We start from the raw sequence: 115343 nt of genomic DNA, 5'->3' as shown, positions 1-115343 counted from the left end.
TAAATCCGGTGCGTCTAATACATCTTTGTTTAAAGTGATTTGTTCATAAGATTCTACATTCATGAAGTGAAAATCATTTCCTTCTGAATACAAAAACTGGAAAGTGTGTGTTTCAACGCGAACCACATCTATTTTATGTCCGGCCGAAAAAGTATTGTCTAACACTTTACCGTTGGTTAACGATTTCAATTTGGTTCTAACGAAAGCCGGTCCTTTCCCCGGTTTAACGTGTAGGAATTCGATAATTTTATAAATATCGTGATTGAACTTGATGCATAATCCGTTTCTAATATCTGCTGTAGATGCCATTTTAATGTGTATTTGTTAATTTGGAATTTGTTTGTTTGTTTAAAATAATTCTGGATTTAATATGAACCTGAGTAGCCTTTCATGATTCCTCTTGAAGAGTTTCTGATGAAATCCAGAATCTCGTCACGTTCCGGTGTGGCTTCCATTTCCCCTTCAATGATGGCCATGGCTTGAGAAGTGTTATAATTTTTTTGGTACAATATTCTGTAAATATCTTGTATCTCTCTGATTTTTTCAGAAGTAAATCCTCTTCTTCTTAAACCTACCGAGTTGATTCCGACATAAGATAGTGGTTCTTTCGCCGCTTTGGTGTAAGGCGGAACATCTTTACGCACCAATGAACCTCCCGAAATCATGGCGTGATCACCAATATGGATAAACTGATGAATCGCAGCCAAACCACCAATGATGGCATAATTCCCCACAATTACGTGTCCGGCTAAAGCTACACCATTTACAATGATAGCGTTATCACCTATGTGACAATCGTGAGCAATGTGTGCGGTAGCCATAACCAAACAGTTTTTCCCGATTACGGTTTGCCCGGAAGCAATTGTACCACGGTTGATGGTTACACATTCTCTGATGGTTGAATTATCGCCAATAATGGCCAGCGAATCTTCTCCGCCAAATTTTAAATCCTGTGGTACAGCAGCAATTACAGCACCGGGAAAGATATTACAGTTTTTCCCAATACGTGCGCCTTCCATAATAGTCACATTGGAACCTATCCATGTTCCTTCACCAATAACTACATTGTTGTGAATAGTAGTAAACGGTTCGATAACAACATTCTTAGCGATTTTGGCACCAGGATGTACATAAGCTAACGGTTGATTCATATTTGTATTTTTTGCTTTTAGCTGACAGCGTTTAGCTGTTAGCTTTTTTTTATTTTTTTTTTGCTAATAGCTAAATGCTAAAAGCTGATGTTACATAACTAACTTTTCTTGGCTATTTGTGCCATTAATTCGGCTTCGGCCACCAACTTTCCGTTAGCATAAGCTTTGGCTTGCATGTGACAAATTCCTCTTCTTATTGGGGTAATCAAATCGCATTTGAATATCAAAGTATCTCCGGGAAGTACTTTGTGTTTGAACTTCACATTGTCTATTTTCATAAAGAAGGTCAAGTAATTTTCCGGATCAGGAACGGTGCTTAAAACTAAGATTCCTCCGGTTTGTGCCATGGCTTCTACGATGATTACACCCGGCATAACCGGTGCTTCAGGGAAATGGCCTACGAAGAAACTTTCGTTCATCGTTACATTTTTCAAACCAACCACATGACTGTCTGACATTTCAATGATTCGGTCAACGAATAAAAACGGCGGACGGTGAGGCAAAGTATTCATGATTTGATGAATGTCCATTAAAGGCTCAGCATTCAAATCATAAACCGGAACTTGATTCTTTTGTTCGATTTTGATAATTTTAGACAACTTTTTGGCAAACTGGGTGTTTACAAAGTGACCGGGTTTATTGGCAATTACCTTTCCTTTAATTCGGGTTCCTATTAGGGCCAAATCACCAATAACATCTAATAATTTGTGACGCGCAGCTTCGTTAGGATAATGTAAAGTAAGGTTGTCAAGTATACCGTTCGGCTTTACCGAAATTTTTTCTTTTCCGAAAGCCACTTTCAAGTTGTTCATTGTTTTTTCGGAAATCTCTTTGTCAACGTAAACGATGGCATTGTTTAAATCGCCGCCTTTGATTAAACCGTTATCCAATAAAGTTTCCAATTCATGCAAGAAGCTAAATGTTCTGGCATCGGAGATTTCGGTTTTGAAATCGGCTATGTTTTTCAAAGTCGCATTCTGGGTTCCTAAAACTTTGGTACCAAAATCGACCATAGTAGTTACTTGGTAGTCATCGGCAGGCATTACTAAGATTTCACTTCCGGTCGCTTCATCAGCAAAAGAAATTACTTCTTTTACCACATAATAACATCTTTCCGCCTCTTGCTCAACTATGCCGGCTTTTTCTATGGCTTCTACGAAAAATTTTGAGGAACCATCCATAATGGGCGGCTCTGATTCGTTTAATTCAATAATAACATTGTCCACATCACAACCTACAAATGCCGCAAGCACGTGTTCAGAGGTTTGGATTTTTACGCCAAGTTTCTCCAAATTAGTTCCTCTTTGGGTATTGACAACATAATTGGCATCGGCTTCAATAACCGGGCTTCCTTCTAAATCAACTCTGACAAAGGTATAGCCATTATTAACCGGAGCGGGTTTAAAGGTCATCTTAACTTCTTTTCCTGTGTGTAGACCAACACCGGTCAAGGAAACTTCGTTTTGGATGGTTTTTTGTTTAACCATTGGTATGCTTATTTATTAGTTTATTATTTTTTCTTTAATTCTTCCAAGTCGGCTACTATCTTAGGCAAGTTTCTGAAATGCACATACGATTTGCTATAGTCACCATAATTGAAAGCCGGAGAACCTTGAATGGTTTCCCCGTCTGTTATATTTTTTCCAATACCGGATTGGGCTTGAACACGCACATTGTTACCAATAGTCAAATGACCGGCAATCCCAACTTGTCCGCCTATCATACAATTACTACCTATTTTGGTCGAACCTGCTACACCGGTTTGCGCCGCGATAACCGTGTTCTCTCCTATTTCAACATTATGGGCAATTTGGATGTGATTGTCGAGTTTAACGCCTTTTCTGATGATGGTTGAGCCTAATGTTGCTCTGTCTATCGTTGTACAAGCTCCAATGTCTACAAAATCTTCTAAGATAGCATTTCCTATTTGGGGTATTTTACTGTAAGAACCATCTTCCTTAGGAGCAAAACCAAATCCGTCTGACCCAATGATAGCACCGGAATGTATAGTACAATGAGCACCAATAACCGATTCGGAATATACTCTGACACCGGCAAAAAGAATGGTATTATCACCTATGGTTACATTGTCTCCAATGAATGTATTGGGATAAATTTTTACATTGTTTCCAATTACGGTATTCTTTCCGATATAACTAAAACTGCCCAAATACAAGTTCTCACCATAAGTAACGTTTTCTGAAATTACTGTAGGCTGCTCAATCCCTGATTTCATTAGTTTTACTTGGTTGTAATATTCTAATAATTTTGAAAAAGATTGGTAAGCATCTTCTACCTTGATTAAGGTAGTTTTAATTTCGTTTTCCGGTTCAAAGGTATTATTGACTATGGTAATCGTAGCTTCGGTTGAGTAGATATAATTGAGGTATTTTGGGTTGGCTAAAAAAGTTAGCGAACCTTCAGTGCCTTCTTCTATTTTTGACAATTTGAAGACTTCGGCATCAGGGTTTCCAACGACCTCGCCTTCCAGAATTCCCGCTATTTGAGCTGCTGTAAATTTCATCTTATGCTATTTTGTTTGGTATAAGTATAAGATGGAACTCATTTGGAGTAATTCTCATGGAATGTATCAAAATATGGGTAGTTCGTTTCATCGACACAAAAGTATAAAAAAAAAATTAATGTTAAATCTCTGCCAGCTGTTTAGGATAACAGATAAAGTACTTGGTAACCGGTTTGGATAATGCTTTCAAGTTCAATTGGTCAGAAGCTTCTACTACATCTTCAATACTTCGGTCCTTTTTCAATATGCGAATGGGTTCGGCTTCTTTGCTGTAGGCCTGATTTTTTATTTTTCCTTTGAAGATAAAATACTTGGCTTCCTGCATCGAGATATTGTGGTCTTTGGCAAATCGATTTGACATTTCTTGCAGTACTTCTGCCGGAAATTTTTCGCTGTTGAGTTTGATTTTTGACAAATCTCTGTTGATGATCATTTTGCTTAAACTACTCAAAATAAAATCCTCGTGAAACTGCCAAACTTTTAAAGCACTAATGATATCAAAATCATCAAGTTGGGAAAAAGTATCTAAATCATGTGTTGAAAAATTATCAAGCGTAACTTTATGCTCCATGAAGTACTTCAATGGCTTGCTGCATTCTATTTCTATACCTTTTTGCAACAATTCTTTGGCTCTTTGCAAGGTTTTGGTTAAAGTCAATTCGGCGACCAAACTAGTCTTGTGCAAATAAGCTTGCCAGTACATTAATCGGCGTGCCATTAAGAATTTTTCTATTGAATAAATTCCTTTTTCTTCCATCACCAAAACATCATCAACCACATTCATCATTTGGATTAAACGGTCGGAATTGATATTTCCTTCAGCCACACCCGAATAAAAACTATCGCGTTTCAAATAGTCCATTCTGTCCATGTCTAACTGACTGGATATTAATTGCAGCATGAACTTTCTATGGTATTCGCCTTTGAATACTTGAATGGCCAAACTCAATTGCCCACCAAACTGTTCGTTTAATTTATTCATAAACAACAACGAAATAGCTTCGTGGTTGACTTCTTCCACAATACTGTGCTCCATCGCATGCGAAAATGGTCCGTGCCCGATATCGTGCAAAAGAATCGCGATTAACAAGGCGTTTTCCTCTTCTTTTGAAATAGCAACTTCCTTAAAACGAAGTACTTCAACGGCTTGTTGCATCATGTGCATCGCGCCAAGAGCATGGTGAAAACGTGTATGATGTGCGCCCGGATAAACCAAATAAGACAAACCCATTTGAGAAATACGTCTCAAACGTTGAAAATAAGGATGCTGAATTAAATCATACACCAACGAATTGGGAATAGTAATAAACCCGTAAATCGGGTCATTGAATATTTTTAGTTTATTGGTTTGGCTCACAGCGTCGTAAGTTTTTGTAAAGATATAAATTTAGACCAAGGCTTTAAAGTAGTTCAACAACAGTTTGTTGTTCTCTCTGGTGGGTGTGAAAATTTCTAATATCGCAGGTTTGTCGTTGTTTTCGAACAATTGTTTCAATCCTTTGGTTAAAGTTTCTTCATTGCTTGCCGTACTATAATCTAACTGATACATTTTGGCCAAATGCTCTGCCGTCAAACAATGCGAAGTCTCAAAATAGGTGTTAAAAGTTTCATTTTCCTGATGACCGGGAAGAATTCTGAAAATCCCACCGCCACCATTATTCATCAATATAATTTTGAAATTCTTGGGGATATAATTGTTCCAAAGCGCATTACTGTCGTATAAAAAACCAACATCTCCGGTGATTAAAACCGTTGGCTTTCCACTGCCTACCGCTGCTCCGATGGCTGTTGAAGTACTGCCGTCAATGCCACTCGTTCCTCGGTTGCAAAACACTTGAATAGAATTATCAATGTCAAATAACTGAGCGTAACGAATCGCGGCACTGTTGCTGATTTGCAACTGAGTGTTTTTTGGCAAAGCCGATAAGATGCCTTCAAAAGCTTTTAAATCTGAGAATTTCACTTTGGCCAAATACTCGTTGTGCTTTACTTTTCTATCCTGATGAATCGTTTCAAAAGTTGATTTATAATGGCTTTTGACTTCTTTTAGATGCGGCATAAACTGCGTAAAAAACTGATTCGGACTCACCACAAAATGCTTGGTTAAGATACCAAAGGTGTTGTAAGCTCTTAGTTCGTCTATGTGCCAATGGTGTCTTGGTTTGTATTTTCTCAAGAATGCTTTTACCCTTTTGGAAACAATCATGCCACCAAAAGTGATTAGTATTCTAGGTTGTAATTCGGTAAATTCTTTTGGACCAAAAGGCGTAATCAGTGTATCAATGTTATTGATAAATGAGGGATGATGCAGGTTTGATGTCGTTTCTGTCAGCACAACAACCGAAGGAAATTCGGCAAGCTTATCAATCCATTTTTGTTCTACAGAATTGGGAGCGCATTCGCCTACTAATACCAAAATCTTTTGGCTGTGGTTCCATAAAGTCGAAAACGCGATAATGTCTTCTACCCTAACTTGGCGATGGATTTTAAACAAGCTCGTTAAATTCACATCAACCGTTAGCTTATTTGTGGTTTGGTATAAAGGTTCTTCAAACGGCACATTGATATGCACCGGACCTTTGTGCGCAACGGCTACGTTTATGGCTTCATTGATAAACACATCGTTTTCTTCAGAAGCTTCTTCTAGTAAATTGGCATTGTACAAAGAGTGATTCAAAAAAACATTTTCTTGGCGAATGGTTTGCCCGTCGCCAATATCAATTTTGTCAAAAGGTCTGTCGGCAGAAATCACAACAAAAGGAATCTGGCTGTAAAAAGCTTCCGCCAATGCCGGATAATAATTGAGTAAAGCGGAACCGGATGTACAAACCACGGCTACCGGTTTTTGTGTTTGTTGGGCAATACCCAAAGCAAAAAAAGCGGCACAACGCTCGTCGGCTATACTATAGCAACGAAAATTAGGATTATTGGTAAACCCAATAGTCAACGGTGCATTTCTGGAACCGGGTGAAATAATAATATCGTGAACTCCTTTGGCATTGCAAATTTCAATAATGCTTTGTGCCAACGGTATTTTGGGATAAATCATTGTTGCTTTTTATGGATTACAAAGGTACAAAGTTGTGTAGGTTTTTCAATACTATTGAATAGTTTTATTACTTTTGAATACACTTTTACCACATGGAAATCAGTATCAGACCTTATCAAGCAGAAGATGCACAACCCATCGTTGACATCATCAATTATAACATTCTACACTCAACCGCTTTATACGATTATCATCCACGAACATTAAAGCAGCAAGAGGCAATTTTTGAGGATAAACTAAAGAAAGGTTTTCCGGTGATTGTTGCCACTATTGATGAAAAGGTAGTGGGTTTTGGTTACTACAGCGAGTTTCGTTTTCGAGAAGCTTACCGCTTTACTGTTGAACATTCGGTTTATGTGGCCAATGATTTTCACGGCAAAGGCATCGGAAAAATGATTATGGAAAATTTGATTCATTTGGCCAAAAAGCAAAATCTTCACACTATGATAGCGGTGATTGATTCGGAGAACCAAAGCAGTGTGACTTTTCATGAGCAATTTGGTTTTAAAACAGTGGCAGTACTCAAAGAAACCGGATTTAAATTCGACCGCTGGTTGCATTCTCAAATCATGCAATTGATGTTAGAATAACTTTTAAAAACTAATTTATGAAAAGACAACTCATCAGTTCGGGCTCTACTTTTGAAACAGAAATCGGATATTCGCGCGCAGTAGTTCAAGGCGATTGGGTTTTTATGTCCGGTACAACAGGATATGATTATGAAACAATGACCATTTCGGAAACCATTGAAGAACAAACTGAGCAATGTTTTAAAAATATAATAGCTGCCTTAGCCAAAGCCGACGCCCAAATAACTGATGTAGTTCGGGTGCTTTATATCGTGCCAAATGCGGAAGAATTTAAGCTCTGTTGGCCAATTCTCAGAAAGTATTTTGGCGAAAGCCGACCGGCCGCGACTATGATTTCAGCAGGCTTGGCCGATGGTCGAATGAAAATTGAGATTGAAGTAACCGCTTTAAAACAAAAAAACTGATGAGGGTTTCATCAGTTTTTTAAAAAGTCAGGGGTATTTGTCAGGCAATTTCGATGCCGTTTTCTTCTAATATAGAGAGTAAATAATTACTCTGGTTGGCGTTGTATTTCTCTACGCCGCTTTGATACCATTTTTGGATGACATCAATTTGGAAACCACTATAGCCATCTGAATCTATATCCATTCCCAACATTCCGGCCAACAGAAAATCTTCTAAGACTTTGTTGGTAACTATTAACTGAGGAATGCCGTAAGCTACTTTTCCGTTCAATCGTTCATAGTCTAATCTTCCTTGTTCGAATCCAAAATTATAGGCCTCGTTTTTATTGGCAGACATTTTCATGTAAGGATTTTGGCCGTTGGAATAACCCTCCAAATAATCCTCTCTGTATACGGGGTTGAAAATATTCTTCATATAATAATCATTGTGGTAATTGATATTTAAATCAAAGCTAATAACTATAGCTTTACAATGAATTAAAAATCGTTGAACGGATAAAAAACTCTTTAAACCACGTGGTTAGTGATGTTTGTCGATTATTTTAAAGCAAAAAACCTGACGAATGACTTCATCAGGTTTAACATTGATATTACAATTATCTTACTTTTCGTTGATCCAACTCACGATAGCGGCATCGGTTGGCAATACTCTTGGTGATAATACTTTGACCAGTTCGCCTTGTTCGTTGATTAGGTATTTTTGGAAGTTCCATTCCACTTCGCTGTCTTGTAATCCGTTTTTAATTTTTTGGGTTAAGAATTGATAAACTTCAGTCATGTCAGATCCTTTTACGGAAACTTTACTCATCATCGGAAAAGTAACGCCGTAATTCATTTCACAAAACTTAGCAATTTGTTCGTTGCTGCCCGGTTCTTGTGCGCCGAAATTATTGGCCGGAAATCCGACGATTACAAAATTTTGGTCTTTATATTTTTTATAAATGGCTTCTAAATCTTTATACTGTGGTGTTAATCCGCATTCCGAAGCCGTATTGACAATTAGAACTTTTTTACCTTTTAGCGAAGCAAAGTCAAACTCTTGTCCGTATAAATCCTTTACCTTAAATTGGTGAATGGTTGCTGTTTTATTTACTGTGCTCATTGTCTTTTGATTTTCTGTAGTAGTGGTACTCGGTTTTGATTGTGCCTGGTTTTGGCAGCTCCAAAATAATAATATGCCGCAACTCAATCCTATTAGTTTTCTCATTTTAATTTTTTTATAAAATTAGTTATTATTCAATAGTTAGTTGTTATACAATTGCTAAAGTTTTTGTTAAATAAAAAGCCCAATGAATTTTCAAACATTGAGCTTTTTAAAATGACAGAAAAAATATTTCTGCCACAAACAAAAAACCTAAACAAAATCTCATAGCAGATTTTCCCTTATTTGCAATTACGAAATGTAGCTTGTTTTGGTTTTCGGATATTGATTAATTAAGCTTTATAATAAATTATTGCGATATCTTACTTAAAGTTTCGTTATTTTTACTTTTCAAAAAAAAATTAGGTATGACACAAGAAGAATTATTACCCTTGCTTCTGAGGAAGGAGGAAAAAGCTTTTACGATACTTTATGATATGTATTCTAAAAGTCTTTTCAGTATTATCACCAATTTAATCAAAGACCGAGAAGAAGCGGAAGATGTGCTTCAGGAAGTGTTTGTCAAAATTTGGAAGAACATCGACACTTATAATCAAAGCAAAGGCCGATTGTACACTTGGATGTTAAACATAACGAGAAATACTTCTATTGACAAGTTACGCTCTAAGGGTTTTAACAACAGTCAAAAAAACCTGTCCTCTGATAATTTCGTACATCTGTTGGATGACAGTAACAAACTAACCAATAGAATTGATACTATAGGAATTTTAGAATTTGTCAAAAAACTAAAACCAAAATGTATCCAAATTATCGACCTGCTCTTTTTTAAAGGCTATACCCAACAAGAAGCTTCTGAAGAATTGGAAATCCCACTGGGAACTGTTAAGACCCAAAACCGAATGTGTATGAACGACCTACGTAAATTTTTGAATGTATAATGGAAACTAAAGACTATATAGAATCAGGCATATTAGAACTTTATGTGTATGGTTTGCTTACCGAATCGGAAAATGATGAAGTAAACGCTATGGCGAACAGAAATCCGGAAATTAAAGCCGAAATCCTTTCTATTGAAAAGGCAATTATCAATCTTTCAAGCAGTTTTTCGCCATTTATTTCACACAGCCAATTTGAGAAGATCAAAGCCCAACTCGAATTGAAACACGGCAAGACTATCGACTTCAAATCGAGAAGCAATACGGCAACCTATATCGGTTGGGCTGCTTCAGTAGCTTTGCTAATCGGTATCGGATTTCAATATTCAAAATTGAATGAAAGCCAAAACCAAATTGACACCATTAAAGTAGAGAAAAATAAATTGCAAGAAACGGTGGTTGGTTTAGAATTGAAAAATAAAGAAACCACTACTGTTTTGAATGTGATTAGAGATGCCAAAACTTCGGTTATCCCATTGGGCGGACAAGCCATTGACCCAACAGCATCAGCCAAAGTATATTGGAACAAAGAGCAACAAGTAGTTTATGTAGATGCTGCCGGTTTGCCGGAACCGCCTGAAGGCATGGTATACCAAGTTTGGGCTTTAAAACTCGAGCCTTTAACACCAACAAGCGTTGGTTTGTTAGAAAACTTTACGGCTGACAATACCCTCTTTAAAGTGGAAAACAATGCGGGAGCAGAAGCTTTCGGAATCACCTTGGAACCTGCAGGCGGAAGCAAATCGCCAACACTTGAGAAGTTATATACTTTAGGAAAAGTGTAATTCAAATTAATATCAAATAAAAAGCCCCGAGTAATTCGGGGCTTTTTATTATTTCTTACTGTAATATTTTCGATAACTCGGATAAGCCAAAGCACCAATTAGGGACATTCCGCCTAAAGTCATCCAAATCCAACTTAAAGATTTGGCTTCGCCACTAGCGTAGGAATGCAAACCAACCAAGTGGAAATTCACACCATAATAGGTAAACAATATCGATACAAAAGCATACATCGCCATTAAGTTATAGAACCATTTGTTTCTCAAGGCCGGAACAAAGCGGGCATGAATTACAAAAGCATAAACCATAATGCTGATTAAAGCCCATGTCTCTTTAGGATCCCAACCCCAATATCTTCCCCAACTCTCATTAGCCCATTGTCCGCCAAGGAAGTTACCAATGGTTAACATGACCAATCCGACTGTCAATGCCATTTCGTTGATGTAAGTTAGTTCCTTGATGTTGAGTTCCATTTTAGTTTTGTTATTTTTATTGGTGAGACACATTAATAACAAAGTAACAAATCCTAATATGGCACCCAAAGCAAATGGTCCGTAACTCGCAACAATAACGGCAACGTGTATCATTAACCAATAAGAATTTAACACCGGCTGCAAATTGGCAATTTCAGGATCAATCCAATTGGCATAAGCTGCTGTTAAAATCATAGCGGTTACAAAAGCGGATGAAGCTACCGTCAGTTTAGAACTGCTTTTGATATAAAACAATCTGAAAAAAGTGTCCATAACTGCCGCATCGGAAATTGAAGAACGCTTTCCAATTTTCAAATCAAAAGCCAAACCAAAGAACATGGCGGCCCAAGCCACATATATAATCGATTCATAAGCATTGCTCCAAGGTGCGTGTCCCGAAATATACCATCGGGCAATTAATCCTAAAGTATGCAAAAGAAACAACAATGCTATGGCTATGTGACTAATATTTATGGCTATTCTCAACCATTTTCTGTCTTTGAAAATTTGAATAATAACAAACAAAAACATCAAAGCAGCCACACTGATATACCAATAAGGCAACCTTTTAAAAATATTGAACTTATTGTATAAAATCTCGTATTCTACTTTCTTTTCAGAAGGCATTACTGCTTTTCCGTATTTTTTTTGATAGGTTTCTATACCGGTCAACATGGTATTGGCCATGGTATAATCTTTTGATTTGGCGGCCAAAGTGAGTGACTCTAAATAATATGGAAAGGCGTTTTTAACGGTATCTAAAACAGTTCCGGTATTGTGACTGATTTCTAAGTTGGAAACCCATTTGTTGTTTTTGTCATTGGGTATCGGATAAATCTTTAGAATGCTGCCAAATAAAGCACTATTCATCAGATTGATTTTCTTATCCGTTTCTACAAAATCCTTTTCAAATTGGTTAGGATTGGCTGTTTTGTATGCTTCTTCCAAATAAGGACCCAATTTATAGTTGCCTTTGCCGTCAAAAAATTTCTTAAAAGGAATTAGTTTTTCGCCTGAATCAACTCCTAAAATTTTTCGAATGCTGTCGTTTCCGGTTTTTACATACACTAGTGGAACTTCAATCCAAGCAAAAGGAAATTGTTTCATCGATAAAAATACTTGGTCAGAATTCATACCGTTGAAATTATCGCTGTGGCTTACTTTTCGCAACAATTCTGAAGCAAAAGTGTTGATTGGTTTCATTCTACCGCCGGCATCTTGAATAATTAATTTACCGAACTGTGAAGCTTGTTTCTCGGGAACTTTATAATATAAAATAGAATCTAAGAAGTTGATTTTACCGGTCGGTGCTTGATGTGCATGATTTTGGGCAAAGCCATTGAAAGAAAACAACAACACCAAAATGGTCATTAATTTGGCTTTCTTTCTTTTTACGTTGTCTAATTTTCTTTTCAAATCTGCAAAACGAGTGTTTTTAACAAAAAGGATGGCCATCATACAGAAAAACAATAAAAAGTAACCGATATAAGTAATGGTTGTTCCCCAAAAATCGTGGTTAACCGACAGTACTGTTCCCTTTTCATCCGGATCAAAATTGGCCTGAAAAAAACGATATCCTCGATAATCTAATATGTGGTTCATATATATATGAGCATCTTCCTTTTTTGATCCATCTAAAACAGTGACTTTACTTTCAAATGAAGAATAACTCTTTTCAGTTCCGGGATATTTTGCTGCGATAAAATCGTTGAGTTTTAAACTAAACGGCAATTCATATACTTTACTGCCGTAAATCAGGGTAAATTCTAATTGTCCTAATTTAAATGATTTAGGTTCGCCTTGTTTTCCTTTAGAGCCCAACAAGGTTACTTCTTCTTCTTTTCCTGCTGTTTTTATGACTACTGTAAGGGCATCTTCTCCGTTTTTGGCTCTAAAATCGCCACTTGGTTCATAGATTTTGATACCTCTTTTAGGCAATTCAGGAATTACAAATTGGGTTCCACCCATATTGTATAACGAACGATACATTAATGGCTCAACTACATCTTTGGTTACTTTGCCTTGCATTTTATCGGCCATTCGCATAAACTGTCCATCAAACGGTGAAGTGATGGTGTTGGTTTTGGTATCAATGTTGATTGCACCTTTGGTTGGTTTGTCTAGAGCAAATAAAACATTGTGTATGTTTTGCACTTCTCCGGCTTTGAGCATGTGTTCATGACGTGTTCCGTCGCCGGATTCAACTAATTTAAGATACAAATCGCCTTTCGCATCGGCTTTAACTACTTCTTTGGCATCAAGAGCAAAATTTTTATACTCTATTTCAAACGGTATTTCGGCAAATTTTTCATCGATAGAAAAATGATTGTTTGTTACCGGCGAAAGTAACATTGGCTTTTCAAAGGTTCTGCGCATCATTTTCCCATCATACATACCGTCAACATAAACGGTCAAAAAACATTTATCCGAATAAATCTGATTAGAACTGGCTCCTTCACGTATAGGCATCATCCCTTCGTAACTGATATAACGAGTGATAAAAGCACCGGCAATGATGAAAATAAAAGACAAATGCAACAATAGTGTAGCCCATTTTTCTTTTTTATACAATTGGTAACGTTTGATATTTCCGATGAAATTAATCATGAAAAACAACATAATACCTTCAAACCACCAAGCATTGTAAACTAAAATTCGGGCTGTATCGGTATTGTACTTACTTTCGATGAATGTTCCGGCTGCCATCGCGACAGCAAAGCCAAGAAACAAAAAAGCCATTAAACGAGTAGAAGATAATAAGGAGTATATTTTTTTTTCCATGAGTTGGAATTCTGTTTTAAAAAAGCGATACAAAAATAGCGTAAATAAATAGATTTCAACAGTATTTATTTTGGGTTTTAAGACTTTTTTATGAGTTGTTTTTATGGCAGCGGTTAATTATTTTTACAAATAAATCACCCTTAAGTATCATTGCTAAATCAAAAAATGTAGCTTTACTTTGTTATTCAAACTTTTAGTATGATAACTATTTGCATCATAGAGGATATTGAAGAAATTCAAAAAGGGCTTAAATCTATTATTGAAGCTGATTTTCGTTTTAAACTGCTTGGGTGTTTTACTACAGCAGAAAGCGCTATTGCGGAATTGCCTTTATTAACTCCAGATATTGTAATTGCCGATATCAACCTACCGGGGAAAAGTGGGATCGATTGTGTACAAGAAATTAAAAGAATAAACACCAAAATACAGTTCATTATGTTTACCATTTATGAAGATAACGATCAGGTATTTGAAGCGTTAAAAGCCGGAGCTTCGGGTTATATTTTGAAAAACACGGCTCCCGACAAAATCATAGAATCGGTAATCGAACTATATGAAGGCGGCAGCCCAATGTCTCCTAAAATTGCCCGCAAAGTGTTGAACACGTTTTCCCAAACCAAGACTTCTGTTGACGAATTAATTTCCAAACGAGAAAAAGAAGTTTTGGAATTATTGAGCAAAGGTTTTTTATACAAAGAAATTGCAGACAAACTCAATATATCTTTCAGTACGGTAAAAAGACATCTGAATCACATTTATCAAAAATTGCAAGTACAAAACAAAACCGAAGCTATCAATAAAATGTTTGGTCGTTAATATGTTGCAAAAAATTACTTTCATAGCATTTCTATTAGGCTTTACTATATCGTTACAAAGTCAAAATGCCGATTATATTTTTAAAAATTACGACACCCAAGACGGTTTGTGTGACAACAACATCAACTCTATACTCGAAGACCAAAAAGGCTTTATCTGGATTGGCACCCGAGAAGGACTTAGTAGGTTTGACGGAGCAGAATTTCACAACTTTTATTTCGCACAAAACCAAGCCAACTCTGAAAGTTATTCCTGGTTGCACAATTTGGATTACAATAGGATACTGTTGTTGGTCAATTACAAATTATCTGTTCTAAACACCACAAATCAAACTCTTTCAACGGTACAGCATTTTAAGGACCAAAAAATCATTGGAATTAAAAAGCTCAATGCAAACCTCTTTGCTTTGAATCTTTCCGATCATTTTATTTTAATAAACAATCAACTTAAAAAAGTTGGGGTAATTAAACTAAAAGGTAAGATTTACAATCATATTTTTATCGAGAGTTTAAGTGACAATCGTCTCATAATAGGAAATTGTTTTGATTATTATCAGTACGATTTATCTACACAGAAACTCAGTACGATGACCATCAACATGAAACAGTATCAAAGAGGAAATTTTGGTCTTTTTGAATTAAAGTTTGTCGATGTCGAGGACCAAAAAATTTACATAGGGGATTATTTTTCCGGACTTTATGTTTTTGATTATAAAGGAAAATTACTTCGGCAGTTTAAATATCCCGAAGTATCATCGCCCAACTTCATCACTTTTCTGAAAGACCGCCAAAAAGCCTTATGGATAGGAACTTACAAAGGAATCAATCGATTAAAAAACGGTAAAATAGAGGTCATCAGGCACTTTGATGAAAATGATCTGTCACTCAAGAGTGATTTAACGACGAGCTTTTTATTGGATAGAAACAACAATATTTGGGTTGGCACCAATCAAGGATTGAGTGTTTACAAAAGCAAATCAAATTCTAATGTAAAAAAAATAACCATAACCAATCCTTCAGAATTAGAGATCAATACAATCGCTTTTGCTGGAAATGAATTGTTTGCCGGGAGCTATTTGGGTAAAATTTACAAAATCAATCCCGAAACCAAGAAAATTAATGTCTTAAATACAGAAATACAAAATTGGGGCATTTATCCCTACAATGAAAAACTCTACATTTCCGGTGCTCACAAGAATAATGAAGTTTGGTATTACGATCTTAAAACACGACTATTTTCAAAAGCAGAAACCTTAAAAAAACAGTTTCCCATCACCGATATAATTACCCTGGTTTTCCAACATTCCAATGGTGATTTTTGGTATAGTGGTAATGCCGGCGGCGGTTTTGTAAGGAAGTTGGCTCAAAATAACAAATTGATTACTTACTATAAAGATGACAAAGGCAATCCTTTGTTTGCTTCTTCTTATTATTCAAATGTTTTTGAAGATGCAGATAAAAATTTATGGTTTGGAGTGAATCGTTCCAATTTACTTCTGCAATGGAATTATAAAACAAATACTTTTAAAGAAATTAACTTTAATGATTACAAAGAAGACAAAAATTATTTCATCGGCGGAATCACCGGGTTAAAAAAAGATCGCTCTAATTTTATTTGGGTTTCTTTTGAAGGTGGCGGCATTGTCAAATATAATCCTCGCAATCATACTATTAAAAACTATAATTTGTCAAACGGTTTGAACAGCAATTACATTGGCGATATTGAATTTGACAACCAAGATAGATTGTGGGTTTTGACCAGTAAAGGCGTGGGTTGTTTAGATACGAAAACCAACATCTTCTACCCTATGGATATCTGGAATGGTTTTACAGACAATCCTACTAACTACAGTATGCTCAAAATGAATTCTACCACTAACAAAATGTGGATTGGAGCAAAAAATAAACTGTATTGTTTTGACCCTGATATTGTTTTGAAAGAGAAAAGAATATCAACCAAAATATATCTTGAGTACTTAAGAAACAATAAAATCAATGCTGATATAAGTAAGCATTCATTTGATTTTAACCCTAATGAGAACAATCTGGAATTCAGGTTGGTTGCTGTAGACATTGAAACCGGAAAAAATCTCGAATACAGTTACCAGCTCAAAGGCTTGAGCCATCAATGGCATGATATCAAATCAAATCGTACCATCTTTTTCCAAAAACTCAAAGCCGGAACTTACACCTTCAATGCTCGAGTGCGAAGTAAAGGCAGTCAAGAGTGGATTTACCTTTCAAAACCGTATTCCTTTACCATAGCGGAATACTGGTATCAAACTTGGTGGTTTATTTTGTTGTCATCGATACTGTTTGCGATGTTGGTTTGGTATGTCATTGCCTTTAACTTCAAAAAGAGATTAGAAAAACAAAAAGCCGTGGAAGAAGAGCGCAATCGAATCGCGGCTGATATGCACGATGACTTGGGCAGCGGTTTAACCAAAATTACTTATTTGAGTCAGATGGCGTTACAAAAAGAAGACAATAAATCGCTTTTGACTAATATCAAAAATACTTCTACCGAACTTGTGGAAAGCATGAGTGAAATTATTTGGGCTATGAAAGAGGAAAACAACAGCTGGGAAGAATTGCTTTCTTACATCAAACTCTATGCGCAAGAATACTGCGAAAACAACCAACTTACAGTAACTTTTGATTACCCTGATGACCAAATGAATTTCAAAATTATAGGTGAAGTAAGACGGCATATCTTCTTGTCAGTCAAGGAATGTTTGCACAATATTGTAAAACATTCCGAAGCAAAAAAAGTAACGATAACTATTCAAAAAAACAACTTCATCATTATCACAATTCACGATGACGGCAAAGGAATAAACTCAGAACAAGGAAAAGTTTTGGGTGGTAATGGCTTAAAAAACATTCGGCAAAGAATGGAAAAAATCAAGGCACAGTTTGATATCCAAAATAACCACGGAACTACCGTTTTGTTTAAAATTCCCTATTAAAATCAACCAAAAGGTTGATTGAACCCCATTTAAGTAAAAATTACCTTCGTAAAGTATCACGATACTTTACACGGTAGTTATGAAAAACCTATTCACAATTATTTTGTACTTCATTTGTTTAAATGGAGTCTATTCCCAAGTCGGCATCGGCACCACCACTCCCAATGCTGCCTTAGACATTAAATCGAGTAATGCTGCCAATCCCAGCAATACGGATGGACTGTTAATTCCGAGAGTAAATACTTTTCCGGCCGTTATCCCTACGGCAGCGCAACACGGGATGCTGATTTTCTTGACTACTGCTTTTGGTTCATTAGAATCCGGATTTTACTATTGGGACGGACCAACAAGCACCTGGAAAAGCGTAGGTGGTGATAAAGGTTGGGGATTAACCGGAAATTCGGGAACGAACAACGCATCAAACTTCATTGGAACCACAGATGATACTGATTTCAGATTCAAAAGAAATAATGTTTTGGCCGGACAAGTAACATTGTACAACACTTCTTTCGGGAACAACAGCTTGAATGTAACTACAACGGGATTTCAAAATTCTGTTTTTGGAAACAATTCGCTTTCAGCGCTAACCTCAGGAAATTATAACACCGCAGTTGGTAGTAATTCATTAACCAACATTACTTCAGGTTCAGGAAATACGGGAGTAGGCTTTGGTGCTTTGAATTCAGGTTCGGTATTCAATAATAATACTGCAGTAGGAATGGGTTCATTAGGCTCTAATCTTACAGGTATCGACAATAGTGCGGTTGGGACAGAATCTTTGTTTAATAATGATAATGGTTCCTTCAACACATCGGTAGGAAATGAAAGTATGAAAAACAATGTCTCAGGTTCATTTAATACTGCGGTTGGAAGCAAGACCTTATACAATAGCATTAGTGATTTTAATAGTGCTTTTGGAGCTTATTCCCTTTTTGCTAATACCATCGGAAACAGAAATACCGCTTTTGGGGCACAATCACTCACTTCTAACGCAACCGGGAATTTTAATACAATGATCGGATTTAATGCCGGTTATAACAATACCGGTGGGCATGGTAATACAGCTCTTGGAAGTCAAACGCTTGTGAATAATACCATTGGAATAAACAATGTAGCTATTGGATCTAGCACTCTAAATTCAACTACCGGCTCAGGAAATACTGGACTTGGATCATATTCATTAGGCAGCTTAACTATTGGAAACAGCAATACCGCAGTTGGAGCGGATTCAATGAGTAATTTAACTTCCGGCTACAACAACACTGCCATTGGCGCTGCTGCACAAGTTCCTATTAATACGGGAAATGATCAATTATCTATTGCCAATGTTATTTATGGTAAAGATATGAGTAATATTACTTCTGGTAAAATTGGTATCGGACTAACGACCCCGTATGCTAAACTCCAAATTGCACCTTCAGATGCCAACTCACCTGACATTACTGACGGAATAATTATTCCAAGAGTAAATACTTTGCCGTTCAGTAATCCAACAGCTGCCCAAAACGGAATGATGTTGTATTTGACTACCACATCGGGATCTTCACAACCCGGATTTTATTATTGGGATAATGCAACTGTAAGTTGGAAACCTGTAGGTGAAAAAGGTTGGGGATTAACCGGTAATTCGGGGACGAATGCATTTATGAACTTCATAGGAACTATTGATGATGTTGATGTAGTTTTCAAGAGATTTAGCTATCGTTCCGGACGAATTTCGCCTTCAGAAACTTCCTTTGGATATCAAACACTTCAAGTCTCTAATGGAAATAGCAACAGCGCTTTTGGTGCCTTTTCACTTAGGCAGAACTCTACTGGAGTGTCCAATACTAGTATAGGTAATACTTCTTTAACAAATAATACTACAGGGAATTATAATAATGCTTTTGGTCACAATTCTTTGCGTTTTAATACTGCTGGCAACCGTAATTTGGCTTTTGGCTATGCTTCCCTAGATTATAACTTTTTAGGATCCGATAATATAGGCATAGGCTATATGACATTAAACTCAAATGTAACAGGAAACAGTAATATTGCAATCGGAAGTAACGCACTAGAAAATACCACAAGCAGTGGTTTAATCGCTATAGGTCATGAGTCTATGAGTTCAAACAATGCTGGGTCATTTAATACTGCAGTGGGATATCGTTCCTTAAAGTTTAACAATACTGGATTACGTAATTTAGCTTTTGGATATGAGTCAATGACTAATAATACATCAGGTACAGACAATATTGCTATTGGACATCGAACTTTATTTACAAACACCACGGGAAGTTCAAATATAGCTATAGGAAGTTTCGCTCTTGAAAATAGCAACTTAGCCAATGCTTACAATATAGCTATAGGACAAGAAGCCCAAAATATCAATACAAGCGGAATCCGAAATACAAGTATTGGATTTAGGGCTATGAAAATGAATGTTTCCGGAACAGATAATTTAGCCATCGGATTTGAATCCTTAACAACAAACACTAACGGGAATGAAAATACTGCTATAGGAAATAAATCTCTTAGATTAAACACTAGCGGAACAGGTAACACCGCAACTGGTTTTAATTCCATGGTAAATGCAACAACAGCAAATTACAATACGAGTCATGGAGCTTATAGTTTAGTGGCTAATTTCACAGGAAATAATAATACTGCTATTGGATATGGAACTATGCAAAATAATTTTCATGCAAATGATAATACAGCTGTTGGATTTAAAGCTTTAGTTTTTAGTTCGGGTTCGAGCAATACCTCTATTGGATCTTCATCTCTTATTTCTAATACAGGAGGAGATGAAAACACTGCGGTTGGAGTAAATTCTTTATACCAGAATACTATGGGTTCAAAAAATACCTCTTTAGGTTATAATTCTTTAAATGCAAACCAGGCAGGAAATGAAAATACGGCTTTGGGTTATAATTGTAATTTAGCTAATTCTAATTTAACCAACGCCACTGCCATAGGATCCAAGGCCTATGTTGGCCAGAGTAACTCTTTAGTGTTGGGTAGTATAAATGGTGTGAATGGAGCAACCAGTAATGTTAACGTCGGCATTGGTACAGCAACACCTGCCTATCGATTGGATTTAGGTACCGGTACTTTTGGATTCGGAAATGGTAATGTAAGAACAGAAACCCGAGACAATGCAGGATTACAAGGAAATGCAGGAGCACAATCCGGTTTTTTTGAAACAGTATCGCCAACAAATTACCCTTCAGGCGCGAGTTCATGGTGGCATTTGATTGATGTTAGACACAGCAATTCAACAAACAATTATGCCATGCAAATTGCCGGTAGTTTCTTTGATCAAGAGATTTGGTTCCGAAAAACAAACGGTTCGGCCTCTACGGCTTGGACGAGATTTTTAACCGGAAATTCGGGCTGGACTACTACCGGAAACAGCGGTACCACAGCGGGAACCAATTTCATAGGCACTACCGACAATGTTGATTTGGTTTTTAAAAGATGGAATACCACAGCCGGACGAATAAGCACTACCAATATTGCTTTTGGTATCAATGCCAATCTTTCCAATACAACCGGAACTTATAATTCAAGTTTAGGTTATAACGCCATGTACTCTAATCAAAGTGGTGTCAATAATACTGCCATTGGTTACAACAGCATGTACAGTAATGTTTCCGGTTGGGATAATACTGCCGTTGGTTTTTATGCTTTAAATAATAGTACCGGAAGTTACAATACCGCTTTGGGTAAAGGCGCTTTGACGAATGTAACTACAGGCTCCAATAATCTTGGCTTAGGCGATACCGCTCAAGTTCCCAATGCAACCGGTAATGACCAAATTCGTTTAGGAAACATTTTTATTGGTTATTTAGGTTGTCAAGTTGGGCTTTCCATTACTTCAGACAAACGATGGAAATCGGATATCATATCTTCTAACTTAGGATTGGACTTTATTAAAAAACTCAATCCCGTTTCCTATTTCCGTTCCAATGACAAACTCAGAAGATTAGAATACGGTTTTATTGCACAAGAGGTAGAAGAAGCCTTAGTGTCATCAGGCATAACTTATTCCGGAATCTTGACCAAAGACGATGACGGTTATTACAGTTTACGTTATAACGATTTGATTGCACCAATGACCAAAGCCATACAAGAACAGCAAAAAATCATTGAATCTCAGGAAGCTAAAATCCAATCTTTGGAAGATAGATTGAAAGCATTAGAAGAAAAAATAAACAAATAGCGCCCAGAAAATGGTTTGGCTTGCCTGATAACTTCCTTTTTTACTACTTTTACGGAATGATATCAGTCAGTATAATCGGTTCCGGAAATGTAGCCCATCACTTGATTACTGCTTTTAAAGCAGCATCGGAAATCAAGCTAGTTCAGGTACTTACTCGTCAAAAAAGTAGTCTCACTCACCTACTCGATTCCGAAATCATTATCACCGATTTCGATTCTCTTCAAACCGTTGATTTGCTTATCATTGCAGTTAGTGATGATGCTATTGCTAACGTTTCTAATCAAATTCCTTTTCAAAATCAATTGGTAGTGCATACTTCAGGAAGTGTGAATATTGAGGCTTTAAATGATAAAAATAGAAAAGGTGTTTTTTATCCGTTACAAACCTTTTCTAAGTCAAAAGCAGTCGATTTTAAAAGTGTTCCGATTTGTTTGGAAGCCCAAAGTGAAAGTGATCACCAAACTCTTGAAACCGTTGCAAAATCAATCTCTGAGGTTATTTACCAAGTCAATTCCGAACAAAGAAAAGCTTTGCACGTAGCGGCCGTTTTTGTCTCAAATTTTGTCAATCATATGTACCAAATGGGGAACGAAATTTGTACCGAGAACCAATTATCTTTTGATATTTTGAAACCTTTGATTCAAGAAACGGCGAATAAAATTTTGACGCTTTCACCCAAAGAAGCCCAAACCGGTCCGGCCAAAAGAAACGATACCCAAACCATCAATAGTCATCTGTCCTTTTTAACCGATGAAAACCAAAAAGAAATCTATAAATTGCTAACCAAATCTATAATCGACCATGGGAAAAAGTTATAAGGAAATCATGAATGATATAACTACATTTATTTTGGATGTAGACGGCGTTTTAACCGACAGTTCGGTTCATGTGACACCAACGGGTGAAATGTTGAGAATTATGAATATCAGAGATGGTTTTGCCATGAAAGCGGCTGTAGAAAGTGGTTATAATGTATGCATCATTTCGGGTGGAAACAATGAAGGCGTTCGCATTCGACTGAAAAATCTAGGCATCACCGACATTCATTTGGCTTCGCCAGATAAAGTAGCTACTTTTAAAGAATACATCGAATTGTACAACATCAAACCCGAACAGGTTTTATATATGGGTGATGACATCCCCGATTTTCATGTGATGCAATTGGTAGGTTTACCAACCTGTCCGCAAGATGCCAGCCCGGAAATCAAAGCGATTTCCAAATACATTTCGCATAAAAACGGCGGCAAAGGCGCGGTTCGAGAAGTGATTGAACAGGTTATGAAAGCCCAAGGCAAATGGCATATGTACTATAACGGGAAACACGATTGATAATACAGATAACCAAATCAACTTAAGGAAATGAACTTTTTAAGATTAATTAGATACCAAAACCTACTTCTACTCGCTTTTATGCAATTGATTTTCCGATACGGATTTCTGAAGCATGAAGCTATTTATTTGTTTTTAAATGATTTTCAATACGGTTTATTAGTTTTATCGACTCTGATGATTGCCGGAGCCGGTTATATCATTAATGATGTAATGGACCAAGAAACCGATAGCGAAAACAAACCTTTCAAAATGGTCATTGGCAAAGGTATCTCGGAAGCTATGGCTTATAATATTTATTTTGCTTTAAATGTCACCGGTGTCGGGATTGGTTTTTATCTGTCGAATACTATTCAAAAACCCACATTCGCCGGGATTTTTATCATCATCGTTACTTTGTTGTATTTGTACGCTACGACCTTTAAAAGAATGTTGTTGATTGGCAATATCATCGTGGCGTTTCTCTTAGCCATTAGTATTTTAATTATTGGCGTATACGATTTATTACCACTTACTTTTGAAAACAATCAGAAGGAAATGGGCGTGTATTTTTCATTGCTTTTAGATTATGCTTTGTTTGCTTTTATCATTAATTTTATTAGAGAAATTGTTAAAGACATGGAAGATGTAAATGGTGATTACAATCAAGGAATGAATACTTTACCAATTGCCATAGGTGTTAGCCGAACAGCCAAAGTGGTTTTCGGACTCGGAATTATAGCAACACTGATTTTACTTTGGTACATCAATACTTATTTGATGGAAAACCATCTCTATTATGCTGTGGTTTATGCCTTACTTTTTGTGGTTGGTCCAATGATCTTCTTTGTAATTAAAATTTGGAACGCCAAGTCTAAAAAGAATTTTCATTTGTTAAGTTCGGTGTTAAAGTGGGTTATCTTGTTCGGAATATTGTCTATTTTAGTCATCAATTTGAACATTAAAAACAATGCTTAGTTCTTTTGATAAAAACTACAAAATCATCTTAGCTTCCGGTTCGCCGAGAAGACAGCAGTTTTTAAAAGAGTTAGCGGTCGATTTTGAAATCAGACTAAAAGAAATAGATGAAATTTATCCCGAAAACCTTCAGGGCGTAGAAATTACCAATTTTCTGGCTATCCTAAAAGCCAATGCTTTTGAAGGAGAAATAGCCGAGAATGAAATTTTAATCACCAGCGATACCATTGTTTGGTTTGAAAACAAAGCCTTGGGCAAACCCAAAGATTATGATGATGCCTTTCAAATGTTGAAATCCATGTCAGGCAAAACACATGAAGTCATTACTTCGGTTTGCTTTAAGACCATTCACAAAACAGAAACTGTTTTTGAAGTGACCAAAGTGACTTTTAATAAGCTTTCAGACGAAGCTATTCAGTATTATTTAGACCATTACAAACCCTTTGACAAAGCCGGCGCTTATGGCATCCAAGAATGGATTGGGCTTGTAGGTATAGCTAAAATAGAAGGTTCTTATACTAATGTTGTTGGATTACCAACGGATAAAGTCTATGCATATCTAACTAATTTATAAAATGTCATGAACTTTTTTGAATACTACTTAAAAGAAGAAATCGCTACCGGATTGGTAATTCTTATTGTGGTTCTTTTACGAATAATGGTAACCAAAGCGGTGAAAAGATATTCAAGATCACATACGGGTATAGAAAAAAGAACCAATTTAGTCATCAAATACATTCACTTACTCATTAGCATTTTAGCCGTCATTTCGTTGATTGTAATTTGGGGCGTACAAAAGAATGACATCCTAATTACATTATCTTCCATTGCAACAGTGGTTGGTGTAGCCATGTTTGCCCAATGGTCCATCCTAAGTAACATTACTTCCGGTATTATTTTATTTTTTTCTTTTCCTTTTAAAATTGGCGACATCATTAAAGTACATGACAAAGATTTTCCTTTCGAAGGCGAAATTATTGATATTAATGCTTTTCATACGGACCTAATCACCAAAGACGGTGAACTCATGGTTTATCCCAATAACCTCTTACTGCAAAAAGGAATTTCCATTGTTAAGCCTAAGTTCGAAGACAAAGAATTCACCGATTAGATTTTAATTCTGTAAATCTTACTCAAAATCATATAACATACTTAGTTTACATTCACCCTAATTTTGAAATATAAATTCAAAGAACTGGGGAATTTGCTTTTCTATTTAAATAGAAAAATAAATTTCATTTAAAACTAAGTATTATGAAAACAAGAAAGTTATTTTATTTACTGGTAACGCTGTTGGCGTTCACGGTAAGCAGTAGAGCTCAAGTTTCAGTTAATGTAAATGTTGGTACACCTCCGGTTTGGGCACCGGCAGCACCGGTAGAAGTTCATTATTATTATCTTCCCGATATTGAAGTATATTATGATGTTCCGGCCAGAAGATATATCTATTTAAGAAATGGCAGATGGCATCGTTCTGCTGCATTACCGGCACATTACAGAGGTTACGACTTGTATAGAGGCCGAACTGTTTATTTAACCGATTACAGAGGCAACAGACCTTACGCCTACTATAAAACCCACAAAGTAAAATACAAAGGAAACGGCAACTGGAAGAATAAAGCCTATTACAAAAGCTCGCCGGGGAATGGTAATGGAAAACACAAAGGACATCCGGGAAAAGGCCATGGAAAAGGAAAACACTAATCAAAACATTTACAGTAAAAAGAGTAGGGATTTCTCCTTGCTCTTTCTTTTTTAAACCATTTTATTTTTATTTAAATAGCTAATTATCAATATTATAATATAATATATTTCTTAATTTTTACACAAAATATTGCAATTCAGCGTTAAAAAGTACATTTTGAAGATAAATTATGAATATCTTTGACTTGATTTAAATCAGTTGATTGATATTTTTTGTTAACCCCAAATTTACAAAATCATGAAAACACTAAAAGTAATGCTTGCTTTGGTTTTTGTTTTGGCTTTAAATAGCACTTACGCCCAACATACAACAGCCAAAAAAGAGAACTTACCCATAGACAAAAAAACCAATTGCTATATCCGCTATTTTTATTTTCCTAATATTCAAGCGTATTTTGACAACCTGAGAATGGTTTATTATTTCAAAGAAAACGGCGAATGGAAAACAGCCTCTGAACTGCCAAAAAATTACGGTGGCTATTCTTTATACAACAAAGCCCGAGTTACCATAACCGATTATGATGATGATGAACCTTACAACTTATTACAAGTTCACAAAAAAATGTATCCCTACAATTCTAAAGGTCGATTTATCAATCAAACTGCTTCTTCCGAGTAAAACTCATTTTCTTCATATTTGTTAAAAACTAATTAAATAAAACGCTGCTTTTTATTTAATGTTTATATTTGAAGCTATTGCAATTAAAGTCATCCCAATGCAAAAGCTTTACTCATTATCTATTGTTTTTTTATTTCTTTTCACACCATCCATTTGGGCACAACAGCCGGCCAAACCTAATGCAGTAGAAATTTACAACCAAATCCAAAAACTTAATTTTCTGGGTTCAGTATTGTACATAGCGGCACATCCCGATGATGAAAATACCCGTTTAATTTCTTATTTGTCTAATGACAAGAAAGCAAGAACCGGTTATTTATCTCTAACCCGTGGCGATGGCGGACAAAATCTTATTGGTCCCGAACTTAGAGAATTATTAGGTGTTATCAGAACACAAGAATTAATTGAAGCCCGAAAAATTGATGGTGGCAAACAATTCTTTACTCGTGCGAACGACTTTGGGTTTTCTAAAAATCCGGATGAAACTTTGAAAATATGGGACAAAGACCAAGTTTTAAGCGATGTCATTTGGGCCATTCGCAAATTCCAACCCGATGTCATCATCAACCGATTTGACCATCGTTCTCCGGGAACAACTCATGGTCATCATACCTCTTCAGCCATGCTCAGTATAGAAGCATTTGATTTGGTTAATGATGCCAATCAATATCCTGAACAATTGCAATATGTTTCAACTTGGCAACCTAAAAGATTGTTTTTCAACACTTCTTGGTGGTTTTATGGTAGCCGAGAAAAATTTGAAGCCGCCGATAAAACCAACTTAATCAATCTAAAAATCGGAACGTATTACCAATCCGTCGGAAAATCCAATCAGGAAATTGCAGCTTTGAGTCGCAGTCGCCACCAATCCCAAGGCTTTGGTGCTACCGGAAGTCGCGGTGAAGAAGACGAATATTTAGAATTTTTAAAAGGCGATATGCCTAAAGACAAAACTAATTTGTTTGAAGGCATCGATACCACTTGGAATCGAGTAAAAGGCGGAAAGGAAATTGGTGATATTTTATATGCTGTAGAGAAAAACTTCGATTTTAAAAATCCTTCGGCCAGCATTCCTGAATTGGTAAAGGCTTTTACCCTAATTGAAAATCTGGAAGACAAGCATTGGAAAACCATCAAATCAGAAGAAATTAAAGAAATCATAGCCGCTTGCGCCGGATTGTATTTAGAAGCTGTAGCCGATGTTCAAGAAGTTACTCCGGGAAGTCCGCTAAAAATTAAAATTGAAGCCATTAACCGAAGCAATATTGCTATCAACCTAGAAGGTATTGGAGCTGTGCCGGTTTATGTAGCTGACCAAAAAAATACTATTCCTTTAAAAAACAACATTCCTTACACAACCACTAACACTTTACAGCTTCCAAATGACTTTGATTACACCAATGCTTATTGGCTAAATCAAAAAGGAACTAATGGCATGTATCGCGTTGACAGTCAGGAAAACATAGGCTTTCCTGATGTATTGCGCCGGGTGAAAGTTGGTTTTTGGATTGGAATTAACAATGTTACAATTCCTTTCGATCGCAATGTAATTTACAAATACAATGACGATGTTAAGGGCGAAGTCTATCAGCCTTTAGATATCGTTCCTGTGGCAACTTCTTCTATTGCTGAAAAAGTATACATTTTCAATAACGACCGAAGCAAAACAATTACGGTAAAAGTCAAAGCCGGAAAAGACAATATAACCGGAAAAGTGAAATTAGATTTGCCCCAAGAATGGAAAGCCAATCCGACCGAAATTCCTTTTACCATTGACAAAAAAGGTCAAGACTTTTCGGCTGTGTTTTCCGTTTCACCTTCAGAAGATGCCAGTGAAATTGAGATTAAAAGCATAGTGACCGTTGATGGCCAAACTTTCGACAAAGAAAAAATCGATATCAACTATTCGCATATCTACAAGCAAATGGTTTTGAAACCGGCTGAAGCCAAAGCAATTCGCTTAAAAATCAAAACCAAAAACGAAAAAATCGCCTATATTATGGGGGCAGGCGATGAAGTTCCGCAAAGCCTGACGCAAATGGGTTACGAAGTGTCTATTTTAAAACCGGAAGAAATTACCGTTGAACTTTTGGCCAATTTTGACGTGGTTATGACCGGAATCCGAGCTTATAATGTGGTAAATGCTTTGGCTTACAAACAAAAAATATTATTAGATTTTGTACAGAATGGCAAAACAATGATTGTGCAATACAATACTTTGGATGATTTAGTTACCAAAGAAATGGCTCCTTTTTCCTTGAAACTATCGCGAGACCGAGTAACTGAAGAAGATGCCGAAGTCCGATTTTTAGCACCAAACCATCCGGTTTTAAATTATCCGAATAAAATTACTGCCGAAGATTTCAAAGGCTGGAAACAAGAGCAAGGCTTGTATTATCCGAGTGAATGGGATGCCAACTTCACACCTATCCTTTCGGCCAATGACAAAGGCGAAAAACCTAAAAATGGCGCTTTATTGGTAGCCAAATACGGCAAAGGGAATTATATTTATACCGGTCTTAGTTTCTTCAGAGAATTACCCGAAGGCGTTCCGGGAGCGTTTAGGTTAATGGCCAACATGTTAGCAATTGGAAAATAAAATGGAACAGGAAAAAAAAACAGTTTGGAAGAATAGCTATACTTGGGTTTTGATAGCCAATGCCATTTATATTATCATCTTCTTTATATTAATGCAATTATTCTTCTGATATGCAACAACTCGACTGGATCGTTTTATCGGTTACTTTGCTTTTTATTGTTTTTTACGGCGTTTATAAAACCAAAGGAAGTGCCAATGTAGAAGAATACATTTTGGGCAACAAAGAAACCCCGTGGTGGACAGTAGGTTTATCAGTTATGGCAACCCAAGCTAGTGCCATAACTTTTCTTTCCACACCCGGACAAGCCTATCATGACGGAATGGGATTTGTGCAGTTTTACTTTGGTTTACCTATTGCCATGGTAGTCATATCAATGACATTCATTCCCATTTATCATAAACTGAAAGTCTTTACCGCCTATGAATATTTAGAACAGCGTTTCGATTTAAAAACACGCTCTTTTACGGCGATTTTATTTTTAATCCAACGCGGATTGGGAACCGGTTTGACCATTTACGCACCGGCTATTATTTTGTCTTCTATTTTGGGTTGGAACCTTACCTTACTTAACATTATCATCGGAATTCTGGTAATCATCTACACTTTCGCCGGAGGAACCAAAGCCGTAAACGTCACCCAAAAACAACAAATGTTTATCATCATGAGCGGTATGTTTATCACGTTCTTTTTGATATTGCATTTGTTACCCAATGATATGACTTTCTCTAATGCCATGCATATTGCGGGAGCCAATGACAAAATGAATATCCTTGATTTTTCTTTCGACCCTGAAAACCGATATACTTTTTGGAGCGGAATCACCGGAGGTTTTTTCCTGATGCTTTCTTATTTTGGAACCGACCAATCACAAGTTGGACGCTATTTATCCGGAAAATCAGATAGAGAAAGTCAGATGGGATTAATTATGAACGGTTTTCTCAAAGTCCCGATGCAGTTTTTTATTTTGTTAACCGGTGTGATGGTTTTTGTTTTTTTTCAATTCAATCCGGTACCATTACATTTTAATCCGGTAAACAAAACTGCCGTTGAAAAATCGGTTTATGCTCAGGAATATAATTCACTCGAGAAACAGTTAACCCAACTCTCCGAAGAAAAGAAGGAATTCAATTTATTATATATTGATCACTTGAATCAAAATTATGACAACCCTATATTGCGTCAAAAACTAATTTCATTATCGGGCAAAGAAAAAGATTTGCATGACCAAGCCAAGGAAATCATTGCTAAAGTAGACAGCAAAGCCGAAACCAACGACAAAGACTATGTCTTCATCTATTTTATTCTAAACTATTTGCCTTCGGGATTGATTGGGCTTTTGTTGGCGGTGATTTTATCTGCTGCCATGTCGTCTTCCGCATCGGGTTTGACTGCTTTGGCCTCAACAACGGCTATTGATATTTACAAACGCAATGTCAAAGGCGAAAAATCTGAAAAGCATTTTGTAAATGCTACCAAGTATTTTACTTTGCTTTGGGGTGTGATTGCTATTTTATTTGCTTGTGTCGGAACGCTTTTTGAAAACCTCATTCAGTTGGTAAATATTGTTGGGTCAATATTCTACGGAACAGTTCTGGGTGTTTTCTTGGTTGGGTTTTACCTAAAATTTGTAAAAGCCAATGCTATTTTCTATAGTGCTGTTATCAGCCAAACTACCATTTTCTTTATCTATTACTATGCGATTCACATTTACCCTAACGGACAAGAAAAATTAGGGTATTTATGGCTTAATTTCATTGGGGCTTCATTGACCATTGTACTGTCAATTCTAATGCAATTGGGCTTCAAAGGAAAACAAAAAGTGTTAGCCTAAAAAAAGCCACAAACTCCAATCAGGAACTTGTGGCTTGTTATTGTAACAGGCAAAAATTATTTTTTACTCCATTCTTTGATGCTGTCGTTATTCATTTTAACGTAGTCACCGTTGTTTGCTTTTTCCGCTCCGGCTAATGATAATCTTGCCGTTTCAATTGCTCCCGATTTATTACCCATTTTAGCTTGGATCAAAGACTTCAATCTCAAGTGCCAAAAAGGTACTTCCTCTGGTGATTTTGCCATAGAAACCGCTTTGTTAACATACTCCAAAGCTTTATTTAAATCGCCTTCAGATTGGTATAAGTATTGCGCAGAAGAAAAATAATCTCCGGCTGTTGGTCCGGCTAAAACCTTATTGATACTGGCCATGGCTGCCTTTTGAGTTGGTACTTCAAATTTAATAGAAGCCATTGTTTTTTCCCATGAAATATCAAGTGTTGCACTGTCATTAGTTAAATTATTGATGGCAATGGTAAAAGTTTCAACGTTATTTCCCAGAGCTATCGGATCAACATTAGTTTTGTAAGCTACTTTGTTTTCATCCCAATTTTCAGGTGTTCCCCAATTGTCTGTGTCTGTGTAAAAGATGATTTCCCACATGTCAGCTTTAGGTGTTGTAAAAATGGCATATTTTCCTTTTTTCAAAGTAGCGCCTTTGATGACAACATCTTCACTAAAAGTAATCATAGAATTTTGATTGGCTCCGGTTCTCCATAATTTACCAAACGGAACTAAATCACCAAAAACCGGTCTGCCTTTGGCACTTGGGCGTGAATATTCAATAGTTACATCTGTCAATCCAACTACTTGGTTTAGAGTTGATTTCGGACTAGGTGCAGGTGTTTTAACTTGAGCTTCAATCGTAAAATTGGCAATAATCATAGCCAATACAAAAATAATTTTTCTCATAATGTTTGTTTTAGTTTGTCCAAAATTACAAATTGTTCTGCTTGTAAATGTTAATATAAACTTAAATGAAGTACAAGTTTGTTTAACTTATTCGGTACTTTGTTAAACATTTAGTATCTTTATCAAAATCTTAAAAATAAATGAAAATTTATACGCTCCATACCAAACAAAATCTGCCCATCACCTTAGAACAAGCTTGGGCTTTTTTATCCGACCCTAAAAATCTGAAAACGATTACTCCGGACTATATGGGTTTCAAAACGCTTTCAGGTGACGACCGACCAATGTTTCCCGGACAAATTATCCAATATATTGTAACTCCGGTATTGGGAATTCCAATGAAATGGGTTACAGAAATCACCCACGTCGTAGACAAGCACTATTTTGTTGACGAACAGCGATTCGGACCTTATGCGCTTTGGCATCACAAACATTTTCTCAAAGAAATTCCCGGAGGTGTTGAAATGGAAGATATTGTTGACTACAAAGTCCCTATGGGTTTTATCGGACAATTGGTACATCCTTTTTTGGTAAAACCAAAACTCAAAGAAATATTTGATTATCGTCATAAAAAATTAATAGAACTATTTGGGGAATACAAAGCACAATAACATGAAAAACATATTATTAATTGGCGGTTCCTATGGTATTGGATTAGCCATTGCTAAAGAACTGCAATACGAAAATAAAGTCTACATTGCTTCTCGAACTAATGAAGGGATAGTTGACATGAATGTAACGCACATTCCGTTTGATGCCACAACAGATACTTTAAATGTATCTTTATTGCCAAGCGTTTTAGACGGATTTGTATATTGCCCGGGTAGTATCAATTTGCGTCCGTTTCGCGGGTTAAAACCTGAAACTTTTGAAAGTGATTTGCAAATCAATTTTATCAGCATGATTAAGGTTTTGCAAAGCATATTACCTAATTTATCGGCTTCAAATCAATCAAGTATTGTTTTATTCAGTTCGGTAGCGGCCGGTATGGGAATGCCTTTTCACACCAGTGTTTCTGCTGCCAAAGGTGCTATCGAGGGATTTGCCAAAGCCTTAGCCGCAGAATACGCTCCAAAAATCAGAGTCAATGTCATCGCTCCGTCACTGACCGATACACCATTGGCAGAAAAATTTTTAAGCAACGAGGAGAAAAAAGAAAAATCTGCTCAACGTCATCCGCTAAAAAGAGTCGGAACTGCCGACGATATGGCTAAAACAGCCAGATTTTTACTCAGTGATGACAGTTCATGGATTTCAGGACAAATTTTTCATGTTGATGGCGGAATGTCAAGTTTATTGGTGAATAATTAAAAGTTTAAAATGAACATATTTTGGTTTAGACGCGATTTGCGATTGGACGATAATGCCGGACTTTATCATGCTCTGCAAAGTGGTGATGAGGTTTTGCCGATTTTTATTTTTGATGAAAATATACTATCCCAATTACCAAAAGATGATGCAAGGGTAACTTTTATACACAACCAACTGAATAAAATACAAGATCAGTTAAAAAAAATCGGTAAATCATTGGCCGTTTTTTACGGTGATCCTTTTGAAGTTTACCATAAAATATTAGCCGAAAATAAAATCAAAATAGTTTTTACCAATCACGATTACGAACCCTATGCGCGCAAACGTGATTTAGAATTGTACGGTTTGTTCAAAGAGTACAACATCGAATTTAAAACCAGTAAAGACCAAGTCATCTTTGAAAAAAGCGAAGTTGTTAAAGACGACGGCTCGCCTTATGTGGTCTATACTCCGTATTCGAATAAATGGAAAGAACACTTTAAGAAAATACAATTAGTCAATTACAATTCAGAAGATTCTCTGGAAAAAATAGCTCTTCACTCCTATCCTTTTTTAAGTTTAAAAGATATTGGTTTTGTAGCGTCTGACATCGAAGTAACGCCTTATGATATTTCGCATACACTAATTGACAATTACGAAGCTACTAGAAATTTCCCGGCGCTTAACAAGACTTCTTATCTGGGAATATATCTTCGTTTTGGAGCTGTTTCCATCAGAAAAATGGTTGCCAAGGCTTTGGAAAGCAAGAATGAAACATTTCTGAAGGAATTGATTTGGCGTGAGTTTTTCATGCAAATCTTATGGCATTTCCCGCACACAGTCAATAAAAGTTTCAAACCCAAATACGATGAAATCCAATGGGAGAATAAGGAAATCTTGTTTCAAAAATGGTGTGAAGGGAAAACCGGTTATCCTTTTGTGGATGCCGGAATGCGAGAACTCAATACAACCGGACATATGCACAATCGGGTGCGAATGATAGTGGCGAGTTTTTTGTGCAAACATTTATTAATTGATTGGCGCTGGGGTGAAACTTATTTTGCCCAAAAACTATTAGATTATGAGCAAGCCAGTAATGTAGGGAATTGGCAATGGGCAGCCGGAAGTGGTGTCGATGCCGCACCATACTTCAGAATATTTAATCCAACGGAACAAATCAAAAAGTTTGACAAAGACTTAACTTATATCAAAAAATGGATTCCAGAGTTGAATTCATTAGAATATCCGCAACCCATTGTGGATCATAAAGAAGCGCGTGAGAAATGTCTAACTGTTTATAAAAAAGCCGTCGGCTGATGAACATCGTCTGGTTTAAAAGAGATTTGCGATTACACGACCACGAAGCCTTACATCGTGCTTTAGAAGCTTCGGGAAAAGTGCTGTTGCTTTATATTCTTGAACCATCTTTAGTCAATGACCATCATTACAGCCAAAGACATTTTGATTTTATCAAACAATCTTTAGAAGAATTACAATCCGAACTCCTGCCATATCATACCCAAATACTGATAGTAGAAGAAGAAGCTTTTACCGTTTTTAAAAAACTAATAGAACTAATTCCTATTCGCGGTATTTACTCGCACCAAGAAACCGGAATTAAAGTCACCTACGAAAGAGATTTAGCTATAGCCGAAATCTTGAAAGAACATGGAATTCCATGGTATGAGTTTATTACTAATGGCGTGATTCGTGGTTTACAAAACCGAAAGCATTGGAAAGAAGATTGGTATGATTTCATGGAAAAACCGTGCTTTCAGTTTAAAGCTGACAGCAGAAGTTTTATCAAATACCGAGAGTTGGAAGCGATAGAGAACTTCTTTTCGGTACCCAATTTAAAAACCGAAAAAAGTACCCCGTTTCAAAAAGGCGGCACCAAAACCGGTTGGCGTTACCTGAGTTCCTTTTTAGAGGAGCGCGTGGAGAATTACAGTCGGCATATCTCAAAACCCGAAGCTGCTCGCAAAGGCTGTAGTAGGCTTTCGCCCTATATTGCTTGGGGAAACTTATCGATTCGTCAGGTTTATCAAGCGGCAATACTCAAAGCAAAAAGTGGGAAAAATAATCGACAGATTGCCAATTTTGCTTCTCGATTAAGATGGCAAGCTCATTTTATTCAGAAATTTGAAATGGAATGCGAAATGGAATTTGTTGCCGTTAACAAAGGTTATCGCCATTTAAAACAAATGGTTAAAGAAGATTGGCATTTGGCATGGACAAGAGGAAAGACCGGCGTTCCGATTGTTGATGCTTGCATGCGTTGCTTAAATACTACTGGATATTTAAACTTTCGGATGCGAGCGTTGGTGGTTTCGTTTTATACCCATCATTTGTTTCAACCTTGGCAAAATTGCAGTCCGCACTTGGCCCAACAGTTTTTAGATTTTGAACCCGGCATTCATTATCCTCAAATTCAAATGCAAGCCGGCGTTACCGGAATTAATACTTTGCGTGTTTACAATCCGGTAAAAAATTCATTGGAACACGGTCCGGAAGGAGAATTTATTAAAAAATGGGTTCCTGAATTGGCTTTGTTACCTATTCCATTTCTTCATGAACCATGGAAATTAACCCCAATTGAGCAAGTTTTTCACGACTTTATACCGGGAAAAAACTATCCTTTACCCATAGTAAACTTGGAAGAAGCTCGAAAAAAATCTTCTGATTTCTTTTGGGGAATGCGAAAAGAAACTGCAGTGAAGACCGATAGCAAACGTGTTTTGGAAAAACATATTATACCCAACAGTGCCAATCAAGAAGCTTGATAAAGAACTCGTAAAGCAAATTGATTGATAATTAATAGTTTACCCGGTATTTATTGACTACCTTTCCCAATAACTTAAATATTAGTTTATGAAAAATGTGGGGATTGGATTAAGTATGTTATCAATGGTATTATTAATGTCATGTGATAAAAAAGAAGAAAAAACAACAGAAGTGATAGAAACCAACACTATCGAAAAAGAAACTGTAATCGTTAAAGATACTGTTAAAGAAAAAGAAGGCACTTCCGTAAAAATAAGTGGCGACGGTGTAGATGTTGACAGCAAAGACGTTGATGTAGAAATCAAGAAATAAGGCTCACTACTGTAGAAAAAATAAAAACCGGTGCTTACCGGTTTTTTTATTATTATTCGTTTACTAAAGCGTTCAATGCTTTGGTCCAAATAGCATAACCTTTCTCATTCATGTGCAAATTATCTTCGATAAAAATGTCTTTCATGGGTTGACCGTTTTCCAGCATCTTATCCCAAATATTGACAAAAACCGAATATTTATCGCTTTTTAAATAATCACTGATTAATGCATTGGCAGCCATCATTCTGTCCTTCATTGCCCAACGCAGTATACATGGCTTTAGAGAAACAAATACTATAGGCGTTTGAGGAAATTGTTTTCTTAGCGTTGCATGTAGGGTTTTATAGCGGTTAAAAACCATTTCCGGGGTTACGATTTCTGAACTCGCCACATCGTTTTCACCACAATAAATAAAAATCTTCTTCGGTTTGTATTTTAGAACCACTTCATTTTGCCAATACATCAAATCTTCCAAAGTAGCACCGCCGAAAGCGCGATTAACGATATTTTCATTGTGGAAATCTTCTTTCAATGTTTTCCACAATCTGAAAGAAGAACTGCCTATAAACAAGATCATTCCGTCTTTGGGTTGCTGAATACTGTCTTGGGTTTTGAAGGCTTTGATTTCGTTCCAAAAAGGTTGCTGTTGGGCAGTAACATTAAAAGAAATGAATAAAATGAGTAGGGCAAAAAGTTGTTTTTTCATTTTTTAAAGTTACTGATTTTTAATATTTTTAATAAGCTCAAAACTCAATTCATTAAAATGCTTGATTACCTTATCGGCTTTGGAATAATCTTGCATTTTTGAATGGAAACTATCGTAGCCTACACAATAAATCCCGGCGGCTTTGGCGGCCAGAACACCATTAGTACTATCTTCAATTACGATACAATTATCAACCGGTGTTTGTGCCAAAAAAGCAGCATGCTCAAATATAGCCGGATGTGGTTTTGACCTCGGGAAATCTTCGCCGGAAACCTTATGGGCAAAATATTGGTCTAAATTAAACCGGTTAAAAATACGATTAATCGTTACCGTTGCTGAGGATGAAGCCAAAACCAACTGCATTCCGTTGTGGTGTAAGTCTTTGATTAAATCTTCTACACCGTCTAACAAATATAAGTCTTCTTTACTATCAAAAGCGTCGTTAAATAAGTCGCGTTTGGTTTGCACTAAAGTCTCTACATCTTGTGGCAAGTTAAATTCCGCTTTCAATCGCTCAAAAATATTCTTGGTAGAATTTCCTGTGAATGAAGCGTACATTTCGGGTGTAATGGTTATTCCTAATTGTTTGAAGTGTTGGTTATAAGCATAATGGTGCACCGGTTCGGTGTCTACAATTACGCCATCCATATCGAAAATTACGGTTTGTATCATATTTTAGTAGTTGAGTTGCTGAGTACTCTGAGATTAGGAGTTTTTTGAGGTTTGGATTAAAAAATAAAATAGCGGACCAAACAAAAGCGTAAACAGCAATAATAAAAACCAGCGTCCTAAAACATCCGGCCATTGCAAGGCTACTTGTACGGTTTTATAATCGAGAATCAAAAAAATAATTAGCATCATTACTTTGAGCACTCTTATCATTCGGGTCATGATGCGATATTGCAGTGCTGCATTCTCCTCGGTAATGGTAACTGAATAGTTCATTTTATGAGGAAACCGACTAAAAATAGTGAGCGCCAAATACAATATGGTTGAGACTATAGGCAACCCTAAAATCATTCCTCTAGAACCAAAACCATCAGGTTCACCACCTCCTCCGAAATGGGTTGGAATCGTATCGGGTAACATTGGGTAATGGTAAAGAGTAAACACCCAAAAACCAATCAAAACCAGCAATGCGATTGCTTCAATACTTTTATCAAAAAAAGTTAAAGGTAATTTTATTATGGGTCTTGTTGAAGTTGACATTTTAGATGCTTTCTTTTTTAAGCAAATATTTTACCACGGTCTCGGCAGCATGTAAACCAAACAAACAAGGCATCCAGCTGTTGGTGCCGTAAAACGACTTCTTGAAATTGGTCCCATCAGTGGTTTTAATACTGCTTTCATCGGGTCTTTCATAGGAATACACCACTTTTACACCCTTGGATATACCTTCTTTCTTGAGTCGTTTGCGCACGACTTTGGCTAGCGGACAATAATCGGTGTTTCGAATATCGGTAACTTTGACTTTGGAAGCTTCATATTTTCCGCCGGCTCCCATGTTGCTGATTACTTTTACGCCTTTGCGTTTGGCGGCTACAATTAAATTCAGTTTGGGTGTTACACTGTCAATGCAATCTAAAACATAATCAAAATCGGCCGTTACTATTTCTTTGGCCCTTTCGGGAGAGAGAAATTCTTGTACAGGAGTTAAATTCAACTCCGGATTAATATCCATCAAACGAGTGGCCATCAAGGTGACTTTGGGTAAGCCAACGGTAGAATGTAAAGCCGGTAATTGGCGATTGATATTGGTTATATCAACCACATCACCATCTACAATTGTCATATTTCCTACGCCTGCTCTGGCCAAAAACTCAGCCGCAAACGAGCCCACGCCGCCGAGTCCTACGACCAGTACATTGGCATTCTTTAAATTGTTTAACCCTTCTTCTTTAAATAAAAGCGCTGCTCTTTCTTGCCACTTTGCCATTTCAATTACGAATTGAGAATTATGAATTACGAACCAAGGCTTAAGCCGATTGGAACGATGTTAATTATAATTTTAAAGGTGCAAAAATAAGCAAAAAGGAATAGGAATTTGTTAAGTTTTATGACTGCACGCTTACTGCACTTTGATTGGACGTTAATAGGACGTTGATAGGACGCAGTAGCTTTTAAAATATTTAGCATAGCCTTATCATGGCTTACCATAACTTATCTGTGGCTTTGCTATGGCTTTACTATGGCTTAAATTGTCATTTTAAAGTGTATTTATAAGAATTTTATGTTAATAACTTGGCTATAATTCCCTATCGATGGGGATTGGTTGGTAGGGAGAAATTTGGTAGATTTGAAAATAGCTATTTTAGATGGGGATTGATTATACTTATCGGGTAGTTAGCGGTCATTTTTTAGACGCATACCTTAATTTTTTGTGAATTTTTCTCAAAAAATGACTTTATTAAAATATTATAACTACCTTTGACTAAAATTTAAAAAGAAAACAATTATGTTAATTGATTTTAGTGTTGCAAATTATCTCTCAATAAAAGATTCCATCACTTTAAGTATGATTGCGTCTAATACTGTTAAGGAATTAGAAGGAAATGATGACGAACTCAATAATACTTTTTATGACAAAAATGAAAAAAACAAATATCTAAAATCTGCTGTCCTTTATGGTGCCAACGGAAGTGGAAAAAGTAATTTATTAACTGCAATGGCATTCTTTAGACGATTTATATTAACCTCTTCAAATGATCGTTCTGCAGACGATGAAATTAAAGCTTTACCATTTTTATTAAGTACTGATACAGAATTTAAACCATCTTGCTTTGAAATGGTATTTGTAATTGACTCTATTCGTTATAGATATGGATTTGAAGCAACTCAAAAGAGAATAATTTCAGAATGGCTTTTTGCCCTTGATTTTGAAAATTCAATTAAAGAAAGTAATTTATTTACTAGAGAAGAACAGGAAATAAAAGTGTCTTCAAAAAATTTTAAAGAAGGTAAGGGTTTGGAGGATAAGACTAGACCAAATGCTTTGTTTCTTTCAACAGCTTCACAATTAAATGGAAAAATCTCTAATAAGATTCAAACTTGGTTTAGAACCAGAATGAATGTAATTTCTGGACTTCAAGACCATACAACTGATTATACTATTGGTAAATTTCAAGATGATGAAAAGTTTAGAAAAAAAATAATTGACTTTTTTAGACTAACAAATATTGGAATAGAAGACATCGAAATTGAAGAAACTGCATTAAACAATCTTTCAAAGATAAAACCAAAAACAAAAGAAGATGCTAAAATTGCTGCTTTGATTGAACAATTACAAGAAGAAATTAAAGAGCGCATGAAAAGGCAAGGCGAAGCTAAAGAGCTTACTATCAATAGTCTTCATAAGAAATTTGACAGCGCTAATAATGTAATTGAAAACATAGCTTTGAGTTTTGATCTCGAATCAAAAGGAACTCAAAAATTATTTGCATTGCTTGGGCCAATATTTGATACACTTGAAAAAGGAAAAATTTTAATAATTGATGAACTTGATTCAAAACTCCATACTAAATTAACTTCAGAAATTTTACGAATATTTCAATCAAATGTAAATAATAAATGTGCTCAATTAATTTTTGCTTCTCACGACACCAACTTACTACGTAATGATTTATTTAGAAGAGATCAAATATGGTTTACTGAAAAAGATGAACAAGGTGCTACAGATTTGTACTCGTTGGTGGAATACAAAATAAACCAAGCAACAAGAGTAAGAAATGATGCTTCATTTGAAAAAGATTATTTAATTGGCAAGTACGGGGCTATTCCATATTTTGGGAATATTCAAAAATTTTTAAATGAATTTATAGATGGCTAAAACTAATCGATTTGGCTCTCAAAAATTTGCTATAATTGAAGAGGGGCGTTTTAATAGAAAACAAAATACACGAGAAGAGAAAAAAGTAAAAGAAGATTTGCCAAAAATTCTTTTTAGCTTTAAGGATTTTGATGTTAGTCAAATCCCTCCTGGGCAAAGTTACATTGAATGGCAGGAAGAAAAGATTTTAGCAGCAATGGTTCAAAAGTTTGAATATGTTTGTGAATTAAACATTATAGAAGCTCAACAGCAAAAAATGCTTAAAATTTATGGAGAGTTTCCAAAAAAAAGCGATTTTGCTGTTCCAAAGCACATCTCGCCTGATGTTAATTGGGCAGTAATAATGGATATTAAAGGGCAAAAAGGTCGGGTGGCGGGACATTTGATAGGGAATGTTTTTTATGTGGTTTTTTTAGACAAAGATCATCGCTTTTATATTACAGAAAAAAAGAACACTTAAAAACGACCGCTAACAGCCGTTTGGCGTAATAGCTGGTTTGTCTTTCTTGGAAAATACTCTGAACTTCAGCATTTCTTATTATATTTTTCTTTAACTTGTCGCTACTACGCCAAGCGGCGGCACGTTAATGGCAACCATTGTACCTGCAAAATACAACTATGGGAATTTTAGACTTTTTCAGAAAAAATAAAAAATCAGAAACAGAAATTTCAACCACAATTGAAACTTCGCTAGAGCAGAGTTTGTTTGCAAACATAGCTTTGGAAATCATCAGCCCAACCGTTGAAAAATTTGGATTTATAAGACACAGAATAGAGGTTAAAATGTATTCAACTACAATCATTTTTAAAAAAGGGAAACAATACATAAAAATCAATAGTTCAAATTATCCAACAGATTACCCATATTTTTACAATATTGTTCTCGGTCATGGTGATAGCGATAACTTTACAGAGTTTGATTGGAACTCGGTTGCGTTATGGAAACTTAAATCCAAAATAGACAAATCAGTAAAGGCAAAGGAGTACGAGTTTCCGCTTGGTGAAAAGGTAAAATTCAGTATTTCTCATGCTAATCAAGAACTGTTAAAATATGGCGATTCATTTTTGAATGGCGATTTGACATTGTTTTACGAAACGCGATCTGAACAAAATATCGGCAGAGAACCATATAAAATATACTCACCAGGCAAGAATGGAAAATACACAACAACTGAAGAGCCAAAAAGTGTTATTCAGAAAAAGAAATTTAGTTAGAGAAATGCCTGCTGCTAACAGCCGCTTGTAACTACTGCGCTTGGGCTTTCCCCGAATTTTCTTCGAAAATTCAAAGCCGAGTTTATACTTGAGATCATCAGTGATAAATCGTCGCAAAAGTCGTGAAGTCACGGCACGTCATTCCTCCGTTGTAGTGATTCTGTAAATAAAAAAACTTAATGTGATACTACTTTAGTCATCAATGACCGGGCAGTATTACATTAAGTTTGTTTTGAGGTTTATGTTGAAATAATATTAACCCGCTAAAAAATCAATCAGCTTAGTTAAATCGGCTTCTGAATTAAAATCAATCTTGTTTTGTTTTAGAAAAGCTTCTATGGCTTCTTTCCTTTCCGGATAAAGCTTAACTAATCCTTTTTTGTTGGTAGGAAACTCAATGATGTCTTGACCTTTATTTTTGAAATAAAAAACATCAGCAGCCAACGTATATTCCGGTGGTAAATCAGCAGCATAAGAGGAAACGGCCGGTCTTGCAGCCGAATAATTAATTTTTTGCTTTTTGTATAAGACAAAATCATTCTTTTGATGCAGGTGAACTAAATATCCTCTAGTTGAGTTGCCATCTTTGTTGGTGTAATTAACCAAGCGGTAATTTATTTTAGTACCCGTAAATTCGATTTCGCCATAAGCATCGGTCTTGTTTAATACTAGAGTATCATTCTTTGGGCTTATAAATTCAAAAACATCATTGTGAGCATTGTAACGTAAGAATACATTATCAGCAACATTCACAACTTTGCCGTGTCCAAAAACCTTATTGATATAGGGTGAACCTTTAATATCCGCAGCTTGCTTAACATATTGTCTTCCAAGCATTGATACATCTGAATAGTCAAGTGACGTTGGACGCGGAGCTTGTCCATAAACAAAGGCGGAGATAAAAAATGAGGATAAAATTAATTTAAATTGGTGTTTCATAGGTAGGCTTAATTTTAAAAAAAGCGAAACTACGTTTTTTTTTTATTCACTAATAAAATTTTAACTTTCTTAAAAGATATTATTTTTTACCTACTATGTCAACATTAAAAACCCTACTCCAATTAGCCTTAACTTGTTTTTGCATGGCCTCAATACTAATACACTTATATTCAGAAGCTAAAGTGTAAACTTCCTCCAAAGTTTCTTCAATAGTATCGGTTTCGAGAAAAAATCGATCATTAGGCACGGACAGGAATACTTGCTTTAGTTCGGGGTTTCTTAAGAGATATTTGCCAAAAGACAAATAAAAACCATTGTCGATCATTTGCTTGGCTATTTGTTCATTCTTTGAAAATCCGTGGAGTATTATTGGAACAGAAACATTTAAACGATTTTTGATTGCTACTAATTCCTGATAAGCCGCCACTAAGTGCAGCACTAAAGGCTTTTGATACTTTTCAGCTAAAGCAATTTGCTTTTCAAAGACTTCGATTTGCAATGCCATCGGTATGTCGATTCGCTTGTCTAATCCGCATTCGCCCAGTGCCAAACATTCGGGCAGTTGCAATTTGGTTTCCATGAATTGCAAATCACGATCCAACCTACTTTCATCAATATACCATGGATGAATGCCAATGGAATACTGCGGAATATCATTGACAAATTCCCACGGATATTGGTTTACCAATTCAAAAGTATTGGCTTTGTTGGTGAATTTATGAGTATGTAAATTGTAGAAAGGCATTAGTCGTGAAACTTCTTAACTCCGGCCAAAATTTCAATATTCAAATCGTTTTCCAAAGGTACAATCGGGCAAGAATATTTGTGGTTGTAAGCACAATACGGATTGTAAGCTTTATTAAAATCGATGGTTACCGTATTGGTTTTAGGAATTCGCATATCAATGTAGCGTCCGCCTATATAACTTTCTTTGCCGCAAGTCAAATCGGAAAACGGCAAGAACAAATAATCTTCGTATCCTTCTTTTTTGGTCAAATCAATATTTTGGTAAAGATTCAATTTAAAGGCTTTTCCATCAATACTAAATGACAGTTCACCATATTTTATATATTCGGGCAAGCGTGTGGTAGAAGTTTTCATTTTGAATACTTTCTCGTTTGGTGTGCGGGTAAATTGGGCTTCTACTATAAATTTTTCATTTATAGGAAAAAAATCCAAGCCTTTGAATGTTTTAAAATCTTCTTCCGTTAACGGACTTTCCTCACGGTTTCCGTATTCTTTATTGAGGGTATCTTGGAATTCTTTCGAAGTTTCTTGAGCGCTTAGCTGAAAAACATTGAGCAATAACAAAAGACAAAGTATTTTTTTCATGGATCACTTTTTAACAAAAATAGCATAAAAATTGTTTGCAAACTCAGAAACTTAGCGACTCAGTAACACAGTAACTTTGTAACTTTACCGTATCAATCATCACTCGAGCGCAAAGTTCGAACAGACTAAATAATCATGCTCAAAACCGCTTTCCAACGCTACATCGATAATTTTAAAGGCTTTTCCAGAGAGATTTGGATACTGACCATTATTACCTTTATCAATCGTGCCGGCACGATGGTTTTGCCTTTTCTTTCTAAATACTTAAAAGAAGACTTGGGTTTTAGCTATAGTCAAGTGGGTTGGATTATGGTTTGTTTTGGCGTTGGCTCTATGTTGGGTTCCTGGCTGGGCGGAAAGCTTTCGGATAAAATAGGCTTCTACAAAATCATGATTTTCAGTTTGCTCACGAGTGGATTAATGTTCTTTGTGATTCAATATATCACCAGTTTTATTGGGCTTTGCATTAGTATGTTTGCCATTATGACTGTGGCCGATATGTATCGTCCTGCCATGTTTGTGTCTATCGGCGCTTATGCCAAACCCGAAAACAGAACGCGGGCATTGACTTTAGTTCGGCTGGCCATTAATCTGGGTTTCGCGGCCGGACCGGCTTTGGGCGGATTGATTATTATGAATATTGGTTATAATGGCCTGTTTTGGGCTGACGGTATAACTTGTATTGTGGCAATTTTGATTTTTTGGATCAAAGTAAAAGAAAAGAAAAAATCAGCTTTCACGGATAAAGAACATCCGGGCGAAATATTGACCCATTCTGTTTTTAAAGACAAACCATTTTGGCTGTTTCTTTTTACTTGCTTGATTTCAGGTATATTATTCTTCCAAATGTTTACCACTATTCCGCTTTACCATAAAGAGCAATTTAATTTAACCGAATTCCAAACAGGATTGCTACTCACCATGAATGGCATACTGGTTTTCTTCTGTGAAATGCCTATCGTAAGCTATGTGGAAAGAAAGAAAATCAACAAAGTTAAGGTAGTAGCATTTGGTTGTGTATTGATGGCGGTAAGCATGTTCTTATTGTTAATTAATACTTGGGTCGGCATCCTGACCATTATGATGCTCTTTATGACTTTTGCCGAAATGTTTGCCTTTCCTTTTTCCAATTCGGTTGCTTTAAGTCGAGCACCAAAAGGTCATGAAGGTCGCTATATGGCTATTTATACTATGAGTTTTAGCTTGGCGCATATTTTAAGTGCCAAAGTCGGCATGGAAATAATAGAATACTTCAAAAAAGACGGTTACCAAATGAATTGGTTCTTTATGGGAAGCATCGGTCTCGTAGGCAGTCTTTGTGGTTATTGGGTTTATAAATTGATTCAAAAAGAGCATAAACTGCAGTAAATTAAAAACTTACACCTCTTTTCTATTTTACATTACTTAAAATTTAGTTAAATAACTATAAATATAGTTGCGTAACTAGAAAAATAGTTATACGTTTGTTTTGTCAATTCAGATAAACAGTTTAAAAGAGATCAACATGCAAAAGTTAACCAATAAGGAAGAAGAGATTATGCAAATCTTGTGGAAGCTCAAAAAAGCTTTCGTCAAAGAAGTTTTAGCCGAAATCACTGAAGACCAACCGCACTACAACACCCTTTCGACCATCATCAGAAATTTGGAGGAAAAAGGATTTGTGGGTCACAATGCCTTTGGGAATACGCACCAATACTTCCCTATTGTTAAAATGGAAGACTATAGAAAGCGCTTTATGAATACAGCGATTGAGAACTATTTCAATAGTTCGTATAAAAACTTGGTTTCCTTTTTTGCCGAAGAAGAGAAAATTTCGGCCGAGGAATTAAGAGAGATTTTAGCCATTATTGAGAAAAAGGAATAATATGGAAACACTTTTCATCTATCTTTTAAAATCAAGCGGATTAATTGCCGTGTTTTATTTGGCTTATCATTTTTTGGTGCGCAAAGAAACATTTTTTAACAGCAATCGTTGGTTTTTAATCACAGGATTGTTCACTTCACTCTTATTGCCGTTGTTTTCGATTAAGAAAATTGTTTATGTGGAAAGACCTAAAATTAATTTAGAAGATTTGGTTGCCTACACCAATACCGCTTCTGTTCCGCAAGAAGTTCCGATAGCGGAAACCTTTGATTGGATGCAAATGATTTGGATGGGCTATATCCTGATTGCCTTATTTTTGTTGGCTAAAATCATAGTTAATTTCATTTCGCTTTTTCAAATGTTATACCAGCAGCAAAAAGTTAAAAATGAAAACTTTACACTAGTCGATTTAAACCATGACATTGCTCCATTTTCGTTCTTCAATTACATTGTTTTTAACTCGGCTTTATATACACAAGAAGAACTGCAAAGCATTCTTTTACACGAAAAAGTGCACAGCCAAGAGAAGCATTCTTTTGATGTAATGGTAGCCAAGATTTTCTGTATCTTATTCTGGTTTAATCCGTTTGTTTGGCTTTACAAAAAAGCCATTATTCAAAACTTAGAATACATCGCCGACCAAAAAGCGGTGCAACAATTACAAGACCCAAAAGTGTATCAAAGAGCACTTTTAAAAGCAATTTCTCATCAAAACTGCTTATCCATTACTAATAATTTTTATCAATCATTAATCAAAAAACGAATCGTTATGTTAAACACCAATCAATCCCACAAAAGAAATTCTTGGAAGTATACACTTGTAATTCCGATTTTAATCGGTTTTATAATGCTGTTCCAAATTAAAACCATTGCCCAAGAAAAAGAATCCAATGCGCAATTGGCCAAATCATTACAACATCGTGAAGAAATTCGCTTAGTAATCGATAAAAATGCTACGGAAGCCGAATTAAAAGAAGAAGCCAAAAGATTAAAAGAAAATCACGGCATTACTTTAAAATGTTCTAAAATCAAGCGAAATGACAAAGGTGAAATCACTGCAATCAAAGTAGAGTACAAAGACAAAAACGGTAACAAAGGCGTTTCACAAGTTGACGGTAAAGAACCGATTGCCCCTATACATTTCTACAAAAACAACGAATCTATTGGGTTTGGCAGACCTAAAAATGTTCATGTATATGCCAATGTACCAGGTGTTCATGCTGAACATGGAGAGGATTTTGTTTTCAACTTTAATGACAGTTTACCGGATATGAAAGATTTCAATTTTGATTTCAATTTTGACATGGAAGCACCTGAAATGCCGGAGATGCCTGAAATGCCCGAAGCACCCGAAGCTCCGGAAATGAATTGGAACAATTTACAAGAATCAAAGATTGTCATCAAAAAAGGAGATAAAAAACCCATGGTGATCATTAACGGGAAAGTATTGTCTGATGATGCTGAAATTGAAAAAGCTTTAAAAGAGGCCGGTTCCAAAGGACAATATAGCATCACTGTTGACAGTGAAGACGGTAAAGAAAGTCGCGTGATGATTAACGGTAAAGATGTTGCCCAATTCAGAGCAGATGCCATGGCCAATGTCAAAGTGCAAATGGGGAAACAAAAAGAAATCCTCAAAAAAGAGATGGCACGCGCCAAAGAAGAAATGGAAAGAGCTCGACCTCAGATAGAGCGCGCCAAAAGAGAAATCGAACTTTCAAAACCTGAAATTGAAAGAGCCAAAGCAGAAATGGAACAAGCCAAAGCTGAAATGATTAAGGCTAAAGAAGAAATGCAAAAAGCCAAAGCCGAACTGGACAAAGCCAGAGAAGAACTAAAAAGAACAAAGTAAAAGTTAAAAAATTGTAAATCAATCTTGTCAAAAAAGAGAACTTCTTAAGTTTGACAGACCATTTGTATAACCTTAATTTTTAAATTTTGTATCATGAAAAAAGAATTGAGTTTAGTAATTAGCCTATTGTTACTTTGCCCTGTTTTTAATTTTGCCCAAACCAGTAACAAATCATTTTCTTGGAACCCCAAAAGTCCAAAAGACAATGTCGTAATGACCTGGAACAAAAACACTCCTGAGCAAGAAATGAAAGACGACATCAAAGCTTTGAGTGAGTATGGTGTAACCATTAAATACAACAACGTTAAACGTAATGCTAAAAACGAAATCACCGCTATTGATGTCTCTTTTGAAGACAAAAACGGTAACAAAGGTTCTTTGAGTTATGACAATAAAAATCCAATTACCACCATTAAATTTTTTAAAAATGGTGATGAAGTTGGATTTGGTAATGCCGGTAATTCATTTGACGGAAATCCATTTATCACCGATTTTTCCGGGAATGAAAATTTTCTAAAAGAATACAATTTCAATTTTGACCAAGACAGTTTATCGACCGATAAATTCGAGTTTAAGCTTCCGAACGCACAATCTTTCGGGCAATCCAAATCAAAGATTATCATCAAGAAAGACGGTAAAAAACCTTTGGTGATTGAAGATGGCGAGGTTGTAGAAGGCGGAGAAGATTATTCGTTGGAAGAAATTGAAGAAATTAAGAAAAATAACCCAACAAAGCGCTTTAACAATGATGACATTTATAACTTCAGTTTCAATGGCAATAGCGACTTGGCTGAGCAAATGAAAAAAATGCAACAACAAATTGATCAGTTGATGCAACAAAGCCAATCGGGCAACAAATCATCAATCGATAAAGATTTGGAAGATTCTAAGAAAGAATTAGAAGAAGCGAAAGAAGAACTCGAAAAGGCCAAAAAGGAACTCCAAAAAACAAAAAAGGGTTTGAAAACCCAAAAAGCATAAAATGAAAAAACCGCTGAAATGCGGTTTTTTTTTATCTTTACCATAAAGCAAAACACATGTACAAACTTTTGGCCAAACTCAACAAATTACTTTTGCCTAGTTTCACTAAGCAAGGCTTAGATTTGGCGAAAGCCAAAAAGTGGCAAATGGCCATAATTGCTTGGCGTTATTTTGTAACTACAAAAGCTTTAGATCAATAAGTTAAAGCCGTAAAAAGTTCTTTTCCGTCTAATTTTTGGCGACCGTTCAAAAAGGACAATTCCATTAAAAAATTGACTTGAACAATTTCGCCGCCCAATCTTTCGACCAATTCACAAACTGCTTTGGCAGTTCCGCCCGTCGCCAAAACATCATCGTGTATTAAAACCTTATCGCCTTTTTGAATCGCATCAATATGAATTTCCAACGAATCAGAACCGTATTCTAAATCGTAAGAAGCTGAAATAGTCTCGTAAGGCAATTTCTTAGGCTTGCGAACCGGAATAAACCCAACATTCAAAGCTTCTGCCAATAAAATCCCGAAGAAGAAACCCCGACTTTCTACTCCAATTACCTTATCAATCTTTTTATCCTTAACAGCAGACAACAAAATGGTCAAACATTCGTTTCTCGCGTTCGAATTCAACAACAAAGGGGTGATATCTTTAAATCCAATTCCTTCTTTGGGAAAATCCTGTACCTCACGGATATACTTTTCTAATGACATTTTTTTAAGTTTTAAATCAATTTTGGTTTGCAAGTTATACAAATATAACTATATTTGCACCCACAAAAAGGCCTCGTGGCGCAACTGAATAGCGCATCTGATTACGGCTCAGAAGGTTACTGGTTTGAATCCAGTCGAGGTCACGAATGAATTCTATAAATTAAAAAAAAACGACAAGTTTACTTGATCGTTTTTTTTATTTTATAGAATTATCAAAGCGGAGCTTTAATGGATGCACGAAGTGAATCCAATATATTTGAAAACACATGAAACGACAAGTTTACTTGATCGTTTTTTTTATTTGAAGGCATTATCAAAGCGGAGCTTTGAGGGATATTGCGAAGCAAAATCCGTTTTGTTATTTACCCCAATTATTTATAGACTTAAGAAGTAAATCCACTATAGTTTACTTGAACGCATTCTTTGTTTTTAAACATTATTAAACCTCTACCGTCTTCCACTTCCCTCTTTTGAAATAATAAAAAGCCAATAAAGCTAAGACTGTTTCAGCAGAAGGAATTGCTATAAAAGCGCCTAAAGGTCCGAGTTTCATGTAAACAGCCAAAAACCAAGCCAACGGAATTTGGATCATCCAGAAGCAAAAAATATTGATCCATGTTGGTGTCTTTGTATCTCCTGCCCCATTGAGCGATTGTATCATCACCATACCAATACCATAAAAGATATAACCAAAGCCGATGATTCTCAATGCCTGACTTCCGTATGCTAAAATCACTTTATCCTCAGTGTAAAAACTTATGATAAACTCAGAAAAACACACAAATAGCAAAGTCACAAAACTCATAAAAAGAACATTGTATTTGGTGGTCAACAAAACGCTTTGCTCGGCGCGTTCAGGTTGTTTGGCACCTAAATTTTGTCCCACCAGAGTCGCGGCCGCATTGCTCAAGCCCCAAGCCGGTAAAATAAAGAAGACAACATTTCTAATTGCAATTTGGTAACCGGCACTCGCATCGGTACTACCGGTTATCGAAACAATGTAGGTTAAAACTATCCAACTTCCGCTTTGAATAAAAAACTGCAACATGGCCGGCATAGAAACTGATAACAAAGATTTGATGATTTCTATATTGGGTTTAAAATAGCTCCGGTATATCTTGATTGTTCTGCTTTTGGCAAACAAATGATAACATTGGTACAAAACACCTATAGTTCGACCAATAGTTGTGGCCACTGCAGCGCCAACCAAACCAAGTTCAGGAAAAGGTCCGTAACCGTAAATGAGTAGCGGACATAAAACAATATTGATCATACTGGCAATCCAAAGACTTCGCATCGCCATAGCAGCATCTCCGGCACCGCGAAAAATACCGTTAATCATAAACAATAAAATAATCGACGGGCTACTGGCAAATATAATTTGGGCAAAAACAGTACCTTCCTGAATTACCTCAGGCTGTGCACCCATTAACCTTAAAATATCCGACGCAAAACAAACCCCTAAAATCGCTACAAATACGGCCACAATCAAAGAAACCGTAATGGCTTGCGCACCCGATTTAGAAGCTTCTGTGAAATCTTTTTCACCAACACGACGGGCAACAATGGCTGTCGCTCCGACACTTAATCCGATTCCGATAGTGTAAACCAATGAGATTACAGCTTCGGTTAAACCCACTGTGGCAACCGCTACATCTGCATTGGGCAAATGACCCACAAAATATATATCGACTACGGCAAAAACCGACTCTAAACTCAATTCCAATATCATTGGAATCGACAGTAAAAGAATAGCCGTTTTAACATTGCCTTGAGTGTAATCGTGTTCTTCACCTTTCAAGGATTGTTTAATTAAACTAAAAAGTGTGGTGAATTTATTTTGATTGGATGACATTCTGAAAGAATTAGTTGATTCAAAAATAACATTTTTAATATAGCAAAACCAACCCAAAAAGGTTAATTCAAAAGATATCGTTCTTGAATTACTTTCCGAATTGAAGCGAAACCAATAGCATTCAAATCAATTTGATTTCTTTTTATCCAAACTAAACCGTTAATTTCATCTTTAGCGGCTATCTGTATTTCGGCTCTTGTCAATGGACATTCATAAAAAATATCCATAGTTCGATAAGCTACCTTTTTGTACAAATAATCATTTGGGGAAGTGGTAATATACTTCAACGCTGAGGGCAAAATATCCAACCCTAATTCTTCTTTGATTTCACGACAAGCTGCTTCTTCCGCGTTTTCTCCCGGATCAATAAATCCTCCGGGTAAGTCGAGTTTTCCTTTATCGGGATTAACATTTCTTATGGTGAATAATATTTTATCTTCCAAAGTAAAAACAACTGCTACGGCTGCAGCAATATTATGGTACAACACAAAATCACAGTGCTTGCAGTGAAACTTAAAATTATTAGTATAATCAAAATCTTGCGAGCTGCAACTCGGACAAAACTTAAAAAATGTCTTTCCTTCTGTCATTTTGTAATGTTTTAAAAATGCTCTTTCCTAGCTCCGTAACAATCAAAAGTATTACTTTAGGCAATCGATAATTTTGCATGGCTTAAATTTTATCAACAATTGTTAACGATACTTTGTCCTATTATTTAGTAGATTTACCACTTATTTTTTTTAGATGGCATCAGATTATATTTTAGATCAAGAATTCCAATTCGACATCTTTGACGACGACAATACTAAGTACAAAGAATTTGAAAATTGCACGTTTCGACACTGTGATTTTACCAATTGTACTTTTAAGACCGTTTCTTTTGTGGATTGTAATTTCTTGGATTGCAATTTTAAAGACGCGAAAATCAATTATGTTTCTTTGCGTGGCGTTTGGTTTACCAAATGCAACTTCACCAATGTTAATTTCGCTATGACAGACCAAGTAATTTTTGAATTTCACTTCAAAGATTGTTTATTGGATTATGCCAAATTTTATGCTTTGAAAATGCGGAAAATGCAATTCATCAACTGCAGTATGATTTCGGTTGATTTTATGGCAAGTGATTTAACCGAAGTATTGTTTGACAATTGCAACCTGCGAAGAGCAGTTTTTATTGATACTATTGCCAATAAGGCCGACTTTTCAACAAGTTATGATTACGCTTTTGATCCCGAAAAAAATAAAATTAAAAAAGCTGTTTTTTCGGTTGATGGATTAAAAGGATTGTTAGAGAAATATGATATTGTAGTTAAATAATCATACCATCTTCCATGGTGATGGTTCTTTGTGTTCTTGAAGCAAAATCACTGTCGTGGGTAACCACCAAAAGAGTTTGATTGTGGTCTTGGGTCAAATGCTTAAAAATATCGAAAACAATATCACTGTTTTTCTTATCGAGATTTCCTGTAGGCTCATCGCCCATAATAATTAGCGGATTATTGATAAGTGCTCTGGCAATAGCTACCCGTTGTTTTTGGCCACCGCTTAATTGATTAGGCATTTTTAAGGCTTGCTCGTGCATGCCCAATGTTTTCAAATGCTCCATAGCGTTGTGCTCGATTTCTTCTTCCGAAAATTTATTGAGTTTCATTCCCGGTAACATGACATTTTTCAAGACATTGTATTCGGAAAGCAAGTAGTGAAACTGAAACACAAAGCCTATTTTTTCATTGCGGAGTTGGGCCAACTCTTGATCTGATTTTCCGGTAATCAATTCTTCATTGATGAACAACTGTCCTTCATAATCGGTATCCATTGTTGAAAGTAAATACAACAAAGTCGATTTTCCGCAACCGGATTTCCCCACAATCGAAACAAATTCACCGTGATTGATGCTCATATTGATAGCTTTTAAAACCTGAAACTGAATCGGGTCGTAAAAGTACTTGGTCAAACCTTTGGTTTCTAAAACTTTGTTGCTCATACTATATTTTTATAAATTTTAGCCACGAAAATTTATGCATACTTGTGTTTTCATGGCTATAATTATTTTCCTCTAATAATTTCTACCGGATCAATTTTGCTGGCTTTGAGTGCCGGAAACAAACCGGCGATAAAAGTGGTTACCAAAGCAAAGGCAATTCCGATGACATAAAACATCGGGTTGTAATTGATGGGATACGTTTTAATGGTTGGCAAAGCCGCGGTATTGAATGGAACAATATCAATAATGTTAGAAAAAACATAGCCGAAAAACAAGCCGAAAAGACCTCCGGTTATCCCAATAATCATAGACAGTGAGATGAATATCCACTTAACATCATTACCCGAAAATCCGGTAGCTTTGAGAATGGCTATACTGTCCATTTTTTCAAAAATCATCATATTGAGAATGTTGTAAATTCCAAATCCGGCGACTATCAGTAACACAATTCCAACGGCATATGATATTATACTTCGGATGGAACTACCGGTTTCAAATTGGGAATTGGTGGTTTGGTAATCAATAGTATCCAAATCGTAATTGACGGCAAATTCTTTGGCCAAAGTCGGTGCTATTGCAATATCATACGTTTTCACTTGAATATCGGTAATGTAATTGGTGGGTTCTCCCAAGATTTTTTGAGCGGTAACCAATGATGTATAACTCATAACATCATCAATTTCGGAGATGCCAACCTGAGAAATCCCTACAATCTTCAAGGTAGCTAAACTGCCTTTGGAAGTAGTCACTTTGATGACATCACCTTTCTCTAAAAGCATTTTATCGGCCAATCCTTTACCAATAATAATGCTGTTGTTTTGGAGCAAATCGGGCACTTCGCCTTCAATAATGTACTCACTGATTTTGAACAACTTTTCTTCTGCCAAAACATCTATTCCATTAATAACACCCGAAATTTCAATGGTTCCCGAATTAAAGAATACCGGCGCAGTTACTTTTGGCGCCACATCAATAATGCGTTTGTCCTGTTTTAAATCATACATAATCGACTTGCAATTGTAGATGGCTTTGCCTCTGTCTTTGGGTTTAACCGAAGCAATAAAATTGGTGTTGTCTTTGTGTTTTTCTGAATAAGAAATAGGTTGATTTTCAGATGGTTTTATTTCGTTATATAAACGAACATGTGGTGTTCTGTTGAGCATTAAACCATCGAGTAAATCATTCATTCCGTTCATAAAACTAACCAGTGTAATAAACATAGCTATTCCGAAAGTAACGCCGACAGCTGCCACAATGGTTTGCTTTAGACGCGCTCGCAACAAATGAATAGCAATATTTAAAATAAGCTTGAAGTTCATTACTTAGGTTTATAGATGGTTTCTCCAGCGGTCAATCCATCCAAAATTTCAACATGTCGGTAATCGCTTAGGCCAACTTTAACCTGACGTTTTTCATCTTTATTGACCAAAACATATTTGTTATCAATCAAATAGCTTTTAGGAATCGTCAAAGCTTCTTTTTTGGTTTGAATAATAATATTGGCTTCTGCCGTGAGATTTGGATACAACTTTGTCGGCGGATTGGTAAAATGAGCTTCGATTTTAAAGGTTCGGGAACGTACATCCATTATCGGATAGATTTTATCCACAGTAGCTTCAAAAACTTGCCCTTTGTAACTGTCCATGGTTACCGCTAGTTTTTGACCCAATTTTACCCGAACCATATCATTTTCATCCACATCCAATTCGAGTACATAAGTATTTTTCTCTCCGATTATGGCCAAAGGCGTTTGCGGATTTATCAAAGTACCTTCTTTGACCAAAACATCAAATAATTCTCCGCTGATAGCGCTTTTCACCGTAAAATCACTCTGGGATTTTTCATTGAGTTTAAGATTGATATTGCTTCTGCTCTGTTCGTTTTTCAATTGGGATTTCAATTGAGACAACTGTTTTACAGCGGCTTCGTAATTGGATTTCGAATTTTTATACGCCAGTTCAACGCGCTCATACTCTACTTCCGAAATCACATTGTACTGTTTGATGTTTTTATTTCTGTTGTAAACCGATTGATCTAAAGCCAATTTGTCTTTGGCCGCTTGAACTTTGGTTTCCATTTCGGCAATCTTATCCTGAATGTAGCGGTTGTTTTCATTGCTCAATTGGTAAGCCAATCGGGCATTTTCGGTATTCAACGCCGCTTTGTCACTTTCTATTTGAAACAAAGATTGTCCCTGAACAATTGTTTGCCCTGCCGAGACATTGATTTTTTGCAGCACGCCACTGACCGAAGCATAAACCGTATATTGATTTTCAGATTTCACGACACCCGAGGCATAAACGCTTTCGGTAATACTGCCTTTGGTGGGTTGGATTTCGCCATTGTCTTTTTGAGAACAAGAAACAATAAGGAAGATGTAGGATAAACAGAGAACTTTCAGCAATTTCATTAAACTTGGTATTTATGAATTTTGTCTTTCAAATTTACGACAATTGCCACGTTCAAAGCCTAACAATTATCATAAAAAAAACCTCCAAAAGCGAACTCTTGAAGGTTTGATTTTTATCAACATTGGAAGGAATTAATAAACGAAAATTGCTCTTTCGCTCATCATATCGTTTACTTCTTCTGCAATTTCTTCTAATAACTCATCATTAGTAGCATTTGTCAATACTCGGTCAATTAAATCCACTATAGTTTCCATATCGCTTTCCACTAAACCACGTGTGGTAATGGCAGGCGTTCCAACACGAATTCCTGAAGTTACAAATGGTGATTTGTCGTCAAAAGGCACCATGTTTTTGTTTACGGTGATTTCGGCTTTGCCTAAAGCAATTTCGGCATCTTTACCGGAAATATTTTTGTTTCTTAAATCAATTAGCATCATATGATTGTCGGTTCCGCCGGAGATTAAGTGGTAACCTCTTTTTACGAAAGCTTCTGCCATAGCTTTAGCATTTTTTTGAACCTGCATCGCATAAGTAAAAAATTCATCGGATAAAGCTTCGCCAAACGCTACTGCTTTCGCGGCAATGATATGTTCCAATGGTCCGCCCTGATTTCCCGGAAAAACCGACATATCCAATACGTGTGACATCATTCTGATTTCTCCTTTTGGCGTGGTTAAACCCCATGGATTTTCAAAATCTTTACCCATCATAATCATTCCGCCTCTTGGACCGCGTAAGGTTTTGTGCGTTGTAGTAGTTACAATATGACAATGCGGAATAGGATCATTCATCAATCCTTTGGCAATTAAACCCGCAGGATGCGAAATATCCGCTAATAATAATGCCCCAACACTGTCGGCAATTTCTCTGAAACGTTTAAAATCCATATCACGAGAATAGGCCGAAGCACCTGCAATAATCATTTTAGGTTGCTCTTGTGTAGCTATTTCTTGAATTTTATCATAGTTCAAAACCCCGGTTTCTTTTTCTACTCCGTAAAATACAGGAGAGTACAATTTCCCTGAAAAGTTTACCGGTGAACCATGGGTTAAGTGTCCGCCGTGAGACAAGTCGAAACCTAAAATTTTATCACCCGGTTTTAAACAAGCGGCAAAAACAGCCGTGTTGGCCTGTGATCCTGAATGTGGTTGCACATTTACATACTCAGCACCGAATAAAGCTTTTGCTCTATCGATGGCGATTTGTTCGATTACATCTACTACTTCGCAGCCACCGTAATATCGTTTGCCCGGATAGCCTTCTGCATATTTATTGGTTAATACCGAACCGGCGGCTTCCATTACTTGATCACTTACAAAGTTCTCAGAAGCAATTAGTTCTATTCCTTGGATTTGTCTTTCTTGTTCTTCAAGAATTAAGTCAAAAATTTGTTCGTCGCGTTGCATTTGAAATTATTTCGTTAAATTGAGGTCAAAATTACGAAAATCGTTTGTTAAATTAATAGTTAATGATATATTTGATTGCTAAATTTTCAACAACTAAATCAACACAATGATGCCCAATACAACTAACAATCCCAACCGAAAATCATGGCTTAATGTGCCGACCGACAGTGACTTCCCCATTCAGAATATCCCTTTTGGTGTATTTCTGACTAAGGAAGACGTAATTACTATCGGCACAAGAATTGGCGATTATGCTATCGATTTAGGTGCCTTGCAACAGTTAAATTATTTTGAAGGAATTGATTTGACTGACGATATGTTCATGCAAGACACGCTAAATGATTTTATTTCGGACGGAAAAAAAACATGGCGCTTAGTCAGAAACCGTATTGGAGATATTTTTGACAGCAATAACCCAAAACTAAGAGATAATCCGGAGCACCGAGAAATAGTGATTTTTAAAATGGAAGAAGTAGAAATGCAACTTCCGGTATTGATTGGTGATTATACTGATTTTTATTCGAGTAAAGAACACGCCACTAATGTAGGTAAAATGTTCCGCGACCCGGCGAATGCCTTGTTGCCAAACTGGCTACACATACCGGTTGGATACCACGGAAGAAGTTCTACCATTATTCCATCGGGAATTCCGGTTCACCGACCAATGGGTCAAACCCTACCCAATGGTGAAACTACCCCTGTTTTTGGTCCGTCACGCTCAGTCGATTTCGAATTAGAAACCGCTTTCATTACTACCGATGCCAATATCATGGGCGAAAACATTCCGGTAACAGAAGCTGAAGATTATATTTTCGGTATGGTTTTACTCAATGATTGGAGCGCACGTGATATCCAAAAATGGGAATATGTGCCACTCGGGCCTTTCTTAGCCAAAAACTTTGCTTCGTCAATTTCTCCTTGGATTGTTACTATGGATGCTTTGGAACCTTTCCGTTGCAAAGGACCTAACCAAGAACCTATGCCGCTTCCCTATTTACAACAAAAAGGGAAAAATGCTTTCGACATCAATTTAGAAGTCTATATAGAACCTGAAAATGTGGAACCGACTTTAGTTTCAAAATCAAACTTTAAGTACATGTATTGGTCCATGTCACAACAATTGGCACATCATACTTCAAACGGTTGTCGCGTAAATTCGGGTGATATGATGGGTTCAGGAACCATTTCGGGACCGACACCGGATAGCTTTGGCTCTATGCTGGAATTGACTTGGGGCGGAAAAAATCCAATTACCATGAATGATGGTTCGGAACGCAAATTTATCAACGATAACGATACGGTAATTATGAAAGGATACTGCAAAAACAGTTCTATTCGTATCGGGTTCGGAGAAGTAGCCACCAAACTTTTACCGCCATTTGTTAGAAAATAATTTTTAATGACAATTACAATATCAAAATTTAAAACAAACAACAACAACACAATTTAATTGATAATGAAAAACACAGCTTTAACACACGTTCATGAAAGTTTAGGAGCCAAAATGGTACCGTTTGCCGGATACAACATGCCGGTTCAATATGAAGGTGTGAATGCCGAACATGAAACCGTAAGAAATGGCGTGGGCGTTTTTGACGTGTCACATATGGGAGAATTTTTGCTTACGGGAGAGAATGCTTTGGCACTGATTCAAAAAGTAACATCTAATGACGCTTCGGTATTAGAAATCGGGCGTGCACAATATTCGTGTTTACCTAATAACGATGGTGGAATTGTAGACGATTTAATCGTTTACCGTATGAAAGAAGACCAATATTTATTGGTAGTAAACGCTTCTAATATTGAAAAAGACTGGAATTGGATTGCTTCGCACAATGACTTAGGTGTCGACATGAAAAATATTTCTGAAGACTATTCTTTGTTGGCCATCCAAGGACCAAAAGCCGTAGAAGCCATGCAATCGCTAACTTCAGTGGATTTATCGGCTATTAAATATTACCATTTTGAAGTCGGCCCGTTTGCCGGGATTGAACATGTCATTATTTCTGCCACAGGTTATACCGGTTCTGGCGGATTTGAGATTTACTGTAAAAATTCAGACGTTGAACAAGTTTGGAACAAAGTATTCGAAGCCGGCGCTGCTTTTGGCATTAAACCAATTGGCTTAGCAGCACGCGATACCTTGCGTTTAGAAATGGGATTCTGCTTGTATGGAAATGACATCAATGATACTACTTCTCCATTAGAAGCCGGTTTGGGTTGGATTACCAAATTCAACAAAACCTTCACCAATTCGGAGAATCTTTTAAAACAAAAAGAAGCCGGTGTTAGCCGCAAACTAATTGGTTTCGAATTAGTAGAAAGAGGCATTCCGCGTCATGATTACGAAATTGTTGATGCTGAAGGTAATAATATCGGAATTGTAACTTCGGGAACTATGGCACCATCTTTGGGGAAAGGAATCGGAATGGGTTATGTTAAAACTGAGTTTTCAGCGGTTGACAGCGACATCTACATCCAAATCAGAAACAATAAAGTAAAAGCAAAAGTGGTTAAATTACCCTTTTATAAAAAACCATAAATGTGACCAAATTTCTTGTAGCAGCGAGTTTATTCCCTTTCCTTCTTTTTGGACAAACCGAAAAGAATCCTTGTGAAACTTTATCAAAAATCAACTTGCTTATTCAGGAAAACCACTATAAACCTAAACCGGTAGACGATAGTTTATCGGTTTATGTTTTTAAAACATTCCTCAGTCAATTAGACGAAGAAAATCGCTTGTTTATTGAGCCCGAAATCAAAGCGCTTCAAAAGCACGAACGCAAAATCGATGATTATCTCAAGGAAAATAATTGCAGCTTTTTAGACGATTTTTATACAGCTTACTCCAAAACCATCACAAGATACAAAGTACTATTGGCGGCTATCAAAAAGGAACCTTTCCCGTTAAACAGTGCCGAAAAAGTACAATTCTCCAAAGAGGCTTTTCCTTATGCTAAAGAAGAAAAAGAGTTAAAACATTTATACAAAAAAAGGTTACTCTATAATATACTTCGGGATGTGGCCGAATTGAGCACCAATAAAGATTCGCTTACCGCTAATTTTGAAAAATTGGCCGCAGCTAGTAAAACTAAGGTTTTTGAAAAAAGCGAATGCAAAATTCACAGTTACGAGATGAGTAAAGCCGAGTTCAATTCGGTTTTCTTTACCGTTTTTTGCTCTTATTTTGATCCGCATACCGAATATTTTTCCCAAAGCGAAAAGTCGTCCTTTTACTCCACGGTGAGTTCCGACAACCTTACTTTTGGGCTCTACCTTTCTACCAATGAGAATGACGAAATGACTGTAGACGATATTATTCCGGGAAGTTCGGCCTACTTTACCGAAAAAATCAGCAAAGGCGATACCGTATTAAAAGTCAAATACAAAAACGAAGAATATGAAATTGCCTGCTCTTCGATGAAAAAAATTGATGAAATCATTACTTCAAACGAATACAAAACTGCCGATTTCACCTTCAGAAAAAAAAGCGGTGAAACCTTCAGCGTTCAACTGAACAAAAAGGTAATGAAAGATTATCAGAATAATGTATACAGCTTTAAATTAAAAAAAGAAAACAGCACATTTGGTTATATTCGAATTCCAAGTTTCTATGCCACTTTTGAGAATGGAAAATCGAGTGTCAGCGGTGATGTAGCCAAAGAAATTTACAAACTGCAACAAGACCGAATCGACGGATTAATTATTGATATAGAAAACAACGGCGGCGGTTCTATGGAAGAAGCCATTCGCCTTTCGGGTTTATTTATCGATGCCGGACCGTTGGCTGTAATGAACAACAATAAAAACAAAAAAGAAATTCTCAAAGACATGAATCGCGGTACTATTTATAATGGTCCGATGATTGTAATGATCAATGGTTTTTCAGCTTCGGCCAGTGAATTTTTTGCCAATGCCATGCAAGATTACAGTCGCGCCTTAATTATTGGAAACCGGTCTTTGGGCAAAGCTTCTATGCAGCGAATATTTCCGTTAAACAGTGAAAACGATGAGTTTTTAAAACTGACTTTAGAAAAATTTTACCGCGTTACCGGAAAAAGCAACCAATACAGCGGCATTATACCTGATGTAGAAATTCCGGTTTTGTTTGACAAACAAATGCCACGGGAAGACAGCAATAAAACCGCTTTAAAAAACGATGAAATCGGCATCAAGGTCAAATACAATCGTTTGGCCAACGAGCGCATAAAAACCAATGTCATCAATTTAAGTCAATACCGAATTGACAATGACAAATTAGCTTCAGATATTAAAATACTCAATGCGAAAATAAATCCGCTTTACGAAAACGACTTGCCTCCGATACCACTCCAGTTTTCGGCCGTTTTTGATGATGTAGCTAAGATGAATTTACTTTGGAAAGAAATCCAGTCTACCAACGAAAGAACTTATCCCATAGCTGTGGAGCAAAATTCAACCGATGATGAATACCAAAAATACGATGACTATTTAAAAAGCTGCAACATCGAAAGAATCAAAAATATCAAACAAAACTATCATATTTTGGAAGCGCTCAATATTCTAAACGATGTTAAAAACTTCAAACCATAACCAAAGTAAAGGAACATCATTTACAATGATGGTTTTGTTTGCATTAATCGAATAAACCCTTATTTTTGCAATCATAAAAAACAAAACATTCTGTCAGAAATGGGAAGAGCATTTGAATTTAGAAAAGGAAGAAAAATGAAGCGTTGGGCAGCCATGGCCAAAGCATTTACGCGTATCGGAAAAGATATCGTTATGGCGGTAAAAGAAGGCGGGCCAAACCCCGAAGCCAACTCACGTTTGAGAGCTGTAATGCAAAATGCCAAAGCAGCGAACATGCCCAAAGAAAACGTAGAACGCGCCATCAAGAAGGCAACTGATAAAGATACGGCCAACTATAAAGAAGTGTTATTTGAAGGTTATGCACCGCACGGAATTGCCATCTTAATCGAAACTGCTACCGACAACAACAACCGAACAGTAGCCAATATTCGCAGCTATTTCAACAAATGTAACGGAACTTTAGGAACGCAAGGCTCGGTAGAATTCATGTTCGATCACACTTGCAATTTCCGCATCCCGGCAGCCGGTCAAGACGTAGAAGAACTAGAATTGGAAATGATTGACTTTGGTGTAGAAGAAATTTTCGCCGATGACGAAGACGGAATCGTAATGTACGCGCCGTTTGAAAGTTTCGGTGCCATCCAAAAAGAATTGGAAAACCGCGGTTTGGAGATCTTGTCCTCGGGATTTGAAAGAATTCCTCAGATTACCAAAGAACTGACGGAAGATCAAGTGGCCGACGTAGAAAAACTATTAGAAAAAATTGAAGAAGACGATGATGTGATGAACGTATATCACACCATGCAAGAATAATATTAGCTATTAAATTTAGGTATTAGATAGAAACGCTAGGCATTTGCTTGGCGTTTTTTGTTTTTAGGAGCAGAACATTTTGGGTTTCTTTGACTAATGCTCCCGCTATCCGCGCTACATGGTAGCTTGCTTCTATCGGGGCTAAAATGACGAATCTATTTCAATATAACCGGATGACTTTAATCTGTTCAAAAAAAAACGCCAAGCAAAGCTCAGCGTTTTCTATGTCTTAAAGTAATTCTAATTACTTGATAAATTCAATTTTTTGTGCTTCTTCGGCATTTACACTATCAAAGAATCCTTGCTCATTCATCCAATCATCACTGTACACTTTACTCATGTATCGAGAACCGTGATCCGGGAAAATGGCGATTACATTGCTGTTTTCATCAAATTCACCTTCTTCGGCATATTGCTTAATGGCTTGCATAACGGCACCCGAAGTATAACCAACAAACAATCCTTCTTTTTTAGCAATTTCACGAGTAGTATGCGCACTCTCTTCATCGGTCACTTTCATGAAATGATCAATGGCATCAAAATCAGTAGCAGTTGGAATTAAATTTTTCCCTAAACCTTCAATTCTGTATGGGTAAATTTCTTCAACATCAAACTCTTTAGTTTCGTGGTATTTTTTCAACACCGAACCAAAAGCATCAACACCTAAAATTCTGATATTCGGATTTTGTTCTTTTAAATATTTAGCAGCTCCTGAAATGGTACCACCGGTTCCGCTACAAGCAACTAAATGAGTAATTTTACCATTAGTTTGTTCCCAAATTTCCGGACCCGTTGACTTGTAATGGGCATCAATATTCAATTGGTTAAAATACTGATTGATGTATACCGAACCTTTGGTTTCTTCATGCAAACGTTTGGCAACGTTGTAGTAAGAACGTTCGTCATCGGCAGAAACATGTGCCGGACAAACATATACTTTGGCGCCTAAACTACGCAACATGTCAATCTTATCTTTGGAAGATTTTGAACTAACGGCTAAGATACAGTTGTACCCTTTAATGATACTAACCATGGCCAAACTAAAACCGGTATTCCCCGAGGTAGTCTCGATGATAGTATCACCGGGAGTTAGAATACCTTGTTTTTCCGCTTCTTCAATAATATATAACGCAATTCTGTCTTTGGTGGAATGACCAGGGTTGAAAGCTTCAACCTTAGCATAAAAATTTCCGGGTAAAGATTCTGTGATTCTGTTCAATTTAATAAGAGGTGTATTTCCTATTAAACTTAGTACATTATCGTGAGCTTTTATATCTTCTTTCATAAAATAAATTAGTCAAGGCGTAGTTATGAAGCCTTTTTTACAGACTTCCAAACGTTGCAAATTTAATAAAATATTTTAAACTATCTTTTTATTCCTTCTAAATCTAACAAAAAACTATATTCTTTAGCGATTTCTTTAATGGCTTCAAACCTTCCCGACGCTCCGCCATGACCCGTATCCATGTTGGTATCCAAATATAACTGATTATTATCTGTTTTTAAAACCCTCAATTTGGCAACCCATTTCGCCGGTTCCCAATATTGTACCTGTGAATCGTGCAATCCCGTAGATACGTACATATTCGGATAATCTTGTGCAGTCACATTATCATAAGGCGAATAAGAAAGCATATAATCATAATATTTCTTTACATTAGGATTGCCCCATTCGTCGTATTCACCCGTTGTTAGCGGAATGGTATCATCTAACATGGTGGTCACCACATCTACAAACGGCACTTGTGCGATGACTCCATGGTACAAAGATGGTGCCATGTTTACCACTGCACCCATTAATAAACCACCGGCCGAACCACCTTCGGCATACAAATGTTGTGGTGAGGTATACTTATTGTCAATCAAAAATTGAGAACAATCAATAAAATCCGTAAACGTATTTTTCTTTTTTAACAACTTGCCGTCTTCATACCAGCGTCGGCCTAAATCTTCACCACCGCGAATGTGTGCAATGGCAAAAACAAAACCCCTGTCCAAAAGCGATAATCTGACAGAAGAAAAATAGCAATCCATTGTCACACCATAAGAACCATAGGCATACAAAAGCGTTGGGTTATTACCGTTTTTCTCAATCCCTTTGAGATAAACCATAGAAATCGGGACTTGCGTTCCGTCTTTGGCCGTGGCCCATAGCCTTTCTTCTGTGTAATTGTTTTTATCAAATTGACCGCCTAAAACTTCCTGTTCTTTCAAAACCGTTTTGGCTTTGGTCTTCATATTGAAATCAATGACCGAAGAAGGTGTGGCTAACGATTGAAAACTGTAACGAAGAATCTCGGTGTCAAAATCGAGATTGGTGGTCGTGTAAGCTGTATAAGTTTCACTGTCAAAGGGCAAATAGTATTCACCTACTCCATTCCACGGCATAATTCGAATTTGGTTCAAACCATTGAAACGTTCAGTAACGACTAAATAATCCTTGAAAATATCAATATCTTCCAATAATACTTCTTCTCTGTGCGGAATGACATCTACCCAATTTTCCTTTGATGTAGCGTTTTCAGGTGTTTTCATCAACTTAAAATTGGTTGCTTTATCTTTATTGGTTACCACATAAAAATGGTCTCCAAAATGCGACATAGAGTATTCCAAGCCACGAGTTCTTTTCTGAAAAACAGTAAACTTCGCATCAGGTGTAGCCGATAAAGCCATGCGGTATTCAGTAGTCATTGTACTGTTAGAATTGATGATGATATATTTCTTCGACTTCGATTTATAGACCGAAACATCAAAAGTTTCATCTTTTTCAAAGAAAACCAACACATCTTCATCAGGATTGGTTCCGATTTTATGTTTGTAAATCTTATCCGGACGCAAAGTTTGTTCGTCTTTGCGTGAATAAAATAAAGTTTGGTGATCACTCGCCCAAGTAGCACCTCCGGTAGTATTTTCAATCTTTACCGGAAGAATTTCCCCGGTGACTAAATTCTTTATTTGAATTGTATATTGTCTTCTCGACACCGTATCAATACCAAAACTCACCCAAACATTGTCTTCACTCACACTCAATCCGGCCAAATTGAAATAAGCATGTCCTTTGGCCATTTCGTTACAATCGAACATAATCTCTTCCTGGGCTTCCAAACTACCTTTTTTACGAGAATGAATGGGGTAATCTTTGCCTTTTTCAAAACGCGTGATATAGTAATAGCCATTATAGAAATAAGGAACCGATTCGTCATCTTCCTTGATTCGGACTTTCATTTCTTCAAATAAATCTTTTTGGAACTCTTTGGTATGCGCAGTCGATTGACGGTAATATTCGTTTTCCTGATTGAGATAATCAATCACTTCCGGATTTTCTCTTTGGTTTAACCAATAATAATTATCTGTTCGAACATGTCCGTGTTTTTCCAACGAGTGTGGAATTATAGTAGCTTTTGGCGGTAATAATGTCGTTTTGGGCATCGATGTAATTTTATCAATTACAAAAATAACCATACTTGCAAAGGCGATTTGGATTTCAACAGAAAGTTATAAACTTAAAAATTAACATTTGCTTGCTTAGAATTCAATCTTTCCTAATGTTTCCAAAACATATTCATGCATCACTTGACGGTAATCTAAATGCGTAACCATGCGCAAAGCACCTTTGCCAAGCAAACTGATGACAATGCCTTTTTGTTTAAGCTTGTCCATCACCGCTTTGTCGTCAATGTGTGGCTGAACGGAAAACACTATAATATTGGTTTCTACCGGTTCTACTTTCGCCACCCAAGGTAATTGTTGTAAAGTTTGCCCGAGTTCCTTAGCTCTTCGGTGGTCATCAGTCAATCGGTTGATGTTGTTTTGCAAAGCATAAATACCGGCTGCCGCCAAATAACCCGATTGGCGCATGTTGCCGCCAAATATTTTTCGAATACGCAAAGCCTTATGCATCGTCTCAGCATCAGAAATCAAAACTGAACCAATCGGCGCACCCAATCCTTTAGAAAAACAAACGGAAATGGTGTCGAACAATTCCCCAAATTGCTTCGGATGCTGCTTCTTCTCCACAATCGCATTCCACAAACGCGCACCGTCTAAATGGTATTTTAAGTTGTTATCGACACAAACTTGCTTGATTTTTTTCAATTCCTCTAAATCATAACAAGCGCCGCCGCCTTTGTTGGTTGTGTTTTCAATAGCTACCATTTTTGACAATGGTGCGTGATAAAACTCAGGATCATTAATTCCGGCTTTAACTTGTTCCGCAGTTATCATTCCTCTATTGCCATCTAACAAATTAAAATTTACGCCACTGTTAAAGGAAGCACCACCGGCTTCGTATAAGTGAATGTGCGACCATTTATCGCAAATGATTTGGTCTCCGGGATTGGTATTTAATTTAATCGCCGTTTGATTCGCCATCGTTCCCGAAGGAAAAAACAACGCGGCTTCTTTCCCAAACAAATCGGCCACCATTTTTTCAAATGCGTTAACGGTTGGGTCTTGCTTAAACACATCATCACCAACTTTGGCGTTGAACATGGCTTGCAACATTTCGGGAGAAGGTTTGGTTACGGTATCACTGATTAAATTAATTTCCATATTTTATGAAGATAGCTTACTTTCGCATTATATTTATTAGAAGCTAATCCCGCTATTCGCTACAATCTTTTTTAAATTGATATTTAAAAAAGGATTTTCACTACTATCGGGGCTAGGGTTCAATAGTAAACCACAAAACTACATTATTTATGACAAATACCGAACAAATAAAAGGTATTGTAGAACGCCTTGGTGCGTTGAGGAGGTATCTTTGACATTGATGCCAAGCTTATAGAAATTACCAACGAGGAAGAGAAAACCTTTGCGCCCGACTTTTGGAACAACGCCAAGGAAGCCGAAATCATTGTCAGAAACTTGCGCTCTAAGAAAAAATGGGTCGAAGATTTTGAGAAAGGCAATGCCATGGCGGAAGAACTGCAAATGGTATACGAATTTTTCAAAGACGGCGATGCCACCGAAGCGGAACTCGACGAACAATACGAAATCACCAATGCCCATATAGAGAATTTAGAATTCAAAAACATGCTTTCTGACGAAGGCGATAGTTTGAGCGCTGTATTGCAAATTACGGCCGGTGCCGGCGGAACAGAAAGTTGTGATTGGGCATCGATGTTGATGCGCATGTATTTGATGTGGGCAGAAAACCAAGGGTATAAAGTCAAAGAACTCAACTTTCAAGAAGGCGATGTAGCCGGAATCAAAACGGTGACTTTAGAAATTGAAGGCGATTATGCTTTTGGGTACCTTAAAGGTGAAAATGGCGTGCATCGATTGGTAAGAATATCGCCTTTTGACAGTAATGCCAAACGCCATACGTCTTTTGCTTCAGTTTATGTTTATCCCTTGGTGGATGATACTATCGAAATTGAAATCAATCCGGCCGATATTGAAATTATCACTTCTCGTTCGAGTGGCGCCGGTGGACAGAACGTAAATAAGGTAGAAACTAAAGTACAGTTGTTTCACAAACCAACGGGAATCCAGATTCAATGTTCGGAAACGCGTTCGCAACAAGACAACCGCCAACGAGCGATGCAAATGTTGAAATCGCAATTGTATGAAATTGAGCTAAAAAAACAACAAGCCCAACGCAGCGACATCGAAGCCGGAAAAATGAAAATCGAATGGGGTTCACAAATTCGGAACTATGTAATGCATCCTTATAAATTGGTCAAAGACGTGCGTTCCGGTTACGAAACCAGCGATGTTGATGGTGTCATGAACGGTAATATCGATGAGTTTTTGAAAGCCTATTTAATGATGATGGGACAAAAAGAAGAAGAATAAGTGACCTTTTGATTTTGGATTATTAGGATTTTCAAATACAATTTCAGTAATTTGAGAACTATAACCAACCAAAACCACTATGCGTTCTTTTTCAATTCAAGAAATTAATGAGGTATTACAGGGCGAAATCGTCGGTAATGCTGCTCAAAAAATTACAGCTCCGGAGCAGTTAGAATCCGCTTCGGAGACTGAAATATCCTTTATAGGCAACAAAAAATATGAAAAACTTTGGGCTACTTCCAAAGCTTGTGTTGCTGTGGTAAACCAAGACATCAGCATTGAACCCGGTGACAATCGAGCATTTATCAAAGTAAAAAATGCCGATTTAGCCATGTCACAAGTATTGGAGATGTTTGCTCCTGCTCCACCCATATTTTCTGTAGATATTCATCCAACCGCAATTATTGACGACTCCGTTTCTATTGGAAATGGCGTTCGCATTGGCGCCGGCTGTTATATTGGTCCGAATGTTGTCATAGGCGAAAACACAACGATTTATCCAAATGTTACTATTTTGGACGAATGTACGATTGGGAAAAATACCATCATTTGGTCGGGAACTGTTATCCGTGAGCGCTGTCATGTGGGAAGTCATTGTATTTTACATCCCAATTGCACCATTGGCGCAGACGGATTCGGATTCAGACCTTGTCCGGAAAGAGGTTTGGTAAAAATTCCGCAAATTGGAAACGTAATTTTAGGAAACGGCGTTGAAATTGGGGCTAACTCTTGTGTTGACCGAGGTAAATTCAGCTCCACAGTTTTAGGCGATGGCTGTAAGATTGACAATTTAGTGCAAATAGGTCACAACTCAAAATTGGGCAAATTCTGTATCATGGCCGGAAATTCAGGTTTGGCAGGATCAGTAACTTTAGGCAATGGCGTAATCATTGGCGGAAGCGCTTCGATTAAAGACCATACGACTATTGGTGACGGTGCTATCATTGGCGCAGGTTCAGGTGTAGCCGGAGATGTTGAAGCAGGCAAAACGGTATTGGGTTATCCTGCCATTGACGCTCGCGATGCTTTGAAGCAATGGGCCATTTTGAAAAGATTGGTGAGAGACTCTAAATAATTATGAATTTGAAATTACGAATTACGAAGAGATAAATAATTCATAATTTATAATTCGTAATTCGTAATTATACTTTATATTTGCCATGAGGATTCCGTAAAGGAAGTTACACCTCACCGCAATTGTCGATCGCTCCAGATCGACTTTTGTATTTTATAGAAATGATGAAGCCCAAAGTAGATGACTATTCTGGGCTTTTTTATTAAACTGGAATCAATAATTTATAAAACCTCTTTGAGAAAATCTTTAAGAGCAATCCACGAACGTTTGTCGGCCAATTCATTATAGGCTGCACCTTTGCTGTTATCACTTCCGGCATCTTTATGGGTAAAAGCGTGCACGGAATTGGCATAGTAAACCATTTGCCAATCGGCACCGGAAGCTCTCATTTCTGATTGGAATGCATCCACTTCTTCTTTGGGTACAAAAGGATCATCGGCACCGTGAAGCACTAGAACTTTTGGGTTAATTTTTCCAACCGCTCTGGTAATGTCCTTTCCTAAACCTCCGTGAAAAGAAACTACACCTTGCACTTTTAAATTGGCTCTCGCTGCTTCAATTGCTCCGGTTCCGCCAAAGCAATAGCCCATAACTACGATTTTATCGGGATTGGCACCCATTTTCACTAATTGGTCTAAAGCCAATTGGATTCGCTTTTGGTATTCTGCATAATTTTTTTTGTAATAACCGGCATTTTTTCCGGCTTCGGCACTGTTTTTCGGACGATTGTCTTTTCCGTAAATATCGGCAACGAAGGAATAATAACCCAGTTCAGCTAATTTACTTGCGCTTTCTTGAGAATGAGCATCAATTCCAAACCAAGCCGGTAAAACCAATACGCCGGGTTTGTCTTTTGACTCACTTTTTGGCTTAATGCCAAAGCCGCTTAACACTTGTTCACCGTCTTTGTAGTCGACGGCAGTGAGTTGGGCAAAACTGTTGAATGACAATGACAGTACTATCGCCATGATGATTGTTTTTAGTTTCATAGTAATTAAATTAGTTAGCCCTAAAATTAACTATTAAATGGTAAAACAAAAGTTAATACCATACTAAATAAAAAAAGTCTCCGAAGAGACTTTAGTATTATATTCCGATTTCGACTTGAAAGCGCAAGTACCAATTGTTTTTAGAACTGCCGTCGAAATATTTCAAAGTATCATAATTCAACTCGGCCTGCAATTTGAAAGTGTGTTCCCAAATGTATTTGGTCAAACCAAGCGAATATTCACGGGTATTTGGTGTCAAGGTTTCAATATCTTTACCCACATTCTGAGTCGAATATCGGGCAATGAATTCATAATTAGACTTAGTGATATAACTGGCTTGGTAGTCAAATCCGTTACCAACAAACACATAATTGCTTTCGGTAATATCATCGGGATTGAAAGTTAACGCATTTTCGTTCGTGGTTCTCGACATATAGCTCATCATGGCTGCCCAACCGTTGTATTTGAACATGGCATCTAATAAAACAGATTTCATGGTTCTTCTTTCGAATAAATCATTACCCAATTGTCCTTGCGTACGCTGTGCATGATTGTTTTGGTGAAAAGCACCGGATAACAATAATTTTGGTTTCTTTTCACGGATTACATCACCTTCAAAATAAGTCCCGTCTTTGGTAAAAGCACCAAAAGGCATTAACTCTAATTTTCCTGTCACCGCAATTCCATCATCGGCTTTACCGGTTTGGTTTCTTCCTTCACCACTTGAAAGTGCTGTTTTTATATTATAAGAGAATTTGTCTTTGAATTCGTTCATGTCATGGACTTGAAAACCAAAATCCCTATCAATAGTAAACCTGGCATTGTTAATGGTTCTGTCGGTTAATTGCAAACCTCCGGATGAATTAACACGTTGTCGGTTTCCGGGTAATTTGGTTTGTCCGAAACTGATATTCCAATGTTTATTTGGGCGATAGAATATTACTGCGTCACGAATGATGTTAATATTTTCTCCGTCTTTAATCTCTCCAACATCTCCGGGAGCAAAAGACAATTGCACTGCGTATAAGAATTTCGGGTTACCTACATATCCGTCAAAACGCAAACGCAAACGACGCACTTGTCCGTCATAGGCTCCGTTTTCACCGTCATTTTCTATATAAGAAACGCGATTTTGCATTCTGAAGCGAATGTTCATTTGGAACAAACTATCTGGAGAAGTTATTCCGATTCCTTTACCAAAACTGTAATACGGCAAAGCCGATAGTTTGATATCGTTGTCATGCTTGGTCTGCTCAATAGTAACCTGAGCCGAGATTGATATTGATACCAGTAAAGTAGCAATGAGTAATACTTTTTTCATGTTTAGTTGTGTGTGTTGTTGTTTAGTCTTAATGATAAATTGATGTTTAGTAAATGATTTAATAACAAATAAGGATTAGTTATAAAAAAAGCCAACCATTACAGTTGGCTTATTTGCATATAAATTTTTTAGATAAATATTTTTAATAAATAATAAACCAAAGCCGCTAAAACTGCAGAAACCGGAATGGTTAAAATCCAAGCCCACAATAGTTTTACAGTTACACCCCAACGAACGGCTGAAACCCTTTTGGTCACTCCTACTCCAATGATAGAACCTGTGATGGTATGTGTAGTCGATACAGGAATTTTGAAGTGTTCTGTAGAGAATAAAGTTAACGCACCCGCTGATTCGGCAACTACGCCTTCAAAAGCGGTTACTTTAGTAATTTTGGAACCCATAGTTTTTACAATTTTCCAACCACCACTTAAAGTTCCTAAAGCGATAACAGTATAACAAGTTAATGGAATCCAACCCGGCATTACACCGTCAATTTTCACACCGTCTTTTTCAGAAGGTAAAACCACATTCAGGTCTAACCAACCGGCAGACATATCGATATTCGGATTAGATTTAATGTAAACTGCTACTGCAGCTGCAATGATTCCCATTACTTTTTGAGAGTCGTTTCCACCGTGGCCTAAACTGAAAGCGGCTGAAGACAACAACTGCATTCGCTTTAATACTCTTTCGGCTTTGGCAGTAGAGAAACTACTGAATAGTAAGTTGAATATCGCCAAACTGTAAAAAATCACAGCTACTAAAAACCATTTAATATTAGCCGGCTCAGTAATAACACTCCAAAAATGACTTTCAAAACGCGGTTTCTTTATATCTTCATAAGAAACCATTACTGAGGATAAAAACCACAATACTAAAAGCATTAAAACCACAGTCAAAACTTTTGGCCAAACATTCTTTTTAGAAGAATACATTAACCATAGAGAAATGAAATAGGAAATAATCATTCCCAACAAAGGAGCAAAAACAATAAACAAGATCACGATAACAACTCCAGAAGGCAATAGTTCTCCTTCTTTAGCATCTTTTAACCAGTTTACAATTTTGAATCCAGCGTGTTCCGGATCGGTAACATCTCTGAAACCATGTGCAATAGCTGCTCCAGCGAATCCACCAATTAAGGTATGTGACGATGAAGATGGAATTCCTTTCCACCAAGTGATAAGGTTCCAAATAATAGCCGCTATGACTCCGGCCAAAATCACCGTTAAATCAATGCTGCTGGTATGCGCCGTTTTGGCTACGGTATCGGCAACACCAAATCCAAAAACCCAATAGGCTAAGAAGTTAAAAAGCGCTGCCCAAAGTACTGCCTGAAAAGGCGTAAGAACCTTAGTCGCTACAATCGTTGCAATAGAGTTGGCCGCATCATGAAAACCATTGATGTAGTCAAAAACTAACGCAAGAAAGATGATAATTAATAATAAGGTAAAATCCATAAAAGTTGGTTTTTATTATAACTGTTTATGAATGTTTTACTGAAATTTGTTCCATTACGTTGGAAACACTTTTACATTTGTCTGAAGCTGACTCCAAAGCAGAAAGTACTTCTTTGTATTTGATGATGTTTTTTACATCAGTCTCATTTTCAAAGATATCCGCTACCGCTTTATCAAATACTGAATCGGCTTTGCTTTCTAATTTATTGATTTTTTTACAAGTATCTTTTATCGCTTTGTGGTCTTTCATGTCTTTCAATTCTTTGATACCCACATTAATCAACTGACAAGCTTCTAAATTAATCTCTGTTAATTTACGAATCGACTTGGTGATTTTTTCCACTTGGTACAAACGCATTCTACTTGCCGCACCGTGCATATAATCTGCCACATTATCAATCGCTTTAATTAAGGAGTGGATGTCTTCTCTATCAAAAGGAGTGATAAAGTTTCTACTCAATTCCAAGTGTGTTTTATGAGTAATCTCTTCGATGGTTGCTTCCAACTCTTCGATTTTTCTGAAATAATCTTCACGTTCTGTTTTTGGAGCATTTACGGCTTCGTGCAAGGTTTCCGCTAATAAAACTAAATTTGAAGAGGCTTGTTCAAAAAGAGGAAAGAATTTTTTATCTTTTGGAACTAAAAACTGGAAAATACTGTTTATTGACATAGTGTTAAAATTTGATGCAAATGTATTACTCTAATGTTAAGTGAATATTAAATATACTATTACTATTTCGATCGGATTTTACAATTTGTTAACATAAAAAACAGCTGCGAATTCTACCCTGATTTCTCTTATTGAAAACGTTTTCGTAGCTTAGCATCCGAATAAAACAAACACCATTATATGGACATCAACTTCAATAAAAACGAAGATCACAACAAACTTTTACTCACCGATTTAAAACAACGTTTCGCCAAAGTAAGGGTTGGCGGTGGCGAAAAACGCATCGAAAAATTACATGCCGAAGGTAAAATGACGGCTCGCGAGCGTATCAATTATTTGCTTGACGCTAAAGCCAACAGCATTGAAATCGGTGCTTTTGTAGGCGATGGTATGTATGCGGAACACGGAGGTTGTCCTTCCGGTGGCGTGGTGGTTAAAATGGGTTATATCAAAGGCAAACAATGTATAGTAGTAGCCAATGATGCTACCGTAAAAGCCGGTGCTTGGTTTCCGATAACGGCCAAAAAGAATTTACGCGCACAAGAAATCGCCATGGAAAATCGTTTGCCGATTATTTATTTGGTCGATTCAGCCGGCGTTTATTTGCCGATGCAGGACGAAATTTTCCCCGACAAAGAACATTTCGGACGCATCTTCAGAAACAATGCCATCATGAGTAGTATGGGCATTACCCAAATTGCAGCCGTTATGGGAAGTTGTGTTGCCGGTGGTGCCTATCTTCCGATTATGAGTGATGAAGCCATGATAGTAGATAAAACAGGAAGCATTTTCTTGGCCGGAAGTTATTTGGTAAAAGCCGCCATTGGCGAAAACATCGATAACGAAACGCTTGGCGGCGCTACAACGCACTGCGAAATCTCAGGTGTGACCGATTATAAAGCCAAAGACGATAAAGACGCTTTAGATAGAATTAAAAGTATAGTAGGTAAAATAGGCGATTATGATAAAGCTGGTTTCAACCGCGAAAAACCTCAAAAACCGGCTTTAGACGAAAAAGAAATCTACGGTATTTTACCCAAATCGAGAGCCGAACAATACGACATGATGGAAATCATCAAACGTTTGGTCGACAACTCCGAAATGGACATGTACAAACCCGATTACGGTAAATCCATCATCACTTGTTACGCCAGAATTGACGGTTGGGCTGTGGGTATTGTTGCCAATCAAAGAACAGTTTCTAAAACCAAGAAAGGCGAAATTCAATTTGGCGGCGTAATCTACTCAGACTCTGCCGATAAAGCTACACGTTTTATTGCCAATTGCAACCAAAAGAAAATTCCGTTAGTTTTCGTGCAAGACGTAACCGGATTTATGGTCGGTTCCAAAAGCGAACACGGCGGCATTATTAAAGACGGAGCCAAAATGGTCAATGCGGTTTCCAATTCGGTTGTACCCAAATTTACTGTGGTAGTCGGAAACTCTTACGGTGCCGGAAACTACGCCATGTGTGGCAAGGCTTATGATCCAAGGTTAATCTTCGCTTGGCCAAGTGCGGAATTGGCGGTTATGGGTGGAACGCAAGCCGCAAAAGTATTGGCCCAAATTGAAGCTTCTTCCCTAAAAGCCAAAGGCGAAACCGTTGACGAAAAAACAGAGCAAGAACTATTCGATAAAATCAAAGCGCGCTATGATGCGCAGGTTTCTCCTTATTATGCCGCAGCAAGATTGTGGACGGATGCCATTGTCGATCCGTTGGAAACACGCACTTGGATTTCTATGGGAATTGAAGCCGCAAATCATGCGCCTATTGAGAAGAAATTTAATTTGGGTGTGATACAGGTTTAAATAAATTTATAAAATGAAACGACTTTTCCTTACTCTCTTACTGATAACAAGCTTTGCTATTAATGCTCAGACCGAGGATTGTTCCGGAAGTTATTTCTTCTTAATTGAAGGCAAAGACGGTCATATTCTCGACTATAAAATACAACTCAATCCCGACCAAACATTTGTCTTTACGAGTTTTAACCGAGTAGTTGACATGCGTGGCAATCACGATACTAATAAAAAAGGTAAAGGAACTTGGAAAGTAGAAAATAAAATCATCAAATTCACTACAGAACCAACCGACTTAAATCAAGATTATACCTTGAATTTCAGCGGAACAACCGCCCGAATTGTGAAAAAATCACCTCGAGATACTTCTGACAAGGTTATACCAACGGCGCTTCAATTTTACAAATCTGAAATTCGTACCATAGAGAATTTGAAATTTTTGTTGAAGGAATAAAAATCATTAATTAGCCAATAATTTACATTTCCTTTTTAGCTTTGCTGCGATGAAGTCAACTTCTAATTTTATCGCTTTCCAACAAAACATTTCAGGTATTCCTTTACCCGAAAAATTCACCTTTCCGTTTTATTACGAACCTCATGAATTAAGCGTAATCGCTGCAAAAGAACTGCAACATTATCTAGAAACACAAACCGATTTTGAACACAACTTTGGTTTAGATACAGAACAAGATGGCTTAGTTATCGGAAAAATGTTTGGCGTTTTAGTCGTGCAAAATAGTGAAGGTGAATTGGGTTATCTGTGGGCTTTCTCCGGAAAATTGGCGGATAGAAATCATCATACTTTGTTTGTGCCGACTGTATTTGATATGTTGGAAGAAAATAGTTTTTTTAAGCAAGAAGAAGTCATCTTAAATGATTACAATAAAAAAATTGAAAAGCTTGAAAATGAAGCACTTTATCTAAATTCAATTCAACTATTAGAAGAAACTAAGTCGCAAGCCGAAAAAGAAATTCAGGAACAAAAAGAAAAGATAAAAATCGGCAAAAAACGCCGTGCTGAAATCCGTAAAAACAATCCTGAAGCCGATGTAGAACAACTCAACAAAGAGAGTCAAGAAGAAGGTATCCTACTCAAAAAAATGACTTTATATTGGAACCATCAACTAAAAGCAGCAACACAATCGGTTGAGAGCTTCAGCATAAAAATCAACCAACTCAAAGAAGAACGCAAACAAAAATCGGCGCAACTCCAGCAACAATTATTTGCAAAATATGCTTTCCTCAATCGGTACCGAGAATTGAAAAGTTTGGGAGAAATATTTGATGGCAATCCACCGGCCGGCGCCGGAGAATGTGCAGCACCCAAATTACTGCATTACGCTTTCCAAAATGAATTGAAACCAATTGCTATGGCGGAGTTTTGGTGGGGACAATCGCCCAAATCCGAAGTTAGAAAACACGGTCAGTTTTATCCGGCCTGCACGGGAAAATGCGAACCCATTTTGACACACATGCTCAAAGATATTCCATTGGAAGACAATCCGTTTCAAATGAATCCTGCGGAAGGCAAAATGCTTGAGGTTGTTTACGAGGATGCGTATTTAGCCGTGTTCAATAAACCCGCCGAGTTTTTATCCGTTCCCGGAAAACAAATCACAGACTCAGTTTACACTCGTGTCAAAAATCTTTATCCAAATGCTACCGGACCATTAATTGTGCACCGCTTAGATATGTCGACTTCGGGTTTGATTTTGATTGCCAAAAGCAGTGAAGTTCATAAAAACCTGCAATCCCAATTTATTAAGCGAAAAGTAAAAAAACGTTATGTGGCTTTACTTGATGGTTTGCCAAAAGAAAACAGCGGAACTTTAGATTTGCCTTTGCGCGTTGATTTAGACAATCGGCCGAATCAAATAGTTTGTTACGAACACGGTAAACCGGCTCAAACCCTTTGGGAAGTGATTGAGCGAAGAGAGAATCAAACTCTCATCCACTTCTACCCGATTACCGGCAGAACACACCAACTCAGAGTACATGCTGCTCATCATTTGGGACTTAACACTCCAATAGTTGGCGATGATTTATACGGAACAAAAGCCAATCGTTTGCATTTGCATGCAGAAAGTATTACTTTTAGTCATCCCATTTCAAAAGAAACGCTTACAATAACTGTGGCTGCTGATTTCTAAATTCGTAACAAATAGTGAGTTTTGAGACTCATTGACAAACATTTCCGTATGAAAAAACTATTAGGTTGTTCGTTATTACTGTTGGGGTTTCAATACTTAACCGCTCAAAAAGCATTTACCCGAAAAGACACATTACAAGGTGGTTTACGTCCTGAGCGAACTTGTTTTGATGTTTTGCGCTATGATTTGAATATCAAAATTGACCCTAAAGCAAAAACAATCATCGGTTACAATGACATTACTTTTAAACCGGTTGAAAATGCCACGGCCATCCAAATCGATTTATTCGAAAATATGAAAGTCGACAGCATCATCTTTAACAAAAGAAAACTCAGTTATGAGCGAGAGTTTAATGCTGTTTTTATCAATTTTCCAACGCCTTTACTAAAAGACATGCCGGAACAATCGATAAGATTTTATTATTCCGGAAAACCTATTGTTGCCCGTCGTGCGCCTTGGGACGGCGGATTTGTGTTTAGTCAAGATTCCAACGGAAAAGATTGGATTGGCGTGGCCGTTCAAGGTACCGGAGCAAGTTTGTGGTATCCGGTAAAAGATTCTCAAAGTGACGAACCGGACAGAGGCGCAAGCATCAAAGTTGCAGTACCCAATGGTTTGATGAATGTTTCCAACGGTAGATTTTTGGGCTCCGAAGATTTAAAAAACGGTTATACCCGTTGGGATTGGGAAGTAAAAAATCCAATCAATACTTATGATATTACGGTGAATATTGCCGATTATGTTCACTTGCATGATAACTACAAAGGTTTAGACTTAGATTATTATGTTTTGCGAGAAAATGAATCCAAAGCCAAAGCACATTTTGAAGAAGTAAAACCGATGATGGATTGTTTCCAAAGTAAATTCGGGGAATATCCTTTTAAAAATGATGGTTATAAATTGGTTGAAACCTCTTATTTGGGTATGGAACACCAGAGCGCTGTAGCTTATGGCAATAAATATTTTAAAGGTTACCTCGGTATGGATTTATCCGGGACAGGAATAGGATTGACTTTTGATTATATCACCATTCACGAAAGTGGTCATGAATGGTTCGGCAACAGCATCACCACCAAAGATATTGCCGATATGTGGGTACACGAAGGCTTTACCCAATACACCGAAATTGTTTATGTTGAATGTACTTTAGGCTACGAAAAAGCCATGCAATATGCCAACGGATTGCGCATGAATGTTCAAAACGACCGACCAATTATTGGGGATTATGGTGTAAATAGTGAAGGTTCAGGAGATATGTACCCCAAAGGTGCTTTGTTGCTCAATACTTTGCGTCATGTTGTAAATGATGATGCCAAATGGTGGAAAATGATTTTGGATTATTCGAATACCTTCAGACATAAAATTATTGATAACGAAACTGTTATTGCCTTTTTTAATAAAGAAAGTGGTATGAATTTGACTCCGATTTTCAATCAGTATTTATTCAAAACTACTATCCCTAAACTCGAATTAAAAACAAATCAGGGAAAACTAGAAGCGCGCTGGACCAATGTGGAGGCCGACTTTGAAATGCCAGTCGACATTGTTTTAGAGAGCAAAACCATCAGAATTTACCCAAAAAGCAATTGGTCTTCTACAGATTTAAAAGTCAAAGAAATCAATCAAGTCAACATATTAGCCAATAAATTTTACATCTTAACACGCTAATACAATCAAAAAAAGCGTGATTTTTTTCCGTATCTAATTAATAAATAGTAACTTAGACTAAACTTTAAACTTACTTATTATGGATACTTCAGTAAAAGGTTTGAACAAATGGGCCAATGCCCATTCAACAATTTGGTTTGATGCGCTCAGAATTCTTCTTGGTATTTTTTTGATTTACAAAGGCGCTTATTTCATCAGTAATAGTAGAGATTTTGAAGACTTAATTGCTCCCGCCAGTAATTTTCTCGGTGGCATGTTGACTTTCCACTACATTGCTTCGGCTCATATCATGGGCGGGATTATGATTATTTTTGGTTTATTGACCCGCTGGGCTTTGATTGCTCAATTACCGATTCTGTTGGGTGCGGTTTTAATCAATTTTATTGGCGAAATGAATGCGATGAATTTATTGGTAGCCACAGTTACCTTAGCACTCAGTGTTTTTTACACTATTTATGGAAGCGGTAAGCATTCAGCAGACTACTATTTCAAAATGCAAAAATAAATGTTGTAATTCCCATAACAACAGAAAAAACGCACTAAGGTTGAATTACTCTAGTGCGTTTTTGGTTTATTGCATGGTTTCTTTTCGCATGACTTTGCCACTACCTGTTTCTTTGAAGCTATTGATAAAAATAATTTCTTTAGGCTTTTCATATTTATCCAATTCATTGTATAAATCATCTCCTAAATCATGCTTCTCGCCTTCAACCACTAAAATGACTTTTTCACCTAATTCTGCATCCGGCTTAGAGGTAATAAAGAAACGTTGGTTAATTTTGTGTGCCAACTTCTCCTCTATTTGCTCCGGAATTAATTTTATACCGCCACTGTTAATCACGTTATCCATTCGACCTAAAAATACAAATTGATTTTCGTTGACCAATTCTACAATATCGTTGGTTACAATAACATCATCTGAAATTCTCGGCGCATGAATAACTAAACAATTTCTGTCGTCATACGAAATGGTAACACCCGGTAAAACAGTGAAAGCCTTTTCACCCAACTTGCGAGCGGCTATATGCGTAATGGTTTCTGTCATTCCATAAGTTTCAAAAACTTGTGTTGGCAGTTTTAACAATTGTTTTTCAAGATTTTTGTTAATCGCAGCGCCACCGACAATCATTTTCTTTACTCGTTTAAGTTCGACTAAAGAATTTTGAGCTTGCAACGGAACCATGGCTACAAAATCAAAATCCATATCTAAATGATCTAATGGATGTGAACTTGGCGCTACAAACTCTAAATCCAAACCCAAAATCATGGCACGAACAAGCATCATTTTTCCGGCCACATATTTCACAGGCAAACATTGAAGCGCTCTATTTCCGGGGTGCAATTCAAAAAAATCTCCCGTAGCCAAAGCCGATTCGACCATGGCTTGTTTACTCACACTGATTATTTTAGGCGCTCCGGTCGTTCCCGAAGTCTGCATTTCGATATAACTTTTGCTGTCAAACCAATCCAACAGAAAATCACCAACAGGTTTCTCAAAATCTTCTCCTTCTTTAATAAAACTATAGGCTACACGGCATAAATCTTCTCTGTTGAGATGAAATCCATTCAATTTGAATTGGTTATGTACATTTTCGTAGGTTGGATTAATCATGATTTTCGCTATTTTGAGTGGATTCTTTAATTATTATGTTTCCGGTTAATTTTTCTTTCCAATCGGTCCAATGGTATTTTTTACTAAAGATAAATAATAGAATCGGAAAGATAATAATGATTGGAGTCAAAATTTCAAATCCAACCGATGGAGTTGATAGGTCTTTGAGTACGGAATGGGTTTGAAAAGCCGACCAATCGGAAGTAACCAACAAAGCAGTAACCAAATTATTAGCTGCATGAAAACCCAAAGCCAATTCCATTCCTTCATCCATCAAAGTAATGATACCCAGAAAAAAACCGGTACCTATATAATAAACCAAAATAATATACCCCATTTTTTCCACTTCAGGATTGGCAATGTGCATGGTTCCGAATATTACTGAAGTCATCACTAACGGAAACCATTTGTTTTTAGCCAATAGCGCAAAACCCTGCATCAAATAACCTCGGAAAACATATTCTTCACAACTGGTTTGTATGGGAATCAACAAAACACCTATGACGGCCAATATTAAAAACGGAATCGGTTTAAAATTCCATAGAAAATTTTCAGGCGCTGAATAATACAAAGCTGCTGTTGAAGCTACTGTAAAAATTGTCCAAATAGAAAATGAAAAAAAGATTCTTCCCCAATCCACTTTCGCACGAGAGGTTGTGACCGATAATAAGGTTTGTTTGTGAAAATATTTAACCACTAAAACTATGGCTGCTAATCCAAAAACAAAGGATAACAGCAGCAAAAACAAGGTAACATTGGGCGATAAAAACTTCATCACCGCCTCATTCGTAGTTGGATAAGTTTTCCCTGAAGAAAAGGCTTTGACGGCAACAGCAATTGCAAATGGAACCTGCCCAATGGTAGAAGCCAAGATAATCAAAACGGAGCCTAAAATGTATTTCCAAAATTTATTTTCGGGTAAAAAACCATTCTCTAAAAACATGTATTCTTTATTTTTAATTTCGCCTAAGTTACTTTATTTATACAAATATCCATTAATTTGCCTAAAAAAATATGTTCCAAATCCTTCACAATCCGCGTTGCGGCAAATCGAGAAATTGTTTGGCTTTTCTGGAAAATGCCAAAGCCGAATTCGAAATCAGAAACTATTTGCAAAATCCGCTTTCGGTATCTGAACTGCAAGAATTGCTCACAAAACTAAACCTCAAACCCATTGAGTTAGTGCGTCAAAAAGAAACCCTTTGGATTGAAAATTTTAAAGGTAAAACATTAACCGACAAGCAAATTATCAAGGCTATGGCTGATTTTCCCATTCTGATTGAGCGACCAATAGTCATTAAAGAAAACAAAGCCATCATTGGCAGAGAGCTCGAAAAACTTGAAAAATTCCTCTAAAAAAACGCCTCGCATTTTTAACAAAGATTTGGGAATTGTCGCTTAAACCAAAGTGTACTTTTGCATTCTTAAGCAAGAATCAAAACATTTTAGATGAAAAAAATTAAGATTATCTCGACACTTCTTTTACTTTGTTGCTCACTTTTAGCCTTAGCACAACCAAATCAAACCCGTGCTAAATTAGTTATCACAGGAACCGTGATCGAAAAAACGAGTAAAATCCCTTTAGAATACGCCACGATTACTTTAAAAAATACCAAAAACCCAAAACAAATCTTCGGAGGAATAACCGATAACAAAGGAACCTTTTCTGTTGACGCTGCTGCGGGTGAATTTGATATCATAGTCGAATTTATTTCTTTCAAACCAACAGAAATTAAAGCAAAACAGATTACGGCTTCCACCAATTTAGGAACCATTTCGCTTGAAGAAGATGCCACACAGTTAAATGAAGTAGTTGTAAGGGCCGAAAAAACTACTGTAGAAATAAAACTCGACAAAAAAGTTTATAATGTTGGTAACGATTTAATGGTCAAAGGCGGAACAGTAAGCGATGTGTTAGACAACATTCCATCTGTTTCGGTGGATATCGAAGGTAATGTGAGTTTAAGAGGTAACGAAAACGTGAGAATCTTAATAGACGGCAGACCATCCAACGCCATTAACATCACCGAAGCTTTGCGCTTAATACCGGCCGATGCCATAGATAAAGTGGAAGTAATCACCAATCCTTCTGCGCGTTACGATGCCGAAGGTGGCGGAGGATTATTGAACATCATCCTTAAAAAAGGAAAAAATCAAGGAGTTAATGGTACCTTTATAGGGGCTGTCGGTGATCCTAAAAATAACAGCTTAAGCGGAACCTTAAACTACAAAGAAAAAGAGTTCAACCTATTCACCACCCAAGGCTACAGCAACCGAAACAATCCAGGAAATGCTTTAACCAACTCCAGATACCTAAACAGCGACAACACCACGAGAAATTATATGAATGAAACTCGTGAAAACGAACGTCTGAATGAATCATACAACGGGAATTTCGGATTTGATTGGTTCTTATCTAAGTCGTTTACTTGGACCAACATCATTAATTACAGAAGAAGTTTAGGCGATAATACCGATAACGTATTCCAAAACTATTACGATGCTAATAATGTATATGATTACACCAGAAATCGTATCAACTACGAAGACAGCAAAAGTAAAAATGTTGAATACAGTACCAATTTTACTAAAAACTTCAAAAAAGAAGGCCACAAATTAACTATTGACGGTTCCTTCTCTTCCAATTCAGACAGAAACTTGGCTTACATTACTGACCAAGCGACCAATACCAGCGTAATTGGTTTAGATGAAACCAGCAATATCCAAAAGCAAAGCCGAAATTTATTTCAGTTAGATTACATTTATCCTATTGGCAAAGGCAGCCAATTTGAATTTGGATACAAAGGTGATTTTTCTAAAAACACCACTGACTACAGTGTAATCAATGATGGTATTCCGGCACCGGAGTTTACCAATATCTTAGAATACAAAGAAAAAGTAAATGCTTTGTATGCTAATTATGGTTTCAAAGTTAATAAGTTCTCTTTCCTTTTCGGTACACGTTGGGAAGACTCAGATATCGACATCAACCAATTGGTCACCGAAGATTACAACAATAAAAAATACGCTAACTTTTTCCCAAGTGTGTTTTTTACCTACGAAATCGGTGAACAAACCAGTGCTTCCATCAGCTACAGCCGAAGAATACAAAGACCGAGAGGAAGACAGTTAAATCCGTTCAACAACCTATCCAGTAACGTAAACATCTTTCAAGGAAATCCCGATTTAGATCCGGCCTTTACCGACGCTATCGATTTGGGTTATATCAAACGTTGGAACAAACTAACCTTCAACACTTCACTTTACGGGAACAAAACCACCGATGTTTTTCAATTCGTAAGAAGACCAAACGGTGATTTGCAAAATGGTATTCCGGTCATCATCAGTTCGCCTATCAATTTAGCCACTGAATACAGAGTTGGTTTTGAATTCACCCTAAATTATTCCCCTTACAAATGGTGGAAATTGAACAGTAACTTCAACTTTTTCTACAATGAAACTGATGGAGATTATACTTATATCGATATAAACAACAATCCTGTTTACCAAAACTTCGACTTCAAAGCAACGTCATGGTTTACCAGATTGACTTCAAAAATAACATTACCTTATAAGATAGACTGGCAAACTAACGCCACTTACAACGGTCCGCAAAACCAAGCACAAGGAAAAAGCTTAGGTGTTTTTAGTATGAACTTGGCTTTCAGCAAAGACATTTTAAAAGACAAAGGCACCGTATCCTTCAATATCAGCGACGTATTCAATTCCCGAAAAAGAATTTATGAAACCTATCTTCCGGGTCAAGTAGACTCTTATGGCGAAATGCAATGGAGAGTTCGACAAATCAACTTCTCATTTACCTACCGATTCAACGTACAGAAAAATGAAAAAGAAAGAAAACCGCGTAACGGTCAACAAGATGACGGCGGAGATTTCCCAGGATAAACCAGTAAAAAAGCCCCGAATTTCGGGGCTTTTTTATGAACATCTAGTCTAAAACTAGGCTGTTTGCTCGGCTTCTTTTTGCGCTTTTCTTTCTGCTAATAATTCTTTCACACCACCAAAAATCCAATAAGGAACAATGAAAGTAATTAAGAAAATCATCAACCAAAAACCAATGGTTAAAATGGTTAAGAAAGCTAAGAACCCTAAATACTGTTGAAATTCAAACATGTTTTCCGGAATTTTTTTGAATTATACGCAAATGTAAGCGTAATATTTATTGTAGCCAAAAAACAAAACCTTTTTTATTAAATAGTTTATCCACAATTTTTAATGTAATTTTAAGGAGCTATTTCCGGCTATCCGCTACAATCTTTTTATCGCTTTGTCACCTTGAGCGCAGTCGAAGGAATATATGCCAAGCAATAAAAAGGATTTTCACTCCTATCCGGGCTAAATTATAAACTACATGATGATGAAATACAGAATTGAACATGACACACTCGGCGAAGTAAAAGTACCCGCCGATAAATATTGGGGCGCCCAAACCGAACGCTCCAGAAACAATTTCAAAATCGGTCCAAGCGCATCCATGCCGAAAGAAGTCATAGAAGGTTTTGCCTATCTGAAAAAAGCCGCAGCTTATGCCAATTGCGACTTAGGTGTATTGTCTGCCGAAAAACGCGATGCGATTGCTCAAGTCTGTGACGAAATCCTAGCCGGTGATTTAGACGACCAATTTCCATTAGTCATTTGGCAAACCGGTTCCGGAACCCAAACCAATATGAATGTCAATGAAGTCATAGCCAATCGAGCTCAAGTCTTAGCCGGATTCCAAATTGGTGAAGGCGAACAAAAAATTAAAACAAATGACGACGCCAACAAATCACAATCATCTAACGATACATTCCCAACAGCCATGCATATTGCAGCCTATAAAGCTGTCGTGGAAATTACTATTCCCGGAATTGAAAAACTTCGTGATACATTAGACGCTAAATCCAAAGAACTTAAAAACATTGTAAAAATCGGAAGAACGCATTTGATGGATGCCACACCATTAACCTTAGGACAAGAACTTTCAGGTTATGCAGCCCAATTGGATTACGGTTTAAAAGCACTAAAAAGCACTTTGCCACACTTGTCTGAAATAGCCTTAGGCGGAACGGCAGTAGGAACAGGATTAAACGCACCCCTCGATTATGACGTAAAAGTGGCCAACTATATTGCCCTATTCACCGGTCATCCATTTATAACGGCGCCGAATAAATTTGAAGCTTTGGCCTCACATGATGCGATGGTTGAAGCACATGGCGCTTTAAAACAACTGGCGGTTTCTTTAAATAAAATCGCAAACGACATCAGACTATTGGCTTCCGGTCCACGCTCCGGTATTGGGGAAATTCTCATTCCCGAAAACGAACCGGGTTCTTCTATCATGCCCGGAAAAGTGAACCCAACCCAATGCGAAGCATTAACCATGGTTTGTGCTCAAGTTTTAGGGAATGATATAGCCATTTCGATTGGCGGTATGCAAGGCCATTTGGAGCTAAATGTGTTTAAACCAATGATAGCGGCCAATTTTTTACAATCGGCAAGACTAATCGGTGAAGCTTGTATTTCTTTTGATGAGCATTGTGCCCAAGGAATCCAACCCAATCAAAAACGCATCAAAGAGCTACTCGATAATTCCTTAATGTTGGTCACGGCTTTAAACACTAAAATTGGCTACTATAAAGCCGCTGAAATTGCACAAAACGCACATAAAAACGGGACAACCCTAAAAGAAGAAGCCGTTCGACTGGGCTATGTTTCCCCGGAAGATTTTGAGGTTTGGGTAAAACCGGAGGATATGGTTTAAAACTAAAAAACCCGGTTTAGAGCCGGGTTTTTAGAGATCTGTCAAAATCAAACAAAACAATAATCAAACTATTTTTTCATAAACATGTTGGTGTAATATTTTCTTCCGGTTTCCGGATTGATGGTAACTGATATTCCTAAGTGCGTGTAATCACCTTCTATGTTGGCTTTGTGTCCCGGGCTGCTTAGCCAAGCGGCAAAAGCACCTTCAGCCGTTTGATAATTGTAAGCGATATTCTCGCTAACTCTTTCAGCACCTAATACTCTGATTAAATTATCAGAACGTTGTTGGAAATAATCGTGGTTGAACACATTGTTTTCAATCATATAAAAGTTATGCTCTTCTGATTTGTAAGAGATATGATTGATTACTTCAAGGGTATTGAGTCCCAAACTTGCGCGATAATCATTGATTAGTACAACTAATTTTGATTCGGTTTCGTTGTAATTGTAAGTAGTTACAACTTGTTTGTCGGCTGCGGTGGTTTCTTCTGTATCAGAAGAACAAGATACCATAGTGAACACGATTGCTAACGGCAACAATGCTCTAAACATTTTTGCTTTCATAGTAGTAGGTTAAGTTTTTTTAATAAAGTAGATGTGGGGCAAACACTTTATTTCGATTAATATTGACAGTTTTTAATAAAGTAGATGTGGGGCAAACACTTTATATATTGTAATGTAAGAACGTATTGTTTGATTTGGTTAGACAATATTAGCACAATCATCGATTAAAACACAAATAAAATCGATGAAATGCATATTATTGTAATTATAATAAGATATTTTCCTACTTAAATGCATTTCGTCGATGCTTTTATCAAACATTACAAAACTAAAAAACCACTCCGAAGAGTGGTTTTATATTTTAAAGTCTGATACAATCAAGCCGACTTATAAATGCGGTTTATAGGTATCGAATGGCCTTGCTTCAATATAACACGTTGATCGGTAACCGCCCAAACGGTAGTTTCAACTACTTTCTTAGACTGATTGTCTTCAAAATAAATCCTAATTTTAGAATGTTCAAGGTTACCCAGAGCCAAAGCTCTGTACAAATCTGAATGCCTTTGTTGGATTTCTTCTCGTGTTTCTAACACATCGGATTGCGGAAAGGAAAGAAGCTGAATAGTTTCCTTCTCAATGGTTTCAAAGTTGGGTTTCATAATACATAGATTAAGTTTGTAAATAGATTAACGGGCAGAATAAAATTAATAAAATATATTTGTGAACCAAACATTTACCCAAAAAAACACCAAAACCATTTTGACAACAACTATCTCAAATTCAATACTCTCAGCCAAAATAAATCACAAAGGCGCTGAACTTGTTTCGCTACAAAATCTCGAAACCAAAAGAGAATACATTTGGGAAGGAAAGCCCGAATTTTGGGGAAAACACTCTCCTATCTTATTTCCGATAGTAGGCACTTTAAAAAATAATTCTTATGAATATGAAGGCAAAATATTTTCTTTAAATCGACACGGATTTGCCAGAGATTTTGATTTTCAATTAATTGTCCAAGAAACAGATAAAGTAGTTTTTTCTTTACAATACAATAGCGACACTTTTTGCATTTACCCATTCAAATTTGAATTACAACTCATTTATACTTTAAAAAAATCAGAATTAATAATCACTTATAAAGTTATCAATAAAGACCAAAAAACAATACCTTTTTCTATTGGCGGACATCCGGCTTTTGCCTTAAATGATACCTTCGAAAGGTATAGTTTAGAGTTTGAATCGGGCGAAAAATTAATCAGTTATACCTTAGAAAAAGATTTGCTTTCAAACAAGACTAAAAACATTGAATTGAAAAATAATCAATTACCTCTCACCTATTCCCTATTCGAAAAAGATGCTTTAGTGTTTAAGTCATTGCAATCAAAACAAATCAAAATCCTCGAAAACAATTCGACTATCTTAAATTTCAAGTTCAACGATTTTCCTCATTTCGGTATTTGGACCAAAATAAATGCACCATTTATCTGCTTAGAACCATGGCTAGGCTACGCAGACACTACAAATGCCAATGGAAATATTTTGGACAAAGAAGGAATTCAATTGGTCGAAAGTAATTCTTATAAAGAATATAATTTTAGCATAGAAATTATATAAATTTACAAAAAAGAATGTATGCTTACCATCAATTTTCATCCCTTTCAAAACCTTGAAACTGAGCGATTGCTCTTGCGTCGCATTAACGAAAACGATGCTGACGAAGTTTTAGCGCTTCGCGGTAATCCCGAAATCATGAAATATATCCCTAGACCTTTGGCCAAAACCAAAGAAGATGCTTTGGAACACATTGCTATGATTGAAGACAAAATCGTAAACAATATTGGCATTAATTGGGGAATCACTATCAAAGGAAATGATAAAATCATTGGCATTATTGGACATTACAGAATCCAACCCGAAAATCATCGCGCTGAAATCGGTTATATGTCGTTACCCGAATACAACGGCAAAGGTTACATTACGGAAGCGATAAAGGCGGTTGTTGAATATGGTTTTGATGAAATGAACTTACACTCTATCGAAGCAGTAATTGATCCTGATAATATAGCTTCTGAAAAGGTTTTGCAAAAAAATGGCTTTGTCAAAGAAGCCCATATATTAGAAAACGAATTGTGGGAAGGAAAATTTTGGGATACTGTAATTTATTCTTTATTGAGAAGAAACTTCAAAAAATAATCAGCGTTGGCCAAATTTTGGCAGTGTTTTTATATACAACTCTTCAACCTTTTTTCTTGCCCAATCGGTTTTTCTTAAAAAAGTCAAACTCGATTTGACACTGGGATTACTGTTAAAACACTTAATCTGAATCAACTCACCCAAAGTATCAAAACCATAATAGTCAACCAATTGCTCTACTATTTTTTGCAGCGTAACACCGTGTAAAGGATTATTGGGTTGTGATTTTTCCATACCGCAAAAGTAAAAATAAAAACCGCCAATCAATCAAGAAAGGCGGTTTAAACTCCGATACAAATCGGAAAAATCTATAACTATTAATTAAATTAAAACACAAACTTAAATCCGAAAGATAAAGGTGTTGTTAAGCTTCCTCCGCTTCCGTATAGTGCATTGTTATAAGCAGACTCGACATTCGCAACATGAGCAATAGAAAAATCAGTAACTGTCGTTTTTCCACCACCATCATATTTCAATGTAGTCTGACTAAAATTCACAAGGTTGTATGAAAACTCAACAGAGAAATTTTTGGTAACAAAAAAATCAAATCCTCCTGACATAGTCGCGCCAAATTGATTAATTTTTAAATTAGTTGTTTCTTCTTTACCCGTAATTATTGGTGTGGCTACCTGTCCAAAGAAATAGAAGTTTCCGGCTACATTCCAATATTTACGAGCCAAAGGTTGAATAACGTATAACTTTGAATTTAGATCAACCGGTGAACCACCTACATCAACATTATCAGCTTTAACATTAAGATAACCTATACCGGCTCCTACGGCTACAGTTGGTGTTACAAAGGTTCCAACAATTGGTAATACCATAAGATTCGTGCTTTTTACATCGCCTGATTTTGTTTGTTGGTAACCAAATTGTGAAGTGGCAAACCATGCGCCTTGTAAACCTTTACTTTGTTCTTGTGCTTGAGCAGTTAAACCAAAAAAAGCTAATCCTGCTACTAATAATAATTTTTTCATTTTGATTTGTTAGTTTAAAATTATACCCCAAAATTAGGCCTAACAATTCCCTGAAAAACTGACAAAAATCATAGTTTAAACATTTTTTTTATTGATAATTTCATCCCTATTTCAGTACAGAATTAACCATTAGTTTAGTACATTTGCCATCCGATGCTCAAAACTGTAAACATAGTAAACAAACGCGCCAAGTTCGATTACGAAATAATCGAAACTTATACCGCCGGTATTGTCTTAACCGGAACCGAAATCAAATCGATTCGCTTAGGTAAAGCCAACATTACGGAAGGATTTTGTGAATTTCATAACGGAGAGTTATTCGCCATCAATACCCAAATTGACGAATACTTATACGGCAACCAATTCAACCACAAAGCCAAAAGCGAACGCAAACTGTTGCTCAATAAAAGAGAGTTAAAAAAACTCGAAAGAAGTATCGATACCAAAGGGTTAACCATTATTCCGTTAAAGTTGTTTACCAATGAAAAAGGAATTGCCAAACTCGATATCGGTCTTTGCCGCGGAAAGAAAACCTACGACAAACGCGAGAGTCTGAAAGAACAAGATGTGAAGCGAGACTTAGACCGAATTAAAAAGTCCTTTTAATTCTTATCTTCTAACAAAGGCACAAAACGGAACTCTCCAAACTCATGCTTTTCAAATTGGGTTTCATTTTTGCGAATCAACATCGTCATGATTTGTTCGCCTTCACCCAACGGAATGACCAACCGACCGCCGATTTTTAATTGGGCCATCAACGGTTTGGGAATAATCGGCGCACCGGCGGTTACTATTATACTGTCAAACGGAGCGTAATTCGGCAAACCTTTATAACCGTCACCAAAAGACAAATGTTTCGGGCGAATGCCCATTTTAGGCAATAAAGCTGAAGTAATTTTAAACAATTCATTTTGTCTTTCCACCGAATATACTTTGGCTCCCAAAGCCACCAAAACAGCCGTTTGATAACCCGATCCGGTTCCGATTTCAAGAATCTTATCGTCTTTTTTTACTTGCAATAATTGGGTTTGAAAGGCCACCGTAAAAGGCTGAGAAATGGTTTGCCCTGCCGCAATGGGAAACGCTTTATCCTGATAAGCAAAATCTTCAAAACCGGAATCCAAAAATAAATGTCGCGGAATGCGCTTAATGGCTTCCAATACGTTTTTATCGGTAATGCCCTTTTCTTCCAATTGCTTTGCCAATTGATTTCTAAGTCCTTGATGTTTGTTGGTGTCTTTCAATGATGGTAGAGATTTATTTTGGTAAAAATAGAAAACAAATTATCAATTATCAATTACCAATTATTAATTAATTTCTATTTTTGGTAAAATTTATTTCTATGCTCAAAGTTGGCGTTTTAGGTGCCGGTCACCTCGGAAAAATACACTTGCGATTACTACAACAATCTGAAAAATATGAACTGGTAGGTTTTTATGATGAAAACACGGAATACGCCGAAAAAATTGCGGCTGAGTTTGGTTACAAACGCTTCGACACCATAGCCAAATTAATCCATGCGGTTGATGTGATTGATATTGTTACTCCCACTCTTTCTCATTACAAATGTGCCAAAGTGTCCATCAAATCGGGAAAACACGTTTTCATCGAAAAGCCTATCGCTACTACTGTGGAGGAAGCCGAAGAAATCATTGCTTTAGCCAAAGAATACCATGTCAAAGGTCAGGTTGGTCACGTAGAGCGATTCAATCCGGCTTTTACAGCAGTCAAAAATCAAATCGACAATCCTATGTTTATCGAAACCCATCGCTTGGCTGAATTCAATCCGCGTGGTACCGATGTTCCGGTGGTTTTAGACTTAATGATACACGATATTGATGCAATTTTAAGTGTAGTAAAATCGAAAGTAAAAGCGGTTCACGCGAGCGGTGTTTCGGTATTGAGTCAGTCACCCGATATTGCCAATGCCCGTATCGAATTTGAAAACGGTTGTGTGGCCAATATTACTTCGAGCCGCATTTCTATGAAAAATATGCGCAAGTCGCGTTTCTTCCAAAAAGATGCCTACATCTCGGTGGATTATTTAGACAAAGTATGCGAAGTCGTAAAAATGAAAGAAGCACCGGAAGTTCCGGGTGATTTTGATATGATTTTACAAAATGCCGAAGGCGAAAAAAAACAAATCTATTTCAACAATCCGGAAGTAGCGCCCAATAATGCCATTTTGGACGAATTGGAAACTTTCGCCGATGCCATCAACAACAACACCAATCCGGTGGTTACGTTAGAAGACGGAACGGAAGCCTTACGCGTGGCGTATATGATTATTGATTCAATGAACGAAAAATAATTTGTTTCAAGTTAACCTTAAACTTGAAACCTGAAACTTCAAACAAACACTAACAAACATAATGAATACAATTGCTGTAATAGGTGCAGGAACCATGGGCAACGGAATTGCTCATACTTTTGCACAAAGCGGTTTTACCGTAAAACTAATCGATGTTTCCGAGAAATCATTGGAAAAAGGAATGGCAACGATTGCCGCTAACCTGGACCGAATGGTAACCAAAGGAACAATTTCTGAAGAAGACAAACACCAAACCATCGGCAACATCATCACTTACACCGATATCAAAGATGGCGTAGTAGGTTGTGATTTAGTTGTTGAAGCGGCAACAGAAAACGTTGGTTTAAAACTTAACATCTTCAAACAACTGAGCGAACTCTGTGACCACAATGTAATTTTGGCTACAAACACTTCTTCCATATCCATTACGCAAATTGCCGCTCAAGTGGTTCATCCGGAACGTGTAATCGGAATGCACTTTATGAATCCGGTGCCAATCATGAAATTGGTGGAAATTATCAGAGGCTACAATACCTCAGATGAAGTGACCAAAATCATCATGGATTTATCGGTGAAATTAGGCAAAGTACCAACTGAAGTCAACGATTATCCAGGCTTTGTAGCCAACAGAATTCTAATGCCGATGATTAATGAATCCATCGAAACTTTATACAATGGCGTAGCCGGCGTAAGCGAAATCGATACGGTGATGAAACTCGGAATGGCACATCCAATGGGACCATTACAATTGGCAGATTTCATCGGATTAGACGTTTGTCTTTCTATCCTAAACGTAATGTATGATGGCTTCAAAAACCCTAAATATGCTCCTTGTCCATTGTTAGTCAACATGGTAATGGCCGGAAAACTCGGTGTAAAATCGGGAGAAGGTTTTTATGATTATTCAGAGTCCAAAAAAGCTGAGAAAGTATCCAAACAATTTATTTAGCAATCAGCTATTAGCAGTTAGCCATCAGCAAATTTCAAAAACGCTAAGAGCTAACAGCTAAGAGCTAACAGCACAAAAAAATGAGCAAAATAATCCCTTTCAAAGCCGTTCGTCCAACACCCGATAAAGTGGCCTTGGTGACTTGCCGAAACTACGATGATTACAGTTCGGCCGAGCTAGCCGCTTGGTTGAGTTTTAATCCGTATTCGTTTTTGCATGTGATTCATCCTGCGTACATGCATTCGCAAAAAATCACTTTAGACAAACGCTTTAAAGGTGTGGCGCACAAATACCAAGATTTCAAAGATGACGGTATTTTTATGACCGAAGACAAAGCTGTTTTTTTTCTATATGAAATTCAAACTAAAAGCCAGTCTTTCACCGGAATAGTTGCCGGAACTTCTATCGATGATTACAAGCACAACATCATCAAAAAACACGAAGACACTTTGCAATACCGCGTAGAATATTTCAAAGATTATTTGCACCAAACGGGTTTCAATACAGAACCGGTTTTAATCACTTATCCGGACAATGATGCACTGAATACTTGGATAGCCGAAAAGAAAAAGAGTACGCCTATATACAACTATTCGACTACCAATAAAGAGCAACACCAACTTTGGAAAATTGATTCCGATACCGAAATCCATTGGTTAATCCAACAATTCGAGAACATACCTGAGTTGTACATAGCCGATGGTCATCACCGCTCGGCTTCAGCAGAATTACTTTTTGACGAAGACCAACATTTAGGCAATCAAAACCTAAACTATTTTATGAGTTTTTTGATAGCCGAAAGCAATGTAAAAATCTATGAATACAACCGAATTATTCGGGATTTAAATGGCTATTCAAAAGAAGATTTTCTCGAAAAACTTTCCGAAAATTTCATTCTGAAAGACAAAGAACAAGAATTGTGGAAACCGCAAAGCAAGTTTGAATTCGGCATGTATCTCGACGGTAGTTTTTATGCGTTATTTTACAAGCAGGAGAAAAGCCAACCCTCCATTTTAGAGAATTTGGATGCTCAAATTTTATACGACAAAGTGTTGCAACCTTTGTTAGGCATAGAAGATTTGCGAAACGACGAACGTATCGAATACATTCCCGGAAAGCAATCTATTTCAACTATAAAAGAATTGGTAGACGAAGGCGAATTTGAAGTAGGCTTTATGCTCTACCCTTCCGATATTTCGGAGATTAAAGCTTTAGCCGATAACAATTTGATTATGCCGCCAAAAAGTACTTATATTGAACCCAAGTTCCGTAGCGGATTAATGGTGTATGAATTATAAGTCAGAAGTGCGATTTACAAAGTACGAAGTGGAAAATTAAAATATAAGCATGTCAATAGCACAAAACCTTCTCGATATAAAAGCTTCTCTTCCTGAAAATGTTACACTGGTAGCGGTTTCTAAAACCAAACCCGTGACCGATTTGATGGAAGCCTACCATGCAGGCCAACGCATTTTCGGGGAAAACAAAATCCAGGAAATGACCGAAAAATGGCAGCAAATGCCCAAGGACATTGAATGGCATATGATTGGCCACGTGCAATCCAACAAAGTGAAGTACATGGTGCCGTATGTGAAACTGATTCACGGGGTTGACAGTTTGAAATTACTCAAAGAAATCAACCGCCAAGCCGTTCGTTGGAGAAAAAATATTAATTGTCTGTTGCAAATTCACATCGCTGAAGAAGAAACCAAATTCGGCTTAGATGAAACAGAATTAGATGAATTACTAAATTCAGAAGAACTAAAAGAAATGCAAAACATCAAAATTGTCGGCTTAATGGGCATGGCTACCTTCACTGATAATGTGCAACAAATCGAAAAGGAATTCAAATACCTAAAGTCATTATTCGATAAATACCAACAACCGACAACCAATAACCGACAACTGACAACCCTATCCATGGGCATGAGCGGCGACTACCAACTTGCCATCGATTGCGGCAGTAACATGGTTCGCATAGGAAGTAGTATCTTTGGAACACGATAAAAGCTAATTACTATTCACTAATTACTAATCACTTACTTGTACGCCATACTCGACATAGAAACCACCGGAGGCCAGTTTAACGAAGAAGGCATTACCGAAATCGCCATCTACAAGTTTGACGGTCACGAAGTTGTGGACCAATTTATCAGTTTGGTCAATCCTGAAAAACCCATTCAACCCTTTGTGGTCAAATTGACCGGAATAAACAATGCTATGTTACGCTCGGCTCCTAAGTTTTATGAAGTCGCCAAACGCATTATCGAAATCACTGAGAATTGTATCGTTGTAGCACACAATGCTTCGTTTGACTACAGAATTTTGCGCACTGAATTCAGTCGATTGGGCTATGATTATGTTAAACCAACGCTTTGTACGGTCGAATTGGCTCAAAAACTGATTCCCGGGCAAGCTTCTTATAGTTTGGGAAAATTGGTTCGTTCCTTAGGTATTCCGGTAACCGACAGACATCGCGCCAGCGGAGATGCTTTGGCTACCGTGAAATTATTCAAAATGATTTTGGACAAAGACGTTTCTAAAGAAATTCTCATCAGCTTAATCAAAGCCGAAATTAAAAAAGGATTATCGCCCAAATTACTCGATATCGTAGAAAGCATGCCTACTCGAACCGGTATTTACTATATCCACAACGAAAAAGGAGATCTGATTTACATTGGCAAGAGCAAGAATATCAAGAAACGCATCAACCAACATTTCACCGGAACTTCAGGCAAAAGCAAGAAAATCCAACGCGATGTTTTTGCAGTAACCTATGAAGAAACCGGCAGCGAACTCATTGCTTTGCTCAAAGAAAGCGAAGAAATCAAAATCAATAAGCCAATTTACAACCGTTCGCAACGCAAAACTATTTTCCAATATGCCTTGTATGCGGAGAAAGACGAAAACGGCTATTTGGCTTTGAGAGTTCAAAAAGCGGATGGTCGCAAAAAAGAAATTACGGCCTTTACGTCGATACAAGAAGGCAAAAACATATTGCATAAAATTACCGCCGAACACCAATTGTGCCAAAAAATCAACGGTTTATATGAGACCAAGAATGGTTGTTTTCAACTCAAAATCAAAGAGTGCAAAGGCGCTTGCATTAACCAAGAACCGCCAGAAGAGTATAACGATCGCGTAGCAGAATTCATCAGCGAAATGAAGTTTGACAATGACAATATGGTCATCATCGACCGTGGCAGAAATATTAACGAACGCAGCGCAGTGCTGATTGAAAACGGAATTTATAAAGGCTATTGCTTTTTCGATTTGAATTACCAAGTCAACAACATCGAAATCCTGAAAAACCTAATCATCCCGATGCAAAACAACCGAGACACCCGAACCATTATTCAAGGTTATTTGCGAAGACATAAAGTAATTCGAATTGTAAAATTTTAATTAGAAGCTAATCCCGCTTTCCGCGCTACATGGTAGCCAGCTGCAATCGGGGCTAAAAAAACAAAGTGCATTGAACTACTTAATCACCATTATAGGACCAACAGCCATCGGGAAAACTTCCCTAAGCATTGCTTTGGCCCAACATTTCGGTTGTGATATTATTTCGTGTGACAGTCGACAATTTTTCAAGGAGATGCGAGTTGGCACAGCGGTTCCAAACGAGGAAGAACTCAATTCAGCACCACATCATTTTATTCAAAACAAATCGATTCACGAGTCCTATTCTGTTGGTGATTTTGAGCAGGAAGCGATAGCTAAATTAGACGAATTATTTCTGAAGAATAACGTCCAAATCATGGTTGGCGGTTCGGGTTTGTATGTCGATGCCGTACTCAAAGGTTTTGACGATTTTCCGGAGATTAACGAAAATATCAGAAAGCAAATAAATGCTGATTTTGAAATACTTGGGATTGATTACCTACAGCAAAAATTAAAAAAATCAGATCCGGTGTATTACCAAAAACTAAGTGTTGAAAATCCACAAACTTTACAAAATCCGCAACGGATGAAACGCTTTGTGGAAGTTTGTTTAGGCAGCGGAAAACCGTATTCGAGTTTTATCGGACAAAAGAAAAACAGTCGCCACTTCACTCCTATTGTCCTCGGTTTGGAAGCCGACAGGGCAATTATGTATGACCGAATCAACCAACGCGTTGACCTCATGATGAATGAAGGCCTTTTGGCGGAAGCCGAACAATTGTTTCCGCACCAACAATTGAATGCATTGCAAACGGTTGGCTACCGAGAATTATTCGATTATTTTACCGGAAAGATTAGTTTAGATTTTGCCATAGAAGAAATCAAGAAAAATACGCGCCGTTTTGCCAAACGCCAAATCACTTGGTTTAAGCGTAGTGAAAATGCCACTTGGTTTGATTATCAAGTTGACAGAAAAAAAATTATTGAGCATATAGAAAACCAATTCATAATTCATAATTCATAATTCATAATTCATAATTCATAATTCATAATTATTTATATGCCTATTGCAGCAAATTTCACCTCAAAACTCCAACAAAATTGGGAAATCACTTTCTTACAATGCTATCCTAATGGGTATTTGAAATACACTGATTTGTGTAATATTTTGCAATTAACGGCCGGTTTTCATGCCGAATTAGGTGGCATTAGTTTTAGCGATATGCAAGCGCATCATCAGGCTTGGGTTTTGAGTCGGATGCGAGTTGAAATCAAACGTTTGCCTAAATGGAAAGAAACGGTAACCGTAAAAACTTGGATAAACTCGCTTGAAAATTCGCGTTCGATACGTTGTTTGGAAATGTATATTGGTGACGAAAAAATTATAGGCTGTGAAACTTTTTGGGCCGTTTTTAATACCAAAACGCGACGGCCTGAATCATTAGCTTTGCCGCATGAGCATTTTGAGAAATATACCGAAAGAGCTACTGAAAAAATGTTTGGCAAAATCGATTTCCAGCATGAAATGCAAACGATTGGCAAGCATAAAGTGAAACTTTCCGATTTAGACATCGTGAACCACGCCAATAGTGTGAAATATTTAGAATGGTGTTTGGATTGCGTTGATGTAGCGGTGATTCAAAACCAGAAAATTGAAAGTTTTGAAATGAATTACCTCAAAGAAGTTTCGCTAAACGACAAGGTTGAAATCAAGCAGAAAGTTTCCGAAGACCATGTCATATTTGCGGTTGAGCGTGAAGAAAAGACTTGCTTTGCTTTGCAATTATGGCTCAAATAGCAAGTTGCCCTAGCCCGGATTGTAATGGCATCCTTTTTTAAATAGCCCTCAGGCTTTTAAAAAAGATAGAATGGAAAGCCGGAAACAGCTCCAAAAAAAAAATCCCCGTCAAATGACAGGGATTCAATTTATTTCTTCACCACCAAACGGAAACCTTCGCCGTGGATGTTGAGGATTTCAACGTTTGGATCTTCTTTGAGGTATTTACGCAATTTGGCGATGTAAACGTCCATACTTCTTGAAGTGAAATAGTTATCTTCTCTCCAAATTTTGGTTAAGGCCAATTCTCTCGGCATTAAGTCGTTTTCGTAAATCGCCATCATTTTTAATAAATCAGACTCTTTTGGTGACAATTTGATAGGTTCGTCGTTTTCGAATTTCAAATAACGCAACTTAGAATTCAAAAGAAACTTCCCGATTTGGAACTCAAATTTGGCCGGTTCATTTTTAGTCTCTGCAGCTTTTCTTTGGATGATGGCTTTGATTTTCATCAGTAAAACATCAGAGTCAAACGGTTTGTTTAGATAATCGTCAGCCCCAACTTTGTAGCCTTTCATCACGTCTTCCTTCATGGATTTTGCCGTTAGGAAAATCAAAGGCACGTCTTTGTTTTTTTCTCTGATTTCTTTGGCCAAGGTGTAACCGTCTTTGTAAGGCATCATGACATCCAAAATACACAAATCGTAATTATCTTTTTTGAATTTTTCGAAACCTTCCATGCCGTTTTTGGCTAAAGTAACATCGAAATCGTTGAGTGTTAAGTATTCCCTTAACACGATTCCGAAGTTCTGGTCATCCTCGACTAAAAGTATTTTTTTATTTGCTTCCATAGTATTTTTTTTAATTTATGAGTGGGACTTTAATTATAAATGTACTTCCTTTTCCTTTTTCACTTTCTACGAAAATTTGACAATTGTGGTCGTCAAGTATTCGTTTTACATAGGCCAATCCTAATCCGTGGCCTTTTACATTGTGCAAATCACCGGTGTGTTCGCGGTAAAATTTTTCAAATATTCTTTTTTGAGCAGCTTTGGTCATTCCGGCGCCTTGGTCTTTAATTTTGACAATAACAAACTCCTTTACATTCTCGGTATAGATATCTATAACGGGATTATTGGGAGAATATTTTATGGCGTTGTCTAAAATATTAACAAAAACGTTGGTAAAGTGAACATCATTCAGCAAAACCGTTGTTCTGGTGGCATCAAAATGAGTAGTTATACTACCGTTTCTGTCATCTATGATGAGATTTACGTGGTCGATAGCGTCTTCAATTATACCATGTATATCGTTTGATTCCTTATTGATTTCTAATTCTCTTTTTTCCAATTTGGAGATTCGCAATACATTCTCCACCTGGGCATGCATTCTTTTGTTTTCATCCCTTATCATTTGGAGATAACGATAAATCTTTTCTTTATCCTCAATTACTTTAGGGTTTTTAATAGCATCTAAAGCCAAGTTTATCGTTGCAATGGGTGTTTTAAACTCGTGTGTCATGTTGTTAATGAAATCGGTTTTGATTTCAGAAATCTGACGTTGCTTGATTAATTGGTTTAACGCACTCGAGTAAGCTATTATTATGATTAGCGTGAATACGATAGACAATATGCAAATTCCGATTAACTCTGAGAATAAGAATTTCTTTTTCTGTGGAAAAGTGACCAACAACTGGTATTTGTTATTGCCGTCATTATCAATAAAAATCGGGATAGAATAAGTTGAAGCCTTTTCGTATCTGAATCGTTCCGATTTTACTTTTGTGGCTAAACCGTTGCTGTAGATATTATACTCAAAAGGTGTTTTAACACCATATTGGTTGAGCTCATCAGACAATAGCTTTTGTAATTTTTCATTACTAATTCTTTCCTGAATTGGTCTTAAAGCAGCTATGTCTTTGTAAAAAATTTCAAACTGAGCATTGTCCAGTATTTCAGCACGGCCTTCTTTTTCAATTTTTATATCGGGCGATTGATTTTGCTTGATAGAGGAATTGTCAATATCATCAGTATAAATCTCTGTTTTCCGTTTGGCGGTATAGTTTTTAATTTCTCTTAAACTATCCATTTTTCTGTCAAAGAACGATGAGTTAATGCCGTAATCTTCAGATATAATGCTATTGGAATAGACAATCATCTCATTGGTTCTGGAATCTCTTTGGTAATATCCAAATTCTAAAAAATCGCTTTTATCAGGAACTTTTCCGGTACTGTCTATGACATTATTGTACTGTTCAAAATACGTGTAAGCTTCACTTTTTTGCAATTTTTCAGCAACGTTTCCAAGAACTTGTTTGACATGAAATTTAAATTGTTCTTCATTGTTTTCAAAGGATTTGTCAAACCAATACACTTGAACAAGAATTATACCTATTAAGGATAAACTCATTAAGATGACTAGTAAACGAAAAAACAATTTATTCATTAAACAAATTTAGTATTTTAACATTTATACAATAAATACATTAACCAAACATTAACATCTCAAGTTAATATTGTTGATTTTTTAATAAATCAAGAATATTATCCACTTGATTTTTAGTGTCTTCCACGGATATATTGTGAATTACAAAATGGCTTTTCGCTATTTTTTGTTCTTCAGACCACTGGTTTTTCATTCGGCTTAAAACACTTTCTCGATTTGTTTTATCGCGTTCGATAACCCGCTGTAAACGAGTCTCTAAAGGTGCCGTTACAGTAATAATGGTGTCACAATCTTTATAGCTTCCGCTTTCAAATAAAATGGCGGCTTCTTTTATGACCAATGGGAATTTTTGATGATTTTTCAACCAAATATCGAAGTTTTGTTTAACAAGTGGATGAATGAGAGTATTGAGCTTTTGAAGTGCTTCAGAGTTGTTAAATACCCTTTCGGCCAATTTTGCCCGGTCGATTTTATGGTTCGTTATAATTTCATTTCCAAAGATGTTGGCCACTTTCTGAATTACCGTAAGATCTTCCATTATTTTTTTGGCCTCATCATCAGCGATGTATACCGGAATCCCTTTGGACTTGATATAATTAGCCACTAACGTTTTTCCGCTGCCAATACCGCCGGTAAGTCCGATTACTTTTGTCATGACTTGGTTTTAAAAAATAATTCAGGAAAAGCCACTTCGGGCTTTTGCTTTTGAAGTTTAATTTTGATGTACGATTCTAAGAATCCTCTACCATAACCAGAGAATTGTTTTGTAACCGCAATTACAGATAAAAACCCGATTTCAGGATTTTTAGTTTGCAAGGTAGCAAAGACAAAAATTAATATATAATAAAAAGCATAACATAAAACCGGAAAGGTTATACCTAAAAGGAACAAAAAAATTGAAATTGAAAACCCTATTATAAATAAGGTTGGAAAGAAAAAAGTCAGCTTACTGTATTCGGGATACCAACTGTCTAATATTGGTCGGGCTTTGCCGAATTTATTGACTTGAACAGAAAATTTTTCCCAATCAATTCTTCGCTTATGATACACAAATGCTTTTGAAAACAACCTTGTTTCAAAACCTAATTTCCATAATCTTATGGATAAATCAGGATCTTCTCCGGGATGAATATTCCCAAACCCATTTGAGGCTTCAAATGCTTTTTTGGATATTCCCATATTAAAACTTCTGGGCTGAAATTTATTTAACTTTTCCGAACCACCGCGTATTCCTCCGGTAGTCAAGAAAGAAGTCATTGCAAAATTGATTGCCTTTTGGATATTTGAAAATGATTCTAATGCCGCATCGGAACCTCCAAAACAATCTACATAATTCAAAGTTAATTCTTTTTCAACTTCAGTCAAATACTGTTTCGGAATGATACAATCTGAGTCAAAAATGATAAAGTATTGTCCTTTGGCCATTCGCATTCCAAAGTTTCTCGAATCACCCGGGCCGCTGTTTTCTTTGTAATAATAAGATATATTAAGTTTACTCCTAAAGGCATCAATCTCTTCTCCACACGGAATTGAAGAACCGTCCTCAACAATTACAATTTCGAAGTTTTTATCATAATCGGAAAGACACAGACTTTCCAAAAGTTCATTGATTTCATCAGGTCTGTTATAAACCGGAATTATAATTGAAAAATACATCGCTTAAATTTTAACAAAGATAAGTTTTATACCAAAGAAAAACCACCTAAAATTTAGGTGGTTTTAAACAATTATAAAGCAATTAGAACTTATTCTTTTATCACTTTGATGGTTTTAATCTGATTGTCTGCTGTTACTTTTACAATATAAGTACCGCTGGCTAAGTTAGACATATCAACTTGACCTTGATTAGCACCAATAGTATTAGCAATCATTTTTTGTCCTAATAAATTGTAAACTTCTACATTAGAAATCGCTTGACTGTAAGACAAATTCAATACATTCTTAACCGGGTTAGGATAGTAAGAGAAACTGGCGTTGTCAAAAGTTGCTCCCGATAAAGAAGCATCATAAGCAGAAATACTGTAAGAACCGGTTGTACCGTTATATCCGAACAATCTAATCAAAAGAGTTGCACCAGGTGTTTGACCGGTTAAAGCCAATCTGGTAAGTCCAAATGCTGTTTCAGGCGAACCATCATCGTCACAATTTACGGCAACCAAAGCATTACAATCACCTGAATAAACTTGAATAACCGTATCCATACCGGCACCACCAACAGCTGTTGTAGAAGTTTCAATTGTTAAAGTACCTGATGCAGGAACAACAACACTATACCAAACATCTTTTCCACTTGTAGTAAAATTAAAGTTTCCACAACTTGGGTTTGGTGTTTGGGTACTTAAAGTAGAAGCAATATTAGACGAGTCAATATCATAATCACCAAAAACACCTCCTGCAGTCAAAGCAATAGCACCTGAACATTCGTCGTTAGCCGGAGCCGGAGCCGGAGTTACAGTTAAGACACCACTACCGAAAGTAGCCCCATCCCAGAAATTACCATTGTTTGGCGGAGATGCATTGATACCACCATAAACAAACGGACCACCGTTTAAAGTAAATCTTGTAGCGTAATAATAAGTTCCCGGCGCTAAAGCAGTTCCTATTACAGCTTGATATTCGTCATCGTTACCCGCTTCAACATTGAAAGTGGCAGGAATCCATGTAGTCCATGTATTTGGATTTGAATTATCACCAACAGGGCTAATTCCTACCCATGCAAGTACACCAGGTGCTTGCCCTGAAGTAGTATCTGTAAGACCCGGTTCATAAACTCTTCCGTAAACAGTTGTATTACCACCTTGTACAATCGAAGCGGTTGGTGGCCATTGTAAGTTTGCATAATCAACTGTATCTGTTGGTTGAGCCTCTGTTGTAAAACTCCAAATCGAACAGCCTATTGCTTCACCTGCTGCATTTCTGGCGATAACTTGCCAATAGATGGTAAAACTGTATTCACCAACAGGGCCAACATTAGGAATGGTGGTCGTAGTAAAATTACCTCCAAAAACTAAATTGTCTACAGCAGTTCCAGTATAAACATCGTAAGATGTTGCAGGATCACCTGTTGTAGGAGCAGTCCAAGACAAATCAAAAGTAGCAAAAGCAGGTACAGTAGTACTTCCGTCAGCAGGAACCGGAGCTGTTGCACAACCCGGAAGCACTGCAGCCGTAGTACAAACTATTCTTCTTTCTCTTGCTGTTGTTGAAGTTCCGCAAGCAGCATCAGTATGAATGTAAAATCGTACTGTACCATTGGCAGTTGGTGTATAAACAACACTACCGGTTCCTACTGCAAATGCAGTTAAACCATCTGCCGAAGTTATAGTTAAATAATCTGTAGCAATAGATGTTGAAAAAGTATAAGTATTGGCTGAGAATACTTCAACATTAGAATACTCTCCTGCCCATGCATCATCAATTGGCACATTAACTGTGGTGCCATCACATGTATCTGCAGTTAAAGTTTCTGTTGGGTATAAATTTCCTGTCAGACACAATACACCACAAATTACATTGGTAGTTCTATCAGCATCTTCGGTACCGCAAGCAGGATTAGTGTTGATATGCACTCTAATGTTACCGGTTACAGTAGATACCCAAGTAAGTGGTTGTGTACCAAAAGCTGCCGCTGAGGCTCCATTATCTGTACTAATTGTAAAATAGTCAGTAGGAACAGAACTTGTAAACTTATAAGTCTGACCGTTAGTTACAGCTACTGTAAAATAATCACCAGCATAAGATACATCAGACACCTGATTTGGTGTTAAACCATCACAAGTACTAGGTGTAAAAACACCTGAAGGAAAGTTAAATCCAGTTAAACATGGTGGTGGTATAGATTGTAAAACCGGAGAATTAAAACAAAAACCCCAGTTCCAAGAACCGCCGTCAGGATTATCGTCATATGCGATACGATATTTGAAACCTGACAATTGAGTCGGAGTAAAAGAAGCTATGTTAAGGATAGACGTTGTATAAGCAGTCTTTGGAATACTACAAAACAAATCAGTAACCGTAGTATTGTTACCCGGAATATTTCCACCCCAAGCTACCCAAGCAGCAGTATCTGCATTCCAATATTCAAAACGCAAAACATCCGGAGCTAAATAACGGTATCCGTATTGAACATCTACTTTTAATAATGTTTCCCCTGCAGTAAATGCCGGAGTTAAATCAATAACCGGTGATTCAGCGGCAATGTTATCCGCACTAGGATTACCGGCATCATCATCATCAAAAGCAAAGTTTGCTGTAGATGTCGGATTTGATTCTAAAGCTCCGACTGCAGCACTGTAAGTTCCCGTAACTGTCCAAGCCGGATTAGGCCAACCCGCATTTTGGTTCAGTACTTGGGCATTTATTTGCCATAAAGAGAACAAGGCAAATAACATTAAGTAATGTTTTTTCATTTGTTAAAGATTAAAAGTTAATTGTCCATAAAGGTATAGTAAATAAAAAAAACTCACAAATATTTGTGAGTTTTTATATCATTTTATGGAATGAATAACAGTTTTAATTAACAATACTTGGTATCTGTGTCATCTCATTTGCTTCAGCTGTGTAATCCACTCCTTCAAAACCGAAACCGAATAAGTTTAAGAAGTCTTGCTTGTAACCGGCTAAATCTCCTATCTCCGGTAAGTTTTCTGTGGTTGCAGTTGCCCACAACGCTTTCACTTTTGCTTGAATATCATCACGCATTTCCCAATCATCAATTCTGATTCTGCCTTTGTCATCAGTAGGAACTGCTGCATTGGTATAAAGTCTGTCCGCAAAAAGTCGCTGGATTTGCTCAATACAACCTTCGTGAACGCCTTCGGCTTTCATTATTTTATACAACAAAGAAATGTAAAGTGGAATAACCGGAATAGCAGAACTGGCTTGGGTTACCAATGCTTTGTTAACCGAAACATAGGCCTTTCCCCCTAAAGAATTTAAACTGTCTGTGATTTCAAAAGCAGTAGCTTCCAGATGATCTTTGGCCCTACCGATTGTTCCTTTTCTGTAAACTGCTTCGGTTACTTCCGGTCCGATGTAAGAATAGGCAATGGTTGTTGCTCCTTGAGCCAAAACACCGGCATTTTTTAAAGCCTCCATCCACATTGACCAATCTTCTCCACCCATAACTACAACAGTATTGTCTATATCTTCTTGGTTGGCGGGTTCAATAGAAACCTGACTCACATTTCCGGTATGGAAATCAACTGTTTTATTGGTAAATGTACTTCCAATAGGTTTTAGAACTGAACGGTGTAAAACACCGGTTACAGGATGCATACGAACCGGTGAAGCCAAACTGTAAATTACCATATCCACTTGACCTAAATCGGCTTTAATTAAATCGATTGTTTTTTGTTTTACCTCGTTAGAGAAAGCATCTCCATTGATACTTTTGGCATACAAGCCTGCTTTTTGTGCTTCTTGCTCAAAAGCAGCAGAATTATACCAACCCGGTGTGGCTGTTTTGCCTTCTGCAGGTTCTTTTTCAAAGAAAACACCAATCGTCGCGGCATTGGAACCAAAAGCAGCCGTAATTCTTGAGGCCAAACCAAAACCGGTAGAAGCACCAATCACTAATACTTTTTTGGCTCCCTCAATAGTTCCTTTAGATTTTACATAACTAATTTGATTTTTAACGCTTTGTGCACATCCATCCGGGTGAGCCGTTAAACAAATAAACCCGCGCATTCTTGGTTCTATAATCATATGTTGTGAAATTAAGTTGTCTGTATATTAAAATTAAAGTGGTACAAAAATAATAAATTAAAACGGTTAGTTCAGTAACGCTTTGGCATGATTCAATGCCGAATCAGAAATATCTTTTCCCGAAAGCATTTCGGCAATTTCTATGATTCGTTCGTCATTGGTCAACAATTTTAATTCGGATACCGTATTCTCACCCAAAACCGTTTTAAAGACTTTATAGTGAGTGTTGCCTTTGGCGGCAATTTGCGGTAAATGGGTAATAGCAAAAACTTGCATGGTCTGACTCATGCCACGCATAATTTCTCCCATTTTATTGGCAATTTCTCCCGAAACTCCGGTGTCGATTTCGTCAAAAATAATCGTCGGCAATTTCGAATATTGGGATAAAATCGATTTTACGGCCAACATAATTCGGGACATTTCACCGCCTGAAGCCACTTTTTTCAGTAAGCCAAAATCAGTTCCTTTATTGGCGGAAAACAAGAACTGCAGACCGTCTTTTCCGTTGCTATGATAGTTGGATGTAGGCGTTATCTCAATTTTGAAACGAACATTGGGCATGCCTAACAAATTGAGAGTCTCAATCAGTTTGCTGCTGAGATTCGGAATGGCTTCACTCCTACTTTGAGATATTTTTGCCGCAATGGTATCCAATTGCACTTCAAAATTCTTGAGACTGTTTTCCAATTTTATAATTTCCTCTTCCAAAGAAACAACCGACACTACTTTGCGCTCTAAATCATTTTGAATGTCAATTAATTCCTCAACCGTTTGCACTTGATGTTTCTTCAGCAAACCATATATCAATTGTAGTTTCTGATTGAGGAGTTCTAATTTTTCAGGATCATTAAAAACCAATTCCGATTCGCGATTGAGTTCTTTAACAATGTCATCCAACTCAATTAACACCGAATTGGTTCTTTCAAAAAGCGATTCATATTCAATTGAAAAAGAAGCGTTTTTTTGAAGAACAGATTTGAATTCTTTTAGGTTTTTCAACAAACCAAATTCGTCTTCATTGGCCAAAGCCAGGAGCGTCGAAAGATTTTCCTTGATGAACTCAACATTATTGAGCGCTTCATAACTCTTTTCGAGTTCTTCCAATTCTCCTACTTTTAAGTTAGCTGAATGTAATTCGTTAAACAAAAACTCGTTATAATCTTTCTCCTTCAGAATAGCAGACAAACTGGTTTTCTTGGCTTCAAGAGATGATTTAGCCTCGCGATATTGTTTTAAAATTGACGAATAGTCATTTCTCAAAACTTGATTATCCGCAATGGCATCTATGATTTTAAACTGGTATTCTTCTTCAGATAATTCTAAAGTTTGGTGCTGCGAATGCACATCGATTAGATAAAAACTTAAGTCTTGCAATTGCTGCAAATTGACCGGACTGTCATTGACAAAAGCCCTCGATTTTCCGGAAGGCAGAATTTCTCTTCTGATGATGGTTTCTTCTTCATAATCCAAATCATTGGCTTCGAAGAAAGCTTGCAAGTCATATTTTCCGAGAGCAAAATTGGCTTCCACTATACATTTTTCTTCTTTGTTTTTAAGCGAAGTTAAATCGGCTCTTTTACCCAGAACCAAGCCTAATGCTCCGAGAAGTATAGATTTTCCGGCTCCGGTTTCACCCGTAATAATTGAAAAACCGGTAGAAAAATCAATGTTTAATTTTTCAATTAAGGCAAAATTTTCAATCGAAAGCGAAGTAATCATGTGCGGAAAATGTAGTACAGTTTAAGTAGTAAAGATACTAATTATAACTTGATGGTTGCCCATTTGCTTGAATTGAGCGGAGAAATTCTGTTCAAAGTATCAATAGTACCCGATACGGCTACTTTAGGTCCGCCGGAAAGTATGGAAACAATCTCATCGCCTTTGGCATCAAAAAAAACTCTGGTCAAAAAAGCGTTGGAACGCACTTTATAAATACCACTCAAAGTCGTTATCGATTCCATGATTTTTTCTTTGGAAGCTTTTAAGTCTTTGGTCATATTGTCTAATCCTTCTCTATGGTATTGGTACATCGCCTCTCTAAAAGCGTCATAAGTACCCGACATCATGTCACTAATTAAAAAGAAACGATTTTGGTTACCATCGGCTTGACTCCAACCCTTATAACCGCTTTGCTGGGCGACGGTCATGATTTGCTGAGCAACATCAAACCAAGGTTTTCCCCCATTTAATGAATAAGTATCAGCATCAAGACCAAGAATCATATAACTGTAAAAAGCTAAAACAGAAACCAAATTAGAATCAAAATTCGCCGGATTAAAAAGCAAGTTTTCGAATTCTACATAACGAAAAGAAAAGTCTTTGTCATTGTAATTAAAAACCGGAGAGGAATAAGTAGAATTAAAAATCGGTCGGGAAGATTCTACTTGAATCGTAGCCGTAAATTGGTTGGAATCATAGCTGTTTAAGATGATTACCATGGAGCAATTTATCTTTTCGTTTTGGCTTAAAGATTCTCCGGTCCAATCGGTTTTATTGACAAACTCGCTGATCGATTTTTCTAAATTCTTAAAAATCTGATTGTTGGTACTGGCAATTTTATCAGAATTAACCTGAACCGAACAGTTCAATTGTTGTGCATTGGCCAATCCAACCAAAAAGAATAAAAGAAAACTAGCTGTTTTTTTCATAATGTGTAATTACTTTAGTCATAATATCATCCGCTACAGCTTCTTTAGATTTTAACGGCATGGGTTCAATTACAAAATCTTTATCTATAAAAGTAATTTTATTCGTAGAAGTTGCAAAACCGGCGCCTTTGTCTTGAAGCGAATTTAAAACAATCAAATCTAAGTTTTTTTTCCGGATTTTCAACTTGGCATTTTCAATTTCATTTTCAGTTTCCAAAGCAAAACCAATCAGGAATTGTTTTTGTTTAATTTGTCCCAATGAGGCTAAGATGTCTTTTGTTTTTTCCAATTCGATAGAGAATTCAGCATCGGACTTCTTAATCTTTTGATCTGCCGCAACTTTTGGCCTGTAATCGGCTACAGCGGCAGCGCAAATGGCCACATCTATCGCACCGAAATATTGATGGCAAACATTGTACATTTCTTGAGCCGAAGTTACTCGGATTAAATTAATAACGGAATTATTGGTTTTTAAGTGTGTTGGTCCTGAAATTAAAATTACTTCAGCACCTAGATTGGCAGCACTTTCAGCAATATCAAAACCCATTTTACCGGAAGAATGATTGCCGATAAACCGAACCGGATCAATAGCTTCATAAGTTGGTCCGGCGGTTACCATGATTTTTTTACCGCGCAACGGCAATCGACTTTCCAAATCTTTTTCTAAAAACGCAATGATGTTTTCGGGTTCTGCCATTCTACCTTCACCGGATAAACCGCTCGCTAATTCACCGCTTTCAGCAGGTATCATGATGTTGCCGAATTTTTGCAAAAGGGAAAAACTAGCTATTGTAGACTGATGTTTGTACATATCCAAATCCATGGCCGGAGCAAAGTAAACCGGACATTTAGCGGATAAATAAGTAGCGATTAAAAGGTTGTCACAGTTGCCATTCGCCATTTTGGAAAGTGTATTGGCTGTGGCCGGGGCAATGAGCATCAAATCGGCCCAAAGTCCTAATTCCACATGATTGTTCCATTGGGCATTATCCTCTTCGTCATTGTAAAAGGAAGAATGAACAGGATTTTTGGAAAGTGTGGATAAGGTTAACGGTGTTACAAAATCCTTAGAAGCCGGTGTCATGACCACTTGGACCTGTGCACCGGCTTTTATAAATAATCTGACTAACGAGGCTGTTTTGTAGGCGGCAATTCCTCCGGAAACGCCGAGTAGTATTTTTTTACCGCTTAAAACAGACATCGGAATTAGTCTTTTGTAGTATCTCTGTAGTAAATTTTGTCATCAAGCCATTCTTGAACAGCCAATGCATGTGGTTTTGGTAACTTTTCGTAGTATTTAGAAACTTCAATTTGTTCTTTGTTTTCAAAGATTTCTTCTAAACTATCGTTGTAAGTAGCAAACTCTTCTAATTTCTCGGTCAATTCCTTTTTGATTTCAGAATTGATTTGGTTTGCTCTTTTAGCCATTATTGTTATTGCCTCGTAAACATTGCCGGTACGCTCTTCAATTACAGTTTTATTGTAAGTGATTGTGTTAACCGGTGCATTCGTCTTTTTTAAATCCATGACTTTTTTATTTAGTAAATTGTTTTAAATCGGTTTCAATTCTAGCCAACATTTCATCAGCTTTTGCTTTGTAATGTGTATCTGCTTTGTGTTTAATTAAGCTATTGTATGCTGCTTTGGCGTTGTTCAAACGCTCTTCCATTTTTGAAGGCACGCTGTTGATGGCCAGTTTGAAAGCAGAATCTAACTTGTAAAACAAAGCATCTTCTTTGTAAGGTGTTCCAGGATAATTGATTATAAAATTATCAAAAGCTACCATAGCCGCTTTGTAATCGGAAATGTTGTTGTAAATTTTAGCATTCTCATAAGCTTTTTTCTCCAGCTTTTCTCTTAACACTTTGGCTATTGTATTGGCTTCTGTCAAATATTGTGACTCCGGATAAATATCAATAAAATTTTGCAGCTTTTCAATGGCTTTGTAAGTATCGATTTGATCTAAACTGTAAACAGGAGATAATTTAGAAAAGCATTTAGCACCTAAAAACAGTGCTTCTTCCATTTTTTCACTTTTGGGATAACTCGCTGCAAAGCTTTCAAATTGATAACCGGCCAAATAAAATTGATTGGTTTTGTAAAGTGATTGAGAATACATGTAAAACATTTTCTCTGCTTGCGGTTTGCCTTTGTAAGCCGGAGCTATTTGTTCAAAAAGTCTGATGGCTTTACCGTATTTTTGAGCATCATACATTTGGGTGGCCATATCGAACTTCACGCCAATATCCTCTGATTTTAATGCTTTTTGGTATTCGTTACAAGACGAAAGAAATACTAATACGGCAAATAGGGCTAAAAATTTCTTCATTATATTGTTTAGGATGGCTGATTTTAAACACATTTTGCGATTAAAAAACCAACTGCAAATTTAGTTATTAATTGTTTACAACAAAATATTTTTTTCGCAGTCGAAAAAACTACATTTTTGAAATTTTATTGGTGAAGTCATACAAGCGATTGGCCAAATTTTCATCTACATTGACCAAAGGCAAACGAACTGTATTCTCTGATAATCCCAAGGATTTAAAGACCTCTTTTATTCCCGCCGGATTACCTTGTTCAAAAATCATATCAATAGCATCGGCTAAAAGATAATGCAGCTTGTAGGCTTCCTCTACTCTTTTGTTTAATCCCAAATGCACCATCTCTGAAAATTGCTTCGGAAAACCTTCTGCAATAACCGAAATAACGCCCGCGCCTCCGGCTAAAATCATGGGCAAGGTAATCATGTCATCGCCTGAAATTACCAAGAAATCTTTGGGCTTGCCTTGAATCAATTTCATGGCTTGAACAATATCACCTGCAGCTTCTTTGACCGCTACAACATTTTTGAAATCATTGGCCAAACGAATGATAGTGGAAGGTAACATATTACTGGCTGTTCTTCCGGGAACATTGTATAAAATAACGGGAATAGGCGAAGCTTCAGCAATGGCTTTAAAATGCTGGTAAATTCCTTCCTGAGTTGGTTTGTTGTAATAAGGAGAAACCGAAAGTATGGCTACGAAATCTGAAAAATCTCTCGACTTTAATTCGGCCACTACTTCTTGGGTATTGTTACTTCCGACACCTAAAACCAAAGGCAATCTTCCTTTATTGGCTTCCACGATTGTCTTTATTACCAATTCTTTTTCGTCTTTAGACAAAGTAGCGGTTTCTGCTGTAGTTCCTAAAACGACTAAATAGTCGATTCCGTTGTCAACTTGAAAGTTAACAATCGATTTAAGCGCCTCAACATCGACAGAAAAATCTTTTTTGAATGGGGTAACAAGGGCAACTCCGGTGCCAATTAGTGCTTGCATTTTAAATTTTGTTTAGAATTTTTAAATATTTAAATAGTTCGTCTGTGAAGACTTTGTAATTTTCTGCATTGGTATTAATCATAAAGTGATTCAGCCTTTTGTCGATGGAAGCAAAACCTACTTTAAATCCGGCTTTTGATTGATGAGACACTAACAAAAGGGCAACTTTCTCGGTGTCATAATAATTGATTAACAAATCAAACGGTTCGTTTATAAAATCTTTAACTTCTTTTTTATCAACTGTTCCGTGCCAACTCAAATCTCTATGACTAAAGGTAGGATAATCAAAGACTTCATTCTTTTTAATTTTGTTTTTAAAAACCAAAACCTTAACATCGCTTTCCGCAATTCCGTTTTGAATCAATTCTTTAACCAAAGCTTCTCTTTCGTAAAAGTAGGTTTCATCAAAAATAATCCCGACAGTTTTGATTACGCTGTCTGAAGTCAAATGTTTTACATTTGATAAACTATTCTTGACAATTTTTTTTGTTGAAAAATCCTTTAAGTAATTTAAAAACATACTACTTTTACTTGAAATACAAAACTACTAAAATTAGTGCCAAAAGCGATGGTAAAACTAAAAAACTATAACGTTGTATTAAAACATTTTGTTTTATTATTAACATTTACAAGCCTTATTTCCTGCGCAGAAAAAAAATACCACATCACCCGCATTGAAGGCAAAGAAATTGCCATTACTGATAAGCATTCCGAAGTAGCTGACATTGAAAACTTTATCAAACCCTACCGCGATAATATCGACAAAGATTTGAGTATGGTTTTGGCCAATGCTCCGGAAACCATTGATAAATCGGGTGAATGGCAAACGCCAATGGGCAATTTTTTATCCGATATTACTTTGGCGAAAGCCAATCCCATTTTTGAAAAAAGAGAACAAAAATCAATTGACATTTGTTTGCTTAACCATGGCGGTATTCGAACTATTATTTCTAAAGGTGATGTAACTGCCCGTAATGCTTATGAAATCATGCCTTTTGAAAACAGCGCTATAGTAGTTGGTTTAAAAGGAGAACAAATCCTCGAAATAGTCAATTACCTCATTACGGAGAAAAAGCCTCATCCGATGAAAGGAATCACTTTTACCATTGCTAAAGACAAGCAGCCAAAAGATATTTTGGTAAACGGTAAACTTTTAGACAATGACAAGGTTTACTATGTAGTGACTTCCGATTATTTAGTCAACGGTGGCGACAACATGCTTTTCTTTAAAAAAAGCGTGGCTAAGTATGACTTAGATTATAAACTCCGAAACATCATTATTGATTATTTCAAAGAAAATAAAATCATTACTGCCGGTAAAGACATCAGAATCAGCAAAGAATTGTAAGATGAAAAGAAGAGATTTTATACAAAAAACAGCGGCAAGCTCAGCATTATTAGGACTTGGTGTTCTTTCGTTGAGCAGTTTCAAAACAGCAAATACCAAACAGCTTACGGTTTTGCACACCAACGATGTTCACAGTTATATTGATCCGTTTCCGGCCAATCATCCGAAGAACCCAAATATGGGCGGTGTGGCGAGAAGAGCTGCCTTAATAGCAAGTATTCGCCAAGAAAATCCCAATGTCTTGTTGCTTGATGCCGGTGATATTTTTCAAGGAACGCCTTATTTTAATTACTACGGAGGTGAATTGGAATTCAAACTGATGAGCATGATGCAATATGACTTGGCCACTATCGGAAACCACGACTTTGACAACGGAATCGAAGGTTTGTATGCGCAATTACCCCATGCCGGTTTTGAGTTTGTTTCTGCCAATTACGATTTTAAAAACACTATAATGAACGGTCATGTAAAACCATACAAAATCCTTGACAAAGACGGAATTAAAGTTGGCGTCTTTGGTCTTGGTGTCGGTTTAGACGGTTTGGTAGATAAAAAAAATTACAAAGAAACCATCTACAATGATCCGTTGACTGTAGCACAAGATATGGCCCGAGTTTTAAAACAGGAAAAAAAATGTGATTTAGTTATTTGCCTTTCACATCTTGGCTACAAATACAAAGATGATCCGGAAAAGATTTGCGATACCAAACTCGCTACGCTTACCAAAGACATCGACTTAATCATTGGCGGTCACACACATACTTTTCTTGACAAACCGACTGTATTAAAAAACAGTGAAGGGCAAGATGTTTTGGTCAATCAGGTAGGTTGTTACGGGATTAATTTGGGCCGAATTGATTTTTACTTCGAAAATGACAAATCCTTATCT

The 115343-nt window shown here is 36.8% G+C and carries 108 protein-coding genes and 1 tRNA gene (2 of these 109 only partly in view); 57 read left to right on the top strand and 52 right to left on the bottom strand.

The genetic code is table 11. The features are described 5' to 3' along the window. From efp to menD, 6 genes are all read right to left on the bottom strand, one after another. On the bottom strand, positions 1–309 hold the 5' portion of the coding sequence (gene efp / locus P7V56_RS08775; protein WP_171223282.1) for an elongation factor P. It extends 252 nt beyond the left edge of the window; the window shows 309 of its 561 coding nt (coding positions 1–309); it begins with the start codon at positions 307–309; its stop codon lies off the left edge, out of view. Between the two features lie 56 nt (positions 310–365). Further along, on the bottom strand, positions 366–1151 hold the full coding sequence (gene lpxA, locus P7V56_RS08770) for an acyl-ACP--UDP-N-acetylglucosamine O-acyltransferase (protein WP_171223281.1): 786 nt from the start codon (positions 1149–1151) through the stop codon (positions 366–368). Positions 1152–1249: 98 nt separating this feature from the next. Further along, complete coding sequence (locus tag P7V56_RS08765; protein ID WP_171223280.1) at positions 1250–2638, bottom strand: bifunctional UDP-3-O-[3-hydroxymyristoyl] N-acetylglucosamine deacetylase/3-hydroxyacyl-ACP dehydratase; 1389 nt, start codon at positions 2636–2638, stop codon at positions 1250–1252. Positions 2639–2661: 23 nt separating this feature from the next. Next, the gene (gene lpxD / locus P7V56_RS08760; protein ID WP_171223279.1) at positions 2662–3675 is read right to left on the bottom strand and encodes a UDP-3-O-(3-hydroxymyristoyl)glucosamine N-acyltransferase; all 1014 of its coding nucleotides are present in this window, start codon (positions 3673–3675) and stop codon (positions 2662–2664) included. 121 nt (positions 3676–3796) lie between these two features. Further along, complete coding sequence (locus P7V56_RS08755; protein WP_171223278.1) at positions 3797–5032, bottom strand: HD domain-containing protein; 1236 nt, start codon at positions 5030–5032, stop codon at positions 3797–3799. Positions 5033–5062: 30 nt separating this feature from the next. Next, complete coding sequence (menD, locus tag P7V56_RS08750) at positions 5063–6724, bottom strand: 2-succinyl-5-enolpyruvyl-6-hydroxy-3-cyclohexene-1-carboxylic-acid synthase (protein WP_171223277.1); 1662 nt, start codon at positions 6722–6724, stop codon at positions 5063–5065. Between the two features lie 92 nt (positions 6725–6816). Between menD and P7V56_RS08745 the strand changes: the two genes are divergently transcribed. Beyond that, entirely contained in the window at positions 6817–7314 is a 498-nt protein-coding gene (locus tag P7V56_RS08745) for a GNAT family N-acetyltransferase (protein ID WP_171223276.1), read from the top strand. A gap of 17 nt (positions 7315–7331) precedes the next feature. Next, positions 7332–7718: a RidA family protein gene (locus tag P7V56_RS08740; protein ID WP_171223275.1), complete on the top strand. Its 387-nt coding sequence runs from the start codon at positions 7332–7334 to the stop codon at positions 7716–7718. A gap of 40 nt (positions 7719–7758) precedes the next feature. On the opposite strand, the gene P7V56_RS08735 is transcribed toward P7V56_RS08740, so the two are convergent. Together P7V56_RS08735 and P7V56_RS08730 are read right to left on the bottom strand one after the other, a co-directional pair. Further along, a complete protein-coding gene (locus tag P7V56_RS08735; RefSeq protein WP_171223274.1) occupies positions 7759–8133 on the bottom strand; it encodes a hypothetical protein in 375 nt (124 codons plus the stop codon). Positions 8134–8319: 186 nt separating this feature from the next. Further along, complete coding sequence (locus P7V56_RS08730) at positions 8320–8925, bottom strand: glutathione peroxidase (RefSeq protein WP_171223273.1); 606 nt, start codon at positions 8923–8925, stop codon at positions 8320–8322. A 302-nt stretch (positions 8926–9227) separates the two neighbouring features. Between P7V56_RS08730 and P7V56_RS08725 the strand changes: the two genes are divergently transcribed. Next, complete coding sequence (locus P7V56_RS08725; protein ID WP_171223272.1) at positions 9228–9758, top strand: RNA polymerase sigma factor; 531 nt, start codon at positions 9228–9230, stop codon at positions 9756–9758. Continuing rightward, positions 9758–10540 (top strand): anti-sigma factor, encoded by a 783-nt coding sequence (locus P7V56_RS08720; protein ID WP_171223271.1) that lies wholly within the window; start codon positions 9758–9760, stop codon positions 10538–10540. The genes P7V56_RS08725 and P7V56_RS08720 overlap by 1 nt, the downstream gene beginning before the upstream one ends. Before the next feature lie 48 nt (positions 10541–10588). Here P7V56_RS08720 and P7V56_RS08715 read toward each other — a convergent pair whose 3' ends face one another. Next, positions 10589–13792 carry a cytochrome c biogenesis protein CcsA gene (locus P7V56_RS08715; protein WP_171223270.1) on the bottom strand — a complete coding sequence of 1068 codons (3204 nt, stop codon included), beginning with the start codon at positions 13790–13792 and terminating at the stop codon, positions 10589–10591. 198 nt (positions 13793–13990) lie between these two features. Here P7V56_RS08715 and P7V56_RS08710 point away from each other — a divergent pair, with 198 nt between their 5' ends. From P7V56_RS08710 to P7V56_RS08655, 12 genes are all read left to right on the top strand, one after another. Beyond that, a complete protein-coding gene (locus P7V56_RS08710) occupies positions 13991–14608 on the top strand; it encodes a response regulator (RefSeq protein ID WP_171223269.1) in 618 nt (205 codons plus the stop codon). Position 14609: 1 nt separating this feature from the next. Then, positions 14610–17576, top strand: coding sequence for a ligand-binding sensor domain-containing protein (locus P7V56_RS08705; protein ID WP_171223268.1), 2967 nt, complete (start codon positions 14610–14612; stop codon positions 17574–17576). A gap of 79 nt (positions 17577–17655) precedes the next feature. Further along, positions 17656–21780, top strand: coding sequence for a phage tail-like protein (locus tag P7V56_RS08700; RefSeq protein WP_171223267.1), 4125 nt, complete (start codon positions 17656–17658; stop codon positions 21778–21780). Positions 21781–21836: 56 nt separating this feature from the next. Further along, positions 21837–22598, top strand: a complete 762-nt coding sequence (locus tag P7V56_RS08695; protein ID WP_171223266.1) for a Rossmann-like and DUF2520 domain-containing protein — start codon at positions 21837–21839, stop codon at positions 22596–22598. Then, the gene (locus P7V56_RS08690; protein ID WP_171223265.1) at positions 22582–23109 is read left to right on the top strand and encodes a KdsC family phosphatase; all 528 of its coding nucleotides are present in this window, start codon (positions 22582–22584) and stop codon (positions 23107–23109) included. The genes P7V56_RS08695 and P7V56_RS08690 overlap by 17 nt, the downstream gene beginning before the upstream one ends. A gap of 30 nt (positions 23110–23139) precedes the next feature. Then, positions 23140–24066, top strand: a complete 927-nt coding sequence (locus P7V56_RS08685; protein ID WP_171223264.1) for a geranylgeranylglycerol-phosphate geranylgeranyltransferase — start codon at positions 23140–23142, stop codon at positions 24064–24066. Continuing rightward, positions 24059–24640 carry a Maf-like protein gene (locus tag P7V56_RS08680; protein ID WP_171223263.1) on the top strand — a complete coding sequence of 194 codons (582 nt, stop codon included), beginning with the start codon at positions 24059–24061 and terminating at the stop codon, positions 24638–24640. The genes P7V56_RS08685 and P7V56_RS08680 overlap by 8 nt, the downstream gene beginning before the upstream one ends. A gap of 6 nt (positions 24641–24646) precedes the next feature. Further along, the gene (locus P7V56_RS08675; protein ID WP_171223262.1) at positions 24647–25177 is read left to right on the top strand and encodes a mechanosensitive ion channel domain-containing protein; all 531 of its coding nucleotides are present in this window, start codon (positions 24647–24649) and stop codon (positions 25175–25177) included. A 143-nt stretch (positions 25178–25320) separates the two neighbouring features. After that, complete coding sequence (locus P7V56_RS08670) at positions 25321–25770, top strand: hypothetical protein (RefSeq protein ID WP_171223261.1); 450 nt, start codon at positions 25321–25323, stop codon at positions 25768–25770. A 238-nt stretch (positions 25771–26008) separates the two neighbouring features. Beyond that, the gene (locus tag P7V56_RS08665; protein ID WP_171223260.1) at positions 26009–26389 is read left to right on the top strand and encodes a hypothetical protein; all 381 of its coding nucleotides are present in this window, start codon (positions 26009–26011) and stop codon (positions 26387–26389) included. 97 nt (positions 26390–26486) lie between these two features. Further along, positions 26487–28988, top strand: coding sequence for a PIG-L family deacetylase (locus P7V56_RS08660; RefSeq protein WP_171223259.1), 2502 nt, complete (start codon positions 26487–26489; stop codon positions 28986–28988). Positions 28989–29098: 110 nt separating this feature from the next. Further along, entirely contained in the window at positions 29099–30820 is a 1722-nt protein-coding gene (locus tag P7V56_RS08655; RefSeq protein ID WP_171223258.1) for a sodium:solute symporter family protein, read from the top strand. Positions 30821–30876: 56 nt separating this feature from the next. Here the strand turns inward: P7V56_RS08655 and P7V56_RS08650 are convergent, their stop codons facing one another. Beyond that, positions 30877–31731 carry a DUF2911 domain-containing protein gene (locus tag P7V56_RS08650; protein ID WP_171223257.1) on the bottom strand — a complete coding sequence of 285 codons (855 nt, stop codon included), beginning with the start codon at positions 31729–31731 and terminating at the stop codon, positions 30877–30879. 140 nt (positions 31732–31871) lie between these two features. Here P7V56_RS08650 and P7V56_RS08645 point away from each other — a divergent pair, with 140 nt between their 5' ends. The 5 genes from P7V56_RS08645 to P7V56_RS08625 all read left to right on the top strand — a co-directional run bounded on the left by P7V56_RS08645 (position 31872) and on the right by P7V56_RS08625 (position 36117). Then, entirely contained in the window at positions 31872–32342 is a 471-nt protein-coding gene (locus P7V56_RS08645; RefSeq protein WP_171223256.1) for an SRPBCC family protein, read from the top strand. A gap of 1 nt (position 32343) precedes the next feature. Beyond that, on the top strand, positions 32344–33042 hold the full coding sequence (locus tag P7V56_RS08640; RefSeq protein WP_171223255.1) for an SDR family NAD(P)-dependent oxidoreductase: 699 nt from the start codon (positions 32344–32346) through the stop codon (positions 33040–33042). Between the two features lie 9 nt (positions 33043–33051). After that, positions 33052–34338, top strand: coding sequence for a cryptochrome/photolyase family protein (locus P7V56_RS08635; protein WP_171223254.1), 1287 nt, complete (start codon positions 33052–33054; stop codon positions 34336–34338). Next, a complete protein-coding gene (locus tag P7V56_RS08630) occupies positions 34338–35804 on the top strand; it encodes an FAD-binding domain-containing protein (protein WP_171223253.1) in 1467 nt (488 codons plus the stop codon). Before P7V56_RS08635 ends, P7V56_RS08630 begins: the two co-directional genes overlap by 1 nt. Before the next feature lie 124 nt (positions 35805–35928). Beyond that, a complete protein-coding gene (locus P7V56_RS08625; RefSeq protein WP_304986214.1) occupies positions 35929–36117 on the top strand; it encodes a hypothetical protein in 189 nt (62 codons plus the stop codon). A 52-nt stretch (positions 36118–36169) separates the two neighbouring features. Here P7V56_RS08625 and P7V56_RS08620 read toward each other — a convergent pair whose 3' ends face one another. From P7V56_RS08620 to P7V56_RS08605, 4 genes are read right to left on the bottom strand one after another with little or no spacing between them, the layout of a single operon-like run. Continuing rightward, the gene (locus tag P7V56_RS08620; RefSeq protein WP_171223251.1) at positions 36170–36823 is read right to left on the bottom strand and encodes a GDSL-type esterase/lipase family protein; all 654 of its coding nucleotides are present in this window, start codon (positions 36821–36823) and stop codon (positions 36170–36172) included. A 9-nt stretch (positions 36824–36832) separates the two neighbouring features. Further along, complete coding sequence (locus P7V56_RS08615) at positions 36833–37495, bottom strand: HAD family hydrolase (RefSeq protein WP_171223250.1); 663 nt, start codon at positions 37493–37495, stop codon at positions 36833–36835. 33 nt (positions 37496–37528) lie between these two features. Then, positions 37529–38032 (bottom strand): DUF1648 domain-containing protein, encoded by a 504-nt coding sequence (locus tag P7V56_RS08610; protein ID WP_171223249.1) that lies wholly within the window; start codon positions 38030–38032, stop codon positions 37529–37531. Position 38033: 1 nt separating this feature from the next. Continuing rightward, positions 38034–38759: a tRNA threonylcarbamoyladenosine dehydratase gene (locus P7V56_RS08605; RefSeq protein ID WP_171223248.1), complete on the bottom strand. Its 726-nt coding sequence runs from the start codon at positions 38757–38759 to the stop codon at positions 38034–38036. 519 nt (positions 38760–39278) lie between these two features. On the opposite strand from P7V56_RS08605, the gene P7V56_RS08600 reads away from it, so the two are divergent. The 3 genes from P7V56_RS08600 to P7V56_RS08590 all read left to right on the top strand — a co-directional run bounded on the left by P7V56_RS08600 (position 39279) and on the right by P7V56_RS08590 (position 41864). Beyond that, the gene (locus P7V56_RS08600) at positions 39279–40649 is read left to right on the top strand and encodes an AAA family ATPase (RefSeq protein ID WP_171223247.1); all 1371 of its coding nucleotides are present in this window, start codon (positions 39279–39281) and stop codon (positions 40647–40649) included. Next, on the top strand, positions 40642–41109 hold the full coding sequence (locus P7V56_RS08595; protein WP_171223246.1) for a hypothetical protein: 468 nt from the start codon (positions 40642–40644) through the stop codon (positions 41107–41109). Before P7V56_RS08600 ends, P7V56_RS08595 begins: the two co-directional genes overlap by 8 nt. A 158-nt stretch (positions 41110–41267) precedes the next feature. Further along, positions 41268–41864: a hypothetical protein gene (locus P7V56_RS08590; RefSeq protein ID WP_171223245.1), complete on the top strand. Its 597-nt coding sequence runs from the start codon at positions 41268–41270 to the stop codon at positions 41862–41864. A gap of 255 nt (positions 41865–42119) precedes the next feature. Here P7V56_RS08590 and P7V56_RS08585 read toward each other — a convergent pair whose 3' ends face one another. The 3 genes from P7V56_RS08585 to P7V56_RS08575 form a co-directional block, all read right to left on the bottom strand. Then, the gene (locus tag P7V56_RS08585) at positions 42120–42803 is read right to left on the bottom strand and encodes a hypothetical protein (protein ID WP_171223244.1); all 684 of its coding nucleotides are present in this window, start codon (positions 42801–42803) and stop codon (positions 42120–42122) included. Between the two features lie 79 nt (positions 42804–42882). Continuing rightward, positions 42883–43548 carry a TatD family hydrolase gene (locus P7V56_RS08580; RefSeq protein WP_171223243.1) on the bottom strand — a complete coding sequence of 222 codons (666 nt, stop codon included), beginning with the start codon at positions 43546–43548 and terminating at the stop codon, positions 42883–42885. Beyond that, positions 43548–44135 (bottom strand): DUF1684 domain-containing protein, encoded by a 588-nt coding sequence (locus tag P7V56_RS08575; protein WP_171223242.1) that lies wholly within the window; start codon positions 44133–44135, stop codon positions 43548–43550. Before P7V56_RS08575 ends, P7V56_RS08580 begins: the two co-directional genes overlap by 1 nt. 135 nt (positions 44136–44270) lie before the next feature. Here P7V56_RS08575 and P7V56_RS08570 point away from each other — a divergent pair, with 135 nt between their 5' ends. From P7V56_RS08570 to P7V56_RS08550, 5 genes are all read left to right on the top strand, one after another. Then, the gene (locus tag P7V56_RS08570) at positions 44271–45503 is read left to right on the top strand and encodes an MDR family MFS transporter (protein ID WP_171223241.1); all 1233 of its coding nucleotides are present in this window, start codon (positions 44271–44273) and stop codon (positions 45501–45503) included. 136 nt (positions 45504–45639) lie between these two features. Then, positions 45640–45999 (top strand): BlaI/MecI/CopY family transcriptional regulator, encoded by a 360-nt coding sequence (locus P7V56_RS08565; RefSeq protein ID WP_171223240.1) that lies wholly within the window; start codon positions 45640–45642, stop codon positions 45997–45999. Position 46000: 1 nt separating this feature from the next. Further along, on the top strand, positions 46001–47851 hold the full coding sequence (locus P7V56_RS08560; protein WP_171223239.1) for a M56 family metallopeptidase: 1851 nt from the start codon (positions 46001–46003) through the stop codon (positions 47849–47851). A gap of 93 nt (positions 47852–47944) precedes the next feature. Further along, on the top strand, positions 47945–48832 hold the full coding sequence (locus P7V56_RS08555) for a hypothetical protein (RefSeq protein WP_171223238.1): 888 nt from the start codon (positions 47945–47947) through the stop codon (positions 48830–48832). A gap of 56 nt (positions 48833–48888) precedes the next feature. After that, positions 48889–49032, top strand: coding sequence for an SsrA-binding protein (locus P7V56_RS08550; RefSeq protein WP_171223237.1), 144 nt, complete (start codon positions 48889–48891; stop codon positions 49030–49032). Here the strand turns inward: P7V56_RS08550 and P7V56_RS08545 are convergent. Beyond that, the gene (locus P7V56_RS08545; RefSeq protein ID WP_171223236.1) at positions 49026–49538 is read right to left on the bottom strand and encodes an adenine phosphoribosyltransferase; all 513 of its coding nucleotides are present in this window, start codon (positions 49536–49538) and stop codon (positions 49026–49028) included. The two genes, P7V56_RS08550 and P7V56_RS08545, sit on opposite strands and share 7 nt — an antisense overlap. A gap of 69 nt (positions 49539–49607) precedes the next feature. Between P7V56_RS08545 and P7V56_RS08540 the strand changes: the two genes are divergently transcribed. Next, positions 49608–49681 (top strand) — tRNA-Arg (locus P7V56_RS08540). A gap of 296 nt (positions 49682–49977) precedes the next feature. Here P7V56_RS08540 and P7V56_RS08535 read toward each other — a convergent pair. Further along, positions 49978–51393 (bottom strand): MATE family efflux transporter, encoded by a 1416-nt coding sequence (locus tag P7V56_RS08535; RefSeq protein WP_171223235.1) that lies wholly within the window; start codon positions 51391–51393, stop codon positions 49978–49980. 62 nt (positions 51394–51455) lie between these two features. Then, a complete protein-coding gene (locus P7V56_RS08530) occupies positions 51456–51983 on the bottom strand; it encodes an NUDIX hydrolase (protein ID WP_171223234.1) in 528 nt (175 codons plus the stop codon). A 154-nt stretch (positions 51984–52137) separates the two neighbouring features. Here P7V56_RS08530 and P7V56_RS08525 point away from each other — a divergent pair, with 154 nt between their 5' ends. Further along, on the top strand, positions 52138–52710 hold the full coding sequence (locus P7V56_RS08525; RefSeq protein ID WP_171223233.1) for a pentapeptide repeat-containing protein: 573 nt from the start codon (positions 52138–52140) through the stop codon (positions 52708–52710). On the opposite strand, the gene P7V56_RS08520 is transcribed toward P7V56_RS08525, so the two are convergent. From P7V56_RS08520 to glyA, 4 genes are all read right to left on the bottom strand, one after another. Then, positions 52703–53377, bottom strand: a complete 675-nt coding sequence (locus P7V56_RS08520; protein ID WP_171223232.1) for an ABC transporter ATP-binding protein — start codon at positions 53375–53377, stop codon at positions 52703–52705. The two genes, P7V56_RS08525 and P7V56_RS08520, sit on opposite strands and share 8 nt — an antisense overlap. 62 nt (positions 53378–53439) lie before the next feature. After that, positions 53440–54696, bottom strand: coding sequence for an ABC transporter permease (locus P7V56_RS08515; RefSeq protein ID WP_171223231.1), 1257 nt, complete (start codon positions 54694–54696; stop codon positions 53440–53442). Further along, on the bottom strand, positions 54696–55787 hold the full coding sequence (locus P7V56_RS08510; RefSeq protein ID WP_171223230.1) for an efflux RND transporter periplasmic adaptor subunit: 1092 nt from the start codon (positions 55785–55787) through the stop codon (positions 54696–54698). Before P7V56_RS08510 ends, P7V56_RS08515 begins: the two co-directional genes overlap by 1 nt. A gap of 132 nt (positions 55788–55919) precedes the next feature. Continuing rightward, positions 55920–57194 carry a serine hydroxymethyltransferase gene (gene glyA, locus P7V56_RS08505; RefSeq protein WP_171223229.1) on the bottom strand — a complete coding sequence of 425 codons (1275 nt, stop codon included), beginning with the start codon at positions 57192–57194 and terminating at the stop codon, positions 55920–55922. Between the two features lie 109 nt (positions 57195–57303). On the opposite strand from glyA, the gene fahA reads away from it, so the two are divergent. From fahA to P7V56_RS08485, 4 genes are all read left to right on the top strand, one after another. Beyond that, positions 57304–58587, top strand: a complete 1284-nt coding sequence (gene fahA / locus P7V56_RS08500) for a fumarylacetoacetase (RefSeq protein WP_171223325.1) — start codon at positions 57304–57306, stop codon at positions 58585–58587. A gap of 63 nt (positions 58588–58650) precedes the next feature. After that, positions 58651–59736 (top strand): glycine cleavage system aminomethyltransferase GcvT, encoded by a 1086-nt coding sequence (gcvT, locus tag P7V56_RS08495; protein ID WP_171223228.1) that lies wholly within the window; start codon positions 58651–58653, stop codon positions 59734–59736. Between the two features lie 2 nt (positions 59737–59738). After that, complete coding sequence (locus tag P7V56_RS08490) at positions 59739–61766, top strand: S41 family peptidase (RefSeq protein WP_171223227.1); 2028 nt, start codon at positions 59739–59741, stop codon at positions 61764–61766. 99 nt (positions 61767–61865) lie between these two features. Then, positions 61866–62579 (top strand): YebC/PmpR family DNA-binding transcriptional regulator, encoded by a 714-nt coding sequence (locus P7V56_RS08485; RefSeq protein ID WP_171223226.1) that lies wholly within the window; start codon positions 61866–61868, stop codon positions 62577–62579. Between the two features lie 244 nt (positions 62580–62823). Here P7V56_RS08485 and capA read toward each other — a convergent pair whose 3' ends face one another. From capA to P7V56_RS08470, 3 genes are all read right to left on the bottom strand, one after another. Next, entirely contained in the window at positions 62824–63864 is a 1041-nt protein-coding gene (capA, locus tag P7V56_RS08480; protein WP_171223225.1) for a cysteate synthase, read from the bottom strand. A gap of 80 nt (positions 63865–63944) precedes the next feature. Next, a complete protein-coding gene (locus tag P7V56_RS08475; RefSeq protein ID WP_171223224.1) occupies positions 63945–66041 on the bottom strand; it encodes a S9 family peptidase in 2097 nt (698 codons plus the stop codon). Positions 66042–66104: 63 nt separating this feature from the next. Continuing rightward, the gene (locus tag P7V56_RS08470; protein ID WP_171223223.1) at positions 66105–67130 is read right to left on the bottom strand and encodes a threonine aldolase family protein; all 1026 of its coding nucleotides are present in this window, start codon (positions 67128–67130) and stop codon (positions 66105–66107) included. A gap of 149 nt (positions 67131–67279) precedes the next feature. On the opposite strand from P7V56_RS08470, the gene prfB reads away from it, so the two are divergent. Continuing rightward, positions 67280–68378, top strand: a protein-coding gene (gene prfB, locus P7V56_RS08465; protein WP_171223222.1) for a peptide chain release factor 2 whose coding sequence is annotated in 2 segments (ribosomal slippage) — positions 67280–67342 and positions 67344–68378 — 1098 coding nt in all. Because the reading frame shifts where the segments join, the coding sequence is not laid out codon by codon here. A gap of 79 nt (positions 68379–68457) precedes the next feature. After that, a complete protein-coding gene (gene lpxD, locus P7V56_RS08460; protein ID WP_171223221.1) occupies positions 68458–69453 on the top strand; it encodes a UDP-3-O-(3-hydroxymyristoyl)glucosamine N-acyltransferase in 996 nt (331 codons plus the stop codon). A gap of 221 nt (positions 69454–69674) precedes the next feature. Here lpxD (P7V56_RS08460) and P7V56_RS08455 read toward each other — a convergent pair whose 3' ends face one another. From P7V56_RS08455 to P7V56_RS08440, 4 genes are all read right to left on the bottom strand, one after another. Beyond that, positions 69675–70442 carry a dienelactone hydrolase family protein gene (locus tag P7V56_RS08455; protein WP_171223220.1) on the bottom strand — a complete coding sequence of 256 codons (768 nt, stop codon included), beginning with the start codon at positions 70440–70442 and terminating at the stop codon, positions 69675–69677. Between the two features lie 97 nt (positions 70443–70539). Beyond that, positions 70540–71763: a porin gene (locus P7V56_RS08450; RefSeq protein ID WP_171223219.1), complete on the bottom strand. Its 1224-nt coding sequence runs from the start codon at positions 71761–71763 to the stop codon at positions 70540–70542. A gap of 128 nt (positions 71764–71891) precedes the next feature. Continuing rightward, complete coding sequence (locus P7V56_RS08445) at positions 71892–73223, bottom strand: inorganic phosphate transporter (RefSeq protein WP_171223218.1); 1332 nt, start codon at positions 73221–73223, stop codon at positions 71892–71894. Positions 73224–73248: 25 nt separating this feature from the next. After that, on the bottom strand, positions 73249–73893 hold the full coding sequence (locus tag P7V56_RS08440) for a DUF47 domain-containing protein (protein WP_171223217.1): 645 nt from the start codon (positions 73891–73893) through the stop codon (positions 73249–73251). Positions 73894–74073: 180 nt separating this feature from the next. Between P7V56_RS08440 and P7V56_RS08435 the strand changes: the two genes are divergently transcribed. The 5 genes from P7V56_RS08435 (at position 74074) to P7V56_RS08415 (ending at position 80016) form a co-directional block, all read left to right on the top strand. Beyond that, positions 74074–75702 (top strand): acyl-CoA carboxylase subunit beta, encoded by a 1629-nt coding sequence (locus P7V56_RS08435; protein WP_171223216.1) that lies wholly within the window; start codon positions 74074–74076, stop codon positions 75700–75702. Positions 75703–75715: 13 nt separating this feature from the next. Beyond that, entirely contained in the window at positions 75716–76147 is a 432-nt protein-coding gene (locus P7V56_RS08430) for a hypothetical protein (protein WP_171223215.1), read from the top strand. Positions 76148–76196: 49 nt separating this feature from the next. Further along, positions 76197–77843, top strand: coding sequence for an RluA family pseudouridine synthase (locus P7V56_RS08425; RefSeq protein ID WP_171223214.1), 1647 nt, complete (start codon positions 76197–76199; stop codon positions 77841–77843). A gap of 48 nt (positions 77844–77891) precedes the next feature. Continuing rightward, positions 77892–79511: a M1 family metallopeptidase gene (locus P7V56_RS08420; protein ID WP_171223213.1), complete on the top strand. Its 1620-nt coding sequence runs from the start codon at positions 77892–77894 to the stop codon at positions 79509–79511. A 79-nt stretch (positions 79512–79590) separates the two neighbouring features. Then, positions 79591–80016, top strand: coding sequence for a DoxX family protein (locus P7V56_RS08415; protein ID WP_171223212.1), 426 nt, complete (start codon positions 79591–79593; stop codon positions 80014–80016). 66 nt (positions 80017–80082) lie between these two features. Here the strand turns inward: P7V56_RS08415 and P7V56_RS08410 are convergent, their stop codons facing one another. Together P7V56_RS08410 and P7V56_RS08405 are read right to left on the bottom strand one after the other, a co-directional pair. Further along, entirely contained in the window at positions 80083–81123 is a 1041-nt protein-coding gene (locus P7V56_RS08410) for an AMP-binding protein (RefSeq protein ID WP_171223211.1), read from the bottom strand. Further along, the gene (locus P7V56_RS08405; RefSeq protein ID WP_171223210.1) at positions 81116–82066 is read right to left on the bottom strand and encodes a CPBP family intramembrane glutamic endopeptidase; all 951 of its coding nucleotides are present in this window, start codon (positions 82064–82066) and stop codon (positions 81116–81118) included. The genes P7V56_RS08410 and P7V56_RS08405 overlap by 8 nt, the downstream gene beginning before the upstream one ends. 71 nt (positions 82067–82137) lie before the next feature. Between P7V56_RS08405 and arsC the strand changes: the two genes are divergently transcribed. Next, on the top strand, positions 82138–82479 hold the full coding sequence (gene arsC / locus P7V56_RS08400) for an arsenate reductase (glutaredoxin) (RefSeq protein ID WP_171223209.1): 342 nt from the start codon (positions 82138–82140) through the stop codon (positions 82477–82479). Positions 82480–82572: 93 nt separating this feature from the next. Next, positions 82573–85029, top strand: a complete 2457-nt coding sequence (locus P7V56_RS08395) for a TonB-dependent receptor (RefSeq protein ID WP_171223208.1) — start codon at positions 82573–82575, stop codon at positions 85027–85029. A 54-nt stretch (positions 85030–85083) separates the two neighbouring features. Here the strand turns inward: P7V56_RS08395 and P7V56_RS08390 are convergent, their stop codons facing one another. Next, positions 85084–85257, bottom strand: a complete 174-nt coding sequence (locus P7V56_RS08390; protein WP_171223207.1) for a hypothetical protein — start codon at positions 85255–85257, stop codon at positions 85084–85086. A 244-nt stretch (positions 85258–85501) separates the two neighbouring features. Here P7V56_RS08390 and fumC point away from each other — a divergent pair, with 244 nt between their 5' ends. Next, the gene (fumC, locus tag P7V56_RS08385) at positions 85502–86887 is read left to right on the top strand and encodes a class II fumarate hydratase (protein WP_171223206.1); all 1386 of its coding nucleotides are present in this window, start codon (positions 85502–85504) and stop codon (positions 86885–86887) included. Between the two features lie 68 nt (positions 86888–86955). On the opposite strand, the gene P7V56_RS08380 is transcribed toward fumC, so the two are convergent. Both P7V56_RS08380 and P7V56_RS08375 read right to left on the bottom strand, forming a co-directional pair. Continuing rightward, positions 86956–87453, bottom strand: coding sequence for a CAP domain-containing protein (locus tag P7V56_RS08380; RefSeq protein WP_304986211.1), 498 nt, complete (start codon positions 87451–87453; stop codon positions 86956–86958). Positions 87454–87770: 317 nt separating this feature from the next. Further along, complete coding sequence (locus tag P7V56_RS08375; protein WP_171223093.1) at positions 87771–88052, bottom strand: hypothetical protein; 282 nt, start codon at positions 88050–88052, stop codon at positions 87771–87773. Positions 88053–88113: 61 nt separating this feature from the next. Between P7V56_RS08375 and P7V56_RS08370 the strand changes: the two genes are divergently transcribed. Both P7V56_RS08370 and P7V56_RS08365 read left to right on the top strand, forming a co-directional pair. Continuing rightward, positions 88114–89007: an aldose 1-epimerase family protein gene (locus tag P7V56_RS08370; RefSeq protein WP_304986210.1), complete on the top strand. Its 894-nt coding sequence runs from the start codon at positions 88114–88116 to the stop codon at positions 89005–89007. An 18-nt stretch (positions 89008–89025) separates the two neighbouring features. Beyond that, a complete protein-coding gene (locus tag P7V56_RS08365; protein ID WP_171223094.1) occupies positions 89026–89586 on the top strand; it encodes a GNAT family N-acetyltransferase in 561 nt (186 codons plus the stop codon). Here P7V56_RS08365 and P7V56_RS08360 read toward each other — a convergent pair whose 3' ends face one another. Both P7V56_RS08360 and P7V56_RS08355 read right to left on the bottom strand, forming a co-directional pair. After that, complete coding sequence (locus P7V56_RS08360; protein ID WP_171223095.1) at positions 89587–89820, bottom strand: VF530 family protein; 234 nt, start codon at positions 89818–89820, stop codon at positions 89587–89589. 92 nt (positions 89821–89912) lie between these two features. Further along, positions 89913–90563, bottom strand: a complete 651-nt coding sequence (locus P7V56_RS08355; RefSeq protein ID WP_171223096.1) for an outer membrane beta-barrel protein — start codon at positions 90561–90563, stop codon at positions 89913–89915. A gap of 153 nt (positions 90564–90716) precedes the next feature. Between P7V56_RS08355 and smpB the strand changes: the two genes are divergently transcribed. Continuing rightward, a complete protein-coding gene (gene smpB / locus P7V56_RS08350; protein WP_171223097.1) occupies positions 90717–91169 on the top strand; it encodes an SsrA-binding protein SmpB in 453 nt (150 codons plus the stop codon). Here smpB and P7V56_RS08345 read toward each other — a convergent pair. Further along, a complete protein-coding gene (locus P7V56_RS08345) occupies positions 91166–91807 on the bottom strand; it encodes a protein-L-isoaspartate(D-aspartate) O-methyltransferase (RefSeq protein WP_171223098.1) in 642 nt (213 codons plus the stop codon). The two genes, smpB and P7V56_RS08345, sit on opposite strands and share 4 nt — an antisense overlap. 98 nt (positions 91808–91905) lie before the next feature. On the opposite strand from P7V56_RS08345, the gene P7V56_RS08340 reads away from it, so the two are divergent. From P7V56_RS08340 to P7V56_RS08310, 7 genes are all read left to right on the top strand, one after another. Continuing rightward, positions 91906–92874 carry a Gfo/Idh/MocA family protein gene (locus P7V56_RS08340; RefSeq protein WP_171223099.1) on the top strand — a complete coding sequence of 323 codons (969 nt, stop codon included), beginning with the start codon at positions 91906–91908 and terminating at the stop codon, positions 92872–92874. 61 nt (positions 92875–92935) lie between these two features. Continuing rightward, positions 92936–93823: a 3-hydroxyacyl-CoA dehydrogenase family protein gene (locus tag P7V56_RS08335; RefSeq protein WP_171223100.1), complete on the top strand. Its 888-nt coding sequence runs from the start codon at positions 92936–92938 to the stop codon at positions 93821–93823. 80 nt (positions 93824–93903) lie between these two features. Beyond that, positions 93904–95121, top strand: a complete 1218-nt coding sequence (locus P7V56_RS08330) for a DUF1015 domain-containing protein (protein WP_171223101.1) — start codon at positions 93904–93906, stop codon at positions 95119–95121. Positions 95122–95170: 49 nt separating this feature from the next. Continuing rightward, entirely contained in the window at positions 95171–95830 is a 660-nt protein-coding gene (locus tag P7V56_RS08325) for a YggS family pyridoxal phosphate-dependent enzyme (protein ID WP_171223102.1), read from the top strand. A gap of 36 nt (positions 95831–95866) precedes the next feature. Continuing rightward, a complete protein-coding gene (locus P7V56_RS08320; protein ID WP_171223103.1) occupies positions 95867–97228 on the top strand; it encodes an exonuclease domain-containing protein in 1362 nt (453 codons plus the stop codon). A gap of 70 nt (positions 97229–97298) precedes the next feature. Beyond that, on the top strand, positions 97299–98231 hold the full coding sequence (gene miaA / locus P7V56_RS08315) for a tRNA (adenosine(37)-N6)-dimethylallyltransferase MiaA (RefSeq protein ID WP_171223104.1): 933 nt from the start codon (positions 97299–97301) through the stop codon (positions 98229–98231). A gap of 36 nt (positions 98232–98267) precedes the next feature. Beyond that, positions 98268–99005, top strand: coding sequence for an acyl-[acyl-carrier-protein] thioesterase (locus tag P7V56_RS08310; protein WP_171223105.1), 738 nt, complete (start codon positions 98268–98270; stop codon positions 99003–99005). Between the two features lie 128 nt (positions 99006–99133). On the opposite strand, the gene P7V56_RS08305 is transcribed toward P7V56_RS08310, so the two are convergent. From P7V56_RS08305 to P7V56_RS08245, 13 genes are all read right to left on the bottom strand, one after another. Further along, a complete protein-coding gene (locus P7V56_RS08305) occupies positions 99134–99835 on the bottom strand; it encodes a response regulator transcription factor (RefSeq protein WP_171223106.1) in 702 nt (233 codons plus the stop codon). A 10-nt stretch (positions 99836–99845) separates the two neighbouring features. After that, entirely contained in the window at positions 99846–101429 is a 1584-nt protein-coding gene (locus P7V56_RS08300; RefSeq protein ID WP_171223107.1) for a sensor histidine kinase, read from the bottom strand. Positions 101430–101493: 64 nt separating this feature from the next. Beyond that, entirely contained in the window at positions 101494–102084 is a 591-nt protein-coding gene (gene coaE, locus P7V56_RS08295; RefSeq protein ID WP_171223108.1) for a dephospho-CoA kinase, read from the bottom strand. After that, positions 102081–103085: a glycosyltransferase family 2 protein gene (locus P7V56_RS08290; protein ID WP_171223109.1), complete on the bottom strand. Its 1005-nt coding sequence runs from the start codon at positions 103083–103085 to the stop codon at positions 102081–102083. Before P7V56_RS08290 ends, coaE begins: the two co-directional genes overlap by 4 nt. An 89-nt stretch (positions 103086–103174) precedes the next feature. After that, entirely contained in the window at positions 103175–105838 is a 2664-nt protein-coding gene (locus tag P7V56_RS08285; protein WP_171223110.1) for a T9SS type A sorting domain-containing protein, read from the bottom strand. Between the two features lie 103 nt (positions 105839–105941). Beyond that, positions 105942–107135 (bottom strand): enoyl-ACP reductase FabV, encoded by a 1194-nt coding sequence (gene fabV, locus P7V56_RS08280; protein ID WP_171223111.1) that lies wholly within the window; start codon positions 107133–107135, stop codon positions 105942–105944. Positions 107136–107201: 66 nt separating this feature from the next. Then, complete coding sequence (recN, locus tag P7V56_RS08275) at positions 107202–108854, bottom strand: DNA repair protein RecN (RefSeq protein WP_171223112.1); 1653 nt, start codon at positions 108852–108854, stop codon at positions 107202–107204. Positions 108855–108895: 41 nt separating this feature from the next. Then, the gene (porD, locus tag P7V56_RS08270; protein ID WP_171223113.1) at positions 108896–109783 is read right to left on the bottom strand and encodes a type IX secretion system protein PorD; all 888 of its coding nucleotides are present in this window, start codon (positions 109781–109783) and stop codon (positions 108896–108898) included. After that, positions 109767–110984 (bottom strand): bifunctional phosphopantothenoylcysteine decarboxylase/phosphopantothenate--cysteine ligase CoaBC, encoded by a 1218-nt coding sequence (coaBC, locus tag P7V56_RS08265; RefSeq protein WP_171223114.1) that lies wholly within the window; start codon positions 110982–110984, stop codon positions 109767–109769. The genes porD and coaBC overlap by 17 nt, the downstream gene beginning before the upstream one ends. A 5-nt stretch (positions 110985–110989) precedes the next feature. Further along, the gene (locus P7V56_RS08260) at positions 110990–111310 is read right to left on the bottom strand and encodes a DNA-directed RNA polymerase subunit omega (RefSeq protein WP_121313610.1); all 321 of its coding nucleotides are present in this window, start codon (positions 111308–111310) and stop codon (positions 110990–110992) included. 7 nt (positions 111311–111317) lie between these two features. Then, positions 111318–112112, bottom strand: a complete 795-nt coding sequence (locus tag P7V56_RS08255) for an outer membrane protein assembly factor BamD (protein WP_171223115.1) — start codon at positions 112110–112112, stop codon at positions 111318–111320. 109 nt (positions 112113–112221) lie between these two features. After that, complete coding sequence (gene dapA / locus P7V56_RS08250; protein WP_171223116.1) at positions 112222–113106, bottom strand: 4-hydroxy-tetrahydrodipicolinate synthase; 885 nt, start codon at positions 113104–113106, stop codon at positions 112222–112224. A gap of 1 nt (position 113107) precedes the next feature. Further along, positions 113108–113626 carry a DUF6913 domain-containing protein gene (locus P7V56_RS08245; RefSeq protein ID WP_171223117.1) on the bottom strand — a complete coding sequence of 173 codons (519 nt, stop codon included), beginning with the start codon at positions 113624–113626 and terminating at the stop codon, positions 113108–113110. Positions 113627–113674: 48 nt separating this feature from the next. On the opposite strand from P7V56_RS08245, the gene P7V56_RS08240 reads away from it, so the two are divergent. Together P7V56_RS08240 and P7V56_RS08235 are read left to right on the top strand one after the other, a co-directional pair. Further along, positions 113675–114454 (top strand): 5'-nucleotidase C-terminal domain-containing protein, encoded by a 780-nt coding sequence (locus tag P7V56_RS08240; protein ID WP_171223118.1) that lies wholly within the window; start codon positions 113675–113677, stop codon positions 114452–114454. Between the two features lies 1 nt (position 114455). Next, a protein-coding gene (locus P7V56_RS08235) for a bifunctional metallophosphatase/5'-nucleotidase (RefSeq protein WP_171223119.1) crosses the window boundary here: on the top strand, positions 114456–115343 show its 5' portion. 27 nt of this gene lie beyond the right edge of the window; the window shows 888 of its 915 coding nt (coding positions 1–888); its start codon is at positions 114456–114458; its stop codon lies beyond the right edge, outside the window.

The organism is Flavobacterium sp. IMCC34852 (assembly GCF_030643905.1).
Lineage (GTDB): Bacteria > Bacteroidota > Bacteroidia > Flavobacteriales > Flavobacteriaceae > Flavobacterium > Flavobacterium rivulicola.
This window is presented reverse-complemented; position numbering and strand designations above follow the sequence as displayed.

Excerpts from the sequence above, each read along its gene's own strand:
- P7V56_RS08420 (WP_171223213.1), top strand. The coding sequence starts at position 77,892 with ATGAAAAAACTATTAGGTTGTTCGTTATTACTGTTGGGGTTTCAATAC.
- P7V56_RS08655 (WP_171223258.1), top strand. The coding sequence starts at position 29,099 with ATGCAACAACTCGACTGGATCGTTTTATCGGTTACTTTGCTTTTTATT.
- P7V56_RS08330 (WP_171223101.1), top strand. The coding sequence starts at position 93,904 with ATGAGCAAAATAATCCCTTTCAAAGCCGTTCGTCCAACACCCGATAAA.
- lpxD (WP_171223221.1), top strand. The coding sequence starts at position 68,458 with ATGCGTTCTTTTTCAATTCAAGAAATTAATGAGGTATTACAGGGCGAA.
- capA (WP_171223225.1), bottom strand. The coding sequence starts at position 63,864 with ATGAAAGAAGATATAAAAGCTCACGATAATGTACTAAGTTTAATAGGA.
- recN (WP_171223112.1), bottom strand. The coding sequence starts at position 108,854 with ATGATTACTTCGCTTTCGATTGAAAATTTTGCCTTAATTGAAAAATTA.
- P7V56_RS08615 (WP_171223250.1), bottom strand. The coding sequence starts at position 37,495 with ATGATACAAACCGTAATTTTCGATATGGATGGCGTAATTGTAGACACC.
- P7V56_RS08340 (WP_171223099.1), top strand. The coding sequence starts at position 91,906 with ATGCTCAAAGTTGGCGTTTTAGGTGCCGGTCACCTCGGAAAAATACAC.
- coaBC (WP_171223114.1), bottom strand. The coding sequence starts at position 110,984 with ATGTCTGTTTTAAGCGGTAAAAAAATACTACTCGGCGTTTCCGGAGGA.
- lpxA (WP_171223281.1), bottom strand. The coding sequence starts at position 1,151 with ATGAATCAACCGTTAGCTTATGTACATCCTGGTGCCAAAATCGCTAAG.
- P7V56_RS08245 (WP_171223117.1), bottom strand. The coding sequence starts at position 113,626 with ATGTTTTTAAATTACTTAAAGGATTTTTCAACAAAAAAAATTGTCAAG.
- P7V56_RS08335 (WP_171223100.1), top strand. The coding sequence starts at position 92,936 with ATGAATACAATTGCTGTAATAGGTGCAGGAACCATGGGCAACGGAATT.
- P7V56_RS08545 (WP_171223236.1), bottom strand. The coding sequence starts at position 49,538 with ATGTCATTAGAAAAGTATATCCGTGAGGTACAGGATTTTCCCAAAGAA.
- P7V56_RS08410 (WP_171223211.1), bottom strand. The coding sequence starts at position 81,123 with ATGATTAATCCAACCTACGAAAATGTACATAACCAATTCAAATTGAAT.
- P7V56_RS08240 (WP_171223118.1), top strand. The coding sequence starts at position 113,675 with ATGGTAAAACTAAAAAACTATAACGTTGTATTAAAACATTTTGTTTTA.
- P7V56_RS08565 (WP_171223240.1), top strand. The coding sequence starts at position 45,640 with ATGCAAAAGTTAACCAATAAGGAAGAAGAGATTATGCAAATCTTGTGG.
- P7V56_RS08605 (WP_171223248.1), bottom strand. The coding sequence starts at position 38,759 with ATGGCAAAGTGGCAAGAAAGAGCAGCGCTTTTATTTAAAGAAGAAGGG.
- lpxD (WP_171223279.1), bottom strand. The coding sequence starts at position 3,675 with ATGAAATTTACAGCAGCTCAAATAGCGGGAATTCTGGAAGGCGAGGTC.
- P7V56_RS08600 (WP_171223247.1), top strand. The coding sequence starts at position 39,279 with ATGTTAATTGATTTTAGTGTTGCAAATTATCTCTCAATAAAAGATTCC.
- menD (WP_171223277.1), bottom strand. The coding sequence starts at position 6,724 with ATGATTTATCCCAAAATACCGTTGGCACAAAGCATTATTGAAATTTGC.
- P7V56_RS08405 (WP_171223210.1), bottom strand. The coding sequence starts at position 82,066 with ATGTTTTTAGAGAATGGTTTTTTACCCGAAAATAAATTTTGGAAATAC.
- P7V56_RS08255 (WP_171223115.1), bottom strand. The coding sequence starts at position 112,112 with ATGAAGAAATTTTTAGCCCTATTTGCCGTATTAGTATTTCTTTCGTCT.
- P7V56_RS08650 (WP_171223257.1), bottom strand. The coding sequence starts at position 31,731 with ATGAGAAAAATTATTTTTGTATTGGCTATGATTATTGCCAATTTTACG.
- P7V56_RS08680 (WP_171223263.1), top strand. The coding sequence starts at position 24,059 with ATGCTTAGTTCTTTTGATAAAAACTACAAAATCATCTTAGCTTCCGGT.
- P7V56_RS08560 (WP_171223239.1), top strand. The coding sequence starts at position 46,001 with ATGGAAACACTTTTCATCTATCTTTTAAAATCAAGCGGATTAATTGCC.
- P7V56_RS08745 (WP_171223276.1), top strand. The coding sequence starts at position 6,817 with ATGGAAATCAGTATCAGACCTTATCAAGCAGAAGATGCACAACCCATC.
- P7V56_RS08625 (WP_304986214.1), top strand. The coding sequence starts at position 35,929 with ATGGTATTATTAATGTCATGTGATAAAAAAGAAGAAAAAACAACAGAA.
- fahA (WP_171223325.1), top strand. The coding sequence starts at position 57,304 with ATGCCCAATACAACTAACAATCCCAACCGAAAATCATGGCTTAATGTG.
- P7V56_RS08325 (WP_171223102.1), top strand. The coding sequence starts at position 95,171 with ATGTCAATAGCACAAAACCTTCTCGATATAAAAGCTTCTCTTCCTGAA.
- P7V56_RS08730 (WP_171223273.1), bottom strand. The coding sequence starts at position 8,925 with ATGAGAAAACTAATAGGATTGAGTTGCGGCATATTATTATTTTGGAGC.
- fumC (WP_171223206.1), top strand. The coding sequence starts at position 85,502 with ATGAAATACAGAATTGAACATGACACACTCGGCGAAGTAAAAGTACCC.
- P7V56_RS08375 (WP_171223093.1), bottom strand. The coding sequence starts at position 88,052 with ATGAAACCCAACTTTGAAACCATTGAGAAGGAAACTATTCAGCTTCTT.
- P7V56_RS08675 (WP_171223262.1), top strand. The coding sequence starts at position 24,647 with ATGAACTTTTTTGAATACTACTTAAAAGAAGAAATCGCTACCGGATTG.
- P7V56_RS08510 (WP_171223230.1), bottom strand. The coding sequence starts at position 55,787 with ATGAAATTGCTGAAAGTTCTCTGTTTATCCTACATCTTCCTTATTGTT.
- P7V56_RS08700 (WP_171223267.1), top strand. The coding sequence starts at position 17,656 with ATGAAAAACCTATTCACAATTATTTTGTACTTCATTTGTTTAAATGGA.
- P7V56_RS08440 (WP_171223217.1), bottom strand. The coding sequence starts at position 73,893 with ATGTCAATAAACAGTATTTTCCAGTTTTTAGTTCCAAAAGATAAAAAA.
- P7V56_RS08575 (WP_171223242.1), bottom strand. The coding sequence starts at position 44,135 with ATGAAAAAAATACTTTGTCTTTTGTTATTGCTCAATGTTTTTCAGCTA.
- P7V56_RS08290 (WP_171223109.1), bottom strand. The coding sequence starts at position 103,085 with ATGTATTTTTCAATTATAATTCCGGTTTATAACAGACCTGATGAAATC.
- P7V56_RS08435 (WP_171223216.1), top strand. The coding sequence starts at position 74,074 with ATGGACATCAACTTCAATAAAAACGAAGATCACAACAAACTTTTACTC.
- P7V56_RS08630 (WP_171223253.1), top strand. The coding sequence starts at position 34,338 with ATGAACATCGTCTGGTTTAAAAGAGATTTGCGATTACACGACCACGAA.
- P7V56_RS08670 (WP_171223261.1), top strand. The coding sequence starts at position 25,321 with ATGAAAACAAGAAAGTTATTTTATTTACTGGTAACGCTGTTGGCGTTC.
- P7V56_RS08585 (WP_171223244.1), bottom strand. The coding sequence starts at position 42,803 with ATGAAACACCAATTTAAATTAATTTTATCCTCATTTTTTATCTCCGCC.
- arsC (WP_171223209.1), top strand. The coding sequence starts at position 82,138 with ATGTTCCAAATCCTTCACAATCCGCGTTGCGGCAAATCGAGAAATTGT.
- P7V56_RS08720 (WP_171223271.1), top strand. The coding sequence starts at position 9,758 with ATGGAAACTAAAGACTATATAGAATCAGGCATATTAGAACTTTATGTG.
- P7V56_RS08645 (WP_171223256.1), top strand. The coding sequence starts at position 31,872 with ATGAAAATTTATACGCTCCATACCAAACAAAATCTGCCCATCACCTTA.
- P7V56_RS08535 (WP_171223235.1), bottom strand. The coding sequence starts at position 51,393 with ATGTCATCCAATCAAAATAAATTCACCACACTTTTTAGTTTAATTAAA.
- P7V56_RS08455 (WP_171223220.1), bottom strand. The coding sequence starts at position 70,442 with ATGAAACTAAAAACAATCATCATGGCGATAGTACTGTCATTGTCATTC.
- P7V56_RS08580 (WP_171223243.1), bottom strand. The coding sequence starts at position 43,548 with ATGCCTTTCTACAATTTACATACTCATAAATTCACCAACAAAGCCAAT.
- P7V56_RS08305 (WP_171223106.1), bottom strand. The coding sequence starts at position 99,835 with ATGGAAGCAAATAAAAAAATACTTTTAGTCGAGGATGACCAGAACTTC.
- P7V56_RS08695 (WP_171223266.1), top strand. The coding sequence starts at position 21,837 with ATGATATCAGTCAGTATAATCGGTTCCGGAAATGTAGCCCATCACTTG.
- P7V56_RS08735 (WP_171223274.1), bottom strand. The coding sequence starts at position 8,133 with ATGAAGAATATTTTCAACCCCGTATACAGAGAGGATTATTTGGAGGGT.
- dapA (WP_171223116.1), bottom strand. The coding sequence starts at position 113,106 with ATGCAAGCACTAATTGGCACCGGAGTTGCCCTTGTTACCCCATTCAAA.
- P7V56_RS08660 (WP_171223259.1), top strand. The coding sequence starts at position 26,487 with ATGCAAAAGCTTTACTCATTATCTATTGTTTTTTTATTTCTTTTCACA.
- P7V56_RS08635 (WP_171223254.1), top strand. The coding sequence starts at position 33,052 with ATGAACATATTTTGGTTTAGACGCGATTTGCGATTGGACGATAATGCC.
- P7V56_RS08485 (WP_171223226.1), top strand. The coding sequence starts at position 61,866 with ATGGGAAGAGCATTTGAATTTAGAAAAGGAAGAAAAATGAAGCGTTGG.
- P7V56_RS08725 (WP_171223272.1), top strand. The coding sequence starts at position 9,228 with ATGACACAAGAAGAATTATTACCCTTGCTTCTGAGGAAGGAGGAAAAA.
- P7V56_RS08765 (WP_171223280.1), bottom strand. The coding sequence starts at position 2,638 with ATGGTTAAACAAAAAACCATCCAAAACGAAGTTTCCTTGACCGGTGTT.
- P7V56_RS08415 (WP_171223212.1), top strand. The coding sequence starts at position 79,591 with ATGGATACTTCAGTAAAAGGTTTGAACAAATGGGCCAATGCCCATTCA.
- P7V56_RS08715 (WP_171223270.1), bottom strand. The coding sequence starts at position 13,792 with ATGGAAAAAAAAATATACTCCTTATTATCTTCTACTCGTTTAATGGCT.
- P7V56_RS08260 (WP_121313610.1), bottom strand. The coding sequence starts at position 111,310 with ATGGATTTAAAAAAGACGAATGCACCGGTTAACACAATCACTTACAAT.
- P7V56_RS08365 (WP_171223094.1), top strand. The coding sequence starts at position 89,026 with ATGCTTACCATCAATTTTCATCCCTTTCAAAACCTTGAAACTGAGCGA.
- coaE (WP_171223108.1), bottom strand. The coding sequence starts at position 102,084 with ATGACAAAAGTAATCGGACTTACCGGCGGTATTGGCAGCGGAAAAACG.
- P7V56_RS08640 (WP_171223255.1), top strand. The coding sequence starts at position 32,344 with ATGAAAAACATATTATTAATTGGCGGTTCCTATGGTATTGGATTAGCC.
- glyA (WP_171223229.1), bottom strand. The coding sequence starts at position 57,194 with ATGCAACGCGACGAACAAATTTTTGACTTAATTCTTGAAGAACAAGAA.
- fabV (WP_171223111.1), bottom strand. The coding sequence starts at position 107,135 with ATGATTATAGAACCAAGAATGCGCGGGTTTATTTGTTTAACGGCTCAC.
- smpB (WP_171223097.1), top strand. The coding sequence starts at position 90,717 with ATGCTCAAAACTGTAAACATAGTAAACAAACGCGCCAAGTTCGATTAC.
- P7V56_RS08665 (WP_171223260.1), top strand. The coding sequence starts at position 26,009 with ATGAAAACACTAAAAGTAATGCTTGCTTTGGTTTTTGTTTTGGCTTTA.
- P7V56_RS08590 (WP_171223245.1), top strand. The coding sequence starts at position 41,268 with ATGGGAATTTTAGACTTTTTCAGAAAAAATAAAAAATCAGAAACAGAA.
- P7V56_RS08555 (WP_171223238.1), top strand. The coding sequence starts at position 47,945 with ATGAAAAAAGAATTGAGTTTAGTAATTAGCCTATTGTTACTTTGCCCT.
- P7V56_RS08300 (WP_171223107.1), bottom strand. The coding sequence starts at position 101,429 with ATGAATAAATTGTTTTTTCGTTTACTAGTCATCTTAATGAGTTTATCC.
- P7V56_RS08380 (WP_304986211.1), bottom strand. The coding sequence starts at position 87,453 with ATGAAAGCAAAAATGTTTAGAGCATTGTTGCCGTTAGCAATCGTGTTC.
- P7V56_RS08570 (WP_171223241.1), top strand. The coding sequence starts at position 44,271 with ATGCTCAAAACCGCTTTCCAACGCTACATCGATAATTTTAAAGGCTTT.
- P7V56_RS08530 (WP_171223234.1), bottom strand. The coding sequence starts at position 51,983 with ATGACAGAAGGAAAGACATTTTTTAAGTTTTGTCCGAGTTGCAGCTCG.
- P7V56_RS08430 (WP_171223215.1), top strand. The coding sequence starts at position 75,716 with ATGAAACGACTTTTCCTTACTCTCTTACTGATAACAAGCTTTGCTATT.
- P7V56_RS08470 (WP_171223223.1), bottom strand. The coding sequence starts at position 67,130 with ATGGAAATTAATTTAATCAGTGATACCGTAACCAAACCTTCTCCCGAA.
- P7V56_RS08355 (WP_171223096.1), bottom strand. The coding sequence starts at position 90,563 with ATGAAAAAATTATTATTAGTAGCAGGATTAGCTTTTTTTGGTTTAACT.
- P7V56_RS08705 (WP_171223268.1), top strand. The coding sequence starts at position 14,610 with ATGTTGCAAAAAATTACTTTCATAGCATTTCTATTAGGCTTTACTATA.
- P7V56_RS08445 (WP_171223218.1), bottom strand. The coding sequence starts at position 73,223 with ATGGATTTTACCTTATTATTAATTATCATCTTTCTTGCGTTAGTTTTT.
- P7V56_RS08310 (WP_171223105.1), top strand. The coding sequence starts at position 98,268 with ATGCCTATTGCAGCAAATTTCACCTCAAAACTCCAACAAAATTGGGAA.
- P7V56_RS08690 (WP_171223265.1), top strand. The coding sequence starts at position 22,582 with ATGGGAAAAAGTTATAAGGAAATCATGAATGATATAACTACATTTATT.
- P7V56_RS08390 (WP_171223207.1), bottom strand. The coding sequence starts at position 85,257 with ATGTTTGAATTTCAACAGTATTTAGGGTTCTTAGCTTTCTTAACCATT.
- P7V56_RS08550 (WP_171223237.1), top strand. The coding sequence starts at position 48,889 with ATGTACAAACTTTTGGCCAAACTCAACAAATTACTTTTGCCTAGTTTC.
- P7V56_RS08450 (WP_171223219.1), bottom strand. The coding sequence starts at position 71,763 with ATGAAAAAAGTATTACTCATTGCTACTTTACTGGTATCAATATCAATC.
- P7V56_RS08525 (WP_171223233.1), top strand. The coding sequence starts at position 52,138 with ATGGCATCAGATTATATTTTAGATCAAGAATTCCAATTCGACATCTTT.
- P7V56_RS08710 (WP_171223269.1), top strand. The coding sequence starts at position 13,991 with ATGATAACTATTTGCATCATAGAGGATATTGAAGAAATTCAAAAAGGG.
- P7V56_RS08475 (WP_171223224.1), bottom strand. The coding sequence starts at position 66,041 with ATGGTTATTTTTGTAATTGATAAAATTACATCGATGCCCAAAACGACA.
- P7V56_RS08520 (WP_171223232.1), bottom strand. The coding sequence starts at position 53,377 with ATGAGCAACAAAGTTTTAGAAACCAAAGGTTTGACCAAGTACTTTTAC.
- P7V56_RS08425 (WP_171223214.1), top strand. The coding sequence starts at position 76,197 with ATGAAGTCAACTTCTAATTTTATCGCTTTCCAACAAAACATTTCAGGT.
- porD (WP_171223113.1), bottom strand. The coding sequence starts at position 109,783 with ATGAAAAAAACAGCTAGTTTTCTTTTATTCTTTTTGGTTGGATTGGCC.
- P7V56_RS08595 (WP_171223246.1), top strand. The coding sequence starts at position 40,642 with ATGGCTAAAACTAATCGATTTGGCTCTCAAAAATTTGCTATAATTGAA.
- gcvT (WP_171223228.1), top strand. The coding sequence starts at position 58,651 with ATGAAAAACACAGCTTTAACACACGTTCATGAAAGTTTAGGAGCCAAA.
- P7V56_RS08285 (WP_171223110.1), bottom strand. The coding sequence starts at position 105,838 with ATGAAAAAACATTACTTAATGTTATTTGCCTTGTTCTCTTTATGGCAA.
- P7V56_RS08685 (WP_171223264.1), top strand. The coding sequence starts at position 23,140 with ATGAACTTTTTAAGATTAATTAGATACCAAAACCTACTTCTACTCGCT.
- P7V56_RS08515 (WP_171223231.1), bottom strand. The coding sequence starts at position 54,696 with ATGAACTTCAAGCTTATTTTAAATATTGCTATTCATTTGTTGCGAGCG.
- P7V56_RS08610 (WP_171223249.1), bottom strand. The coding sequence starts at position 38,032 with ATGTCAACTTCAACAAGACCCATAATAAAATTACCTTTAACTTTTTTT.
- P7V56_RS08740 (WP_171223275.1), top strand. The coding sequence starts at position 7,332 with ATGAAAAGACAACTCATCAGTTCGGGCTCTACTTTTGAAACAGAAATC.
- P7V56_RS08395 (WP_171223208.1), top strand. The coding sequence starts at position 82,573 with ATGAAAAAAATTAAGATTATCTCGACACTTCTTTTACTTTGTTGCTCA.
- P7V56_RS08360 (WP_171223095.1), bottom strand. The coding sequence starts at position 89,820 with ATGGAAAAATCACAACCCAATAATCCTTTACACGGTGTTACGCTGCAA.
- P7V56_RS08620 (WP_171223251.1), bottom strand. The coding sequence starts at position 36,823 with ATGAAAAAACAACTTTTTGCCCTACTCATTTTATTCATTTCTTTTAAT.